Origin of the sequence: Treponema bryantii (genome assembly GCF_900113965.1) — a bacterium.
Taxonomy (GTDB): Bacteria; Spirochaetota; Spirochaetia; order Treponematales; family Treponemataceae; genus Treponema_D; species Treponema_D bryantii_A.
In genome coordinates this window covers 500,491-615,833 of the sequence record NZ_FORI01000001.1, presented here as the reverse complement: position 1 = coordinate 615,833, position 115,343 = coordinate 500,491, and the positions used below count along the sequence as shown (strand labels likewise).

Annotated in this window: 86 protein-coding genes, 1 tRNA gene and 1 pseudogene (1 of these 88 running past the window's edge); 35 read left to right on the top strand and 53 right to left on the bottom strand. The window is 41.1% G+C overall.

All coding sequences use genetic code 11. The annotated features are described in order from the left end of the window. The 12 genes from BM161_RS02625 to BM161_RS14510 all read right to left on the bottom strand — a co-directional run. Positions 1-188, bottom strand: the beginning of a protein-coding gene (locus BM161_RS02625; protein ID WP_074930194.1) for an outer membrane lipoprotein-sorting protein. Its footprint begins 577 nt before the window's first position; only the first 188 of its 765 coding nucleotides appear in the window; its start codon is at positions 186-188; its stop codon lies beyond the left edge, outside the window. Positions 189-200: 12 nt separating this feature from the next. Continuing rightward, positions 201-1,613: an ABC transporter permease gene (locus BM161_RS02620; RefSeq protein WP_074930192.1), complete on the bottom strand. Its 1,413-nt coding sequence runs from the start codon at positions 1,611-1,613 to the stop codon at positions 201-203. A gap of 3 nt (positions 1,614-1,616) precedes the next feature. After that, the gene (locus BM161_RS02615) at positions 1,617-3,137 is read right to left on the bottom strand and encodes an ABC transporter permease (RefSeq protein ID WP_074930190.1); all 1,521 of its coding nucleotides are present in this window, start codon (positions 3,135-3,137) and stop codon (positions 1,617-1,619) included. 11 nt (positions 3,138-3,148) lie between these two features. Continuing rightward, on the bottom strand, positions 3,149-4,000 hold the full coding sequence (locus BM161_RS02610; RefSeq protein ID WP_074930189.1) for an ABC transporter ATP-binding protein: 852 nt from the start codon (positions 3,998-4,000) through the stop codon (positions 3,149-3,151). Positions 4,001-4,350: 350 nt separating this feature from the next. Continuing rightward, a complete protein-coding gene (gene pth / locus BM161_RS02605) occupies positions 4,351-5,007 on the bottom strand; it encodes an aminoacyl-tRNA hydrolase (RefSeq protein WP_074930187.1) in 657 nt (218 codons plus the stop codon). Beyond that, entirely contained in the window at positions 5,004-5,930 is a 927-nt protein-coding gene (locus BM161_RS02600) for a DUF4340 domain-containing protein (RefSeq protein WP_074930185.1), read from the bottom strand. Before BM161_RS02600 ends, pth begins: the two co-directional genes overlap by 4 nt. A gap of 17 nt (positions 5,931-5,947) precedes the next feature. Beyond that, the gene (locus BM161_RS02595) at positions 5,948-7,990 is read right to left on the bottom strand and encodes a GldG family protein (RefSeq protein ID WP_074930281.1); all 2,043 of its coding nucleotides are present in this window, start codon (positions 7,988-7,990) and stop codon (positions 5,948-5,950) included. Between the two features lie 13 nt (positions 7,991-8,003). Next, on the bottom strand, positions 8,004-8,738 hold the full coding sequence (locus BM161_RS02590) for an ABC transporter permease subunit (RefSeq protein WP_074930184.1): 735 nt from the start codon (positions 8,736-8,738) through the stop codon (positions 8,004-8,006). Beyond that, positions 8,738-9,667 carry an ABC transporter ATP-binding protein gene (locus tag BM161_RS02585; protein ID WP_074930182.1) on the bottom strand — a complete coding sequence of 310 codons (930 nt, stop codon included), beginning with the start codon at positions 9,665-9,667 and terminating at the stop codon, positions 8,738-8,740. Before BM161_RS02585 ends, BM161_RS02590 begins: the two co-directional genes overlap by 1 nt. A 155-nt stretch (positions 9,668-9,822) precedes the next feature. After that, complete coding sequence (locus tag BM161_RS02580; protein WP_143090480.1) at positions 9,823-13,026, bottom strand: hypothetical protein; 3,204 nt, start codon at positions 13,024-13,026, stop codon at positions 9,823-9,825. 151 nt (positions 13,027-13,177) lie between these two features. After that, positions 13,178-14,350 (bottom strand): acetylornithine/succinylornithine family transaminase, encoded by a 1,173-nt coding sequence (locus BM161_RS02575; protein ID WP_074930177.1) that lies wholly within the window; start codon positions 14,348-14,350, stop codon positions 13,178-13,180. A 134-nt stretch (positions 14,351-14,484) separates the two neighbouring features. Beyond that, positions 14,485-14,613, bottom strand: a complete 129-nt coding sequence (locus tag BM161_RS14510) for a hypothetical protein (protein WP_280521785.1) — start codon at positions 14,611-14,613, stop codon at positions 14,485-14,487. A gap of 278 nt (positions 14,614-14,891) precedes the next feature. Here BM161_RS14510 and BM161_RS14535 point away from each other — a divergent pair. Then, positions 14,892-14,975 (top strand): annotated as a pseudogene (locus BM161_RS14535) (hypothetical protein); the annotation flags it as partial. Between the two features lie 84 nt (positions 14,976-15,059). On the opposite strand, the gene BM161_RS02570 reads toward BM161_RS14535, so the two are convergent. The 9 genes from BM161_RS02570 to BM161_RS02530 all read right to left on the bottom strand — a co-directional run bounded on the left by BM161_RS02570 (position 15,060) and on the right by BM161_RS02530 (position 31,343). Then, the gene (locus BM161_RS02570; protein ID WP_074930174.1) at positions 15,060-15,278 is read right to left on the bottom strand and encodes a hypothetical protein; all 219 of its coding nucleotides are present in this window, start codon (positions 15,276-15,278) and stop codon (positions 15,060-15,062) included. 85 nt (positions 15,279-15,363) lie between these two features. Then, a complete protein-coding gene (locus BM161_RS02565; RefSeq protein WP_074930173.1) occupies positions 15,364-16,536 on the bottom strand; it encodes an InlB B-repeat-containing protein in 1,173 nt (390 codons plus the stop codon). 392 nt (positions 16,537-16,928) lie between these two features. Continuing rightward, positions 16,929-21,650, bottom strand: coding sequence for a cadherin-like beta sandwich domain-containing protein (locus BM161_RS02560; RefSeq protein ID WP_074930171.1), 4,722 nt, complete (start codon positions 21,648-21,650; stop codon positions 16,929-16,931). Between the two features lie 9 nt (positions 21,651-21,659). Continuing rightward, entirely contained in the window at positions 21,660-23,225 is a 1,566-nt protein-coding gene (locus BM161_RS02555) for an OmpA family protein (RefSeq protein WP_074930169.1), read from the bottom strand. Positions 23,226-23,469: 244 nt separating this feature from the next. Further along, positions 23,470-24,813, bottom strand: a complete 1,344-nt coding sequence (locus BM161_RS02550) for an acetate kinase (protein WP_074930168.1) — start codon at positions 24,811-24,813, stop codon at positions 23,470-23,472. A 224-nt stretch (positions 24,814-25,037) separates the two neighbouring features. Further along, positions 25,038-26,720 carry a peptide ABC transporter substrate-binding protein gene (locus tag BM161_RS02545; RefSeq protein ID WP_074930166.1) on the bottom strand — a complete coding sequence of 561 codons (1,683 nt, stop codon included), beginning with the start codon at positions 26,718-26,720 and terminating at the stop codon, positions 25,038-25,040. Then, positions 26,713-28,131, bottom strand: coding sequence for a TP0584 family protein (locus tag BM161_RS02540; RefSeq protein ID WP_074930164.1), 1,419 nt, complete (start codon positions 28,129-28,131; stop codon positions 26,713-26,715). Before BM161_RS02540 ends, BM161_RS02545 begins: the two co-directional genes overlap by 8 nt. A 27-nt stretch (positions 28,132-28,158) precedes the next feature. Continuing rightward, positions 28,159-29,652, bottom strand: coding sequence for a hypothetical protein (locus BM161_RS02535; protein WP_143090479.1), 1,494 nt, complete (start codon positions 29,650-29,652; stop codon positions 28,159-28,161). After that, a complete protein-coding gene (locus tag BM161_RS02530) occupies positions 29,631-31,343 on the bottom strand; it encodes an adenylate/guanylate cyclase domain-containing protein (RefSeq protein WP_074930162.1) in 1,713 nt (570 codons plus the stop codon). The genes BM161_RS02535 and BM161_RS02530 overlap by 22 nt, the downstream gene beginning before the upstream one ends. A 150-nt stretch (positions 31,344-31,493) precedes the next feature. Between BM161_RS02530 and murJ the strand changes: the two genes are divergently transcribed. Together murJ and BM161_RS02520 are read left to right on the top strand one after the other, a co-directional pair. Then, positions 31,494-33,122: a murein biosynthesis integral membrane protein MurJ gene (gene murJ / locus BM161_RS02525; RefSeq protein ID WP_074930161.1), complete on the top strand. Its 1,629-nt coding sequence runs from the start codon at positions 31,494-31,496 to the stop codon at positions 33,120-33,122. Continuing rightward, complete coding sequence (locus tag BM161_RS02520; RefSeq protein ID WP_074930160.1) at positions 33,119-34,267, top strand: M24 family metallopeptidase; 1,149 nt, start codon at positions 33,119-33,121, stop codon at positions 34,265-34,267. Before murJ ends, BM161_RS02520 begins: the two co-directional genes overlap by 4 nt. On the opposite strand, the gene BM161_RS02515 is transcribed toward BM161_RS02520, so the two are convergent. Genes BM161_RS02515 through BM161_RS02495 form a run of 5 tightly spaced genes read right to left on the bottom strand, consistent with a single transcriptional unit; the run spans position 34,257 to position 44,617 of the window. Further along, a complete protein-coding gene (locus BM161_RS02515; protein ID WP_074930158.1) occupies positions 34,257-35,996 on the bottom strand; it encodes a hypothetical protein in 1,740 nt (579 codons plus the stop codon). The genes BM161_RS02520 and BM161_RS02515 overlap by 11 nt on opposite strands. A 15-nt stretch (positions 35,997-36,011) precedes the next feature. Then, on the bottom strand, positions 36,012-38,036 hold the full coding sequence (locus tag BM161_RS02510) for a hypothetical protein (RefSeq protein ID WP_074930155.1): 2,025 nt from the start codon (positions 38,034-38,036) through the stop codon (positions 36,012-36,014). A 5-nt stretch (positions 38,037-38,041) separates the two neighbouring features. Next, entirely contained in the window at positions 38,042-39,721 is a 1,680-nt protein-coding gene (locus BM161_RS02505; protein ID WP_074930153.1) for a hypothetical protein, read from the bottom strand. A gap of 59 nt (positions 39,722-39,780) precedes the next feature. Continuing rightward, complete coding sequence (locus BM161_RS02500) at positions 39,781-43,071, bottom strand: tetratricopeptide repeat protein (RefSeq protein WP_074930151.1); 3,291 nt, start codon at positions 43,069-43,071, stop codon at positions 39,781-39,783. 13 nt (positions 43,072-43,084) lie between these two features. Further along, entirely contained in the window at positions 43,085-44,617 is a 1,533-nt protein-coding gene (locus tag BM161_RS02495) for a LamG-like jellyroll fold domain-containing protein (RefSeq protein WP_074930148.1), read from the bottom strand. Positions 44,618-44,620: 3 nt separating this feature from the next. Between BM161_RS02495 and uvrC the strand changes: the two genes are divergently transcribed. After that, positions 44,621-46,561 carry an excinuclease ABC subunit UvrC gene (gene uvrC / locus BM161_RS02490; protein ID WP_074930146.1) on the top strand — a complete coding sequence of 647 codons (1,941 nt, stop codon included), beginning with the start codon at positions 44,621-44,623 and terminating at the stop codon, positions 46,559-46,561. A 72-nt stretch (positions 46,562-46,633) separates the two neighbouring features. Here uvrC and BM161_RS02485 read toward each other — a convergent pair whose 3' ends face one another. Together BM161_RS02485 and BM161_RS02480 are read right to left on the bottom strand one after the other, a co-directional pair. Next, complete coding sequence (locus BM161_RS02485) at positions 46,634-47,515, bottom strand: 2-oxo acid dehydrogenase subunit E2 (RefSeq protein WP_074930144.1); 882 nt, start codon at positions 47,513-47,515, stop codon at positions 46,634-46,636. A 29-nt stretch (positions 47,516-47,544) separates the two neighbouring features. Further along, on the bottom strand, positions 47,545-48,561 hold the full coding sequence (locus BM161_RS02480) for a LacI family DNA-binding transcriptional regulator (protein WP_074930142.1): 1,017 nt from the start codon (positions 48,559-48,561) through the stop codon (positions 47,545-47,547). A gap of 380 nt (positions 48,562-48,941) precedes the next feature. Here BM161_RS02480 and BM161_RS02475 point away from each other — a divergent pair, with 380 nt between their 5' ends. After that, complete coding sequence (locus tag BM161_RS02475) at positions 48,942-50,006, top strand: PTS sugar transporter subunit IIC (protein WP_074930140.1); 1,065 nt, start codon at positions 48,942-48,944, stop codon at positions 50,004-50,006. 320 nt (positions 50,007-50,326) lie between these two features. Here the strand turns inward: BM161_RS02475 and BM161_RS02470 are convergent, their stop codons facing one another. Beyond that, positions 50,327-51,172 carry a hypothetical protein gene (locus BM161_RS02470; RefSeq protein WP_074930138.1) on the bottom strand — a complete coding sequence of 282 codons (846 nt, stop codon included), beginning with the start codon at positions 51,170-51,172 and terminating at the stop codon, positions 50,327-50,329. A 157-nt stretch (positions 51,173-51,329) separates the two neighbouring features. Between BM161_RS02470 and BM161_RS02465 the strand changes: the two genes are divergently transcribed. From BM161_RS02465 to BM161_RS02450, 4 genes are all read left to right on the top strand, one after another. Then, complete coding sequence (locus BM161_RS02465) at positions 51,330-53,090, top strand: DNA repair helicase XPB (RefSeq protein ID WP_074930137.1); 1,761 nt, start codon at positions 51,330-51,332, stop codon at positions 53,088-53,090. Next, positions 53,083-55,194 carry a helicase-associated domain-containing protein gene (locus BM161_RS02460; RefSeq protein WP_074930135.1) on the top strand — a complete coding sequence of 704 codons (2,112 nt, stop codon included), beginning with the start codon at positions 53,083-53,085 and terminating at the stop codon, positions 55,192-55,194. Before BM161_RS02465 ends, BM161_RS02460 begins: the two co-directional genes overlap by 8 nt. 73 nt (positions 55,195-55,267) lie before the next feature. Continuing rightward, entirely contained in the window at positions 55,268-55,900 is a 633-nt protein-coding gene (locus BM161_RS02455) for a histidine phosphatase family protein (protein WP_074930131.1), read from the top strand. Beyond that, positions 55,878-56,492 (top strand): L-threonylcarbamoyladenylate synthase, encoded by a 615-nt coding sequence (locus BM161_RS02450; RefSeq protein ID WP_074930129.1) that lies wholly within the window; start codon positions 55,878-55,880, stop codon positions 56,490-56,492. The genes BM161_RS02455 and BM161_RS02450 overlap by 23 nt, the downstream gene beginning before the upstream one ends. On the opposite strand, the gene BM161_RS02445 is transcribed toward BM161_RS02450, so the two are convergent. The 6 genes from BM161_RS02445 to BM161_RS02420 form a co-directional block, all read right to left on the bottom strand. Further along, on the bottom strand, positions 56,489-57,298 hold the full coding sequence (locus BM161_RS02445) for an ABC transporter permease (RefSeq protein WP_074930127.1): 810 nt from the start codon (positions 57,296-57,298) through the stop codon (positions 56,489-56,491). The genes BM161_RS02450 and BM161_RS02445 overlap by 4 nt on opposite strands. A gap of 1 nt (position 57,299) precedes the next feature. Continuing rightward, on the bottom strand, positions 57,300-58,094 hold the full coding sequence (locus BM161_RS02440) for an ABC transporter permease (RefSeq protein ID WP_074930125.1): 795 nt from the start codon (positions 58,092-58,094) through the stop codon (positions 57,300-57,302). 3 nt (positions 58,095-58,097) lie between these two features. After that, positions 58,098-59,078: an ABC transporter ATP-binding protein gene (locus BM161_RS02435; protein WP_074930123.1), complete on the bottom strand. Its 981-nt coding sequence runs from the start codon at positions 59,076-59,078 to the stop codon at positions 58,098-58,100. Positions 59,079-59,087: 9 nt separating this feature from the next. Continuing rightward, positions 59,088-59,972, bottom strand: coding sequence for an ABC transporter ATP-binding protein (locus tag BM161_RS02430; protein WP_074930121.1), 885 nt, complete (start codon positions 59,970-59,972; stop codon positions 59,088-59,090). A gap of 69 nt (positions 59,973-60,041) precedes the next feature. Next, complete coding sequence (locus tag BM161_RS02425; RefSeq protein WP_143090478.1) at positions 60,042-60,755, bottom strand: ATP-binding protein; 714 nt, start codon at positions 60,753-60,755, stop codon at positions 60,042-60,044. 12 nt (positions 60,756-60,767) lie between these two features. Beyond that, positions 60,768-61,466 carry a LytR/AlgR family response regulator transcription factor gene (locus BM161_RS02420; protein WP_074930117.1) on the bottom strand — a complete coding sequence of 233 codons (699 nt, stop codon included), beginning with the start codon at positions 61,464-61,466 and terminating at the stop codon, positions 60,768-60,770. 127 nt (positions 61,467-61,593) lie between these two features. Between BM161_RS02420 and BM161_RS02415 the strand changes: the two genes are divergently transcribed. The 4 genes from BM161_RS02415 (at position 61,594) to BM161_RS02400 (ending at position 66,492) form a co-directional block, all read left to right on the top strand. Continuing rightward, entirely contained in the window at positions 61,594-62,286 is a 693-nt protein-coding gene (locus BM161_RS02415; RefSeq protein WP_074930114.1) for a response regulator transcription factor, read from the top strand. A 35-nt stretch (positions 62,287-62,321) separates the two neighbouring features. After that, positions 62,322-63,179 carry a sensor histidine kinase gene (locus tag BM161_RS02410; protein WP_074930112.1) on the top strand — a complete coding sequence of 286 codons (858 nt, stop codon included), beginning with the start codon at positions 62,322-62,324 and terminating at the stop codon, positions 63,177-63,179. 104 nt (positions 63,180-63,283) lie between these two features. Beyond that, on the top strand, positions 63,284-63,946 hold the full coding sequence (locus BM161_RS02405; RefSeq protein ID WP_074930110.1) for an ABC transporter ATP-binding protein: 663 nt from the start codon (positions 63,284-63,286) through the stop codon (positions 63,944-63,946). Between the two features lie 20 nt (positions 63,947-63,966). Then, a complete protein-coding gene (locus BM161_RS02400; protein WP_074930108.1) occupies positions 63,967-66,492 on the top strand; it encodes an ABC transporter permease in 2,526 nt (841 codons plus the stop codon). A gap of 16 nt (positions 66,493-66,508) precedes the next feature. On the opposite strand, the gene ppk1 is transcribed toward BM161_RS02400, so the two are convergent. The 3 genes from ppk1 to BM161_RS02385 are packed head-to-tail and all read right to left on the bottom strand — an operon-like array spanning position 66,509 to position 71,626. Further along, the gene (ppk1, locus tag BM161_RS02395) at positions 66,509-68,647 is read right to left on the bottom strand and encodes a polyphosphate kinase 1 (RefSeq protein WP_074930105.1); all 2,139 of its coding nucleotides are present in this window, start codon (positions 68,645-68,647) and stop codon (positions 66,509-66,511) included. 9 nt (positions 68,648-68,656) lie between these two features. Next, positions 68,657-70,186, bottom strand: a complete 1,530-nt coding sequence (locus BM161_RS02390; protein WP_074930104.1) for a Ppx/GppA phosphatase family protein — start codon at positions 70,184-70,186, stop codon at positions 68,657-68,659. Positions 70,187-70,198: 12 nt separating this feature from the next. Further along, complete coding sequence (locus BM161_RS02385; RefSeq protein ID WP_074930102.1) at positions 70,199-71,626, bottom strand: MGH1-like glycoside hydrolase domain-containing protein; 1,428 nt, start codon at positions 71,624-71,626, stop codon at positions 70,199-70,201. A 240-nt stretch (positions 71,627-71,866) separates the two neighbouring features. Between BM161_RS02385 and BM161_RS02380 the strand changes: the two genes are divergently transcribed. Then, positions 71,867-73,438, top strand: coding sequence for a YifB family Mg chelatase-like AAA ATPase (locus BM161_RS02380; RefSeq protein WP_074930100.1), 1,572 nt, complete (start codon positions 71,867-71,869; stop codon positions 73,436-73,438). Positions 73,439-73,660: 222 nt separating this feature from the next. On the opposite strand, the gene BM161_RS02370 is transcribed toward BM161_RS02380, so the two are convergent. Continuing rightward, positions 73,661-73,743: transfer RNA gene (locus tag BM161_RS02370), tRNA-Leu, on the bottom strand. A gap of 64 nt (positions 73,744-73,807) precedes the next feature. On the opposite strand from BM161_RS02370, the gene recQ reads away from it, so the two are divergent. After that, positions 73,808-75,679 carry a DNA helicase RecQ gene (gene recQ / locus BM161_RS02365; RefSeq protein WP_074930096.1) on the top strand — a complete coding sequence of 624 codons (1,872 nt, stop codon included), beginning with the start codon at positions 73,808-73,810 and terminating at the stop codon, positions 75,677-75,679. Here the strand turns inward: recQ and BM161_RS02360 are convergent. Genes BM161_RS02360 through BM161_RS02350 form a run of 3 tightly spaced genes read right to left on the bottom strand, consistent with a single transcriptional unit; the run spans position 75,676 to position 78,800 of the window. Continuing rightward, entirely contained in the window at positions 75,676-76,416 is a 741-nt protein-coding gene (locus tag BM161_RS02360; protein WP_074930094.1) for a WecB/TagA/CpsF family glycosyltransferase, read from the bottom strand. The genes recQ and BM161_RS02360 overlap by 4 nt on opposite strands. A gap of 14 nt (positions 76,417-76,430) precedes the next feature. Next, positions 76,431-77,312, bottom strand: a complete 882-nt coding sequence (locus tag BM161_RS02355; protein ID WP_074930093.1) for an RsmE family RNA methyltransferase — start codon at positions 77,310-77,312, stop codon at positions 76,431-76,433. A gap of 3 nt (positions 77,313-77,315) precedes the next feature. Further along, the gene (locus BM161_RS02350; RefSeq protein WP_074930091.1) at positions 77,316-78,800 is read right to left on the bottom strand and encodes a S41 family peptidase; all 1,485 of its coding nucleotides are present in this window, start codon (positions 78,798-78,800) and stop codon (positions 77,316-77,318) included. A 70-nt stretch (positions 78,801-78,870) separates the two neighbouring features. On the opposite strand from BM161_RS02350, the gene BM161_RS02345 reads away from it, so the two are divergent. The 6 genes from BM161_RS02345 to BM161_RS02320 all read left to right on the top strand — a co-directional run bounded on the left by BM161_RS02345 (position 78,871) and on the right by BM161_RS02320 (position 86,439). Further along, positions 78,871-80,019 (top strand): P-loop NTPase, encoded by a 1,149-nt coding sequence (locus BM161_RS02345; RefSeq protein WP_074930089.1) that lies wholly within the window; start codon positions 78,871-78,873, stop codon positions 80,017-80,019. 94 nt (positions 80,020-80,113) lie between these two features. Further along, the gene (gene lgt / locus BM161_RS02340; RefSeq protein ID WP_074930088.1) at positions 80,114-81,088 is read left to right on the top strand and encodes a prolipoprotein diacylglyceryl transferase; all 975 of its coding nucleotides are present in this window, start codon (positions 80,114-80,116) and stop codon (positions 81,086-81,088) included. Continuing rightward, positions 81,085-81,429 carry a hypothetical protein gene (locus BM161_RS02335; RefSeq protein WP_074930086.1) on the top strand — a complete coding sequence of 115 codons (345 nt, stop codon included), beginning with the start codon at positions 81,085-81,087 and terminating at the stop codon, positions 81,427-81,429. The genes lgt and BM161_RS02335 overlap by 4 nt, the downstream gene beginning before the upstream one ends. Positions 81,430-81,494: 65 nt before the next feature. Beyond that, positions 81,495-82,982, top strand: coding sequence for a bifunctional ADP-dependent NAD(P)H-hydrate dehydratase/NAD(P)H-hydrate epimerase (locus BM161_RS02330; protein WP_074930084.1), 1,488 nt, complete (start codon positions 81,495-81,497; stop codon positions 82,980-82,982). A gap of 73 nt (positions 82,983-83,055) precedes the next feature. Beyond that, complete coding sequence (locus tag BM161_RS02325; protein ID WP_074930082.1) at positions 83,056-84,276, top strand: GGDEF domain-containing protein; 1,221 nt, start codon at positions 83,056-83,058, stop codon at positions 84,274-84,276. A 72-nt stretch (positions 84,277-84,348) separates the two neighbouring features. Then, on the top strand, positions 84,349-86,439 hold the full coding sequence (locus BM161_RS02320) for a glutamine synthetase III family protein (protein ID WP_074930080.1): 2,091 nt from the start codon (positions 84,349-84,351) through the stop codon (positions 86,437-86,439). Positions 86,440-86,479: 40 nt separating this feature from the next. Here BM161_RS02320 and BM161_RS02315 read toward each other — a convergent pair whose 3' ends face one another. After that, positions 86,480-88,621, bottom strand: a complete 2,142-nt coding sequence (locus BM161_RS02315; protein ID WP_074930079.1) for a leucine-rich repeat protein — start codon at positions 88,619-88,621, stop codon at positions 86,480-86,482. Between the two features lie 182 nt (positions 88,622-88,803). Here BM161_RS02315 and BM161_RS02310 point away from each other — a divergent pair, with 182 nt between their 5' ends. Further along, a complete protein-coding gene (locus BM161_RS02310) occupies positions 88,804-89,847 on the top strand; it encodes a glycoside hydrolase family 5 protein (protein WP_074930077.1) in 1,044 nt (347 codons plus the stop codon). Positions 89,848-89,914: 67 nt separating this feature from the next. Here BM161_RS02310 and BM161_RS02305 read toward each other — a convergent pair whose 3' ends face one another. The 5 genes from BM161_RS02305 to BM161_RS02285 form a co-directional block, all read right to left on the bottom strand. Further along, positions 89,915-91,657, bottom strand: a complete 1,743-nt coding sequence (locus BM161_RS02305; protein ID WP_074930074.1) for a leucine-rich repeat protein — start codon at positions 91,655-91,657, stop codon at positions 89,915-89,917. 49 nt (positions 91,658-91,706) lie between these two features. Further along, positions 91,707-92,816 carry an IS110 family RNA-guided transposase gene (locus BM161_RS02300; RefSeq protein ID WP_074930072.1) on the bottom strand — a complete coding sequence of 370 codons (1,110 nt, stop codon included), beginning with the start codon at positions 92,814-92,816 and terminating at the stop codon, positions 91,707-91,709. 358 nt (positions 92,817-93,174) lie between these two features. Next, positions 93,175-94,515: a phosphoribosylamine--glycine ligase gene (gene purD / locus BM161_RS02295; RefSeq protein WP_074930070.1), complete on the bottom strand. Its 1,341-nt coding sequence runs from the start codon at positions 94,513-94,515 to the stop codon at positions 93,175-93,177. Positions 94,516-94,570: 55 nt separating this feature from the next. Continuing rightward, a complete protein-coding gene (locus tag BM161_RS02290; RefSeq protein ID WP_074930068.1) occupies positions 94,571-96,640 on the bottom strand; it encodes a methyl-accepting chemotaxis protein in 2,070 nt (689 codons plus the stop codon). Between the two features lie 121 nt (positions 96,641-96,761). Continuing rightward, positions 96,762-97,157 carry a hypothetical protein gene (locus tag BM161_RS02285; RefSeq protein ID WP_074930066.1) on the bottom strand — a complete coding sequence of 132 codons (396 nt, stop codon included), beginning with the start codon at positions 97,155-97,157 and terminating at the stop codon, positions 96,762-96,764. Positions 97,158-97,359: 202 nt separating this feature from the next. Here BM161_RS02285 and BM161_RS02280 point away from each other — a divergent pair, with 202 nt between their 5' ends. Next, positions 97,360-98,220 (top strand): flagellin N-terminal helical domain-containing protein, encoded by an 861-nt coding sequence (locus tag BM161_RS02280; protein WP_074930065.1) that lies wholly within the window; start codon positions 97,360-97,362, stop codon positions 98,218-98,220. Positions 98,221-98,327: 107 nt separating this feature from the next. On the opposite strand, the gene BM161_RS02275 is transcribed toward BM161_RS02280, so the two are convergent. The 4 genes from BM161_RS02275 to dnaX all read right to left on the bottom strand — a co-directional run bounded on the left by BM161_RS02275 (position 98,328) and on the right by dnaX (position 101,981). Beyond that, entirely contained in the window at positions 98,328-98,882 is a 555-nt protein-coding gene (locus BM161_RS02275; protein WP_074930063.1) for an STAS domain-containing protein, read from the bottom strand. An 88-nt stretch (positions 98,883-98,970) separates the two neighbouring features. Beyond that, positions 98,971-99,570, bottom strand: coding sequence for a recombination mediator RecR (gene recR / locus BM161_RS02270; RefSeq protein ID WP_074930062.1), 600 nt, complete (start codon positions 99,568-99,570; stop codon positions 98,971-98,973). A gap of 3 nt (positions 99,571-99,573) precedes the next feature. Continuing rightward, a complete protein-coding gene (locus tag BM161_RS02265) occupies positions 99,574-99,885 on the bottom strand; it encodes a YbaB/EbfC family nucleoid-associated protein (protein WP_074930060.1) in 312 nt (103 codons plus the stop codon). Positions 99,886-99,887: 2 nt separating this feature from the next. Further along, entirely contained in the window at positions 99,888-101,981 is a 2,094-nt protein-coding gene (dnaX, locus tag BM161_RS02260; RefSeq protein ID WP_074930058.1) for a DNA polymerase III subunit gamma/tau, read from the bottom strand. 74 nt (positions 101,982-102,055) lie between these two features. On the opposite strand from dnaX, the gene BM161_RS02255 reads away from it, so the two are divergent. The 12 genes from BM161_RS02255 to BM161_RS02200 all read left to right on the top strand — a co-directional run bounded on the left by BM161_RS02255 (position 102,056) and on the right by BM161_RS02200 (position 114,482). Then, positions 102,056-103,084 carry a hypothetical protein gene (locus BM161_RS02255; RefSeq protein ID WP_074930057.1) on the top strand — a complete coding sequence of 343 codons (1,029 nt, stop codon included), beginning with the start codon at positions 102,056-102,058 and terminating at the stop codon, positions 103,082-103,084. Continuing rightward, entirely contained in the window at positions 103,071-103,838 is a 768-nt protein-coding gene (locus BM161_RS02250) for a Nif3-like dinuclear metal center hexameric protein (RefSeq protein ID WP_074930056.1), read from the top strand. Before BM161_RS02255 ends, BM161_RS02250 begins: the two co-directional genes overlap by 14 nt. 13 nt (positions 103,839-103,851) lie before the next feature. Then, entirely contained in the window at positions 103,852-104,397 is a 546-nt protein-coding gene (gene lspA / locus BM161_RS02245; RefSeq protein ID WP_074930279.1) for a signal peptidase II, read from the top strand. An 18-nt stretch (positions 104,398-104,415) separates the two neighbouring features. Continuing rightward, positions 104,416-104,811, top strand: coding sequence for a hypothetical protein (locus BM161_RS02240; protein ID WP_074930055.1), 396 nt, complete (start codon positions 104,416-104,418; stop codon positions 104,809-104,811). Beyond that, on the top strand, positions 104,808-105,503 hold the full coding sequence (locus BM161_RS02235) for a 5'-methylthioadenosine/adenosylhomocysteine nucleosidase (protein ID WP_074930054.1): 696 nt from the start codon (positions 104,808-104,810) through the stop codon (positions 105,501-105,503). Before BM161_RS02240 ends, BM161_RS02235 begins: the two co-directional genes overlap by 4 nt. Position 105,504: 1 nt before the next feature. Beyond that, a complete protein-coding gene (locus BM161_RS02230; RefSeq protein WP_074930053.1) occupies positions 105,505-105,999 on the top strand; it encodes an S-ribosylhomocysteine lyase in 495 nt (164 codons plus the stop codon). 9 nt (positions 106,000-106,008) lie between these two features. Then, a complete protein-coding gene (locus BM161_RS02225; protein ID WP_074930047.1) occupies positions 106,009-107,487 on the top strand; it encodes a DUF1538 domain-containing protein in 1,479 nt (492 codons plus the stop codon). Further along, the gene (locus BM161_RS02220) at positions 107,484-108,140 is read left to right on the top strand and encodes a P-II family nitrogen regulator (protein ID WP_074930045.1); all 657 of its coding nucleotides are present in this window, start codon (positions 107,484-107,486) and stop codon (positions 108,138-108,140) included. Before BM161_RS02225 ends, BM161_RS02220 begins: the two co-directional genes overlap by 4 nt. 120 nt (positions 108,141-108,260) lie before the next feature. Continuing rightward, entirely contained in the window at positions 108,261-110,105 is a 1,845-nt protein-coding gene (locus BM161_RS02215; protein ID WP_177206195.1) for an adenylate/guanylate cyclase domain-containing protein, read from the top strand. Position 110,106: 1 nt separating this feature from the next. After that, entirely contained in the window at positions 110,107-112,017 is a 1,911-nt protein-coding gene (locus BM161_RS02210) for an adenylate/guanylate cyclase domain-containing protein (protein WP_074930041.1), read from the top strand. A gap of 87 nt (positions 112,018-112,104) precedes the next feature. Further along, positions 112,105-112,398 (top strand): ArsR/SmtB family transcription factor, encoded by a 294-nt coding sequence (locus BM161_RS02205; protein ID WP_244882624.1) that lies wholly within the window; start codon positions 112,105-112,107, stop codon positions 112,396-112,398. Next, positions 112,395-114,482 (top strand): heavy metal translocating P-type ATPase, encoded by a 2,088-nt coding sequence (locus BM161_RS02200; RefSeq protein WP_083425641.1) that lies wholly within the window; start codon positions 112,395-112,397, stop codon positions 114,480-114,482. Before BM161_RS02205 ends, BM161_RS02200 begins: the two co-directional genes overlap by 4 nt. A gap of 65 nt (positions 114,483-114,547) precedes the next feature. Here BM161_RS02200 and BM161_RS02195 read toward each other — a convergent pair whose 3' ends face one another. Next, a complete protein-coding gene (locus tag BM161_RS02195) occupies positions 114,548-115,300 on the bottom strand; it encodes an RNA methyltransferase (protein WP_074930039.1) in 753 nt (250 codons plus the stop codon). Positions 115,301-115,343: the final 43 nt, after the last annotated feature.

The window sequence follows — 115,343 nt, the reverse complement described above, 5'->3', positions numbered from 1 at the left end:
TCCTTTGGCTTTCCAGGCTTTTCAACAACAAGTGAAACTGTTGCAGAATAGTCGCCGTGATAGGCAAGAACATCTTCTGTGGCTTCCATAATGTTAAAAGCCTTTTCTGCAACGTCAGAGGAAACCTGAGCAGTTGCGGCTGTAACAAAAATTGAAAGGGCTCCAAGCAATGTTAGTATCTTTTTCATTTATTTAACTCCTTATTTTACAGTTCTAAGTGCTTCAGCTGGGCTCATTCTGGCAGCCTGCTTTGCACTGCCTAATACTGCTAAGCTGGTAAGAACAATCAGAATGACATACTGAATTATAATTGAAACAGGCGAGAGACGGAAGGTAAAGTGTCCCTTCTGCAGGAAGAACGAAAGTGATTCATTATCAATGTAAATACAGTGAACTATTGCCATTACTATTACAGCAAAAATCAATCCTGCAAGCGCACCGATGACACAAAGAATTACAGCTTCGTTTGTAAATACATGGCGGGTATCTTTTCCACCCATACCAATTGCGCGCATTGTTCCAATTTCGCGGATTCGTTCATACAAAACCATACGGTAAGTATTTGAAACACCGACCATTACAATCAGCAGAATTACAATAAGAATTACTGTTGTAACAAGGTGTACAATATTGAGAACAGTCTTTATCTGAGGAATTTCATCGTAGAGAGTTTCAACTCCATACATAACGCCCTTCCATTCATTTTCCGGCTTCCTTGAATCAATCTGTTTTTCAATACCTTTTCCGATGTTTGTAGGATTTGTCTTCATTGCAAGTGCACGGTTTGTTACATTGATTTCAGGATTCTTTTCGTGATCCTTTCGGATTCTGGCTTCAATCATCATAGCAGCCTTTGTCTGTGCATTATTGTCACGAAGATAAATTGAGAACATTGAATAACCGCCCTCTGGCATTTCAATTATTTCATTTACATCTTCAATATTTGCATAAGCCTGCACTGAGTTGACAAAGCTGTTTGACTTTAAGATTCCGGTGATTGTCATATCAGCAAAGGTGTTCTGTCCATAAACTGTATAAGTAGAATAGATGATTTCATCGCCTACCTGGAGATTCAGGGCATCTGCCGTCTTATCACTGATGATAAGTCCATTCTTAACGTTGAGATCTACTCCACCGCTAACAAACTGGAAAGAATCTTTAAGAAGTTTCTCTTCAAGATCGCGACCGTAAAGCTGGAGTGAAGTTTTCTTTCCATTGAAAATTGCAGTTCCGCCAGACATTGTAAAACATGAATAATATTCATATTTGATGTCTAATTCATCTACGATATTTTTGATGTAATCTCTGTCGCGGACAATGTTTACGATATGAACTTTTCCGTCTGCTGTTTCAGGATTTTTCCATTCAAGTCCCTGACAGATTACATTTCCACCAACAAGCTGAGTAATCTGATTTTCGAGGTTACCAACCATTCCAGATGTGAGTCCGTCGATAGCTGTTACTACAAAAAATCCGAAAGCAATTGCAACTGCGAGAATGGAGTTACGTCTTTTATTTCTTGTAAGATTTCGACTTGCAACTTTAAGATTTCGTTTTGCACTTCTTTTCTTATCTCGTACTGAGTTTATGAGTGCAAGTAATAATTTTTTCATTTCCTACTCCTTACTGAGAGCCTTGATAGGTGTGATTCGGAGTGCAGATTTTACTGGATATCTGTTGCTCACGACACTTCCCAGAAGTGCTACTATAATTGTTGTAAGAATAATCTTAGGTGTCGGGCTAAAGTGAAGCAGACCGCCGCCGAGAATCATTTTTGCAATTGAGTTAGTAATTGCGATGTTGAAAGAGTTAAAAATCAACATACAGATAAAGGCAAAGATGATACCTGCAAAGGCTGAAAGACTTGTAAGAATAATTGCTTCGGAATAGAAGAGCTTCTTTACAAACTTCTTTTCTGCACCAATTGCACGCATTGTACCAATTTCGCTTGTACGTTCAATTACTGAAACTACCATTGTATTCATAATGATGATGAATACGACTATCGCAAGAATTACGATTAACAGATTAAAAATAAAGCCAATTCCTTCAACTGTTCCTGAATAAGAATAAGCGGCTCTTTTCCAGTCCATTGCAAGGGCATTTACACCTTCTTCCTTAAAGCGCTTGTTGAGCTGTGCAACAAGCTTTTTGTCGGCACGAGGATTATCTAGCTTTGCAAGAACAAACTGCCATGCACCGTCATCTGTTTTGTTCAACTCATCACGAAGGCTTGTATCTCCAAGGATGCTGTCAAAATCATTTGTACTTCCAAGAATACCTGAATCATCTTCAATATCTCCAAAGAAATCATCACTAAAGAAATCATCCTCTGACATATCTGAAATTGAAAGGTCTACGCTGTCCGGCAATTCCTGACTGAAGGAGTTTGCATAAGTGAGCTCTGCAAATGCACGGGCAAGTCCCGGCTCACAATATACGCTCTGGAACATAGCAGAATATTCATTGGCAGGCTTAAAGATTCCTACGACCTTACCTTCACGAATTACACCGCCCATGCTGGCAAGAAGAACATCGTCTCCAACTTCAAGCGGCTTGTTCCAGGTTTTTACAAAGCCTTCAACAACACGTGTGTCTACGATAACTTCATTTGAACCCGGTGTAGGATAATGCCCTTCAATCATTTTCAAGTCCGGGAAGAGTTCCCAGAAAGTTCCAGATTCTCCAGCAAAGAGCATAGAGATTGGAAGATCCATAATACCAAGGTCTTTATCATCATCCTGAAGAACAGAGAAATCAATTTCTGTGTCCTTAGAAAGAATTACCTGTGCAGAAATCAACTTTGACTGCTTTTTAATTCCATCTGTTTCTGCAAGAATCTTTTCAATTTTTTCGATATCTGCAAGAGCTGGAATCTGTGGAACTTCACCAGTGATTGTTGTTGAGTTCACACCAAAAACATCTATAGTTGTACCTTTTTCAGGGATTACCGAAATTGCAAGGTCGCCGGTAACATTTGCCCTGAAGTCTTTTTCAAGTCCGCGGTTAACTGATTCAAGGAAGGAGTTTCCCATTATTACAATTGCTACACCAAAAAGAATAAACATGGAAATAATGAGAGTTTTAGACTTGTGTTCCTTGAGGTTGCGCAGAGCTAATTTGATTATGTCTTTCATCGCTGCACCACCTAGATCTTGTAGATATCTGAGCCCTCTTTGTGCTCGTCGTTGATAACCTGACCATCAAGAATGTGAACTACATGATTACACATATCTACAATTCGTGAATCGTGTGTAGAGAAGATGAAGGTAGTCTGAAGTACAGGATCTTTATTAAGAGACTTCATAAGTTTAAGAATCTGTTCTGAGTTCTTCGAGTCAAGGTTTGCTGTAGGTTCATCTGCAAGAATTACAGGAGCCTTTGTTACAAGAGCGCGGGCAATTGCAACACGCTGACGTTGTCCACCAGAAAGTTCGTTTGCCTTGTGGTTCTTCCATTCTGTAAGTCCAACCTTTTCAATAAGATAGTTAATCCATTCTTCTTTCTGCTGCTTTGTAAAATCATCTACAGGGCTTTTTGAATTAGGATCTTTTGATTCAAGAAGAAGTGGAAATTCAATATTTTCATAAACATTCAAAACCGGAATAAGGTTGAAAGTCTGGAAAATAAAACCAATATGTGAACGTCGAAGTGCAGTAATTCTGCGATCTAGCTTTGAAGGAATAGCAACACGAACCTTCTTTTTCTTTCCGTCCTTTTTATCAGGACCGGCAGAAGACCAGCGGGTATTGATTATTTCTGTATCTTCAAGGTTTACTCCGTCATAAACGTTTGTACCACCAATTATGATTGTTCCGTCACTTGGAAGATCAATAAGACCAATCATGTTTAAGATTGTTGATTTACCAGAACCAGAAGGTCCTGATACTGCTGCAAATTCTCCCTTCTCTATATCAAAGGAAACTCCACGAACGGCTTCGATTCTCTCTTTTCCTAGAGGATAAGATTTGTGCACGTCTTTTAAGCTAACAACTGCCATTTTTTCATACTCCTTTTAGCGTATTTTACGTATTATTGTATTAAGTAAATAATACAGAGTGGTGCTAATAGTGTCAATAGATTTAATACTATTTAAACAATTGAGGTTTGGAAAAATGTTACTGTAACTTTTGTGAAAAAAAATGAAGATCGTAAAAGTTGGCTCCCGGTTGTGATTCATGAGTCAAAAACGCGCAATAATGCGCTAGACGTTGTTTGTGGCATAGAAACTATTTTAATGCCGCTCACGCGGCATCCACAAACAAAGTCTTTTTGACTCATGCCTCACGCCCTCGCGCCAAATTTTCAGCATACTAATTCAATATAGCAGTGTATGTTTTTTTCACACACCTAAGCGAGATTTTTTTTGCCCCACTGTTGTATTAAATCTTTTGGTTCTTTGGCTAATAACAACTTAACCAATAATAAGTTTGTTTGGGAGAAGACATTCTGCATCAGTTCCTGCTGGTCGGTTGTGAATTTGCTTAATACATAATCTGCAACGCTGATGTTTGGGTTGTCGGGGCGGCCGATGCCAAAACGCAGGCGGAAGAAGTCTGGGGTGTTCAATACGGCTTTGGTTGAACGAAGGCCGTTGTGACCTCCGAGGCCGCCGCTCCACTTTAGGCTTACAAAGCCTGGGGCAAGCTCGAGCTCGTCGTGAACTACCATAATTTCTGAGGGAGCGATCTTATAAAAGTTTGCAACTTCTATAATACTGTCGCCGCTCAGATTCATGTAGGTCATTGGTTTGAGAAAGTAAATATGTGCAGGCGCTTGCTCCGGCACGAGTACCGGAGAACCGTCTTTCTTTGAACAGATTTTTGTGTCGCGGGCCCACTGAGACAGTTCCTGTGGAGTGAAAGATGCAATCTCACCCTTGAACTTACTTTGCCAGCTGAGTTTACCTGCAAAAGGCAAAGAATCTTCAAAATACCAGCTTACATTGTGGCGGGTCTTTTCGTATTCCTTGCCGTAATTTCCTAAAAATGCTACGAGCTTAATCATTTTGAAAGTTCATCCAGTGATTTAAGATACTGCTTTACTGTGCTCTCATTTACCTTAAAGCGGTAAGGAGTTTCGCTGCAGGTTCCATAGTACTGCTGGATATTGTTCTCATTAGCCTTTGGAATTGCGTAGAACTCAACAGTGATATCTTTGTATGCACAGGTAATTTTTGCTGTAACAACTTTAGTTCCTTCAACCTCTGCATCTTCTGCATACCAGTCTCTTGTAGAAAGAGATGCAAAAGAGTTGAGCCAGATTGCAGCAGCACCAGAATCAAGCTCATAGCCATCTTCAGCACCACTTACATTCCATGCAAGGTCATCTCCACTTCCAAGTCTTGAAACAGACCAGCTCTTATCTGCTGCAATATCTTTAATTGCTACAGTTGTAATATCAGAACTTTCAAGATTCAAAACAATTGTTGTACGGGCAGCAGCTACGCTTGTATCAAAGGTATCATTAATTCCACCTGAAACAAGATATATATCCTTGCCGCCGTCAATTGTTGCATAGCACTGAGAAGAAGAAACTGCAGTCTTTCCAATTTCAACTTTGCGTAAAACCTTGTCTCCAAGCTTTGCTGTTACAGTAATTTTCTTTCCATCTGTAAGCTCATATTTTTCTTCATTATTTGCAGAAGAAATATTTCCAACCTTATCCAGTGCACGAATATTTGAAATTGCATCAATGTATGAATCTACCATTGAAATGCTTGCCGGATATTTCTTTTCACCAATGAACCAGTCATCCCCTTCTTTATAAAGGTTGATTACCTCTGTTGGTGTGACAATTTCCATTGCATCTGGTTTATCTTTAAGTGAAAAATACTTTGTTGTATCGTGTGCAGAAACTGCAAACTGAATTATACAAACAGCCAGCAGAAGCACGTCAGCAATTATCAATACTAATTTTCTTGTCTTCATATATCTACCTGCCTAACTTACTTTGTAATAGTTCTTGTATCATCCGGATTATACTTCTTGTTGATTGCACGGCGGCGAGCCATACGAAGTCTCCAAACAAGAAGTCCTGCAAGAGCAACGAGCACTGCAAGTCCATACTGATTCAAAATCTTCCAGAAGCTTACTGCGGCTGGAGTCTTTACTGTAAGATTATTAACCGAAAGGCTCTTTGTTCTCATTGTACAAAGTTCATCATTTCCGTTCATATAATCAACAACGTTCATAAGGAACATTGCAACAGGGCTCTGTCCGTTTTCATCAATTACCTGACTTGTTGTAATTACAGAAGAACCTGCTACAAAAAGTTTTCCAGGCATTACGCTTGTTTTGATGTAGCTTGAAGTTACGAGTTCACCTTCATCAGAAGTGTTTGCAGGAGCATCATCAAAAGCACTGTCAAACTTTCCTTCAAGAAGAAGTGCCAGATCGTACTGTGCATAACTTGAAGCGTCATCAGGGTAATCCATCATCAAAGGATTAAGCATAATTCCGTCTGTAAGAGCCCATGCTTCATCAGAAGATTTTGCAATTTCTGTTACCTTAAGATTTTTATTTTCTTTTGCTGCAGAAGGATCAAGCGAACCACTCTGAAGCAAATAGAGAGAACCAAGATTATTTGTGATTGCGTTCTTCTTTGCCAGCTGCTTTTTATTGATTACAGGAACCCAGTAGTAATTCAATTCACCATACTGAGTATTCAAATTGCTCAAACAATTCTTATCCATAATCATATTCTTTTCGCGTGCTACACCGTATTTTGAAAGCAGACGTTCAATGTTTGTTTCGTTCTGTCCGAAGTTTGCAATTCCGTACATCTGGTCTTTTCCAGTTTCAACAATACCATCAACAAAGAGCATTACATTGCCACCACGAAGAAGGAACTGATCAATCTTATAAAGCTCCTCTTCTGTAAAATCCATCTTTGGACCGTTGATAATAATTGAGTTCATACCAGCAGGAATATTATCAGAGTTCAAATCAATATCTTTAAGCTCATACATTCCAGAAATCAGCTTCTGGAAGTTTGCAGCCTGATCTGCAGAATTGTGATCAACTTCTCCATGACCTGTGATATAACCAATTGCCTTTGCATTTGAGAAGAGACTCTGCAAACCTTCGTTAATTGTTGTCTCCATATCATCAAGACCAGAAACAATATAACCGAACAAAGAGCGCTGAACTTCAAGAGGAAGTGCGTAAGTTTTTTCTCCATGCTCAAGCACAAGACCAAGAGCAGCTTTTTTCTGAACTCCAGATTCTGAATAAGAGATTGTCTGAAGTCCGTACTTCTGAGCAAGCTCTGCAGCTTCATTTGTATCAGGGCTTACAACCTTATATTCCATGCAGTCTGCATTCTGCTTATTTACAGAATTAAATGCATTGCGGATAATTCCGTCAGCTTCTTCTGCACCACTGATTCCAAGCCACTTAAGAGCATCGCTCATGTAAAGTGTAAGGCTAACCTTATCGTCTTTTCCAAGGCTTGCAAGTGTATCTGCCATGGAAATCATATTTGAGATTTTTGTTGTAAGATTGAACTCAAAACCATCTGAACTCTGAATAGGATTCATGATTTCGATATTGTCGCCATAGGCAACAGCAAGTCCCATATAAACCTGCTTGAGTCCAACTTCATTATTTTTCAGTTCCTGAATCTGAACCTGCTGAATTCCAAGATTTGCAGCAAGCTCTTCATTTTCAGGCTTAGACATATCCATGTAAGAAACTGAGAAGTTCTTATTTGCAGCACCCTTGTATTCAACAAGAATATCTTTCACATACTGAGAAACATTTGTGTAAGTTGCAGGAAGATTGTCGCTGAAGAACACACGGATAGAAAGTGGAGAATCCAGATTCTTTACAACAGTTTTACTTGCCTTTGAAAGCGAGTATGATTTTGGAGCTGTAAGATCAAAGCGAATAAAAGCCTTATGTCCTACAATATTCAAAAGCACAAGGAAGATTACAAAAAGTATAAAATCTGATTTAGGGCCTTTAAGCCACTGTAATATTTTTTTCATCTTTTTTACTCCGTTAGTTTTTAGCATTCTGCTGAAGCTTTACTGTTGAGGTAAAGAACAGGGCTGTAAGGGAAATAAAATAGAGGACATCCCTTGTATCAAAAATTCCACGGGAAATAGAATCAAAATGCCCGCTTGCAGAAAGATAACTCAAAACACTTACAATCTGTGATGGAAGGAAAATCAGGAAAGAATCAATCATTGTAAGAACCATACAGATTATCATTGCAGTAAAGAAAGCAATAATCTGATTTTTTGTGATGGAAGTAGCAAAGATTCCGATTGCAGTAAAGCAGGCACTAAGGAAGATTGCGCCAATGTATCCGCCGATGATTGGACCAAAATCTGGAGATCCAAAAATCACTGTTGGAAGAATGTAAAGCAAAGTTGGTGCAAGCATAATCAGTGTGCCAAGGAAAGATGCAAGATACTTACCTGTAACTACATCAAGCTCTGTAACAGGAAGGGTCATGAGAGTTTCAATAGAACCAACACGGCGCTCTTCTGCAAAGATTCTCATTGTGAGAGCCGGAATAAAAAGTGCAAGCAGAACTGGCAGTAAAGAAAAATACTGGCGGAGTTCAGCTCTGTCATAAAGGAAGAATACTGAATAAAACAGGATTCCTGTAACTATAAGAAAAAGAGCGGTTACAATGTAAGCAACCGGTGAAGTAAAATATGTTTTGAGCTCACGCTTCATAATGATGATTGCAGGGCTCTGTTTTTTAGCTGATTTACTGTCGCTCATTATTTAGCCTCCGTCAAAGTATGGAATACATCTTCCAAAGTATTCTTATTGTGAGCTGCTTCATACAAATCAAAACCGCCTTCAACAAGCTTTTTGATAATAACCGGTCTGATTTCTGCATCACCGTTTACAGACACAACAAGTTCACTAAGGTTTGCTTCGCCTTCTTTAGGACCAACAGTTACACCGGCAACACCGTTAATTGACTTAACAAGTTCGCAAGCCTTATTACCGTCGCCGCCAACAGTGATATAAACTGTAGACGAAGTTCCAATGCTGTTCTTAAGTTCTTCGATAGAGCTGTCTGCAACAAGCTTACCGCCGCTAATGATGATTGCGCGACTACAGATAGTTTCAACTTCGCTAAGGATATGGGTTGAAACAATTACAGTACGTGTCTTACCAATTTCACGGATAATTGAACGAACGTCTTCTACCTGATTAGGGTCAAGACCTGAAGTTGGTTCATCAAGAATAAGGATTTCCGGATCATTCATAAGTGCATGAGCAAGAGCAACACGCTGGCGGTTACCACGAGAGAGCTCAGAGATGTTTTTACTCATAACCTCTTTGAGTCCGCATTCTTTACAAAGCAGTGGAACCTTTTCTTCCGGATTCTGACCATAGATTCCTGCAATATATCGCAGATAATCTTCTACTATCATCTCTCCATATAAAGGAGCAGATTCAGGCATATAGCCGATTTTTCTTTTTGCTTCAACAGGATTTTCTGTAATATCAATTCCATCAATTTTTACTGAACCAGCTGATGGGGCAAGAAAGCCTGTTATCATTCGCATTGTTGTGGTTTTGCCAGCGCCGTTTGGGCCAAGAAGTCCTACAATCTGTCCTGTAGGAATAGAAAAGCTGACGTCATTTACCGCACGGAAATCCCCGAAATTACGGGAAACGTGGGAAACTTCTATCATTTTAGATGTCCTCCAAATTTTTTGTATATATTAAATATAACAAACTTTCAGAAGAAAGGTAAATAAGAAAAATCTCAGAAAAAGTGGATCCTGCCGATGGTTGAGTAGACCGGTCCCTGAGCGGAGTCGAAGGGCCGGGCGTATCGAAACCATAACTACAAGTGTAAACGCACGTCGAGTTCGATTTTGTAACCGCGGCTTTCCGGGTAGAAGGTGCCGGTGAGGGTGGTGTTGATTGGGACTGTAGAAAGTTTTCCTACGGTGATATTCAAATCAAGATTCAAAACCATATAGATTGCCTGGGTGTACGAAACTCCCTTGAACACTTCTGCAAGATAGTTGTCATGGCGGATATCCGGGAGGCGGGTTTCAGCTGTATCATAAACGAGAGCCATATCATAACCTGCCCAAAGACCTGCGCGGCGTGAATACAGGAATGCCGGAATGATTGTGTTGTGAATCTCGCGGCCAATTAAAAGAGACTGGAAGCTGGACTCAAGCGCTGTACCGGCCTTGTTTACAAACTCTGCTGTCAAAATAGAAGGCATACTCAAAACCCAGCCCTTGTACATTGTAAGAGGATTAAGGCGAGGAATTGCAACTGTTGCGTAAAAACCCATGTTGAGCTGAGTTATATCTGCAAGGCTGTTTGTAAAGAGGTTCTGGCGCTGGGCGTTTGTGAGGGACTGTTCGCTGGAATCATTTGAATTGTCTGTAGTTCCCGAGCCGCCTGAATTGGTTGAGGTCTCCGAATTTCCCGTGTTGCCCGCCTCGGCCTCCTTCTGTTTTCGTGCTTCCTGCAAAAGGCGAACCTCACACATATCCCACATTGTGTAAGCACGCATTCCTAAAGTAATTCCACGCTGCTCAAAAGTTGAATAGCCGTACTGGTGAATATTTGAATATTCAATCTTTGCAGAAATCTCATACATCTCATAAGCTTCGCTGAAAGAAGGCCAGTCTGAAAGGCTTGGGCGGATTTCGCTTTGAGTCTGATCATAATAATCAGTTGAAACAGAATAACTTGCCTGAAGGTCAAAAGTAAGATTGCGGAGAGCAATGCCAACCGGAATCTTCCACTGGCCGCCGCCAATAACCTTAAAGCTGTATTCGCCATCGAGATTACAATTAAAGATTGTTCCGGCGCGAATGAAAACCGGAGTTGAAGAATTTTCAATATAGAATGCGGCAGATTTATCTTTTTTGATGTTCAGAGATTCGGTTCTGAGTTTTGCCATGTATCTGGACGGCATATTGTTTGTCCAAGAGAAATCCATTGGAAGATACGTCCAGCCGGCAGAAAGCAGGGCCTTTGTGTTCATACAAGGGTCGGTCTGACTTTCGATTGTGAGACCAAGGCCAGGCCAGTAAAAGTTTCCTTCGCTCAAGTCCAGCAGCTTCATCGGGAAGAACGGAGTAAACGACAGGTCTGCCATGTAGCGGAACGGATTGTAGCGACGCACATTGTAAGCTGCAAGGGAATCGGAGAAGGATGGAGCGAGGGGGAGGTCTCCGGACTCGCCGAGGGTGTCGGATGTACTGAGGTCTCCGGACTGGCCGAGGGGGATGTCTCCGGACTGGCCGAAGGGGCGTTCTCCAGGCTGGCTGAGGGTGTCGGATGTACTGAGGTCTCCAGACTCGCCGAGGGCGTCGGATGTGCTGAGTTCTCTTAATGCACCGTCCACGCGCGGCACGGCGGAGAGCGCCACGGTGCGTAATTCATTTTGCGAAAATTTATGTGCGCTGTACAGAAGGCTGCCGGTGGACGAAACTGCGGGGAAGTTTATACCGCCCGAAACGTCTGCCGCGGTGAGCTCGACTCGCTGGGGCTCGAAGAGCTCGGTGAGGTAAATAAAGCCGGCCCGTGTAAAGCTGTGCGCCTGCGGCAGTGTGAACTCGAAGGTGTAGAAGGGTGCGCGGCCGCCGCGGCTTGGGCTCCAGGACAGGCGCTGGATTTTGAGCGGAGTCTGAAAATCATCCGCAGGCATTTCAATCACCCACTTCTGCTCCACTACTCCATCAAAACTCTGACGGCATAAATAACGCTCATCCCCATCAGCCAGAATATAAGTTACAAAACCATCGTCTGCATAAACTGGAGAAAACGGAACTTTATTTCTTTCAAATGTCTTCGAGTAAATTACTGAAACTTCTTCATCTTTATTGTCGTCCAAAGGCAAACTGTAAACTTCAAGCTTTGCACGAATATCTTTTACATTCACACCAGCAACGGCAAACTTTCCATCCGAAGTTTTTACAATAGCAGCATCACGGAGCGCATATTTATCATCAAGAAATTTTCTTTCCTTTAAATCATAAATCCAGGTTGAACTCGAAGAAAGTTCTTCCATTGTGCGAGCTTGTGTATGTGAAACTGCAATATATCTTCCTCCCGGAGAAAGAGAAAGCCGCTCAACATTATCTGCAAGAAAAAGCAGCTGACGCATTTTCAGTGCATTGTTTTCATCATAAATATCAACTTCATGTCTGATACGGTCATACCAAACAATTCCGTAATCAGTCAAAAGAAGATTTTCGTAATTCGCATATTTGTCTTTCGGAAAAACTAAATCACCTTCAAGCTCATAACTTTCCAGCGCAAGAAGTGCGTCTGGTAACGGCACAGCTTCTTCAAACTCCGCCCATAATTCCTTAAGTCTTTTGCCGTAAGTATTCTGAAAAACACCCTCGGTAAACATCAGATTTATTTTTCCGCTTTCTTTCCAGAGCTCAGCGTATTTTTCAACACCATAAGTGTTCATCAAAAACGCCGCAAAGCCCGCGCCCGCCGCAAGAGAAAGTTCTTCTCCCGGATAAGAATCGCGCACAGTTGTTACCTGATAGTAATTCGGGAATTTTCCTTCGAGCTTTGCCTGTGACAATATCTGAAGAAAATATCCATCGTTCAGTCGTCCTTCTCCAGGCTCCTCACTTTCTTTCAGATACGCAGTCCCTTCAATAAAAGAAAGCGGCATATTAAAAATTGCAACCGGCTGATAGATTTCCCCGGTTCCCCATTTTGCAACTATCTGATTAAAAGGACTTCTGATTGACTGCAGCAAAGCCTGATAAATCTCATGATAAAAAAGGCTTAGCATTGTGTCTTCAAAAACGGCAGTGCCATAATCTGCAGGTGAATCAAAAATGATTATTCTATTATATGGAGATTCAGTATAGGTTACAGAAAGTTCATCTGAGTCCGGAGAAATAATTACCGGCATATGAAGATTATTCTCTGCTCCCAGAGCCTCTGCCGCTTTTTCATAAAGAGAATCGGCATTCTGCACTAACAGCAGGGCAGTTTCTTCACTCAGATTTGAATAGATGATATCAAAATGTTCCGTCTTAACAAGAAACATTTTTCGCGGCCGGCCAAGAACATTTGCGGCAAAAACCGGCTGCGTAAGATTCAGACATAAAAAAAGCAGGAGCACAGGCACGAGAAAGAATGATTTACTAATCCTAACCTTTCTGTGCAATGTTCCTGCTTTCTTCAATTTATTACCTTACTTATTTACAAAATTCTTCAAGTACATTCTTATAAATTGCAAGACCTTCGTCAATCTCTTTGTCAGAAATATTGAGTGGTGGAAGGAATCTTACAACATCACTTCCTGCTGTTGTTGTACAAAGTCCTTTTTCGAGACAGCGAACTTCAATATCAAAAGGCTTAATGCTCTTATCAATCTGAGTTCCAATCATAAGACCTTTACCGCGAACGTCCTTTACAATAGGAAGATTCCAGCTTGCAATTGCACCACGGATATAGTCACCTGCATGGTTTACTCTGTCGAGGAAGGCTGGATCACTTACTGTTTCAAGAACAACAAGTCCAGCTGCACATGCTAAAGGATTTCCTGCAAAAGTAGACTGATGGTCACCTGCAACAAAAACATCTGCAGCCTTTCCACGGAAAAGACATGCTCCCATTGGAAGGCCACCGGCAATTCCCTTTGCAAGAGTTACAACCTCAGGCTTAAAACCAAGCCAGTCACTCGCAAGATATGTACCTGTACGTCCAACGCCAGTCTGAACTTCATCTGCCATTACAATTGCTCCGGCAGCGCGTGCAGCCTCAGCGGCAGCCTTTGCCCATTCAGGATTTATAAGATTTACACCACCCTCACCCTGAATACACTCAATAAAAAGCGCTGCGGTTGTATCGTCAAAAGCTCCCTTCAGAGCATCAAAGTCGTTTGCCTTAATTGTCTTGAAACCTACAGGATATGGCGCAAAGCAGTCTGGGTGGAAGCGGTCCTGTCCTGTAGCTGTAAGAGTAGCCAGTGTACGACCATGGAATGAAGATTCCAGAGTAACAATTGTCTTTCTTTTATCGCCACCGTTGAGCTGACCATATTTTCTTGCAAGTTTAATTGCAGCTTCGTTTGCTTCAGCACCAGAGTTTCCAAAGTAACCGCGTTCAAAGCCGGTAACCTTCAAAAGATTTTCTGCAAAATCCAGACCTACATCTGAAAAATAATAGTTTGAAATATGGATCTGACGACGGGCCTGATTAGAAATTGCCTTCACAAGAGGCTTGTAATTATGACCAAGGCAGTTAACTCCAATTCCGGCAATAAAGTCGATGTACTTTTTGCCATTAACATCCCACATTGTTGAGCCCTTTGATTTTACAAAGGTTACGTCGAAAGAACCGTAGTTGTTGACAATTTTCTTTTCCATATTTCACCCCTAAACAAGAAATGTATAAATATGCAAAGATTATGCCGTTTTTTGAATATTAATGCAAGACAATGAATAAAAAAAAGAAGGGAAATGCCTTCCCCTCGCTCGCACTTCGTTGCTCGCTACCCCTTCTAGCGGGGGTACCCCGCAACACCCCATATTAATGAAGTTGTTAAAGCATTCATGCCCCCAATATCAACATCAATGATATCAATATTTTTTCCATATATTTTTAATGCTTTTTCTTCCAATCGGTTCATCAATTTTATTATCTTTCCATCATTAGGTTTTAGATTAGTCCATGTAAAACCTAATGTAGAAACTTTTATCGTTCCTAAAACTTCGTAAACGTAAATTCAATTTGCGGATACATAATAAAAGTATGAATGCAATGATTCTTGCAAAAGCAACGAGTATCCTCAAAATTGCCCGTAGATTTAGTTGATTTTGATTATCAGAAAGATTTTTTGACTTACTTCAAAGAGTTGGAGAGCAGAAGAAAATTGGATGAGATTACTAAAGAAAAAATAAATCTTTTCGTCACGTCTTTCGTCATTCATATGGATATCAATTAGACTGGGAAAGATTGAATCCTCTGTTTTCTGGAATGCCAGAACTTTGACAAAAAAACAAAAACTTGTTTTGTTGAGTTTATGAAATAAAAAAGACCACCGTTTTTGCGATGGTCTTGAAAGTTGATTATGTTTTATGATAAATCGCTATCTATAAAGCCTTTCATTTTTTTTATATATAGGTCAAGATCAAAATCTTCTTGTCCATTCAAAGGTACACTCTGATCATATTTAGAAAATTTATACTCATCCAGGTTTTCAATCCAAATGTAAAAATTGTCATCTTCATATTTCCACTTAATATTATAACGCTTAGAAGAGCCTTCCTTGTTATACTGTAAAACATTTTCCATAAAAACAAACACCTATATTTATTTGATAAATCGTTCTCCAAATTTTCACTGCCGGAAATTTGCCGGCAGGAAAGTATTATATACATTAGTTAAATTCGTGGATGCAACACACATTATTGGAAGAAGTATCGTCCTTTAAGCTACCGTACCAACTCTTACTGTTGAAGTAAAGAGCGTAAGCATAAGCATTATTAAAAGAAGCATAAGAAGGATTATTCACAGGAGGATACTGAGACGACGACCAATAGTATGAAATTTCAAACTTATCGCCCCTTAAAGATTCGCTTGCTGCATCAATATCAAAAATCTTATTACTTCCCTTTCCATTAGCATAAATCTGAAAAAGTTCTGCTATACTTGGTAAATACCAGCCGCTTTCATAATCGGTACCTGCTACTCTGCTTCCTTCAACATTTTTATAATTCTTTGCAAAATAGAATGCAGGATAATTCAAAGCAGCCTGTTCAGCAGATGTTGTTGAATCGCCACCCCCAGTATCACTAATTCCATCAAAAGCAGCTATCTGTTCAAGATTATCACTTCCATTTTTATCACCTGTAAAAGTTAAAGCACCAGCAGTTCCACTTGCAGGACACTGAATTGAAGTAATGTTTACACTAAAAGCATCAGCTTTATCTGTATCACTTGTTTTTCTGCACCAGGCAAGGCAAAAGCCATTTGGTTTCATATAATGTTTTAATCCAACACCTAAAGTTCGGCTGGTTGTATTATCTGGTGTACCATCAGCAGCATCACTGTTCAAGCCAGTTCCCTTGTAGAAAATCAAGGCAATAGCAGAATTCTTTTTAGCTTCTTTTTCTGCATCTGTCAATTCTGTGTTGTAAACAGAATACGGCATTGCAGAACCATCATTAAATACAATATCACCAACAGCTTTTGCTACAGACGGAGCTTTTGTACCAATAAAAGGGCCGTTCCAAGTAGCAGTCAGTGTTACGTTCGCACTTCCCATTGTAAAACTTGTTGTTCCGTTACTTGTGTAAGTTGTACTTCCATCGCTCCAACCAGTAAATTCATAATAGTTTCGATTTCCAATTCCATCAAATTTTACAGTTACAGTATCGCCAGCGTGGTAAGAAGCAGAATCGGTTGGAACTGCAATTTCTGCATCATCAACTCCGTCAACGTAAGTTACAGTATAAGTTTGTGCTGGAGTTACAGTTGGGCTTGAACATCCGGCTAAAACAATAGCAAATGCCGCACTTATAAATAATGCGACAAGTTTTGATTTTTTCATAAAAACCTCCTGAAAATATTAAAAGCCCTCAAAATAACTTAAAAAGCCATTTTCATGATCAGAATTCCTGAGAAAAGTTGAATTGTATAGATTTATCGCTAACAAATTGCGAATTGCGAAGACGATTATATTTGTCAAGTGACTGTAATTTATTTTTACACATATAACTACGAATTCAAAATTTATCAAAATTTTTCTTATTTTACAAGCCGAAGGCATTCTTGAAGGGATTACACAGGTTGCTAAAAAAGCCTTAAAGGAAGGCCTTCCCGCAGAACAGATTTCTTCATTAACAGGACTTTCTTTGGAAGAAATTAACAAACTTATATAAAATAGAGAGGGGGTCCTGACCACAGGTCAGGACCCCCTCGGCTAATCATTTATTTTTGCATTTATTCTATTGTAAAACGAATTGTTTTTGCAGCTTCTTCACCAGGATTCAAATCCCAACTGAAGGAAATTGCTGAGTCATCAACATCTTCATTTGCCGGTTCTGTGGTTGTAAATACAGTTTTCAGATAAGACAAGGCTCCGCTAATTTCTTTATATGAGCCATACCAGAATCTTGAAACATCATTTACTTCAACTGCATTTTTCAGGACGGCAGAGAATTTATAACCGTCTCCAGCCATCTTAAATCCGTTAGTTGTAGCCTTAATACTTACACTATCTGCACCCGCATCCGTTGCAAATTTTTCTGAAGCAACAAGGGTATCCATAATAGCACCAAGTTGATCTGCACCTTTAACTGTAGCTGTCAGCATGAGATAAGGAGTCTCACCTGCATAGCTTACTCTGGCATTTACAGTAAGCTCAATTCCAAGGTCAGCTGCATTCTTTACCTCAGCTTTTTCTTTATCAACATTAAGCAGATATAAAGTATTCACACTTGCCTTACTATTATCTAAAGTGTCTGCCTCAAGTTTTGCAAGGTAAATATTTTCGCCAGACTTCAAAAGATAATGCAAACCACTGAAGTTGTATGATGTTGCGCCCCATGTTGAACCGCCATCAAGGCTTCCAACAATATCAATACCACTAGTATCTGGCTGGCCCTGCTCATTTTTAGTCGCGGTATAAATCCAGTTTGTGCGTGTATCATTTATCTGCGAACCAAATCTATAGGCAATCTGCTTTTTCTTTGTAGTTACAGGAAGCTCATAACTGTAAGACTCTGATGATGTCCATTTTTCATACTTAGTTACAGTTTCCAAAGTTGAAAGCTCTATTGGGAAAACGAACTCTTCTTCTGCTCCACTTTCTGCTGTTGCCTTATAAATTACATTCAGAGTCTTTCCCAGATACTTTTTGTAAACATCATAAGAAATTGTGATGTTCCTATCTGAATCAATGTCCCGCTGAACGGTAATGTCTTCTCCTTCAACTGTATCTACTGTTACTTTAGGATAGCCGTCATTCCAGCTTGCCTTTGATGATTTTGAAACATCAATTCTGATATTACCAATACTGTTTACATTTGTTGAAGCAGGAATAATTGAATTATCAGCTTTATAGAAATTAAAGGAATCAAAATCTCCTGCATCACCAATATTATATTGCTTTCCAGTAGCTGTAAGTTTTGTGGTAACTTCAGGATCTACTGTAACAAGTGCGTCATAATATCGTACATTAGCAGAACCATTTTTTACCTCTACACGAACCAAAATAAATTTATCTTCAGATTTTGCTTCAAAAGTATAAGTTCCATTTACGCCAGTCTGATAATCTTTTCCAGTCAAAGAATCTAAATTATCTTTATCAATCTTTTTTGTAGCACTTGTATATACAAAAACTGTTACATCCTCGTTCGAATTCATAGGAAGAGCTGTAATTGTATATTTACCAGATCCATCAGCAATCTTGTAATTATTTACAAAGTTACCAGTATCTAAAGATCCCTGATCACTCCATTTGAAATCAGTAATCTCATTTTTGGGTCCCTTTACATTAAACTTTCTCAAACGGGTTTCTGAGTCTTCTGCACGAACAAAGGTTACTGTACAAGGCTGTGAATAATTACCATAGGCACTTTTTACTCTATAAACAACCTGAGAAGTTCCTTTAGGAATCTTTGTTACTTTGCTGGTCCATGTCGTATAAGGCTTATCTTTAGACTGAACCATAGAAACATATGCTTTATCACTATAATCGTCAGATTCTTCAGAACCATTTTCTTTTGCAATCTTTTTATAAGAGTCTACAGAAATACTTTCATTTTTCTGACTTGTAGTCATTGTAAGAGTAACTTCATCAACACCCTTATTCAGATAATAAACAGTATCGTAGAAACTTGTTGTATAAAGGCCGCTCGAACCAGTACCAATTGCTGGCCTTGCTGTAAGTGTATAAGAATTAAGATCCGGCTTCTTGAGAGTAACTGTTGCAGACTCTTCGTCGTTTACAAGAATCTTTACAATTGTGTCCCCCATTGGTAAATCATTTGTTGTTCTTTCTTTTGAAAGATCATCCGCATCCTTATTTTCGACATCAATCTGGCCAAGAGTGATTACATAATATTTTTTTCCATCTATTGTTTCTGTTGAACCTTTAAGGCTGCCAGGAGCTGGAGACTTATAAAAGTCTGTGTTAGGGGTCAGGCTTGTATCACTTGCTCTTTCATTCACAACAGAATAGGTAACGGTCTTATTGTCTTTTGCATCATCATCAGCAAAGCGGAAATAGATTTTTGCAACATCCACATCTGTAGTTACATTCTCTTCCATAGTTTCCGCTATATGGGTAATGCCAGTTTCAGTTTCTGTATCCTTATCAGAATAAAGTTCGTTCCATTCCTCAGCTTCATTTTGTGTATTAATAAATAATTCTTTGAGGGCAACATTTTCTTTACCAGGTTTTGAGATTTCAATCTTATGATAAGTTACATCGCTACGAACTTTTACATCATCTGCGTGATAATAAGGGCGGCTTACTGTTTTTATCCAAAGATAAGTTTTTGCTTCTTTCCCATCATTATTCAATTCAGAAATTGTGATGCTATTATCCTGATCATTTTTCAGATAAGCTTTTCCCCATGCCTGGCTTTTTTCTTCAGGACAGCTGCCGCCAACATAATAATAAAGATGAGTATGCATATCATATGGCTGTACACTGAATTTCATCTGTGTAACATCTGCAGCATTGTCCGCACGTACTTTCAAAGAATAGGTATTAGCTGCACTTGCCACTTTTGCACCATTTTTCAACGAAACTTTCGAAGGTGACATGGCAGTAAGGCCGGCACTATAATTTGCCTCAGCCATTTTGTGAGAAGTCCATGCTTTGTTTACAGAATCATAAGAAGAATAATTAATTGATTCCAGGATAGTATTACCACTCTGCTTATAAGCATAGATTGTATAAGTTCTTGATTCACAGCCTTCTTCTGTAACCGTAAAGGTAATTACCTGTAAACCGCCTACAAGATTTACACTATAACTGTTTGATTCTAATTCCGAGTACTTGGTCTTTGAAACAGGATATGTCATTACTTCATTTTCCTTAAGTACCGGATTGATTTTCATTACGTCTGTATCTTCATCTACAATCACAGAATAAATTGTTTCATCTCTATTGAAAGTAAAGTCTTCTGTGGCCTGAGTTTCTAAATCCGTTGCATTTCCTTCATCATCAATAGTTTCAAAGTTACTTACAGAAAGATCTTCCAGCTTAGAAGTATCATCATTTATTGCAGGCAATTCCTCATCAGAAGATCCCCAAGGATCAGAGCCTTCCTCTACTGCAGAAAACTTAACTCTTGGAATTGTAATTGTATAAACCTGATTTATAGAATTCTGATTTCCGTCTCCATGAACAGTTGCTGTTACTTTTGTTTCTCCATAAGGCAAGGTTGTGATTCTTACCCTGTCTGTATTCTGATTTTCTACAGGCAAAAGACTTGAAGAAATATCTTCCTGAGTAACAGACTCCATATGATCAAGCCCTACGATTGTTTTTCTTGTTGTAGTGCTGACAGTAGTAGTGATTGTATTTCCTTTTGCATCTTTTTTTTCTGATATTTCAGAATGATTTTCTGCTGCAGAATTTACCTTTGAGGTAACCTTTGAAGTAAGAGGACCTTCAAGGAGTTTACCGTTTGCATCTACCTTTACTGTGGTAGTTGTAACTGTCTGATAATATTCATATTTATAAACTGGCTTTGCTGTATATACGGCGGTCCAGGTTACCTTTGCATTTTTATCTGATGGAACTGCTTTAAGATAAACAAGATTATCTTTTGGAGTAAGAACTTCTACATCATATTCAGTTACGACTGGCTTATAAGTAATCTGATTTTTATTAAAACCATCGCTTTCTTTCAATACAACAAGAGAAGTTGTTAAATCAGTTTTTCCAGGATTGCCAGTTTCTGGGAGCATCAAAGAAGTAAGAACATGTTTTTTATTCAGATATATATCATAAGAATCTGAATAGTTATCATCATCTGCTGTAATTGTAACTGTTACACGGGTTGTTCCATAAGGCAGCTTTGGAAAAAGAATAGCGTCTCCTGGTCCGGCTGCTTCTGTAAATGTAACAGCCGGCTGATTTGATGCGGGCAAATCAATAAACTGTTCTGTGTCTTCTGCAATGTATGTTGTTTTGAGACTGCCGTTTTCAATATTTGTTGTTCGAGTCTGAACTGCACTGAAAGTTATTTTTGCATTAACATCATTCTTAAAAGCTTTAACAGTTACTGGATCATCTTCTGCACGAAGAAGTCCAACTTCGTATGAATGAATATTAGCATTAAAAACAATCTGATTATAATTTGGTCTTGTTGCTTTGATTACAACAATGCCTGTATTTACATCTGTATTCTTCAGTTCATTATCTTCATCTGATTCATAAAATTCTTCAGGATGTTCATTTGGTTCTACAACTGTCCCCGGAGTATTTCCAGGTTTGCCTGTTGTAGTTCCTGGTTTATTTCCAGTTTCCGGCGTAATTATATTTTCATCTGGATCCAGAGATGTCTGTAAACTGGTATCGCCGGTTTTTACAGAACCATCTTCGTTCAGCATATCAACAAAAAGGTTCGAACAGGATGTAAAAGCCAAAAGTGAAAGGCTTGCCAAAATCTTTACTGCTGCACTATATTTTCTATTCTTTTTCATATCTGCTTCCTATTCCTGTTTTTCTACGATGAATTCTACACGGCGGTTCTTCCACCAGTTTGCCCGGTCTTCCCAGGCAGCAAGAGGATTTGCACCACCCTTTCCTTTTGCTGTGAAAACATCTTTATCAATTCCACGCTCTACCAGCATCTGCAAAATAGCTTCTGCTCTTAACTGTGAAAGTGGAACCAGTTCTTCTCTATTTTCGCGTTCTGTATTTGTTACGTTATTTGCATAACCTTCAATTGTGATATTGCAGTCTGGATGTGCTTTAATTTGTTCTGCAAGACTATCCAGAGTTTCAATATTTTCCTGCTGCTGTTCTTTTGAAATGCGGGTAAAGGTTGCACGGTCTGGATCAAAGTGAATTGTATTTACAACAATCTTCCATTTTCTATTTGGAATGATTACCTGCATTGGAAGACCTGTTGTGATTGAATCTTTTACAACTAATTCTGTCTGACCTGTGCGGGCAATATCTACTGCAGAAGGAATTACTGTAATTACAATTTCATAAGTATTCATGGCGAATACATCTTCACCAGAATCGCTCTTTCCATCCCAGACTACAGTTTCTGGCAGCATGCCTTCTCCACTGTACTCACGGAACTCGGCACCCTTAGGGTCAAGAATTTCTACCTTCCAGCTTTGAGGTGCTTGGCATATATTAATAAGCTTTGGAGTAAGTATAGCTTTATCATTTGTGCCATCATCATCTGGAGTAAAGTTAGAATGAATATTTGATTCAAGAGCAAGTTCAACCGGACTTGTGTCTGTTGGAGGAAGGAATACTGGCTCTTTTTTGTTTTCCTTTTTATTTTCTTTCTTAGCTTTCTTTTCAGTCTTTGGCTTTACTGCTTTTTCTTTCTTTGCATTGTTCTTGTGGAAGATGGCAGTTGGATAAGTTCTAACTCCAATATTGGCTGTAAAATAGGTTCCAAGACCTCCACCAATGCTGGTATCATAAAAGACGTTTACATCACCTTCGATATATGGAATAAAATAATCATTTCCGAAATAAAAGGCATTTTCATAAGACAGTTTTCCCAAGAGACAACGAGCCCCCTGCTGACCAAAGGTAATACTTGTCATCAGGCCGTCTTCTTTTGCACGTCGAGATCTGTAATAATCTGTAGTTATAAAATTTCCGGCAAGGCTGATTCCCGGAACAATTTCAAGCCAGGAAGGCAACTTTGAAATAGAAGCTTTTGAAATAACTCTTCGAAGGCGGAATTCAAAAAGATTATTTGTAAAGTTTTCCATCAAGGCACCAGCTGCAGTTCCCTGTCCATAGACAGAACGATTGAACTCCAGACCAAGAAGCCAGCCACCCCAATTGAAGCCCAATCCGGCTGAATAGTCATGACCGAAACTTGTCATAGGAACGAAACTCTGATTTGTAAAAGCAAGAGGAAATGCAAGGCCACCGGCTCCTTCTAAATAGAGCCCAGATTTGCCAAAATCATTTACTGTTGGAAAGAATTTTCCAGAATCATATTCTGCGTATAAATCAGAACTACAAAAAACACTTAATACAATGAAAGGAATCAGAAGTTTTCCAAAGCGTCTGCTCATCACACATATCCTTAAAATCTCCGACGCGGACGGCCATTATATTAAGAATACAATGTAAAAGTCAAGCAAACATTACGCTTTCTTACGGTTTCTTTGAACATTCTTAAAAAAACTTCCTGTATGGCATAAAAAAAGACTGTCTGAATACAGACAGTCTTTTTTTTGTAGATTGCTTCGTCGCTACGCTCCTCGCAATGACGTGGTATGGCTGCGTCATTGCGAGCGCAGCGAAGCAATCCATGATTTATTTACCGATAATATCTCTTGCCAAAATCTTAGCGATGTTTGGTCTCTTTACGAGGTCGGCCTTCAAGCCTTCTTCGCGAGCCTTGTTTACGTAGTTAGGATCCTGGAAGCTGTACTTGAAGTTTGTATGAACATCGTATGTTCCCTTCATGAGAGCGTAAGCATCTTCTGTCATTACGAGCTCTTCGTCTGTTGGGATTACGAAAATCTTTGTCTTTGAATCATCAGCGTGGATGTATGTTTCAGCGTTACCTGTGAATGACCATTCGTTGCGCTGTGCATCAATCTTGATACCGTAGTTTTCAAGACCAGAACAAGCCTTCATACGAGTGATTGGTCCGCGCTCGCCTACACCTGCAGTCCATACGATTGCGTCTACGTGGCCGAGTTCTGCCATGAAGGCACCGATGTACTTCTTAATGCGGAGAGCTTCCATTTCGATAGAAAGCTGGCAGAGCTTGTCGCCCTTTGCAGCGTCAATTTCGATATCGCGGCGGTCAGAATATTTTCCTGTGATACCAAGACATCCACACTTCTTGTTGAGTGCTTTGTCCATTTCATCAGCAGACATACCAGTTTTTCTCATGATGTAGAATGGAAGAGCCGGGTCGAGGTCTCCTGAACGAGTTCCCATTACAAGACCTTCGAGCGGTGTAATACCCATTGTTGTATCGTAGCAAACACCGTTCTTAACAGCACACATAGAAGAACCGTTACCAATGTGGCAGATGATAAGGTTGCAGTCTTTTGGATCTTTTCCAAGGAGAACAGCAGCACGTTTTGCTGTATAAAGGAATGAAGTTCCGTGGAAACCGTAGCGGCGAGCTGCGTATTTCTCATACCATTCGCGTGGAATTGCGTACTGGAAAGTTTCTTCCGGCATTGTCTGGTGCCATGCTGTATCCATGATTGCTGAATGAGGAACGTTTGGCATTACCTTCTGAGCAGCTTCAATACCCATGATATTAGCTGGCATGTGGAGAGGTCCAAGGTCTACTACCTCGCGGAAACCTTCGAGAACTTCTGGAGTGATAAGTACAGACTTTGTGAACTTTTCGCCACCATGGAGAACGCGGTGACCAACAGCTCCAATTTCGTCCATAGATTTTATTACACCAACTTCAGGGTCAGTGATTTCTTTAATGATAAGTTCAATTGCTTCTTTGTGAGTTGGACAAGGGCTTTCGATTTCTGTTTTCTTTCCCTTTGCCTTGTGAGTAATGCAGCTTCCTTCAATTCCGATGCGCTCTACAACACCGTTAGCCATTACTTCTTTGTTGTCCCAGTCATAAACCTGATACTTTGCAGATGAAGATCCGCAGTTCAAAGTTAAAATTACCATAAAAATTATCTCCTAAAAAAAGATTGTCCGACTGAGTCGGACAATGACAAGATGTTTTATTATAAAAAAATTAAAGAGGATATTCAAGAATGTGGATTGCTTCGCTACGCTCGCAATGACGGGCAAACTTCACTCGCAATGACAGGCAACTTCGGTCGCAATGACGGGCAACTTCGCTCGCAATGACGAAAGTGTCATTGCGAGGAGCGTAGCGACGTGGCAATCTACTTCTTCACTATGTTTTCAGAGTTGTACTTCGGTTGTTTCTTATATAAGTTTTTAAGCGGATGTAAATCGAAGGCGTTTACGTACCAGCCGCCTACTTCTTTTAAGTCTACGATGTTTGAAGATACGGAACGGTAAAGTGGAAGAACCATGCCCTCGTCCAGAAGGATGTTTTCGGCCTGACCAAGGAGATTCAGGCGGTCTGCTTCACCGGCAGTAGCGGCCTGGTCTAATAGAGAATCGAACTTTTCATTTTTCCAGCCGGACTCATTCATGGTTGAGGCGCCGCGGAAAAGTTCGAGGAAAGCGAGAGGGTCAGCGAAGTCGCCAATCCAAGACGTAACAAGAATGTCAGCATCAGCCGCAGCTACCGTAGAATAATAAAGGTACGAAGGAACAGTTTTAATTACCAGTTCAACCCCAAGCGGAGCGAATGCCTCGCTCAAAAGTTTTTCGTCCTCTTCAGAAAATTCATTTTCAAAAACGTGCATTACCAGAGGAATCACCTCTTCCTGAGAAATGCCGTATTTAGCACGTGCATCCTTCATTTTGAGGCTGGCTTCAATTTCATCAGTGTAATCAAAACCATCAATCTGAGGATAGCCCGAAAGCGGATAAACCAGAGTTGTAGCAGGAATCAGATATTTTTTATGGATAGAGTTCCATGGAAAAGCCTCGAGCACAGCGTTACGGAATTCCGGATAATCCCAGACACGAGAACACTTGCTGTCTGCAGGCTTACGGCTGCTCATCTTAAAATAAAGGTAGCCGGTTCCAAAAGTTGCGCTGATCTGAATTGCAGAAGGATCGAGCAGCTTAGACTGATTTACCTGACCGGTTACCCAATCAACCGCACCGGTGTTGTAGTAAAAAGTATTATCATCAACATTATCAGACTGCACAAAAGTTATGCGCTCAAGAGTAACGTTGTCTTTATCCCAGTAATAAGGATTCTTTCTCAAAATATATTTGCGGTCTGCAACAATCTCAAGTTCGTAAGCGCCACTGTAAACTTCCGGATTACTGTGAGTAACAGAGAAGGCTGTATGGCACAAAATCTTTGGAAGATAATTTGCAGGATTATTCAGATAGATTGAAAGCACATTTTCTGCAGTGGCATAAATGCCAACTTCATCGTAGTTGCCCTGCCCTGTTCTAAAAGCTTCTGCACCGCGGACAATATCCAGCAGCGAAGAATATGGAGAAGCTGGATTTGCGAGCATTCTAAGCCAGCTATCGCGCACAGCCTCTGCCGTAATTTTTTCACCATTACTGAAGCGCGCATCCTCGCGCAGCGTAATAGACCAGCGCTTTTTATCACGTGAAATTTTAAACTCTTTTGCGATTGCATACTGCGGCTCCAATGAAACCGGACTGGTTGTAAAAAGCCCTTCATAAAGTCCGCTCAAAAGCTGAGAGTCACTCGAATAATTTGTAATCTGAGGATTAAGCTCGTGCACACGAACAGACTCTACAATTATAAAATTTTGCTGCAGTTCCTGAGGAAGTTTTTCTTTCTGTGAAGCCGCATTCTGTTCTGCATTTTCCAGTTCTAAAAGTTCTTCTGGAGTAAGCTCGTAATCGTGATTGTGTTCGGGATCATATTCCTGTGAAAATACAGGATTTAAAAAACAAGCAGCACATAATAGTGCTGCACAATATTTTTTGAATTGTTTAATCATTCTCTGAAATTCCTAATTTACGCATTTGCTCTGATTCTTCTTTGAAAGAAACATATTCGCCGCGTTTCTTATTAGCATTTATTATGGAATTACGCAAGGCAGAAAGTTCAATCTGCATACCCTTTACGCGGGTTTTGAACTCAGAGTCTATTTCATTCTTGAAGTATGCATCCAGAGAATTGATGATAACAAAAATCGACTGAATTTCTGAAATCTGCTTATTAACAAAACTCAAAATTGCATCTTCATTTGAAGCACTGATTTTCTGATATTCAACAGCCTTCATTCCAATTCCATTATAAATACGTTCCTTGTGAGTAAGGTCTGTAAGGAATTCATTTACATTGATTTTCTGAACGTGCTCAGCTCCAGTCTTAGCGTCCTTTACAGGAACGTTACAGATTCTTTCCTTCTCTTTAAGATTCAAAGCTTTTTTGAGAGCAGCAATCAATTTATTAAAGAAGGTATTTTTCTTCTGGAATAAGAGATTAAAGTTTTCTACAAGCTTTGCGTTCAGCTGTATAAGAGTTGGAGCAATTGCACCTACTGCAAGAACTGCCTGCATAAGCATTTCTTTTGTATCAGGTCCTGCCTTTTTCTTTTCTACAGGCTTTGCCGCATTTTTAATTGCAAGACGTTCAAGAACTGCAGCCTGCTTCTTTTCTTTATCAGGACCGTGGTCTTCTTCAATAATCTCATTTACAAGATCATTGTATAAAGTTTTCTTTCCGGTAACCTTTGTATAAAGTCTCTTGATTTCTGCAAGCTCGCCTTCTGCAGACTCTGCTGCCTTTGCCTTATTAAAATCAGGATGCTCAAAAAGATCTTTACGGAGGCCGCCCTTATAAAGCTCACGCTGGAAAACTCCAAGCTCATTCAGCATCTTCCCAATTACTTTTACTGTCTGAGCACATTTTGCAACGCTGTCATTAATCATACTCTGAACAACACTTGGAGCGCCGTTTTTAGCGCTGTTAATAGTCATTGCAAGAGCACGGGTATTCATACGGGCATTGTTCATAGAAAGGTCATCCCATTCGAAAACCTTTATGAACTCAATCATCTTTTTAACATTCTGCAGAGTGAAGTTTTCTGTAGAAAAACGGAAGTAGGTACAGATAAAGTCGAGCATAGTTTCATAATCAGAGAAACGTGCTCCAAAAACATTTGGAATGTCGCTTTCAGCAAAAGGTGTTGATTCAGGTACAACAATCTCAGAAATCTTTTTATCAAGACGATAAGGATCCGGATTAATAAGAGACTTCTTTACAAAGCTGTCATAAAGATTCTTAACGCAGGTATGCAAAAGCCTGTATTGGCCAAGCAACTCCTGCAGACATTCTGAGTTATACCATTCCTGTTTTTTACTGAGAGCTTTTTGCAGCTCTTCACTAAATTTTTCCACTTCCATTCTTCTATTATCGGCAGAAAACCCCAATTACTTGCCTAAAATTTTCACAGGGGTGCCAGGAACTACAGATTCGAAATTCACCTCAAGTCTGTTACCATCCTTGTCTTCTCCAACTACAAAATAGAAAGAATCATCTTCTGCCCGGAATATTTTTCCTTTGATAGTTTTATCTGCCTTAAACTCTGCATCGGCTCCAGATTCTGTAATCAGATAGCGTGCCTTGCCAGTAACATAAATTTTGATGCTGTCATAATCAGTTGCAGACACAAGCACTGCACTGGTTTTTGCAAGTCCCAGCAGAGTTTCATAAGACTGCTCATAAATCTCCTGCTGCTGCGAAATCTGTTTGCGACTTTCTTCCAGTTCGTCGGTAAGGCTGTTGATTTTTCCATTGAGCTGCACTGTCTCGTTGTAGAACGAAATTGTTGTATCCGCAAAAGCAGAACTCATTTTATTTACAAGCTTATGAGAAGCCGCTACATAAGATGGAATTGAGTTCTTCTGAGGAATGCCTGCAACTGTCTTATCAAGATATTTATAATCATCATAAATTTTCTGATAATCGTTTAAAACAGAAACAACCTTTTGGGAATTAATTCCTCTCTGACTTACTGTTGTGCCCGCATTAAAATCTGCAAAGCCAGCGGCCTTAGTACCGGAAATAATTGAGTTTGCCTTTGCATCATTAAGATTAGGATCGAGCAATGCAATTTCTGCCTGATACTGTGCCGACACATTGCTTACTGCAGTGCGCATCTCTTCGGAATTACGCCTTTGTGTATCTGAAAGTTTTTTATCCAGCTCGGCAATACGGCTTTGATATTGGTCTTTAATCTTCTGCTGTTCAAGTTCTTTTACACGGCGCTCACTGTCCAGAGCCTTTTCTTTTTCTTTTGCGGCCTGAACCTTTGCCGTATCAAATTCTGCAAGCTGACTCTTATACTCCTGCACTTCTTTTTCAGCACTCACAATCTGACCATCATACTCTTCATGAATTGCCGCAACTGTCTCTTTGTATTTCTTCTCTGCTTCTTCAACAAGCTCGCCGCGTCTCTTTTTTGTAAGGCGTGTCATTGAGTCAATTACAAAGATGTCGTTTGTGCGGGCATCCTCTGCAGCCTTAAGCTTTACAGTCATGTCGCTTTCAATTGTCGCAAGATTTTTTACGGCATTGTCATAATTTGTCTGAGCTGCTCCAACTGTGTTCAAAAGATTTTTAAGATTCAAATCATCAAATGCAGAAACACTTACAGTAATTTCTTCATTATGCGCAGAAATTGTTTTAATCATAATAAAAGCAATTAAGAGTACAACAAGAAAAGAACCTATAAGCATAAAGGCCGTAAAAGGCGAATGGCGCTTTTTTGTCTTTGCATATTCTTTTTCAATATTATAACTCTGCTCTGAAGAAGTATGATGAATGCGTTCCAGCTCCTTACCAAGAAAGAGCATTACTTCTTTATGGATCTGATTTGATCTCTGCTCGTCTGAGATTTTTGTTATTTTGTTGTCATTGCCCATATTCCACTCCAATCTGCAGGTGCACCTTTTGTACCCATTCGCTCAAGGAATACCTGAGTGACATCCAGTTCAAGTCCTTTAAATACCTTGCGTGCAGTTTTCCAGTCGCCTTCGTAATAAGCCTTCAAGCCTTCTTCAAACTGCTGATATTGAACAAGCAGACTCTCGTCCATTTCGTTTGTATCGAACGGGAAGTAAATTTTCTTTCCCTTTGTTTTTCCCTTTACCTGAACAGTATCAATTTCAATAAACTTATAGCGTGCGGTTTCTTCACTCACTTCATTTTTGATTGATTCAGAAACAACAACAGGAATGTGATAGATTCGAGTAAGTCCTTCAAGGCGGGAAGCTGAGTTTACAGTGTCTCCAATTACAGTGTTTGTCATGTGTGACTGGCGAGGATCTTCAAAGTCGTTACGTCCGATTGTTCCGTAGAAAACCTTACCGCCATCAATACCAACACCAACATCAACCATTACAGCCTGGAAAACTTTTTCCTCTGATTCTGTAAGCTTACGGGTCTTTTCTATTTCTTCACGGCGGGCAAGCATTTCCTGACGGAGCTCTGCAGTTGCCCTTGTAATGTTCCATGCAGAAATAACTGCGTTGTATGCCTTTGAACGTTTTGAATCGAGGGTTCCATAAATTGCAAGAATAGCATCACCAATAATCGAACCTACAATTCCCGAGTTCTCATGAACATTATGAATTACACGATTGTAATGAACATTCAAAACTTCAATGATATCGTTACCCAAAGTTTCTGTACGATAAGTAAAGCTCTTTACATCTGAGAAGAGCATTGCAAGGTCTCTCTGTTTTCCTTCAAGACCAACGTCGCGGCCGGCATAAGCCTTGGCAACAATATCCTTTGAAACGAATTTCTGGAAGGTATCAAGAAGATTATTTACCTGCATTGAAAGCGCGTTGAACGAAGCGGCCATGTAAGTAACGTCGTCGTTCGGCGCCTTTGAAATATCAATAAGCTGCAGCTGTTTTTTCTGCTGCATTGTAATAAGGTCGTCTGTGAAGGAACGAAGTCCGCGGAACTCTCTGCGAATAATTATGTAGCCCACTACAACGAAGAAAAGTGTAAGTGTGATAATGAGGATAGAAATAATCATATAAACGCGATAATTATTTTTTTGAAGGTCGGTACGCATCTCGGCACGGACAATAAAATAATCCCAATCACTCTGATATTTATAAACACCAAAGTAGTCGCCATAAGGACTGCCGAATGAAATTGAGCCTTCCTCTATTCCCTGTTCACGGTTTGTATTTAATAGCTTAAGAGCAGTGGCATCAAAATCAGGCCAAACGGCAAGCTCGTTTGCATCTGAAAAAAACTGGAACTGTCCGTCCGGGCTCACGCCAAGCGCAACACTGTTTGCATTTGTAAAACCAGTTGCCGCAACCTTGTTCAAGGCTTCAACAGTTTCTGCTCTGTTTCCCGAATATAAGTAAATCTGATATTGATTTGAAGAAGTACTGTAAAGCTCCTTCAACTGGCTTACCATAATCGTATTATTCAAATTGATAATCTGTCTCTGGGTAAGCTGAAGAGAAATAAAATTCGTAATAAAGTTTGAGAGTAGAATCAAAACAATAAAGACGACGAGCATCTTTAAACCAATCGGGATAATCCGCGTTTTGCCTACTCTGGAAAAAAACTGAACCTTACCAGCCATTGTTTCCTCCATGTGCAGTTATGCTTTCTCCGGGATTACTTTTTAAACTGATTATTTTGAATTGATTTTAAATGATTTTCGCAAACGTTGTAGTACAACCTAATTATAAATGAATTGCATAAAAAACGCAATTTTTTTATAGTATCTTCTATGAAAGAAAAAAAATCGAAGTCAATTGTAAAGTCAGGGCTCCTGCTTACACTGATGACTTTTGCTTCCCGCATCATGGGACTTGTCCGCGAAATGACAAAGGCGTCTTTTCTTGGAACCGGACTTTTTGCCGACAGTTTTTCTGTTGCCTTTATGCTTCCAAACCTGTTCCGAAAACTCTTTGCCGAAAACGCAATCTCTGTTGCCTTTATTCCAACCTTTAAAGATTATCTTGCACAGGAAGATACCCTCGAAAACAAGAAGACAACTCAGGAATTTCTTAATGCAACCCTCACTCTTGTAACCTTCCTTACTGCCTGCGTTGTTTCACTTGGAATTATCTTTGCACCTTTTATCATTCCAATTTTCTGTAAAGCTCCAGCTCCTGATGTAGCTGATTATGCCGCAAAGATGGAATATTACCTTCTTGAGTTCAACGAAACTACCGTTCTCACAAGAATAATGTTCCCTTATCTGTTTTTGATTTCGGTAGCAGCCTTTTTCCAGGGCGTTTTGAATACCTGCGGTATTTTTGCACCAAGCGGATTTACCCCGGTTATGTTCAACGGACTTGTAGTTCTTACAACTTACATTCTGGCTCCTCATACTTCAAACCCGGCTCGTGCTATGGCAATTGGAACCCTTTTTGGAGGTTCTGTTCAGGCAGTGTTCCAGTGGCCGTTTGTCCGCAAGACCGGCTGGAAAACCGGACTCACTTCTCTCAAAAAGGCTTTTACAAATCCTGGAACAAGAAAAGTTATGGGACTGCTTGCTCCAACAATTGTAGGAATTGCGGCTTATCAGCTTAATGACACTGTTTCTACTGCGCTTGCAAAACATGTAGGACCTGGAATTGCTTCGAGCCTTCAGTACAGTATCCGCCTTCAGGAACTGATTCTCGGAATTTTTGCAGTTTCAATCGGTACAGTAATTTTGCCTGATCTTTCGGGCTTTGCAAATAAAAAGGACTGGGCTCAGTTTAACACAATGCTGCTTCAGGCAATAAAAATCATGACTCTGATTTCCATTCCGATTACAGCTTACTCATTGATTTCTGGTCGCGAACTGATTTCCCTACTTTACAAAAGGAATCAATTTGATGATAATTCTGTGGCTATGACTCTTGGCATTTTTCGTTTCCATATTGCCGGTCTGCTTTTTATTGCACTTAACCGAATTATGGCACCGGCCTTTTATGCACAGAAAAAGCCAAAGCTTCCAACTATTGCAGGACTTATAAATTTCGGCTCAAACATTCTGCTTGTATTTATTCTTTCAAAACCGATGGGCGGAAACGGAATTGCATTTGCACTCAGTCTTGCAAGCCTTTTGAACACAGCCTTCCTTTTCATCTTTATGAAGAAAATGGAATCTATTGAAGTTGGCCGCCTTGCCCGTGGCACTCTGATTTATGCACTTAAGATGTGTGTGCTTTCTGTGATTGCTGCAGTGCCAACTTATTTTGTTCACAATGCACTTACCGGCCTTTTCGAAGGCCACGGAAGCCTTATTGCCTACGGCGCACCGGTTGTAATCTCGGCCCTGCTGTTTGCAATTATTGGAGTACTTGAACTTGTAATTACCAGAGACGAAGTTATCAGCGTTATACTAAAGAAGGTTAGAAAATGAAAACTTACACAAAAGAAGAACTTGAAAAAATCTATCGCAACCGCCGTAATATACTGGCAGCTAAAATGCGCGAAACAGGTACAGGTGCCTGTGTATTCGTAGACAGCGAAGAGCACCGCGATCCTGCTGTTGCTTACTACACAAATCATGCAAATGATGCAGTACTCGTTGTATTCAGCGACGGCTACAGCGTACTCATTGCCTGGGATGAAAACCTTGCAAAGATGAATGCATTCTACGACAAGCTTGTTCCATACATGCGCTACAAGAACGAAGCAAAGGATGCAGTAAAGGCAATTTTGAATGCCTGCTACACTCATGGAGATAACAGCAAGGTAGAACTTCCACCTTATCTTACTTATCCAGATTATCTTAAGTTTATTGATGCGCTTGAAAATTATGACTGCCGCTGCAAGGAAGACGGACTTCACAAATTTGTAATGGATTGCCGTATGCTTAAAGATGAGTACGAAATTGAATGTACAAAAGAAGCAGCCCGCGTTGGCGACCTCATCATCGACAAAATTGAAGCTGATATCAAAACAGGAAAAATCAAAACAGAAACTGATGTTGCACTTTTGATTGAAAGGATGCTCCGTGAAAACGGATGTCAGCGCACAGGTTTTGATACTCTTGCCGCAGGTCCTTCACGCAGCTTTGCAATTCACGCCTTCCCTGGCTACACTGCAGCAGAATGGCCTGCACAGGGACTTTCTATTCTGGACTTTGGCGTTGTTTACAACGGCTACACAAGCGATACAACTCTTACAGTTGCAAAGGGACCTTTAACAAAAGAACAGGAAAAACAGCTTGAACTGGTACAGAAGGCTTATGATGAAGCACTCAAGCTTTACAAACCTGGAAAGCCAATTATTGATGCAGCTAAAAAATGTGATTCAGTATTCGCCGCTGCAAAACGCAAGATGCCTCATGGATTGGGCCACGCAGTAGGTCTTGAGATTCACGAGCCTCCACGCGTAAATATGCGTGCAACTTCAGACATGCTTTTTAAACCTGGAATGATTTTGACTTGTGAGCCTGGTCTTTATGATGTAGAGATTGGTGGTACTCGTCTTGAGAATGATGTCCTCATTACCGAAGACGGTAACGAGGTAATTTCACATTCTAGAATTATCAAAATATAGAATACTTTGCATTCACTGTGAATTCGAGGCCATGTGCGAACTCTCCGCCATGGCCTTTATTATTCAATACAAAAGTATAGGCCGCAGCCCCGCCCGCACTTAAATTACGCATAAAATAATATTCGCCGGAAAGAGTAATTCTGTTTGTGTACTGAACTGTTTCGGTAAGGCTGTTAGAACGCATTGCACGGGTTTTCTCAGCAGAATTAATTCCATCTTCTTTATCCTGAAGATAGATTGCCTGAGGGTAATAATATTCAAGCTCTTCATGATTTGGATTTTTCGTATTAAACAAACCAAATGAATTAGTTCCGTGAGCCATAAAAAGATATTTGAGTCCTGCATTAAACTTTTCAGGAACCTCATATTTTGCAGAAAGTTCTCCGCCCAAAGCATCTGGGCCAAACGGAGTGCCAATCCAACTTGCAATTCTTCCGGCAGCATATGGGGCGTCACTGTTTTCACGAACGCGTGCAAGTGAAGCTGCCTGAGTCTGCTTAAGATAACAGAACGGAGTTGTATAGATTCCTTCAAGAGCTGATGTAAGATAGCCCTCGCCTACAGGAAGAGAAACTTCAGTTCCAAGCTGATAAGCAAAAGAATCTGGAACAGAATAATCTTCATCATTATTTAATTCTACAGAAGACTGAATTTCATTCTGAGCATACATTCCATAAATTCTCAAATACTTACATGGAGTAATGTCAAACGACCAGCCAAAGTATGCGCAGTAATGAGCTTCGCCATAATTCGTTTTTTCATCATCACTGGCATACTGTCTCCAGCCAGAGAAGGCATGCATAAACAAAAGAGGATTCAGATAGCGAAGTTCAAAGTCACCGTCTACAAGAGTTCCTTCAAGAATACCAAGCTTAAGCCAGCTGAAAGGAACTATTTCTGCAGAGTGCATGTAGTAGAAACGTGAAATATCAACCTGTGCAACATCCATTGTGTATTTTATTCTTGGAGAATAGAGATTCAGCTGGGCATAAAAATCTGTCTGGAAGGTTGAATTGTAAAGAATGCTTCCTGTTTGTGTGCGGCCAACCTCAAGTCCCTGGCGACCAACATTAAGCTCTGCACCCCAGCCGCCAAAACACTTACCAATTGAAGCATTTGCATTGAGCGGCCACATAAAAAACTCCGCACCGTTATTTCCGGTCGGAATGTTTGTTGCATAAAAATCTGAAGTAAGAGACCAGAAAGGACCAGCGCCTGCATAAGGCTCTACACTGATATAAGCAATTTCACCAAAATCAAGGATGAAAGGAAAAACTGCAACAGGCTCTGTGTAAACTGTTCCCATTGCCGAAGTAGAAACATAATTAGTTCCGGCATCTGTATATGCTGAAGCATAAGTCCAGTCTACATCAGGATTAGTTCGGATTACACCAACAGGATTCAAAATTGCATTTGCTGTAAACTTTGCCCCGTTGAAATCAAAAAGGAATTTCTTTCGCTCAAAAAAACTTTCAGCAGTTTCGTAAATAACTTTACCTGCCTCAGAAAGACTTTCCCTATCAATCTGCTGAAAATTAAGATACAGTTCAGAAACAGTTAACGGTGCATTATCCAGAGTTGAAGATTTTTTCTGCTCAAGATTCATGTAATAAAGAGCATCATAAATCCAGTGGCCTGCCGGAATTGCCTGCTGTGCACTATAAACCTGCGCAAAAGAAAGTGCAGAAAATAAAACTGATACAATCAGCAGTTGAATAATCTTTTTCAATTTAGTTACCTTTTATTATCTTCCAAAGAGTGTGATTGCCAGAGTTACTACACCACCAACCGAAGACTGATAATCTCCTTCATTCACATAGAAATTATCTTCGTTTACACTAAAGCGGTCATCGCATTCATAAATGCTTACAGACTCACCTTCAATTGAAGTGAAGTAATCATAAACTACGCCGGCTGTAAGAGAAACTTTCATAGGAAGCTTTGCCTTGATTTTGTAAGAACCAGAAAGAGCCCAGATGTGAGACCATTCATAAGCTCCATCAAAAAGGAAGTTCTTTCTTAATTCACCACGACCACGGCGAGGAAGCTCAGAATAAAGGTTACTTCCAGGAATAGACTTATCACCAAAATCTGCACCATGACGAATCAACTGATACTGGAAGGCAGATGTGGAATTAGCATCAGGTTTGCAGTCAAACTTCAGGAGAATTTCATCTGAGTTTGGCTGGAGATAATAACCAATAGGATATCCGTTGTTTGAATAATTTTCGTTGATATAACCTGCATACCATGGAGTTCCATTAATTGACTGGTGGGTATAACAGTAAGGTTCAACTCTTGTGTATCTGAAAGAGAAGTTTCCGTATGGCACTGCTTGTGGAAGGGCAAGTTTTCCACCAAGCTGGAAGGCATACATAGCGCGTGTGTTTTTCCAGAATTTTGTAAGGAAGGCATTAAGCTCATCAAGATAGAAAGAGAACCAGCCGTATCCAACTCCAGGATAACGGATTTTCATATTTCCGAATAAAGCAAGGTTATCGTAATCTCCAACATCATTCTGATAAACAACTCTATCAATCAATGGGAAAGAATAACCAAGTTCAAAACGCTTTGGCCATACACATGAACTTCCAAAATCAAGATGAACATACTTAAAGTCTAAATCAAGTTCGGCAATAGAGAAGGCATTCTGGAAATAATGATAATCTTTGTATTCATCATCATTATAATTATTTTTTTCCATATCGCTTCTTGTGTCTTTTCCATCTTCATCTACAGGATAGTAAGCATTCGAAAGCATATCGCCACGGTTTGGCATTTCGAGAACACCAGTCATACTCTTTAAAGAAAGCCATTTGAAAGGTCTGAGAATCAATTCACCGGCAAAGAAAGGTCGTGCGTTTGCATTCAAAACAAGAGAAGCTCCGTCATCCATTCCAGCCCATTCGCGGTTGATACGGCCGGCAGCAACTTCAACAATGTCATTAAGGAAGACACCTCTGATTTCACCCTTCATTCCAAAGGCAAGAGATGCCTTGTAAGGCCATGGGCCAAGACCGCCGGCATTTATTCCATCTTCAAATTCGTAGGTAGAACCGTCCCAGAATTTATTGTAGCTGTAAGGAAGATATGCGTAATTTTTGAAAATATTTATAGTGCGTGGAGACTGAGTACAACGATATTCATAATTATTTATGTCATCGGGCTTCGGCTCTGAACTATCAAAATCTTTTGGATTATTATATGTTGACGAATACCAGTAACCGATATTGTATTCGCCAACCTTAGTCAAAGGAACTTTAGTTGCTCCAAGGAAAGTCTGATTTCTGTAGGAAATGTGCTCACCAAGATCACCCGAAAAATCAGCAAGATTATAAATATTAAAGGCAAAAGAATTCAGGTCGTTATTATTGTAGAAGCCTGCAGAAAGTTCTGTATTAAAATAATCATTTACTTCAATAGAAACAGGCACTCCAAGAACATCGCCTTCTTTTCTATAAGAAAGAGCCAGAAGATTCAAACCTTCTTCATGCTCAAAACGTTCAAGGTATTCAGCAATGATTTTCTTCTGAGCAGCAAGCTGATCTTCATCATAATTTTCATCAAGATAGGCAGCAGCCTCTTCGAGTCTTTCTACAATATACTTTTCTGTATAAGGCTTTACAGGCGAAAGAGCTGAACAATAACCTCTAAGTTCTATACTGTTAAGGAGGTTATAAACATCATTATCAAGAGAAACTGTTGCATTTGTCTGGGCATAAAGCATGCCGCAGAGTAAAAGAATCGGAAGAAATAATAATTTTTTCATAAGTCTTACAAAAGAGTATAAGACAAAGAAATGGCAAATTCAACACCGTGAACAAAACGGCCTTTTTCGTGCCCCGCATTGAAAATAAACGAGTAGATTGTTCGTGCAGAGGTAGAAAATTTAGAATTCAGATAATATTCGCCTTCCAAAGAAATCTGATTTACATACATTGGGATTCCAGAAAGCCACATATTGCGGGCGGCGGCATAGGCTTCATCGTATTTTTCCTGACCGTCTGCGCCACCCTGATTACGTCTGTAATACACATATGGGTAATAAGTGTAGTACCCATCATTATCAGTTTTTGAATCAAAAATTTCAAAACCATTTTCACCCTTGGCAAGGAAGAAATATCCTAAGTTTGCAGACCACTTTCTTGGAAGTTCGTAACCCGCGCCGGCTTTTACACCAAAGCTGTCCGGGCCAAAAGGAGAACCTACCCATGAAAGAATTCTGTCACTTACAAGATTATCTCCACGCTCACGATAAAGTGAACTTTCCGGATTCTGTTTTACATAAAGATATGGAGAAGTATAAATTGCCTCGGTAAAGCCCTTCCAGTAACCGCCCTTAAACGGCACATTTACTTCTACACCAAGCTGGCCACCAAGACTGTCCGGCACGAGAATGCCTGTTCTGGTTCTTTCCTGTGGAAGCTGAAGTTCATTCTGAGCATACAGACCATAGATTCTCAGATTTTCAAAAGGCTGCCAGTCAAAAAGTCCTGCAAGATAAGCGCAGAAATGATTTTCACCATAAATGCCCATTTTTCCATCATCATCATATTCTGTCCATGAAGAATACTGATGCATTATCATCAGAGGATTCAGATAGCGGATTTCAAAAGGAGCGTTCAGCATAGAACCTTCAAGAACAGAAATCTTAAAAGTCTTATGAGGGCGCACTGTAAACTGATGAATATAAAACCACTTATCATTGGAAATCTGACTTATATCCATTGAGTATTTAAAATATTTTGAAAAAAGATTCAGATTGATATAAGAGTCTGTTTCAAATGTCTTGTTGTAAATTACACTTCCAATTTTTGTATCACCAATCTGAAAGCCCTGCTTACCAATATGAATATTTGCGCCCCAGCCATTAAATGCTCCGGCAACTGAACCGTAAGAAAAGCGTGGGAAAAGAAATTCAAAATCGCCTTCTCGATAAGGGAAGTTTGTGTAATTTTCATTTCTATATGAACCGTAATGAGCCTTGCCAACAAACGGATCTGTTTCAAGAGTTACGTAATCAGAAAAGGCAGCCTTAATCGGAAAGATTGCAAAATTGTCTTTGTAGTTGTAACGGAAATTCCATGGAATCTCATCTGATGATTTATAATAGCCTTCACCATTTAACTTCATACCGATATCAAATCTAAAAGGAGTGAGGTCTATAAGGCTGTCATTTTCATAAAGAAAATTTTCTGCTTCTTCGTATAGTCTTTTTCCGGATTCCGAAAGAGCATCTTCATCAATCTGTTCAAAATAAAATCTGATTTCAGAAACAGTCATCATGGAATTTTCATTAAAGCAAACTGTCTTATTTTCCATTCCAAGTATTTTAAGATAATCATAAATCCAATGCTCTGGCGGAAGAACCTGTGAACTGTTTAATGACTGTGAATAAAGTGGTGTGAATAAAAGAAAAAAAGCTATACCAAATATACGAAAATTATTTTTCATATATTCAATATAGCTTTTAACGGCAGACTTGTCATTAAGAAGGATTCACGAGAATCTGCTTAGAAAATGGCAACCTGCTGATCTATAAGTGCAATCTGCTCAAGAATATTGTCGGCACTTACGCAAAGTGCGTTGCAAAGTTCTTTGTCTTCAAGGCCCTGTGCAAGTTTCTTCATATCCTGAATTACATGGCGAACAAGGTCGTTGCTCAAATCTTCTTCGCAGCAGTCTTCGAGTTGGCGGTTATATTCTTCGCCGAGAACTCCAGACTTAATGAGCGACTCTGCAGTTATGAGAAGTCCAGGCTTTCCAGACATTTTCTGAATGATGTATTCAATTACCATTCTCATGCGGCAGCAGTCAAACGAGTTCTTTTCTTTTTCCGGAAGGAAGCTTGAAAGAGTTCTGAGTTTCTTGAAGAGTTCAAGCTCGGCTGAGCAGCTCTTTTTAAGATCGTCGTCATTTAAGATGCGGCCGATTTTGTCGAGCATGTCATCTGCTGTTACAAAGCTTTCGTCTGTAAGCTCATCATCTGCAATGAGTGATGGTTCGGCTGGAGCTTTGTATTCTTCTTCTACAGATGGAGTTACCGGCTCTTCACTGCCTCCGCAGAGAGCTGTCATTTCGTCAACGGTGACAAAGAGCGCAGAACTGTAATCGTCATCATCGGAGAGTAACATGGTGTCTGGGTCAGACTCGGCGGCAGGCTCGGTGTCTGCGGTGGTTTCGCCCCCTTCGACAGGCTCAGGGACCGCAACCACCGTATTGTCAGCTTCAACGGCAGTATCTTCTGTTACCGGTGCCTCTGTTTCATCAATAACTTCTTCTGAATCTTCCAAACTCATTTCTTCTTCCTCTGGATTTAATCCATCAAGGGCAGCTTCTTCTGCCAGAATATTTTCTTCTTCAGAAATCTCGTCTCCGAAACCAGTTTCTGTAAAATCATCATCATAAAGTTCAAGGTCGAAATCATCTGATGGGATTTCTTCCTCGGCGGCAGGGGCCTCGGTGTCCTCGGAGATTTCAGACTCCGGTTCAGTCTCGGCGAACTCAGGTTCTGCAACCTCGGTCACAGGCTCTTCTTCGACTTCCGGTTCCTCAGTTACTTCCGGCTGCAAATCATAACCGGCGAGTTTTTCTTCTACTGCTTCTTCAACAGCCTTTTCAACAGACTCCTGAATCATCTTTTCATTTTCCTGCTTGAGTTCATTTTCAAACTCTTTCTGCTGGAGCGCAAGTTCACGCTGCTGAAGTTCAAGTTCTTTCTGCTGCTGCTTTAAGTCATTCATCATCTGCTGTGCTTCTGCCATATCTTCTTTAGAGACAGCAGGAGATGGTTCTGCTGTGGTTTCGACAGGCTCAACCACCGGACTTTCCGGCTCAGGCTCAGCAGCCGCACCGGCAGGTTCTGTCATCGCACCTTCTGCCTCAGCAGGCACAGCCTCACCGTCAGCAGCAGGCTCTCCGGCAACTTCACCGCCCGCAGCCGTTGGCGCATCCTCAATCGGACCATTAGCACCGGCATCTTCAAAATCACCAAAATCAAAATCATCAGAATCTTCTGCAAGTCCACTTTCAAGACTCGGACCTTTTTCTGCAGCATCCGGAGTCATCATAGACATGAGGTCAGAATTTTCTTCATTCTCGTCGTATGGCTCTTCCTCTTCTTCAACAGGGCGCTCTGGGGCATCAGGATCATCATCAAAATCTTCCCAGAACTCACCGTCCTCGCCAGTAAGCGCCTGTTCAATAGGAGGAGTTGCTTCGAGGCTGCTAATATCCGGAAGTTCATCTTCTTCATCACTTCCGCTGGCCATCAAAGCGTCTACCTGATCATCTGTATTTTCATCATTATCAATCAGATTGCCCTGCTCCTCAGAATTTGTAAGGTTGCCGCCTTCTTCCTCTGTAAGCTGGTCTGCATCAACTTCAATCGGCATTTCAGTGTCATTATAAATCTGCTGATTAGCCGCCATCTCTTTATGAATTTTCTCAAGCTGCTTAACAGCATAAACATTAGGATTCTTTAAAGAGATTCCCTTTTCATATTCTTCCTTGGCTTTGTTCAATTCACCGCGGGCAGTGTTAATTGTTCCAAGAAGATTGTAGCCCTCCGGCATATTAGGGCGGCTCTCAACAAACTTGCCGGCCATCTCTTCTGCCTTCTCGTAATTTCCAGTCTGAATATAACGGTCAGCAGCATTAATCATATAATCCTTGTAGCTATGATCAAGTTTTCTGATTTTATTGAAATATGCTTCAGCAGCTTCTTCATCACCACGGCAAACAAAATACTGTCCGTAAAGATCGAGAATCTGCAAATCTTTTCCGTCGGCCTTTTCATCAATTGTCTGAATCAGATCAAGCGCCTTATCATACTTCTGGGCAGAAAGAAGAATATGAGCATACTGTTTGCATACATCAAGATTTTCCGGTTCAAGATCAACTGCATCCAGAATCTTTTCCATAGCCGGCTCAATCTTCATTCCCTTTTCAAGAGATTTTGAAAGTCCGAGCAGAATATTGATATCGTTGTTCTTAAGATCTTCTGCGCGCTTAAAAGTCTTTGTGGCATTATCATAATCAAACTGATTCAGATAGATGCGGCCAAGAATGCACAGAAGTTCAACATCATCCGGGTGAAGTTTAATTGACTGTTCAACAAGCTCCTGGGCCTGCTTTGTATCCTGACAGTGAATCAGAAGTTCACTGAAGTCACGGATAGCTTCGAGCCAGCCCGGACGAGTTTTGAGAGCTACTTCATAACAGCGAACAGCTTCCGGATAATTTTTCATCTTTTCATAAACATGAGCAAGATTGAAATTTAAGATCGGGTGATTCTGGTCTACCTGAAGTCCACGCTTATAAGTTGAAATTGCTTTCTGATAATCTTTCTGAGTGAAATAGATTGCACCAAGGTGATTGTGAGCCAGAACGTCGTCGGGGTTTCGGGAAATAACGGATTCAAAGGCATCAATGGCATCATCATAGTCGCCCATCTCTTTGTAAGTAAAACCAAGGCTATAGCTTATTGAGGCATCGTTGTTAGAAATATCCTGCGCCTTATGCAGAATGTTTACCGAATCTTCATAGCGCTTAAGGCGGCGGAAAATTCCTCCAAGGCTTACCATTGCCTGAGTATTATCTGGATTAAAGGTAATTATCTGCTCATAATAAGGAATTGCTTTATCATCCTGTCCTGCACGTACATAGATGCTTCCCAGCTGCGAAAGATATTCTACATTGCCTTCGTCGCCACGCAAAAGCTGCTTGTACAATCTAGCTGCGGTAGTCCAGTCGTGAGCAGTAATTGCATTCTGTGCCTTCTTTAAGATTAAACCATTAGCCATAACCCGTTCCCCTCTATTTCAATCTTGCTAATGGGCGTGCAAAAACTTCTTTGGAAAGATTTCCCACAACCCTCATATCGTAAGCTGACCATGCAGCTACGGCAAAATAATATATTTTTCCGTTTTCCAGTCCCGTTACTGTAAACGAACTTATATTTCCTACATTGATTGGCGATTCACCTTCTATTGCAACACGGCCAAGATATTCTCCCGGTCTTGTTCCGTAATATAAATAATAACCGCCAGCAGTATCATCTACTGAATAATTCCATGATACGGTCACACAGCCATTTCCTGCAACTGCTTTAACAACAAAAGGAGGAAGTGGCTCTGGGAGCTCGGTAAAGTCAAGTTTGATTGATGTGATTGCCGGCGTTTCTTCTCCGTTTCCGTCCGGCATAAGCTCTGCCGCAACCTGGAAATAAAGGCCGGTAATTCCGCTGAGTTCTTCTCCACTTTCAACCGGTTTCCATTCAGGATACTCATCGTCCCAGCCGTAAAAGTTTTCGCCTGAGCGAACGTAGTAGCACACTGCTGTCTGCGAAGGAACGCTCATCTCTGCTTCAAGCTTGTTGAGCAGAGAACCTGTTGAGACCATAATTGGCTTTGTAACAAAACGGCCGCCGCTCGGCAGATACTGGGTGTGGCCGATGCGTCCGGCGTTGTCGGCAGACTGGAAATCTGGCGGCGTATAAGGACGACGCAGAATTCTAAAGTCATCCATCTTTCCGGTGAACTCAGAACAGATTTGAACTTCAGAAGGTGTTCCAAGATAAACAAGGCTGATGTCTCCACCTTCCGACCGGGTTGTAGTTATATATGTAAGATCTTCAGTAATTCCGTTTACAATATATTCAAGGATTCCAGTTTCGCAGTCGAACGAAAGTACGTGGTAGCTCCATACATCAGGAATGATTTTTGTAGAGCCCTTCAGTTCAACTTCATTCTTTCCGGCTTTATTCACATACATATCAAAAAGATTATTCAGTTCCCATTTGATATGACCTTTATCAAAAGTTCCGCTGATTACCTGGAAAACAAGATGTCCGTCTTCATTTCTTGAAGATTCCCAGTTCAAAACAATTTCACCGTTTTCTGCAATTGAAGGACAAAGCCAGAACTCAATTGAGAACGAGCCCATGAGACCCTCTGAACCAAAGAAGGTTCCAGGCTTTCCGGAAATGCTCAGGCCTCCCATATTACGGCTAAGCCCTGCACTCTTTTCATTCTTTGTCTGATTTGTGAGCTGGAAATTATTTCTATTAATTGTATAGTCACCGTCAGAAATCGGCATATCAGCATCTTCAAAATCAATCAGAAGATCTGTATATTCATCAAAAACAAAGGAATTGGAAGCAAGCTGTATACAGTCATATCCGTAGCGGCCTTTACCAGTTGTGATATTTTCCTGCTGCTGGAATACAGGCCAGCCGTTCTTTCCACCAAGAACATATTCTTTGGCAAAGAGCGCAGCCATGCTGCCACAGGAAATCACTGCGGTTACGGCTATAACAAGAAGTCGTTTTTTGATACAATTTTCTAACATAACATGACAACCAGAACGATTCTGCACGAAACAGCTCTGAAAGCTCCTCAATCTAGTGGCGTCTACCTGTGGCGTAACGCAGAAGGCACCGTAATTTATGTGGGAAAAGCAAAGAGTTTGAAAAGCCGCCTGTCTTCCTACTTTTCGGGACAGCAGAGCGTCAAAACAAGACTTTTAATCTCCCACGCCAATTCTATTGAATATATCACAACAGCTAATGAGTACGAAGCTCTGCTGCTGGAAAACAACCTTATTAAAAAGTACAATCCCCGCTACAACATCTGTCTGAAGGACGGTAAATCATACCCTGTTTTGAGAATCACAAATGAGGATTTCCCAAAAATCTTTAAGACCCGTCGCATTCTTCAGGATGGTTCAACCTATTTCGGCCCATTCCCTGATGTTACGGCTCTGGAAACCTTTCTTGAAGCAATCTTCAAGCTGTATCCAATTCGTCATTGCAGGACTCTCCGTAAGCGGGATACCCCTTGTTTATATTACCACATGAAGCAGTGTCGCGCTCCTTGTTGTGGCAAAATTTCTAAAGACTCCTACAATTTATACATCGGTGAAATCAAAAGACTACTTGAGGGAAAAGGTGAAGAAACTGTAGAAGCCATGAAAGCCGAAATGAAGGCAGCAGCCGCCGCTCTGGACTTTGAAAAAGCGGCCAGATTGCGCGATGGCATTAAAGCTCTCATGGTTTTACAGAATCAGAATATAGTAGAAAGTTTTGATGCTGATGACCGCGATTATATTGCGTATGCTTCGGAAGGCGAGCTTGTTAGTTTTACTGTTCTTAAAGTTCGTGGCGGCAAGCTGCTTGGCCGTGAAAATTACCGCGCCGAGTCATTGAATGATGATGATGATTTAATTGCCGAGTTTATGGCAGTTTTTTATGATGATGTTGTTACCATTCCGCCGCAGATTTTTATTCCTGCAACTGAAGAGTTTGATCATATTGCCCGCTGGCTTCACGAAGAAAAAAAGTCTACCTCGCAGGTAATTATGGTTTCGTCCCATGATGCACCGCGCGATGTTGCAGCGCTTCAGATGGCAAAACACAACGCAAAAGAAGATATTGTCCGCCGCCTTCGTGACCGCGGAGACACTCCTGCCATGGAAGAACTCAAGGAAAAACTCGGCCTCGACACTCTGCCAGTTCGCATTGAAGGTTTTGATATTGCGCATATCGGTGGTAAGTGGCCGGTTGCATCGCTTATCAGTTTTTACAATGGTAATCCGGATAAAAAAAATTACCGCTACTTCCGCCTTAAAACTACAGATGGTTTAATAGATGATTTTGCCTCAATGAAGGAAGCAGTTTCGCGCCGCTATACCCGTCTCTTAAACGAACAGACCGAAATGCCAGACCTGCTTTTGATTGATGGTGGTATTGGTCAGGTAAATGCGGTTGAAGAGATTTTAAATTCCCTTGGTCTGGACATTCCGGTTGCCGGTCTTGCAAAACGCGATGAAGAGATTTACCGCCCGGGCAACAGTACGCCAATCTGTCTGCCAAAAAGAAGCGACGGTCTCCGCCTGCTCCAGCGCGTGCGTGACGAAACTCACCGTTTTGCCACAAGCCGTAACCAGAGGCTCCGCACTAAAGAAAATACAAAATCAATATTCCTTGAACTGCCAGGTGTCGGCGAAAAACGTGCGCTTATGCTGCAACGCCAGTTCCTTACTCTGGAAAATCTTGCAGCTGCCGAAGAAAGTGCAGTTGCACAGTGTCTTCATATAAAAGCACCGGAAGCCGCAGATATCTTAATGAAGGCCCGCGACCTGAACGCACAGCGTAACGAAAAAAAGGATTTGCAGAAACTTTCATTGGGCGCCGCCGGAACCACAAAGGAAAAGGCCGCAGAGGCACAGTACATTTCAGACCTGGCCGCACAGGCGCTCGCCGCCGCCGAGACCCCACCAGATTACGGTGAGTAGACTGAAAATACGGTGGTTGCGGTCCCTGAGCCTGTCGAAGGGAGCGCAACCACCGCAGAACACGGTTTTGTTTTAATCAATATCCTGAACCACAGTTGCCGGCGGAACTTCCAGCAATTCCGGATTCTTCAGATATTTTCGAACCTCGTGCAGTGCTTCTGAATAATATTCACCGTCGCAGATTCTATCATCAACAGTAAAATTAATATCAAGATAATGCTTTCGGATTACCGAACCATCTTTCTGCAGTTCGTTTTCGTGACGCTTTGTACTGAAAGTAATAAGCATCGGAACATTTCCAAAGTTATAAAGATGATGATATACAGAAGAAATTCCCAGCGAGCCCATTGATGACATTACCATCGAACCGTGGAACGGACTGATTGCAAGAAGTGAAAGCGGAATCCATCCATGAAAATCAAGCCAGTAAAGAAGCTTCATCATTCCGCGAAGCATCCAGCGCGGCAGTCTGAAAATAAACTTCAGAAAAGCATCCATGTCATTCAGCTCGTCTTCTGTGCTGTTCTTATATTCTTCAATCTGACGATGCATTTCATTGTAAACTTCGGAAATTGTATTTTCTGGCTGGAAAGTAAATTTCAGCATGGTTTCAGGAGAGTTCAGTTTTACTTCCTTTTTAACCATCAGACTTATTTCAATATTATTTCTTGCATAAATTCTGTAGCCGTTTATAAATCTATTAATACCAGGCTTCTGACTTACTGTTCTTACATAGGCTGCAGCAAGAACATACATAACATTAAAATCTTTTAAGCCTTCATTTCGTTTTTTATGAACGTAACGGTTTATTGCCTCAAGATCTACACTTTCTGAAAGATAGTTGTTCGCATCATTGCGAGTTTCCATTATATACAGAGCAAAGAAGGCCATTGGCTCAAGCGAGCGAAGCAAACGACCGTCTTTTCTGTCACCACGACGTCTTTTATTTCCCATAATATGTTAATTGTACTACAACCTTTTTGCTAAAACAATCTAAATCCTTTTATGGTTTTTACCGAGCGTCGTTCAATAAGTTCAGCTTTGCAGCGGATTGTCTCTGGTACTGTTTTTCCATCAATCTGATCAAGCATCATCTGTGCTGCAATATTACCAATTTCTGTTGAATTTTGAATAAAGGTTGTAAGGCCTACATACTCAGAGGCAAAATCATCATCAAAACCAATTACCGAAATATCTTCTGGAATTCTGATATTGTGGTCGTGCGCATAATCGTAAACACCAAAGGCAAGCTGGTCGCTGGTCGTAAAAACTGCGGTGATGTCTTTGCGGCGTTTTATGAGACGACCAAAAGCTTCGTAGGCGCTCTGCTTGTCCCAGCTGGAACATACTTCATACAATTCTTCATCAAACAGATTATGAAGTTTGAGTGCTGTCTTAAAACCTTCGTAGCGTTCTGTAGGCGCAGAAGAAATACCGTCAACAGGGGCCGAAATATAGGCAATTTTTTTATGCCCATGTTTGATAAAATACTCTCCTGCTGTAAAACCGCCCTGTTCATTTTCTGTAATTACAGTACAAATATCCTTAAAAATCGAGTTTGTAGAAACTCTCGGAAGTTTTGCTTTTATAAAATCATCAAAATCAGCGGGATTATTTGTCGCAGGGTTTATGATAATCATGCCATCGATACAACGGAAATTTGCATGCGAAAAATAACTCATATTGAAATGTCGCGAAAGGAATATGATATCATAACCAGCAGCTTCTACCTTATCGCGAAAACTTGTCAAAATTGGTGAAAAAAGAGGATGAGAGAAGCCTTTGTTCATTCCTGTATCATCATAAATAACACCAATCAGATTTGATTTTTTTGTGGTAAGAGTTCTTGCTGTAATGTTTGGCTCATACCCCAGTTCTGTTGCTTTATCAAGAATTTTCTGTCTTGTTTTTTCACTTAATGATCCAAGCCCGTTCAGTGCCTTTGAAACTGTAGGAGCAGAATACCCCGTAGCTTCGGCGATGTCATAAATCGTAACCATAAAACCCTCAAAAAAAAGTCAAACTAAAAAAACGCCGACCTAAGGAATACGGCTTTCCCAGGTCGGCAAATAATCTCAAATTGCAGGACAACAATACAGGAGGAACCCGCAAATATGAAAAAATAGTTTTTAGGCAACCGGTTGCCTAAATCTAGTATACTCTACATATTGAACCTCGTCAACTTTTCTGATATTTTATTCGAAGATTTTACGTTTGAGATGAACGAACCAGACAGAGTCCATAGAGTCCTGCATTACCGGCGACGCCACGGCGCACCGCGTATCACATCTACCAAGTAATTTACTACACAAATCACATTTTTTTATTCTCACAACCCCGGTGGTTGAGCCTGTCGAAACCACCTTTTAGGAGTATCTCTATGAATAAGTATGCCAAGCGTTACTTAATCGACGCTATGTCAGGTATGGCTCAGGGACTTTTTGCATCCCTGTTGATTGGTACAATTATCAAAACATTAGGTCAGCAGCTTCTTCGCCTGAACCAGAATGTTGTTTTCCAGTTCCTCGTAAACGCTGGAAACTTCGCAACAGACTCACATGTTGTCGGAGCTGCAATGGCAATTGGTATTGGTTTTGCAATGGGAGTTCCAGCTCTCGTGCTTTTCTCTCTCGCAGCAGTTGGAAGTGCCGCTAACGTAACTGGCGGTGCAGGTGGTCCACTCGCAGTTCTTTTCATCGCAATCTTCGCTGCAGAAATGGGCTGCCTCGTTAGCAAGAAAACTAAGGTAGACATCATCGTAACTCCTGCTGTTACTATTCTTGTTGGTGCTTTGCTCACAGTTTTGACAGCAAAGTACATCGGTGCTGCTGCAAGCTCTGTTGGTAAATTCCTCGTTTGGACAACAAAACTTCATCCGTTCTGGATGGGTATCCTTGTTTCTGCTGTAGTTGGTATTGCTTTGACTCTGCCTATTTCTTCTGCTGCAATTTGCGCTGCTTTTGGTCTTACAGGACTGGCTGGTGGTGCTGCTGTTGCAGGCTGTTGTGCACAGATGGTTGGATTCGCCGTTCTCAGCTTCCGCGAAAACCGCTGGGGTGGAATCCTTTCTCAGGGTCTCGGAACTTCAATGCTCCAGATGCCAAACATCATCAAAAATCCAAAGGTATGGATTGCCCCAATCGTAACTTCTATGATTACCGGCCCAATCGCTACCTGCCTCTTCAAAATGGAAATGAACGGGGCCGCAGTAAGCTCAGGAATGGGAACTTGTGGTCTCGTAGGCCAGATTGGTGTAATCACAGGCTGGTTCGAACCAAGTGAAGTAGCAGTTGGCCACGGCGCAGTTGCAATTCAGCCAGGTTTCGTAGACTGGCTCGGCCTCGTTATGATCTGTATCGTTCTCCCTGCCGTTCTGTGCTGGGCCTTCGGTCTTCTTTTCCGCAAAATCGGCTGGATTAAAGAAGGCGATCTCGCTTTGAACTAAGAAATGTGGACAGTTTTCCGACAAAAGTAGCTAATAACTCACTTTTGTCGGAAAAAAAACAACTTCAAAATAATTTATCAATCAGAATAATTCCGACAAGAAAGCCATATCCTTCAACTTTGTCGGAATTATTTTTTTATTTTCGAAAGAATTCATACAATCTGTTATCTTATAACACTTCTTTTTCGCAGATTTTTCCGACAAAACAACCATTATTGCGATTCTTGTCGGAATATTTTCATTTCAAAACAATCACAGCGTTCAAATTCTTCCGACAAATCCCCTTATTTCTCCATTCTTATCGGAATCCCACCACAATTTTACAGCAAAAACTCTTTAATTAATTTATCCACCGCTTTTGTATTCAAAGGTTCATTCTGTGCTTCCATCGTAATAATCAAATTACGTCCTGGAAGGATTCCATTCTCTGAATATAGATTCAATTTACCAACAGCATTGCTTGAATATTCCTCATTATCCATCATTCCAAAATGTTCCCATATGAATTCTTTTCGCGTCCTCAGATTCAGACACAGAAAATCCGGATAAAATGTAAGTTCCGAAGACCTGTCACAAATACCTCTCCCCGCCTTCAATTTCAATGGATACTCATAACGATATGGAACCCCATGCCTAAGAAGAGAATCTGCAATAATCACTTCAGATTTAGAACGTACACATTCTTCATTTGCCGTAAAATATTTTACAGCATCCTCTGCGATCGGCTTTCTTTCCCAGGTTATTTTCTGCCACTGCTCACGATATTGTTCATCTGTAAAAGTCACAGGAGTAATCAACTGCTGTCTTGATAAACATAAGCCTCTATAATAATTTTCAATTTCTGAAAAATTCTCTGTTTGATGCAAACAATTCTTCAATAAATTAATTTCCTTCTTTACGAAGTCTATGATTTGCCTGTCATATTCCTTTTGCGCAAGTTGAGAAGCAAAAGCTTTTTCCTTCACTGAAATATATTTACCTAGTGAACTCCCCGTCTTGGTGATGTAATAGAACTCCACATGTGTTTTCTTTTGCGAAATCCTTAAATGCCCCGGAGGAACCTCCCCCTGGTTCTTTCGAACAACCTTCAACGTCTTTTCTAATTCTATGATTCTATTTTCAATTGATGTCATAAAATCCTGTGGCTTTAGTAGTTCCTGAATCATTCATCATCTCCTTCGCATACAAATTATTTTTCTCATATATAAAATAGACTTAACCCTCACAAAAAAGGAAATGTTTATCAAAAGAACTGAAGATTCTGTTTATTTTTTTCAATCTTATTCTATAAAAAACGGATTTCTGATATAATTCTCGGTTGCGATGAATTATGAAAACCCGCTGATTGTTCAGGGCGACCGCTCGCTGCTGCTGGATGTGCATGCACCTCTGGCCGAGGAATGCCGAAACGCGCTCATTCCTTTTGCAGAGCTCGAAAAATCTCCTGAACATCTTCATACATACCGGCTTACTCCTCTTTCTCTCTGGAACGCTGCAAGTGCAGGCTTTTCGGCAGACGACGCAGCAGAAGTTCTCCAGAAGTATGCCCGCTATGATGTACCTCAGTCGGTTGTGGCATGGATCAAAGAAACAGAAAGCCGCTTTGGAAAAATCACACTCATCGCAGGCCCGGATATTGAAGTTCCTGTAAAAGAAGGCTCTGCTGAAAAAATCGTTGAGCACTTTTTATATCTTGTTGCAGACAGCCTTCCGGTTTTTAAGGAGATTGGCGCAAATCATTCTGTGAAAAAACTTCTTACAACAACTACCTGTCATCCCGAACTTGATTCGGGATCTGACGCGCCACAGTATTCCTTCCTTCTCAAGCTTACAGACCGCGGAACCATCAAACAGCTTTTGCTTCAGGCAGGCTGGCCGGTAAAAGACGAAGTAGCCTTAATTGATGGAGAGCCTCTTGATGTTTCTCTGAGAGAGACAACAAGCTCGGGCCGTCCGCTGGAAATCCGCGAATATCAGAAAGGTGCAGCGCACGCCCTTGTAGGAGACAGAGGTCCCGGCACAGGCTTTGGTACAATCGTTCTTCCTTGTGGCGCCGGAAAAACAATCGTTGGCATGACAATTATGGACATGCTCAAAACCTCAACTCTGATTATTACGACAAATATTTCTGCAGTTCATCAGTGGATAGATGAATTGCTCGATAAAACAAATCTCACCGCAGATCAGATTGCTGAATACTCCGGTGAATCAAAAACAATTAAACAGGTAACAGTTGCAACTTATCAGGTTCTTACCTGGAGACCAGACAAAGAAGGCCCATATCCTCATTTTTCAATTTTCCATGAACGTCCCTGGGGACTTATCATTTATGATGAAGTTCATATGCTGCCCGCTCCGGTTTTCCGTGTAGTTGCAGATTTACAGGCAGTTCGCCGCGTTGGTCTTACAGCAACCCTCGTTCGTGAAGATGGCTGTGAAGGTTATGTATTCAGCCTCGTTGGACCAAAGCGCTACGATGTTCCCTGGAAAGAACTTGAACGCGACCGCTGGATTGCCAGTGCAGAATGTATTGAAGTTCGTATTGATTTACCTGGTGCTCAGGAAATAGATTACGCCGTTGCCGGTACCCGCGAAAAACACAAAATCGCAAGTATGAATCCAGACAAACTACCGGTAGTTAGGCAGATTATAGACCACTTCCCGGACGATAAAATTCTTGTAATCGGACAGTACCTGCAGCAGCTCGATGAAATTGTGAAAGAACTCGGCTGCCCTATTATCACAGGAAAAACTCCAAACACAGAACGCGACCGCATTTACAACGACTTCCGCGAAGGAAAAATCCGCGTGCTCGTAGTTTCAAAAGTTGCCAACTTTGCAATTGACCTCCCGGACGCTTCGCTTGCAATTCAGGTAAGCGGAACCTTTGGAAGCCGTCAGGAAGAGGCTCAGCGCCTTGGCCGCATCCTTCGTCCAAAAGAAAGAAAATCGCGCTTTTTCACTTTGATCACCCGCAACACTGTTGAAGAGGAATTCGGTTCAAACCGCCAGAAGTTCCTTGCTGAACAGGGCTATGAATACAAAATTGTAAGATACGACGGAGAGCTCAACTTAGATGAATGATTATGATTTGAACAGCTGGAAGGAAGCCTTTTCTTCTCTCCCAGACAAACAGTTTTTTAATACAGTCCGTCTCTATCTTGGAGAAGTAAAAACTCCGTACAACAAACAGCGCCTTACAGAACAGCTTGCAGGCTTTATCAGAAAGGAAGAGAACCTCACAAGCATTCTTACCCTTCTTGATGTTTTTGATATCAAAGTTCTCACAGCGATTTCCTTAATTCCAAATGCAACCCAGGAAACCCTTGCAGACTTTTTCCATGGCGATACACCGATTACAGAAATCTACGCAGAGGTTATAAATCTTACTGAACGTCTTTTAATCTACAAAGAAAAATCTCCATACACAGAAAAAGAATATTTTAAGATTAATCCGCTTCTCAAAGAAAATCTGATTCCGTATCTGGACACAACTTTACTCTTCCCGGAATACAAGCCGGAAATCTTTTCACTCGAAGACGTTTTTGCCCTCACACCGAATTTTCTTACAGCCTTTATCACATACATAAGAATCCGAGGAATTGCCTGTAAGTCTGACGGCACAATCAAGAAGAATGATCAGAAGCATCTTGCAGAAATCTTCCCTGGCAGAGAAAAAGTCATTCAGCTTTTGATGACATCTTTTGTAAATCTTTCTCTGGTTTATGAAGATGAGAAAGCCAATTCTTATGATATTGATATTCTCCGATTAAAGAAATTTTCCGAGCTTCCAGAACTTCAGCAGTACGCTCTTTTATGTGCCGCAGCAGTTTCCCGTTTCAGCAAAGACGGCCTTAAAAAAGAAGCGCAGTTATTAATCGACTCACTTGCGACAATTCCTTCTGACGGCTGTTCTCTCGAAACAATTTTACGTCTTGCATTCCTTGCAGGCACCCATACAGAAGACGGAACTACTGCTGTCAAAAAAAGCAGATTCAGTCAGATACTTGCGGCAGCCCGCCAGGAAGCAGGCTCAGAGCCGGAACAGAACGCAGAACTTTTAGACCGCATGATAGACTGCGCCCTAGAGTTCGGTCTCTTACAAAAAATTGGGAAAACCGCTGAAGGCGTTGAGCTATACAAAAGTGCAAATAACGCGGTTGCTGAGCAGAGCCGAAGCAACGCAGCTCATGCACTGAACGAAAACGAAGCCCTCCCAAAAGTCCTCAACATCGACTCAACCTTCACCGTCACCCTTATGCCGGGCCTTCCACTTTGCAAACTCATTCCTCTTACAAATTTTATGATTGTAAAGAAATGCGGCGTCGTATCAGAATTTGAAATCACAAGACAGTCTGCTTCTGCAGGTTTTGATAATGACCTTTCTCCGGAAGATATCTTTACACTTCTGGAAAATTACTCAAATTATCAGCTGCCACAAAATCTCAAAATTAACATTACAGAGTGGTATAACTCTTATTCTTCTGCAAAACTTTATTACGGCTATGTTCTCAAGGTTCGCGACAATAATATTTCACTGGCCGAGAACAATCCAAACATCAGAAAATATATCAAAGAAAAACTTGCAGATGGCATTTATCTTTTGAATCTTCCTGCAGGAACCGACATATCAACATTCATTGAAGAAAGCTCGCTTGATTTTATGGGCAATGTAAAAACTTCAGAAACAAAATCTGAATATACAAGCTTCCCTCTTTTGCGGGATGGCCGCCGTCCTTTAATTCTGGAATCAAGCACAAAAACAGAAGCAAAGAAAACTTCGATTGCAGCCGCAGATAAGATTCTTAAAGCACTCAAGGCAAGCCTCAAAACTCTCGACATGGAGAAGGCTCAAAAGGAAAGCCTTGAACATAGAATCTCCAGCCGCCTCATACTTTCTGAAAGTCAATTAAAGAATGCTTCTATCCGCACAGAGATTCTCGAAGCGGATGGAATGGATTTTGCCGGAAAGGTTCATCTGATTGAAGCCGCAATCAAAGAAGAAGATATGATGGAGCTTCAGATGCCAACGGCCGATGGAAAAGATTTCTTTACACTTGTTGGAAAACCGTTAAGCATTTCGCGCCAGCCTGGAGAAGCAGTTATGCGTTTCCAGATTGAGCCGACTAAAGATATTGAAAATATGCTCGTAAGTCGCATTACACATTTAAGAAGGTTAAGATATTAAATACGCCGGTGGTTGAGCCTGCGGTCCCTGAGCCTGGTCGAAGGGTCGAAACCACCACGCGTAAGGAATACATATGGAACTCTACATAGTAAGACACGGTACCACAGACTGGAATGCAGAAAAAAAATTCCAGGGTGCAAAAGATATTGAATTAAACGAAAACGGACGCAAACTCGCAGCCGCACTTGGTCTTCGTTTTGACGAGGCCGGCATTGATTTTGACTGCGTATATTCTTCACCACTGATTCGCGCCTACGAAACTGCTTGCCTTATCCGCGGACACAAAACATACCCCATAATCAGAAATAATCTGCTTACAGAAATCAGCTTTGGTGACCTTGAAGGCCTTCCTTATAATGACTGGATCAACACCGACCATCCTCGAAAATATTTTTTCACAGATCCTGGCCGCTATGTTCCGCCGGAGGGAGGAGAAACTTTTGACTCGGTCTGCGAGCGCACAAAGAAGTTTGTTCAGACAGTGATTGAACCAATTCAGAACTCAAAGCCAGATTCCCGAATCATGATAGTTGCACACGGTGCACTCCTTGCCGGAATGATCTGCTACCTCGAAGGCCACGGCACAGATAACTTCTGGGGCAACGGTCTCAAAGGCAACTGCGAGGAAGCAGTTTATCAGTTTGATGGAAATAAATGGACAAAGACTCACGAGGATGAAGTACATGAAAACCCTTATCAAAAATAAATCTGATTCAGCATCGATCAAAACCACCGCTGACACACTGAAGTGCGGCGGCATTGTAATAATCCCAACCGACACAGTTTACGGCTTCAGCGGAATTGTTGACCTCAAAGCTGCGGCCACACATTTTGAAACAGACGCCAAAATACGTGCGATTAAGGGACGCGCAGAAACCAAACCGCTCATCCAGCTTATCGCAAAGCCTGAAGATCTCCGCCTTTACACCGACGACATAATCCCAGACTCTCTCCTTTCAAAATGGCCGGGAGCCCTCACAATCATAGTTCACATAAAAGAAAACTCACCACTCGCCGAAACCGCCATCCCAGAATCCCGCACAGTAGCCTTCCGCTGCCCCGGCGACGAATGGCTCCGTAAAGTGATTGCCGAATGCGGCGCCCCAGTTTTCAGCACCAGCGTAAACCGCAGCGGCCAGCCAGTGCTCGACACAACAGACGCCATAACCACTGAGTTCCAGAACGAAGTCGACCTCATCATAGAAGACGGAGACAAAAAAGGCGCCCTGCCTTCAACGCTGGTCGCCTTAGAAAATGGCGAAGTAAAAATTCTCCGCCAGGGTTCTGTAGAAATCTAATTTCCAGAGCTCTTATAATACTTAATGCTGAACCGCCAGAATGCGTAGGCCAGCAGATACATACCGAGTCCCACAAGCGGCGTGAGGTACATGAATATCTCTGGATACGCGCTCATATCATCCTTCCTCAGCAGAAACTGTGAAGGAAAATAATTTACAAAGGCAAACGGCACAATAAAAGTCATAAAGAACTGAATTGCCTTGTGGAAAATTGTAATCGGGTAACAGGCAAATTTCTTTGTATTCCAGTAGAGCAATTCCTTCAGTGTGTTTGTCTCAAGCAAATAAATATTCAGCGTAGCAAGAAAGAGGAAGATTGCTCCCTGAATCAAAACTCCACCCGCAATTGTCAGAATATAATACAAGGCTCTGAGCGGCGTCCACACTACTCCAACTTTTGTTGCAGAAAGAATAAACAGAACAATTCCAAGTCCACCCTGACCAACTGCCGCAAACCAGTCTGCATTTGCAAAAATCAACTGGAACAAAAGTCCACGCGGTCTCAGAATATATCGATCAAAGCCGCCGCTTCTTACAGTAGCACCAAAATCACGAAGTCCGGTAAAGAAGATAATCAGAAAACCGTAAGTTACATAAATCAGGCTGCAAAGAAAAAGCATCTCATAAATATTCCAGCCGTTGAGACTGTCGAACTTCAAAAGAGTAAAATAGATTACAATGATTCCCGTTGCCTCGCGCATAAAAACTGCAAGCGAGCGCAGAATTGCATCCACCCGATACTGAAACCAGGAACGGAAAATCATTTTTGTATAAACTGCTGAAAGACTCAATACATCTGATTTCATATTAACCTCCCTGAACCACAAGCTTTTTCTTACCCTTATTCCACAAGAGCATTCCGCAAATCAACAGAACAACAATCCACACCGCCTGCTTAATAAAGCCCGCCGCAATTTCTCCGCTGCCCAGTTTTCCAAGATAAAGCTGCACCGGCGTAAAATAAATTGACTCAAACGGAGTAAAGCCAATAACCTTTTTCATAATCTCCGGCATAAACCAAAGCGGAATCATTGAGCCAGACAAAACATTTATAAAAACATTTTTAATTGTCATGATAGCCCACACATTTATAAGCCAGAACGAAAACATCTGAAACATAAAGCTGATGCTCCAGAGAACTCCGTAGCCAAGCAGTGTACTCAAAAGAAAAAGCCCGAACGCACCAGCGCTGGCCGGTTTCTCAATTCCAACAAAAATCACAGCAACAATCGTTGCCGGTACAAAATGAAAAATCAGTTTGAAGAGCGCAACTCCAAGATTATCTGCAAGCATTCTTCCATGGAAGGTCACCGGCAAAAGCATCTCAGTTGCAATGCTTCCGTTATAAAGTCTGTTTGCAAGATAAAAATCATTTACAACAAAAAAGGATTCCAGTCCCAGCGACAGAATAAAGTTTGTCGTTACCATGCTCAGCGTAATTCCGTCCACTGCTTCGCGGCCGCCATACAAAGCCTTGTAAATCTCAACATAAATTACAAGACGGATAATCGTATTCAAAATACCCATCCAGTGATCCAGACGGTACGCACTTTTTTGAAGAAAACTTTTTTTCGCAAAGGCCAGATAAGGAGAAATTGTCATTTATTAAACCTCCCCGTTATACATTTTCTGAATGATGCTTTCGATTTCCGGCTCAGCAACGGTGATGTCTCGCACGCTGTAATTTCCGAAAAGTTCGTGCATCAACTTGTTTACATCCACAACATTGTTATCAAAAGTGAAACTCTTCTTTCTATCACCAAGTTCATTGATTACAACATCACTGATAGGTGCAACCGCAACTTCTTCATTAAACTCTGCAATAAGGCGGCGTGCCGTTCCGTACTTACTTCTGATGTCCTGAAGCGAGCCATCGTACATCAAAGAGCCCTTATCAATAATTATGATTCTCTTGCAAGTCTGTTCGATATCCTGCATATCGTGAGTTGTAAAAATCATCGTAACCTTGTCCTGCTCGTTGAGTTCGCGGATAAAGTTTCTGATTGTCTCCTTACCGATGATGTCCACACCAATTGTAGGCTCATCAAAAAATACAATTTCCGGAGAATGCAAAAGAGAAGCAACAATATCAGACCTCATTCTCTGGCCAAGCGAAAGCTGACGAACCGGCTGATTTATAAAGCTCTTCATGTCCAGCATTTCTGTAAAGCGTTCGAGGTTCTTTTTGTATTTATCTTCGGGGATGCGGTAAATGGCACGCAGCAGTTCAAAGCTGTCTATTACAGGAAGGTCCCACTGAAGCTGCGATTTTTGTCCAAACACAACACCAATTTTTCCAACGTAAGATTTTCTCTGCTTGTAAGGAACAAAACCGTTTACAGTAATTGAGCCCGAGTCCGGGCAGAGGATTCCAGAAAGCATTTTGATTGTAGAAGATTTACCGGCGCCGTTCGGTCCGATAAAGCCGACCATCTCGCCCTTTTCAATCGTAAAGCTTAAATCCTTTACCGCGTGCTTGATTTCATATTTCGGAACGAACATATTTGCAATCATTCCAGGAATACCAGCGCTTCTTTTGTTTACCTTAAAATCCTTTGAGATATTCTGGACTTCAATAAAGCTCATTTTTCTACCTCACCGCTCAATTTTTTTTATACTTTCACCCAGGCTCGCTCTGCGCACAGACACAGACTTTACCCGGGAGGTTTTACAGATTCTCTCCAGCACTTCCTTTGAAGAAACATGATTGGAGTTATAACGAATTATCATCTTGTCATTTTCAACCACGTAACGGTCTACTTCTAAATCAGAAATATCTGGAAGTTTTCCGTCCAGCTCAATAAAACTCTCTTCCATTGGAGCAAGTCTTTTATAAAGCTCTTCCTTGGAGCCGTAAAAAGCAACTTCACCTTTCTCAAGCAGAAGAACACGGTCTGCAATTTTAGAGATGTCCTCCATATCATGAGAGCTTACAAGAATTGTTTTTCCCTCACGTTTCTTTTCTTCTATCAATTTATAAAAAGCAGACTTTGCAAACTGATCTAGACCAATGCACGGTTCATCAAAAATATACAAATCAGCATCACGCAAAAAAGTCAGGCCAAGCTCTGCACGTCTTTTCTGACCAAGAGATAACTGTTTTGATTTTAAAAGAAGATTTTCTGTAAAGCCCAGAGTTTCAGAAATGTAGTCGAGGCGCTCATCAAATTCTTTCTGCTTCATACCGTACATAATTCTGATTTCTTCAAGACAATCAATAATCGAAAGCCTCTCATCAAAAACAGGAATGTCAGCAAAGAGCACAGAAATTCGCCTCAAAAACTCCGCCCGCTTTTCCACCGGATTGTTGCGGCAGCTTCTCACAACTCCACCGTCCGGCTTAAGCAGCCCCGAAATCAATTTTAGGAAAGTAGTTTTTCCGGCTCCAGACGCACCAATAATTCCAAGCGTAACGCCCTGCGGAATGTGAAGATCAACATCGTGTAATATAAACTTATTTACCTTGTCGCAAATAACCATTGGTCATCCTCTGGAATTTACAATACTCCGGGAAGAGACGCGACACAAGTAGTGTGGGACAAACAGTATTTATTTAGGGATAAACATATTCACAATGAAAAAGCCGTCTTCTTCGTAGAAGTCTGTCATGCCCGAATAAGACTCAACAATTTCTTTAATCTGATTAACACCAAAACCGTGCTTCTCGCTGTCTGCCTTGGTAGACTTTAATTCAGGATTTTCATCAAGCACAGATTTTGAAATTCGATTTTTCACAGAAATTACATCGTAGCCTTTTTTCTCATAAACACTGATGCCGATTTCTTTTCGGGCTTCAGTACGCGAGGCTTCAATCGCATTATCCACCGCGTTCGAAAATACTGCCGAAAAATCAATACCCTTCATCTTTTCAAACGAAGCCTTTCCGATATCAGCTTTAACATCAATTCCTTCCTGGCGGCACACTTCAAGCTTATCATTGAGAATATGATTCAAAAGAGGATTTCCGGTTTCAACATAACTTCGCACTGCGTTCAGTTTATCAAGAATTTCTGAAATATAATTTCTGGCATTTTCGTAATCACCGCTGTTGATGTAAGAAGTCATCACCATAAGATGATTGCGCATGTCGTGCTTAAGTTTTCTGGTATTCTGATGCAACTGCCTGATTTCCTCTTCCTGCTTGTTGATTTCTTCCATCTGCCATTTATAGGAATCCAGCTCATATTTCAAATCTTTATTCTGAGCTTCAAGTTCGAGGATTTTCTGATTCAGTTCTTCAATTTCTTTTTTATTACCAAACATTTTTCTTGCCACTTATCGTCGCATATACTTCAAAATACTTTTCTTTGCCGCCTCAGAATAAGATTTCCCGATTGGCAGAACCGTGCCATTATCCAGTTCAAGCTCTTCAGTTTTCAAAACCCGAATGTGTTCCAGATTCACAAGAAAGCCCTTGTGGATTCTCAAAAAGTCACTGTCCTCAAGTTCCTTCTCAACGCCCGCCATTGTCGAACGCATTTTATATTCATCTGAAGTTGTATGAATTGCAAGATAATTTGCCTGACCCTCAAAATAAAGAATTTCGCTCTGAGCAAGGTTCACCATCTTTGATGCATTCTGAAAGATAAAATGTTTGTTACGCCCTGCAATTTCTTTTTCACAATCTGCAATCACACTTCGCAATTCGTCATCAAGAAACTTTTTTCTCACAAAGGCAAAAGGATGATATTTAAAACTGTCATAAACAAGTTCGTCATGAGCCGTTACAAAAACAATCAACGTGTGGGCCTTCTCGCAAGTTAGAGCCGCCGCCACATCCATACCACTCATACCCGGCATATCAATATCAATAAGCAGAAGATCTGGCTCAGCATCCGTAGCTGTCTTCACCGCAGAAAGAAAAGTTTCCCCATCAGAAAAAGCTTCAACCTTGTGGCCTGGAAATTCTTTTTTAATAAAGGCGGCAATTTCTTCGAGGATTTTGCTTTCATCATCACAGACTGCAATCTTCAATTTAGTTCTCCGTTTTTGAAATGAAGTAGCTGATTTCAGTATATCACAAAATCCAGGTATTTTTGAAAGATTTTCCTGCTGAACTTTTTGCCAAAAAGTATTATTCTTTTTTACAGGAGATACTTTCTTGATTATACAGATTGTTGAAGACGACCGAGCATTAAGCGAAGGAATTGCAATTACTCTTTCAGACGATAATACTGAATTCCGTAAAGAGCATACAATAAAAGATGCCGTAAAATATTTTCAAAACGATAGTACTTCTATCTCCCTTATCATTCTGGATATAAATCTCCCAGATGGTACTGGTTATGATTATCTGAAAATCATCCGTTCTCAAAGCAACGTACCGGTTCTTATTCTGACTGCAAATGATATGGAAATAGATGAAGTGAAGGCTCTGACAATGGGTGCTGATGATTTTCTTACAAAGCCCTTCAGCCTTGCAGTTTTACGAGCCCGAGTTAATGCACTTTTGCGACGCAGTTGTTTTTCTAATTCATCTATTCAACCAGGAAAATCAAATCTAATTTATCAGCTTGATGATATGGTCTTTGATTTTGAAAGATTGATTTTTAAGAAAGAAAATAATGAAATCTTTTTCAGCGTAAACGAACAGCGACTCTTAAAACTCTTTCTTGACAACAAAGGAAGCGTGCTTACCCGTGAAATTCTTATGGAAAGATTGTGGGGCGAGGATGGAACTTTTGTTGATGAAAATACGCTCTCTGTAACTATCAATCGGTTGCGAAGTAAAATTGATAACGACAAATCAAAACACATAAATACAGTTTACGGTCAGGGCTACCGCTTTGATTAAGATTATGATTGAAACGAAATCAGCAGGAATTAAAAATGTTTGAAAATAAAACACTACACAGACTTGAAGAAATGCTGGATGCCGCAACAGAAGGAACTTTCAAGGAAAGTGATTATGATGAAACAAGACTGTCGCGGCTCGAATCCCGCTGGAAGGAATTCTTAGAAACCTCTGTTTTATCAAATAAAAATCTCGAAGCAGAGCGTCACCGGCTTGAACAGTTTATCTCGGATATTTCTCATCAGACAAAAACTCCAATGACCGTTATAAAAATGTACACAGAACTTCTTATTGAAGAGGCGTCACGCGGCCAGGACTCTTCTCTTGAAAAAATCAAAAATTATTCTATTGAGATAAAAAAGCAAAACGAGAGACTGGAGTTTCTTATTGATTCCCTAACAAAACTTTCGCGTCTTGAAAGCGGCACACTTGAACTTTCAGCAAAACAAAGCTCAGCCAGCGAACTTATAAAAGCGGCAGTATCTGCAATCCTCCCGAAGGCAGAAAAGAAAAATATAAAAATTAATGTGCCTGCCGAAAATCCTGAGAACTCAGCTAATTTTGATTTAAAATGGACTTGCGAAGCTCTGGTAAACATACTTGATAATGCCGTTAAATATTCTCCTGAAAATTCTGAAATCAAAATAGAAGTCGATGCTTACGAAATCTACCTGGCCATGCACATTATTGACCAGGGACAAGGAATCTCCGAAGAAGATATGACCAGAATCTTTGGAAGATTTTACAGAGGCGAAGCTGTTCAACAGGAAGAAGGTGTTGGAATCGGACTTTACCTTGCACGCGAAATTCTTGCAAAAGAAGACGGCTACATCAAAGCGGTTCCCAACAATGTAAGAGTAGGCGGCGAGTTCATAGTTTATCTCCACCGGTAAATCTTACAAAATTGTAAGAATGTAGAAATATTGTCGTAAGATTCATCTTGTATTATGGCCTTATCATGAAGCTCCGAAAAGGCGGGGTTTAAGGAGAAGCAAAAATGAGCATATTAATTGCAGAAAATCTAACCAAATATTACGGTCAGGGTGAAACTCTTGTAAAGGCGCTGGACGGTGTAAGCCTCAATGTTGAACGCGGCGAGTTTGTGAGCATCATAGGAACAAGTGGAAGTGGGAAATCTACGCTTCTTCATATGCTTGGCGGTTTGGATAATCCAACTTCCGGAACTGTTATTATTGATGATAAGGATATTTCAACGCTCAGCGGTGACGCACTCTGTATTTTCCGCCGCAGAAAAATCGGCTTTATTTTCCAGAGCTTTAATCTTGTCCCTTCAATTTCGGTTTATGACAATATCGTTCTTCCACTTAAGCTTGACGGCAAAAAAGAAGACAAGGCCTATATTGAAAATGTAATTGAAACTCTGGGACTTACTCAGAAATTAAAAACTCTCCCGACAAAACTTTCAGGCGGACAGCAGCAGCGTGTTGCAATTGCAAGAGCCCTCGCTTCAAAACCTGCAATAATCCTTGCAGATGAACCAACTGGAAATCTCGACAGTAAAACAAGTCAGGACGTTCTTGGCCTCATGAAAACAACCGGCAAAAAATATAATCAGACAATTGTCATGATTACTCATAATGATGAAATTGCCCAGATGGCAGACAGAACAATCAGAATTGAAGACGGAAAAATTATCTGAAATAAGGGAGAGCAGTAATCATGTTAAAGGTAAATAATAAACAGGCAATAATGAATCTTGCACAGAGCGGTATAAAAACAAATCCCAAAAAATATCTTGTCTTAGTCTTTGCTGTAGTTTTGACAACTGTGCTTTTCTCATCACTTTTTACAATTGGTAGCAGTCTGCTTAATGAAATCCAGAAAGCAACAATGCGTCAGGTTGGCGGAAGTGCTCATGCCGGCTTAAAATATTTGAGCGAGTCAGAATATGATCTTGTAAAAGATGACAAAAAAGTAAAAGACATTTCGTACAGAATTTTAGTAGGAACCTGCGAGGGTGAAGTTTTCAACAAGACTTATACAGAAGTAAACTGGGCAGAACCTTTGAATGCAAAATACGGTTTCTGCTATCCCGAAGTTGGAAGCTATCCTCAAAAAGAAAATGAAATTGTAGTAAGCGATATTATTCTGAACAGACTTTCAGAAAAACTTGGCGGCGAAGAACTAACAGTCGGTAGTCACATCGAAATAAGTATCAGAATTGGAGAAGACCTGGTAACAAAAGATTTTGTTGTAAGCGGATTTTACCGCGGCGATAGCATTTCTATTGCTCAGATGGCTCTGGTCTCAAAAGCCTTTCAGGAAAAATACGCTCCTGTTAAAACAGTAAAATATACAGAGTCAGAGCAGAATAATTACGTCGGCTGGATAATGGCAGACGTCAATTATAAAAACGCTTTCAATATCAGAGGAAAAACAAAGGCTTTAATTCAGCGCTCAGGTCTCCGCGAAGATCTTGATTATGGAATTAACTGGGCCTATCTTGGAACACAAATGGATCCTATGATGGCTGCCTTATGTCTGATTCTTATTGCAACATTTATTTTTGCCGGTTATCTGATTATCTATAATATTTTTGATTTGAACATTCTCTCTGATATTCAGGAATACGGACTTCTAAAAACAATCGGAACTACCGGTCGTCAGTTACGAAAAATCATAATGCTCCGTGCAAGCATGATTTGCGCAGCAGGAATTCCCCTTGGACTTCTTTTAGGGATTGGAGTTGGCGGACTTCTTTTGCCGGTAATTTCAAATCAGCTTGAAACAGTAACTGTAGACAAGGGTAAAGTTCATATCAATCTTCTTGCAATTCTCGCAGCAATACTTTTTTCCTACCTTACGGTAGTTATAAGCGCACTCAAGCCATGTAGAAAAATGTCAAAAGTATCACCTGTAGAAACTGTAAAATACACAATGCCTCTTGATAAAAAGAGTAAGCCAAAAAAGAAAATGCTTACTGTTGTTATGTCGCTTTCACTTTCTCTTATAGTTTTGAACAGCGTAATCACAATTGTAAAAGGTTTCAACATGGACGGCTTTATCGAAGATATGGTGATAAGTGATTACAGCGTTCAGGAAGCTCAGCTCGATCAGCCAGGCTCAAGCTATAAAGACACTCAGGGAGTAAGTCAGGATTTTCTTGCTGCACTTGCAAATCAGGAAGGCGTAGAGGAAACCGGAAATATTTATTTTGGAAATCCTAATCATACTTTTTCTGAAGATGACTGGAAAAAAATCAAAGAGAATTTTCTCTGCCGCGAAGAAGTAAAACAGAAAATCATAAAATACAATTCCTATGGGAACAAGGGTTTTGATATCGATGAATATCTGAAATATCTTGATCAGGAAAAAACACTGGACGGAAATACATATGGACTTGGAAAATTTGCATGTGAAAAACTGAAGGTGATTCAGACTCTGGATGGCAGCAGCCAGATTGACTGGAATCAGTTCAACTCCGGAGACTATGTACTTGCAAGCCAGTTTGAAGATGAAGGTGGAGTGCTCATTAATATTGTTGAACCTGGCGAAAAAGTACAGGTTGAGGGCAAAGAATATACAGTTCTTGCAATTGTTGAAATGCCGTACGCAATGAGACTTCAGGCCTACTCTCAGATTCAGTGTGATTTTATGCTGCCAGAAAATGAATTCCTTTCATTATATCAGAACTGGAATCCAATGCGAACCTTGATTGATGTACAAAACGAAAAAGAAGAAACTTTCGAAAATTGGCTGAGCTCTTACACAAAACAGATTGAATCATCTTTAAGCTACAAATCAAAAGATGACATAAAAGATGAATATAAATCTTTTGGTGACATGATAGGAATTGTCGGAACCGTAGTTGCAGTGATTCTTGCCCTGATTGGAATTATGAATTTTTCAAACACAATCGTAACTTCAATTATCACAAGAAGCCGCGAGTTTGCAATGCTCGAAGCCGTAGGCATGACAGGAAAACAGCAGAAGCGCCGTGTTATGAAAGAGGGCTTAGAATATTTCCTATGGACTTTGGCTGCCTCTCTTGTATTTGCCAGCCTGCTCAGCTGCACAGTTGTAAGACTTCTTATAAATGAGCTTGCAATGTTCAACTGGAACTTTTCTCTGATGCCGGTTCTCTACTGCCTTCCTTTCATCTGCCTGCTTGTGCTTGTTATTCCGGTTATTGTTTACAACCGTATCAGCAGAAAAAGTGTAGTTGAAAGATTGCGCTGCGAATAAAGGTGTGAGTAAAAAATTACTTGCGTCTTACTTCGAACTTCTTTTCAGAGACGTTTGGTTTCTTTTCTTCAAGTGCTTTATATTTTTTATAAAGCACTTCCTGCGCGCGCACTGCATCATCTTTTTTGCCGCGAACTACAGGTTCCCAGCTTCCGTTTGACTGAAGCTCCATTGCAGTTGTGTTGTCAGCAAAGTAAGTATCGAGAATAGATTTCACATCATCAAAGGCAGCCTTATCCAGGATCGGGAACATAAGTTCGATACGACGGTCGAGGTTGCGGTTCATCCAGTCGGCAGAAGAACAGTAAAGCTCCGGAGTACCACCGTTCTGAAAATAGAAAATACGGGCATGCTCAAGATAGCGGTCTACAATAGAAACGACCTTAATGTTTTCGCTCAACCCTTCAACGCCCGGAACCAGCATACAGATTCCGCGGATATTCAAAAGAACTTTTACGCCCGCCTGACTCGCCTTATACAAAGCAGAAATTACTTCCTCGTGAGTAAGGCTGTTCATCTTTGCAATAATGAGTCCCGGGTTTTCAGAAGTGCTTCTTTCAATTTCACGGTTAATCATTGCAATAAGACGAGACTTCATTGCAACCGGAGCCATGCTCAAACAGTTCATGTTCTGCAAAGTTGAATAGCCGGTTACAAGATTAAAGAACTGAGTTGCATCATTTGCAATCTGCGGGTTAGCAGTAAACAAAGAAATATCAGAATAAAGTTTTGCAGTTTTAGTATTGTAGTTTCCGGTAGCAAGGTGAACATAACGGCGAATTGTATCACTTTCGCGGCGAATCACCATTAAGATTTTTGCGTGCACTTTAAGATTTACAAGTCCATAAATTACAGTAACACCGGCCTGCTCAAGTTCGTTCGCCCAGGCAATATTTCGCTCTTCATCAAAACGGGCCTTGAGCTCAACAAGAACAACAACCTGCTTGCCACGCTGGGCTGCACGTTCAAGCGCATCAATAATCGGAGAGTTACGGCCGGTACGGTACAGTGTCATTTTGATTGCCAGTACGTCGTCGTCATCAGCCGCATCAGAAATAAATTTTACAACAGGATCGTAGCTTTCATAAGGCACGTGAAGAATCTTGTCGTGAAGTTTGAGAGTGTCCCAGTAAGGCTCTTCTTCCGGTAAGTCTGCAGGATAAAAATGATCCCAGCGTTCAAAACTCAAAGCGCCGCCTTCATCAGCTTCGCGGAGCTCCATCAAATCTCCCGGATTAATAATCTGATCAACCTTATAAATATCCTCTTCTGCAAGCTCAAGCTTTTCCATCAAAAACTTCTGGATTTTCTGACTCGAACCATTGCAGGTCATCTGAACAGGGAACGAAGATTTTCTCTGAATCAGAACATCTTCCATAGCGTGAATAAAGTTTTTTCCGGCATCCTCATCAACCGCAAAGTCTGCATCTCGAGTTACCTTAAACAAAAGAGTTTCTTCAACATCAAAACCTGGAAAAAGCTTTGTACCAAAAGCTGCAACAACATCCTGAAGCAGCGCAAACTGGCGGCCATGCACACCACCGCTTCCTGTTCCCATAAGCCAGTAGATATTCGGAATACCTTCCGGAATTTCAACAAGAGCAATTCGCGGAGCTTCTTCACTTCCACGGAACTCTTCAGAACCGCTGGCCATTTTAATTCCCTTAATCGGGCTAAGAAGAAAGGCAGCATAGCGTGTAAGATTTTTGATATGAGGAAACGCTTCAGTGTCTGTACGAAGCGGAGTAAGCAAAGGAAAAATTTCAGAATTAAAAACACCGTTCAGATATTCAGACTGCTGCTGTGTGTACTGCATCGGAGTAACGTAAACAAGACCTTCAATTGCAAGCTCAGGAAGAATGTCTGTCATAAGGCATTCCTGCTGAGAACGGATAATCTGATGTGCACGCGCAGAAATTGAAGTGAGCACCATCTGAGGAGAAAGACCTGAAACATCAACAAAGCCAGGATTTTCTGCAAGCAGACGCTTTAAGGATGCAACACGTACCTGGAAAAATTCATCAAAGTTAGAAGTAACAATAGAAAGAAACTGAAGACGCTCTAAGAGAGGAAGTTCCTTGTTGAGTCCCTGAAATAAAACGCGGGCATTAAACTCAAGCCAGCTGAGTTCGCGATTGAAATATCTTTCCTGCATATTACTCTCCTACAGCAAAATTACCTTATAACCAAAAACCGATTCGAACATGCCCGACTTTTCGTTGAGCGCTATTTTTTCCAGTACGGTATTTTTGGAAGCCTTTGTATGAATTACAAGCGAGTTCTGCTGAATCTTAATAGAAAAATCACTGAACTTCTGAATGTGTCCGCGGTCCAGCGCATCTGCAATACGAAGAATTGCCGTAAGCTTTAAGATAGTCATGCGGTCCGCACGCGGCAGCATAAGGAAGCTGTCTTCATCCTGAGGAACAGAATTACCCTTATGATATTTTGCAATCTCAGCTACGATAGTATTGTCCTTACGCGACAATCCGAAAATCTCTGAATTGCGGATAATGTAAGAGCTGTGAAGATTGTGATTGTCATAACGGATAAAGCCGCCAATGTCATGAAGAATCGCAGCTGTCTCAAGCAGGGTTCGCGCATGTTCGTTAAAGCCTAAATCATTTGTAAGAGTGTCATAAAGCTTAACCGCAATCATGCGCACACATTCAGCGTGATTTTCATCACCATGATATTTACGAAGCAGGTTACGTGCCGAAGCGGTAATCTGCATATTGAATTCTGACTGAAGCTCTTCGTTTTCACTAGAGTGCTGGCTTAAAAGAATACCGTTACGGATATTTGTTTCCGGCGCCAGAAGCTTTTCTGCCTTTGTAAGATGAAGGAAGAGATTATAAATAAGAAGACTTACCTGAAGAGTTTCTGCTTCGTTGTAGGAAATCTTAAAGCGGGCAACACATTCATCAACACTGTAGCCCTGAATCTCCTTCGCAAATTCAGAAAAATCATCTTTATCAATTTCCCAAAGGAAGGTTGAGATTGGGCGGCCAACGTTCAGAGCCGCCAGAGTAATATCTGGTCCTACTGCAATAAACTGGCGAACCTCACTCATGTTCAATTCACTTTCAAGAGAACCCTTTGTGTTGTAAATTGATTCCTGAACATAGCGCTGAATATCATTGTAAGAGCTTGTCTGATTTTTCATCTGCTGGTCAATGCGAACAGTACCAAGGCGAAGACTGTGAACGCCCGCCATCTTACCTTCAGACATCAGCATGATTTCGGTTGTACTTCCGCCAACCATAAGAATTACAGTATCAGCATCCTTAAAAGCCGCCGTCTCGTTTTTAATACATTCAGAAACAGCAAGATACATCAGCTTATTTTCTTCAATACCGTCTACAATGCGAACGTGGAAACCGGCCTGTACAAGGATTCGGTCCATAATAGGGTCACTGTTCTTTGCATCGCGGAAAGCACTAAGGGCAACACAGGTACATTCTGATGGAGTAATACCCCAGCCCGCGAGCTGCTCACGGTAACGTATGAGAATCTGAATTAACTGATTTTGAGTTTCCTGGCTGATTATGCCGCTGGTAAAAACGTCTTTTCCAAGGGAGAGGGGCTTTTCCGAACGGTCCAGAATATTCTGTTTTCCGTCCGGTAAAAATTCGGCTACAAGGAGGCGAACCCCTGTCGAACCGATTTCAATTACTGATTCAGGGGCTGCCATTCTAACCTCCTATTATAGCTTATCGATAAGCATTGAACATTTACCGCTTGGAATCGGCAATGTCTTTTTCTTTTGATCGAGGATATTAATTGTGAAGTAGTAGAGCTTTTCGCTTTCCATCTGGATTTCCCAGCCGCGCGAACTCTTGTTCGACAGAATTGTGATGAGGTTGCGCTTAAGCGAAAGGTTTTCTATACCCATAATTTCAAGGTTCGGAATAATCCAGTCTACAGTCTTACGTGGAAGGCTGATGGAAAGTCCGATTACGTTTTCAATCATCAAAGCGATTGTTGAAAGTCCTGCTGTAAGAAGGTAACGTGAACGTGCATAGTCTTTTTTATTGATTTTTGCACGGCCTTCTTTATTTGGAAGATATGCTTCAAAGAGGTCACCAGGCTGCTTATTTTCGTTAGGCATAAGACCTTCGAGAACGTAGTAAAGGTGACGGATTGCACATTCACGGGCAAACTCGTACTGAGCATATTTTTCAAGACCTTTGATTACCATAAAGTTGAATGCTGGCATTACAGATCCACAGTAGCCGTTTCCTTCTTCGCTGAAGTTAGGGTTATCCACACTGAGAGTTGGGAACGGATGGTCTGTACCAAAAGTCTTAGGATTGTTCAGATGTTCAACAAGAAGATCAGCCTTGTCTGCGTTAGGAATTTCAGCAAGCATTGTCCAGTAAGAAGCAATTGTCTTTACCTTAACCTGCTTTTCATCCTTATCAAGATCATAGTAGAAACCAGATGCATTATCCCACATCAAAGAATTGATTTTTGTTTTGATAGAGAAATACATCTTGCGGTACTGGAAGCTGATATCCTTATCATTAAGAATATCACCAAGAGCAGACATATAAGATGCGTTGATAGCCATACAAGCGTTAAAGTCTACAGGATAGTAAACCTTTTCGCGTGGAGAGTTTGTCATTGAAGAAGCACTTACAGGAACTGAATAAAGGCCGTTATCCTTTTTGAATTTAGAATCAAGCCAGTCCATGTACTTCTGAAGAGTTGGCATTACATCCTTGATGCGCTTTTTGTTAGCTGACTTATGGAAGAGATTGTATTCAGCAAATGCGAACAGAGGGAGACCAACGCCTTCCTTATTGTCTTTGTCGAGTACAGGCTGATTAGTCTTTACATCATACTTCCAGCGGATAGCTCCCGAAGCTTCCTGGCGCTCATAGAAATAGTCAATGTTTTTACACGCATCAAAATTTCTGTTTGAATATACAAGAAAGAATGTTGAGAAAATTGATTCAAACTGGTTAATAACAAGTTTGTCTTTCTCCGGATAAATAAATAAGCCTTCTGAATCCTGCTCTCCGGTTTCGGGGTTAATCCATAATGAAGAAACCCAAGACCATGTCTTATTATAAATGTCTACAAAATCCTGATCGTAAAAATGGATTTTTGGAAAATCATGCTTATTCACAAGAACTCCTACTTTTTGCGGTTGCTAGCGGTGTCTGACTAATTTAGATGAGAATACCGCTACATATAATATATCACACTTTTTTGAAATTTGATAAAAAATTCTGCAAAATTATACAAATTTTTTTTCCATATTCAAGTGCTAAAGGCCCATTTTTGAAAAAAAATTAAATTTTTCACATTTTTTCGAAAAAAACTTCCTAAAATCGCATATCAAAACAACTTTATAGGTGGAGGTAATATGCAGATTTATTCATTTTCACCTTTTGGATATGAAGGTGCTTTGGTTACTGTTGAAGTTGATTTGAGACGAGGTATTCCAGCCACGGATATTGTGGGCCTGGCTGACGGCGCGGTGAAAGAGTCGCGGGAGCGTATGCAGGCGGCTATCCGTAACGCGGGGTTTGAGTATCCCGGGGAGCGGGTACTGATTTCGCTTTCACCGGCTGATCTGAAGAAGGAAGGCGCGGGCTTTGATTTGCCGGTGGCGCTGGGCGTACTTGGCGCGAAAGCGATTGATGAAGGAGCAAGCGGCTTTATTGACGAGCCGCTTTTGGTGATGGGTGAGCTGGAGCTTTCCGGAAGGGTGCGGGCTGTAAAAGGGGTACACGCAGCGGTTTCTACTGCGGCGGCCAGCGGAATTATGCGCTGTATTGTTCCTGTGCAGAATGCTGATGAAGCCCGCGAGATTCCAGGCGTTCAGGTGTACGGTGCAGATTCCCTTGAAAACGCCTTCCGAGCCCTCAGTGATTCATCTTTTTACGTAGGCCGGGCGGCGACCGGGGGAGAAGCGGAAGTCCCTGCCGACTGTACCGAAACAGAAGGCATTTACTTTCCAGAAATAGCGGCTGGCTATGAGTTTGCAGAATTAAAAGGCCAGTACCGTCTGGTACGTGCCCTGCAGATTGCAGCCGCAGGAGGCCATAATCTTATTGCTCTGGGAGCGCCCGGCTGTGGAAAAACTATGGCAATTCAAAAGTTCCCGGCCATTAATCCGGTACTCACAACTGATGAAGCCCAGTCAGTTACAAGAATATGGTCTCTGGCGGGTTTGATAAAGCCTAGCGAGCCTTTGATTCGTATTCCACCTTTCAGAATTCCGCATCAAACAGCGTCCATAGAAGGCATCTGTGGCGGCGGCCCCAACTGCCGCCCCGGCGAAATCTCACTGGCCCACAATGGTGTACTTTTCTTAGACGAAGCCGCAGAGTTCCGCTCTTCAGTTTTACAGATGCTCCGCGTGCCGCTGGAAAACGGAACAATTTCACTAAGCCGCGCCGGCCGTACAACTGTGTACCCTGCCCGTTTCCAGCTTTTAATGGCCGTGAACCCCTGCCCCTGCGGCAACTACGGCTCCAAATCAAAAATCTGCCTGTGCAGCCTAAAATCCATAGACCAGTACTGGAAAAAGTTCTCGGCCCCTCTGCTAGACCGCGTAGACCTGAGAGTTTTCGTAGAAAACAACGCCGAAGAAACCTGCGAGCCTGAAGACCGCCCCGGCCTCACAACCACAGAAGAAATCCGCACCGGCGTAGCCCGCGCCATAAAAGCCCAAAGAAAACGCCAGGGCCAAAAAAACGCCCTGCTGTCCCCCCAGGAAATCCTGGACCACTGCCAGCTGGATTCTGAAGGCCGAAAACTCCTGGACACCGCAACCTTGCGTTACGGCTTCTCCCCAAGAGCCATCGCCTCCTGCCTGAAAGTAGCAAGAACCATAGCAGACCTGGCCGGCGAGCGAAACATAAACCCCGAGCACATGTCCGAAGCCATAGACTTCCACAAACTCTGCTCAACGCTCCCGCCTGAGTTATAAGAGATCTCGGTTGTCAGAGTGCTATTGGAACTCGGTACCGGAGTGGAGACTTGAACTAGCCTACGATAGCAGAACCGTTAAAAAACAATGCGAAAGCATTGTTTTAGGTTCTACCACCGAAACGGCTCAGAGCGAGATTTATCGAGCGACGAGTTCAAGTCGATCCCAGAAAAAGATCATAGTTAAAAAAAAAGAACTTCCTCAAACAAAGGAAGTTCTTAATACCGGAGAAGAGACTTGAACTCTTACACGATTGCTCGCAACAGATTTTGAGTCTGTCGTGTCTACCATTCCACCACTCCGGCGTGATTTGCTAAATATATCAAAAGAATAAGGATTTTTCAAGTGCAAATATGCTATAATAATTATGTGAAAATTATTGCCACCGCCTTCGAGCACGCAGACCCCGCCCTAGTCCTTAAAACCGTTTTCGGCTATGACAGCTTCCGCCCGCTCCAGAAAGATATCATCACAAACATACTCAAAGGCAAAGACACCCTCGCGGTTATGCCAACCGGCGGCGGCAAATCCCTGTGCTATCAGCTTCCCGCTTTAATTCTCGAAGGCATCACCATTGTTGTTTCGCCGCTCATCTCCCTCATGCAGGACCAGGTAAGCTCGCTCGAAACCGCCGGCATTCACTCAGCCTTTTTGAACAGTTCACTAAGCTGGGAAGAATACTGCCAGGTCGTAAACGAAATAAAAGCCGGCGAAGTTAAGATTGTCTACGTTTCCCCAGAAGGCTTGGCCACCGCAAAAATCAGAGAACTGCTTTCGAGCCTTGAACAAAAAATCAGCTGCATCACAATTGATGAGGCGCACTGTGTTTCTCAGTGGGGTCACGACTTTCGCCCAGACTATCTTGAAATAAAAACCATTCGTCATCTGTTTCCGGACGCCGTAATGCTCGCGCTTACCGCCACTGCAACAGAGCACGTACGACAAGATATCTGCCAGAATCTTGGCATGAAAAATCCTAAAATCTTTATCTCTAGTTTTAACCGCGAAAACATTTATCTTGAAGTGTTGCCAAAACGAAACGCACTTCAGCTGGTTATTGACTGCATCCGTAAGCACTCCGGTGAAAGTGGAATCATTTACTGCAATTCGCGAAAGCAGGTAGACGAGCTTGCCGAAACCCTTGATAAAAAAGGCTACTCTATTCTTCCTTATCACGCAGGCCTTTCAGATGATGTGCGCGCTAAAAATCAGGATTTGTTTATTAAGGATGAAGTTCAGATTATCGTGGCGACAATTGCTTTTGGCATGGGAATCAATAAGCCTAACGTGCGCTATGTAATCAATTATGATCTTCCAAAATCGATAGAAGAATACTATCAGGAAATTGGCCGTGCAGGTCGAGACGGGCTTCCTTCCAGTGCACTTCTGCTTTACAGTCCTCAGGACATTCATAAAATCCGCTGGTTCTTCCAGGAATCTGCCTCTCCGGAAAAAGATGAGATTCTTCTTCAGGGCATGATAAAATATGCAACCTCACGAATCTGCAGACGAAAAGCGCTTTTACAGTATTTTGGCGAAGCCTATGAGCCAGCCGGCGGTGAATCAGATAAAACCTGCTGCTGCGACATTTGTTCTGCCGGTGATATCCCTTTACAGGATGTTACCATTCCGGCACAAAAACTCATCTGCTGCATTATCAGAACCAGCGAACGTTTTGGTGCGGGGTACGTGGTAGACGTACTGCTCGGTTCAAACAGTCAGCGCATTGCAGACAACGGCCACGACAAAATCACAACCTGGGGAATCGGGAAAGAATACAACCGCGCCGAATGGCTTGAGCTCACAGACCTTCTGATTGACGAAGGCTACATAATGAAAACCGGAGAATACAACGTTCTTGAAGTAACTCCGCTTGGAAAGAAATTCATTGCTGCACGAACTGAGCTTAAGCTTCCTATGAGGCCGGATGTAACAAGGCTTTCAAAAAAGACCCGTAGCGACGTAACAACAAATATCCGCGGAGAAAAGATTACTGCCGAAAAGCCAGCCGTCAACGACACACAGGCCGAAGCCATCATCACAAATCTTAAAGCATGGCGAAAGCGTAAGGCTGATGATTTGAATGTTCCGCCTTATGTAATTTTCGGAGACAAAACGCTCCTTGACCTTGCAGCAAAAAAGCCAAAGTCGCGTCAGGATCTTTTGAATGTTTACGGAATTGGTCGAGTGAAGGCCGAAGAATTCGGCCGTTCAATACTTCAGATTATTGAGGAAAGCTAGTTCTTCTTAAAGAGTCTGTACCATACCAGTACAATGATGTACCAGAGGAAAGGCAGAAGCAAAAAGATTTTGAACGGATTGTGAAGCACCTCAACAAAAATCTCATGACCTTTATTGAATGTAGATTCCTTTACACGCTTTACGCGCTCAGAGAAAATTCCAAAGGCATCTTTGTAGTAAAGGAAAATACTGGTAGAAAAACGGTTGCGTCTTTTATATGGCCAGCAGTTTTTCTCTTTGATTCCGTCACTCAGCAAAACCAGTGAAGGCTGTGCCTTGTAGATTGCTTCAACAATATCATCTTCTACAGACTTTGGATAATATCCGCCGTAGCGTCCGATTACACGAAGATTGCGGAAAGTATCTTTGATATTTTTTTCTGCCTTGTTGATTGTCTTTTTACTTGAACCAAAAAGATAAAGAGTTTTGTAATGAGAATCCAGAATTGAAAGAATGCTGATTACAGCCTCAAAAGGATTGTAGCGTACAGGAACATCTTTTTTGAGGAATTTTGCACCCTTAAGAATACTCTTTGAAATTGGAATTATGAGGTCGGCATTGTTTATACATTCTGAATAAAGGCCCTTATGACGTGCCTTTAAAAGATTCCAGATTGAAAGAAAAACAATCTGCTTTGTACCGGGTTTTGCAAGCAGCTCAAGAACTTCACTTTCAAGATTCTCAGGCTGTATAACATCTACAGGAACCCCGATTAAAGAAATGCGTTTAATTGACATTTATAATACCCCACCTATTTACTTTCATTAATTTCATTCTGCACTGCCGCAATTCCATAAAGAGCCGCAGTTTCACACCTTAATATATTTACGGCAAAATGTATTGGGACAAAAAGCCCTTTTTCTTCAAGCAGTTTAACTTCTTCTGGGCTTATTCCACCCTCACTTCCAACTGCAATAGCGGCTCGTTTTATTTTGCCGTCTGCAGCTTCAACAACTTTTCTCAAGTTGCCATCGCAGTCACCACGCTCCGAAAGCACAAAGGCTACGTCACCTCGTTCTACGGTAGTTTCGACCCTTCGACCAGGCTCAGGGACCGCAGGCTCAACCACCGTATCCCCAGCTCCCCACAATTCAATCGCCTTCTCCAGGCTCATCGGCTCCATCACCTTTGTATCCACCGGCGAGCCGCTCTGCTGTCTTGCTTCACGTACAATTCTTTCAAGACGTTCACGCTTTGCACCCATCAGAGCCTGCGCACTGCTCTTTTCTGTATACTCACCAACAACCGGAATAATAACAGCAACTCCACACTCGGTAGCCTGCCGTACAATAAGTTCAAATTTCTGTGGGCGCGGCAAAAACTGAAACAGCCAGTATTCAACTTCCTGGGCACCGTTCACAGCATCACCTGCAATCTCATCTGCCTGAACACCACGCGTAATTGATTTGTCTGCACCACTGGCTGTATCTGCACAAATCTGCAGTGTTACACATCTTGCGCTTTCATCAATCTTTGCAACTGTTGCGTTTTTCAAACTACCGTCTGGTAGTCTTACACTAATCATATCACCATTACGAACACGTAAAACCTGTCGTAAATAGCGGTAATCTTTTCCATCAAGATTTATGAGGCCGTTCTTTTCTTTTCCCTTTTCAATGATTAACTGCCGCATCTTTTATTTTCTTACGCTGGCAGTAAGGCCCTTACCGTCTGCAGCTTTTTCACCTTCTGCTTCTTCCTGAAGCTGGCGCAAAGTCTTTGTATTTTTCAGCATTGTGGCAAAGTCTTTATTCTGAATTACCTTAATTGCTTCATTAAGCTGCAAATCATAATCTAAATCATAAAGAACTGAAGGCTGAGATTTCTGAACCTGTACACGAATAAGACGACGGATAAGTCTTTCATCAAGAGAATAATCCTTTTTGATTTTTACAGCCGCAGCAGCAATATCAGCCTCACTCATATTTGGCTTACTTTCTGCAGCCTTGTTGATTACCTCAGACTTAATCATATCAACATAAAGTTTTTCTTCTTCTTCAGTAAAATCTGCAAGATTCTTTACTTCCTGATCCGGCGGAATACCAATCTTATCAATATTCATATCACTTGGTGTGTAATAACGTGCCATAGTGATTTTGATTCCGTCTGTATTTGAAAGAGGAATTACCTGCTGAACAGAGCCCTTACCATAAGTTCTCTCTCCAACAAGATATGCAAGGTGATAATCTTTAAGCGCACCAGAAACAATTTCAGAAGCACTTGCCGCACCCTTATTAATCAAAACTACAATTGGAATTCCACTCTTAACAGTTGTGTTTTCTTTGTTTGCTGAGAACTGAGAGTTTTCAAAAAGAAGGCGGCTCTTTGTAGAAACAATCGGACCGTTATCAATAAACTTATCTGCAACATCAACGGCACTGGTAATGAGTCCACCCGGATTATCGCGAAGGTCAATAATCAGCCCCTGATAATCATTCTTTTCAAAGTTGTCCAAAGCATCCTGAAGGCGCTGAGCTGTATCTGGAGTAAACTGAATCAGTCTTGCATAACCGATTTTTGTACCCTCAATCATTCCATACTTTACAGTTGGAACTTCAATGAGCGCGCGAATCAAAGTTACGTCAAACTTCATGCTTGTACCGCGAAGAATTGTAACTGTAACCGGAGTTCCAATTTCACCGCGAAGATGCTGGAGAACCTCGTTCATTGTCATGCTTGGAGTAGGCATTCCGTCAATTGCAGAAATCAAATCTCCTGCCTGAATGCCGGCCTTAGCACCCGGTGTATCTTCAATTGGAGAAGCAACCTCAACATATGCCGGCTTACTTGGAGTAGATTCTGCGGCCTTAGAAATTGAAAGACCAACTCCACCAAAGCTTCCCGAAGTGGTATCACTCAGGTCGCGCATATAATCTTCATCCAGATAAAGGGTGTAAGGGTCGCCAATTGCATCAAGCATTCCCTTAAGAGCACCTTCATAAAGGATTTTCGGGTCTATTTCATCAACATAATTCTGCTGAACAAAGTCAAAAACAGAATTAAGCTTCTTTACATACTGAAAACTTGTGATTTTTGTGTCATTTTCAACCGAAGACTCGGCAAAACACTGAGATGAGCAGAGCAGAAAAGCTGCCAACACTACTTTTATGAGTTTCTTCATAATACTCTATTGTATGACACAAAAATCAAAAAATCTACCTTTTTATAGATAATTGTGCTATAATCAGAATATGTCACAAATAATACCTATAGCTAGTGGAAAGGGCGGTGTTGGTAAGAGCCTCCTTTCTGCAAACTTAGCAATTGCCCTTGGACAACAAGGAAAAAAAGTAGTTTTAGCAGATTTGGACCTCGGAGCGTCTAACCTTCATCTTGTAATTGGTCAGAGACCTGGAAAAGCCAGCCTTGGTTCATGGTTTACAGAAAAAAATGATTTCCGCGAAATAATTCAGCCGACAGACTATCAGAATGTCAGTTTTATTGCCGGCGACAGCCAGATTCCAGACCTTACTTCGCTTAAGCACTTACAGAAAGTAAAGCTCATCAAAAATCTTAAAAATATTGATACTGATTATGTAATTCTTGACCTTGGAGCAGGTACTCATCAGTTTATTCTTGATATGTTCCTTCTTTCTCCTCAGGGAATTATTGTTTCTGCTCCGGCTGTTACTGCTACCCTGAACGGATACCTTTTCCTTAAGAATGCTGTGTTCCGTCTTTTGTACACAACTTTCAAAAAGGGAACTCCGGGCCGCGAACTCCTTGATGAACTGAAAAAAGATTCTGCTACAATGCAGAAGCTTTATATTCCTCAGCTGATTCAGGGACTCGCTCAGAGAGATCCACAGACAACTCAGCTGTTTATTAACCGCATGCAGCAGTTCCGTCCTCGTCTTGTTATGAACATGATTGAAGATCCTAAGGATGCTGACCGCGCAACAAGAATTAAATCTTCATGTAATCAGTACCTTGGTCTTGAAATTGAATATCTTGGTCTTATGTACCGCGATATGCTTCAGGATAAGGCTTTGGCTTCTCAGCTGCCGGTTGTTGTTTATAAACCTCAGTCTGTTCTTGGCCAGGCTATTTATAGAATTGCTGATAAAGTGATTCAGACTCCTCCGCATGAATTTGATGCTGAGTTTAATCCAGACAGCTTTAACGGTGACAATTTCCAGGATGTTGAAGATGATGCAAATGAAGACTTTAACTTCCGCCTTTCGGGTATTGATGATATTGTTTCAAGTGGTTCTCTTAGCATCAGCGAACTTGCTGAAATGATTAAGACCCAGCAGTATGAAATTACTCAGCTCCGAAAGGAAAACAACCTGCTCAAGTCTAAGCTGATTAAAGCTTCTCAGCAGGGATTCAAAGTATAATACTCTCGTCATTGCGAGCACGAAGTGCGAAGCAATCTACAATTTTGGATTGCCACGTCGTTTCACTCCTCGCAATGACACTAAGGAATTCTACATGTTTTTATACATCAACTACCCTTCGTGGATTCACCCGCAGATTTTTCCGGATGTTCGCTTCTTGGGACTCCTGCGCTGGTACGGACTTATGTACGCCTTTGCATTCGGTACCGCTTACATTCTCTTAAAGCAGGTCTGGAAAGAAGGTGCCCTTAATTCTCCAAAAATCAAAACAACTGAAGATGACCTTTTCAGTTTTATCTTTACCGGAATCATTTTCCTCTTAGTTGGTGCTCGTGTTTTTTCAACTTTGATTTATGATACAAGCGGACTCTACCGTCACAAGCCATGGCTTATTTTCTGGCCATTTGATTCTGCAGGACATTTTACCGGTTTACAGGGAATGTCTTACCACGGTGGTTTTGTTGGCGGAATTATCGGAATGCTTGTATGGTGCAAAGTCAAAAAACGTTCCTTTATCAAATTCAGTGATGCAATGGTTTGCGCCATTCCGCTTGGATATACCTTTGGCCGTATCGGTAACTTTTTGAACGGCGAACTTTACGGCCGCATTACAACCATGCCTTGGGGAATTGTTTTCCCGGATGCAGAAAAGTTTTCTGCAAATCTCCCATGGGTTCAGAACTTTGCAGCAAAAATCGGAATGACACTTCGCGAAAGCGGACTCGTTAATCTTCCGCGCCACCCAAGCCAGCTTTACGAAGCCTTCTTTGAAGGAATTATTCTCTGGCTCATTATCTGGCTTTGCCGCAAACACAAAAAGTTTGACGGAATGCTCGGTGCAATTTATGCCGGCGGCTACGGTTTCTTCCGTTTCTTCATTGAATATCTTCGTGAACCAGATGCAGACCTTGGCTATAGAATTGCAAAGGATTCTTCTGCACCAATTTATACAACAACATCTCTTCTTAATATTTCAACCGGTCAGATTCTCTGCTTTTTGATGATGGCTTTTGCTGTCACTTACGCAATTGTCTGCTGGCGCATTTCAAAACATAAGGAGTCTGTATGAAAAATCTTTCAAAGAAAATAGCTGTAGTTCTTGCTGCAATCATGTTTGTTCAGCCTGCAATGTTTGCACTTGATACTGCCCTTACAAAAGAAATTGTTGCTCTTGAACTTGAGCTTACAAAAATGAAAACTCATGCCGGCGAATATGCAAACATGAGCGAAGCTGCCCTCAACAGGAAAATTGAGCGCACAAAAAAGAAGCTTGAAAAGAAAAAGGCTAAGGCTAAAAAAGAAGCTGAAAAAGATAAGGAAGCCATCAAAAAAGGCACAAAGAAAGCAGGAAAAAATATTAAGCAGGCCGGTAAAGACATCGGCAATACTTTCAAAGAAATCTTTGAGTAAAAAAACGGTGGTTGAGCCTGCGGTCCCTGAGCCTGGTCGAAGGGTCGAAACCACTTTCATAAATTATGCAGAAAATTTTTTCTAACCCTTCCGAAATCGAAAAACTCGCAAAAGAAAAATACGCCATACCGCAGTTTCTGATGATGGAAAATGCGGCTAAGGCGCTTGCAGAATTCATTCTGGATTTTTCCCCTGAACATATTTTGATTTTATGTGGCAAAGGCAATAACGGCGGCGACGGCTATGCCGTAGCAAGACTCTTACAGAACAAATGTGATATTACAGTTTTAAGTCTTGAACCGCCCGCAGCCGAAGAAGCCAAAACACAGTACGAAATGTGCCAGCGCCTCGGAATTACTATCGAAGAACAGACCACCACCCCACGGTGGTTGAGCTTGTCGAAACCACAATCATCAGGTACTCAGCTAATCCTCGACTGCATCTACGGCACCGGTTTTCATGGCGAACTCCCTGAATCTGTAAAACAAGTTTTAGATGAAGTAAACAAATCAAATGCCATAAAGATAGCCTGCGACATTCCTTCCGGCTTATATTTTCACGCAGACTACACAATCACAATGGGAACACAAAAGCTTTCCCTTTATTCAGACAAGGCAAAAGCTGTCTGTGGAAAGATAATCGTAGCTGACTTAGGAATTTCTAGAGATAAATTTGAGAGTACGGTCACTGAACGGAGTCGAAGTGATGAATGCATTGAAACCTCCGCAGATCTCACTTACCTCATTGAACCTTCCGACCTCCGCCTCCCCGTACGCAAAGACCGCGCCGCCCACAAAGGCACTTACGGCCACACAACAGTTTTCTGCGGAAACAAGGCCGGAGCTGCAATCCTTACAGCCACTGCAGCAATGAACTTTGGAAGCGGACTCACAACCCTTCTTCCTGAAGCAGATTCAAACCTCTCACAATTTCAGATTTCTCCATCCTTAATGATTTCTGAAACCATCCCTAAGAAAACAACTGCCGTTTCTATAGGCTCAGGCTTTACACAATTTTCCAGCGCGGCCACACAGCAGATAAAAGACTGGTTCGCCTCTCAAAAAAGCCCCGCCGCCGTTTTCGACGCCGGAATTCTCACCGCGCCCGAATTCCCCGAGTTCTTAAAAACTCTCAGCGCCCACGACAACGCCAGAATCATCCTTACACCTCACCTTGCAGAGTTCGTCACACTAGTAAAAAATCTTCTTGAAAAAGAATTCCCGGTAAGCGAACTGGCAGAAAATCCTCAGTTGAAAATCCAGCTGGGCAAAGAAATCAATCAGAAATATCCGAATACAGTTGTAATCATAAAAAGCGCCAACACCTTTATTGCGGCAGATGAAGAATGTTTTATTGTTGCAGACGGACCACAAAGCCTCGCAAAAGGCGGAAGCGGCGACATCTTAGCAGGCCTTGCCGTATCCCTTCTCGCACAAGGCTACTCTGCAAAAGACGCCGCCATTACTGCTGCCGAACATCACGCACTGACGGCCCGCAAAATCGGTGAACAGGCCTACAATCTTACACCCGAAGCCCTACTAAGCCATTTGTGATTTTTTTCTGTTAATAATTTTCAATGTATAGTATAATTATAGAACACTGTCGTTATTTTGGGAGTTTAAAGACATGTATTATTCAAGCATCGGAATCCTTGCGATTCTGATACTTTTTATAAATAATTTCTCAATTCTGATCAAAACCTCTAACAGAGACCTTGATCCTGCACATCTGGCATACAAGAGATTCCTTTACAGCATTGCATCTTTCTACATTGCCGATATGCTGTGGTCTCCTTTATACATTCTCAATGTAAAAGTCATTAACTTTGTTGAAACCAGCCTTTATTTTGTTTTCATGGCCTTCTCAGTTTTGCTCTGGATTCAATACGTTTTCCTTTATCTGAATGACAAAAGTTTGTTTGCAAAAATCCTTCTGTGGGTTGGAAAAATCTTCCTTATTGCCCAGATACTTGTTCTTATTACAAACTTCTTTTTTCCAATTGCATTCTGGTTTGAAGAAGATGGTACTTATCATACTTCTATTGCAAGAAATCTGAATCTTGCAACACAGGTTCTGGTTTGTCTGGTCATGATGATTTACATGATTCCGCTCATCTTGAAAACTCAGGGCAATATCAAACGTCGTCATCAGGCAATTCTGGTTTTCTGTATTGATATGATTATCTTTATCACCCTGCAGGCACTTGATCCTTTCATTCCATATTATTCAATCGGCTGCATGCTTGGAACCTGTCTGCTCAATACCTTCGTTCTTGAAGATGAAAAAGAAGCTCGCCGTGAACAGCTTGAATCAATTTTGAAAATCGAAAAAATGCAGGAAATGGAACTTGGTACAACCCGTAAAATGGCGTACTCAGATCCTCTTACCGGCGTTAAAAATAAAATGGCTTACCTTGAAGATGTAGGCAGTTTTGAACAGAAGATTGAAGACGACTTCCTTAAAGATTTTGGTATTGTTATTTTTGACCTTAATGATTTGAAAAAGACTAATGATACTCTTGGCCATGATGCCGGTGATAAATATATCAAAGAAGGAAGTCGCCTTATCTGCAACAGCTTTAAACACAGCCCGGTTTATCGTATCGGTGGTGATGAATTTGTTGTCTTCCTTTCTGGAGATGATTATAAAAATCACAAAACAATTCTCATAGAATTCAATAATACAATTGAGGAAAACCTTACAACCGGTGGTGTTATCATTGCCTCTGGCTTTGCAGATTATGCAACTCTGGAAGAAAAAGGCTTTATGCGCTTGTTCGAAATAGCTGACAGGAAGATGTACGAACGCAAGCAGGAATTAAAAGCCAAGAAATCTCAATTATCATAGAAAGTTGCAAATCTCACAGTAAATCACTACAATGTAAAAAAAAGCGCAACGACGCGCGACCTGGAGTTCCTCATGACCAACACAAACGTTCCTGAACTTTTTGGAAGTCTTGTATTTAACCAGACTGTTATGAAAGAAATGCTGCCTTCACAGACTTACAAGGCACTTAAGCATACAATGGAAGACGGAACTCCGCTCAACCTTGAAGATGCAAATTCAATTGCAGAAGCCATGAAACAGTGGGCTATTTCTAAAGGTGCAACACACTACTCTCACTGGTTCCAGCCGCTCACCGGTATCACAGCAGAAAAACACGATTCCTTCCTTTTGCCGGCTGATGAAGGCAAAATCTTAATGAGCTTTTCCGGAAAGGAACTGATTAAGGGTGAACCGGACGCTTCAAGCTTCCCTAACGGCGGTAAGCGCTCAACTTTCGAAGCACGCGGTTACACTGTATGGGATCCTACTTCTTACCCATTCGTAAAAGACCACACACTTTGTATTCCAACAGCCTTCTGTTCTTATAACGGTGAGGCCCTCGATAAAAAGACTCCTCTTCTCCGCTCTATGGAAGCAATCAACGAACAAAGCCTTCGCGTTCTCAAGCTTTTCGGTAACAAGGCAAAGCACGTTACAACAACCATGGGCCCTGAACAGGAATACTTCCTCGTAGACGAAAAGCTCTATCAGAAACGCAAAGACCTTAAAATGTGCGGCCGTACTCTTTTCGGTGCACGCCCTGTAAAAGGTCAGGAAATGGATGACCAGTACTTTGCAGCCATCAAACCGCGTGTAATCAAATACATGGAAGATTTGAATGAAGAACTCTGGAAGCTTGGAATCTATGCAAAAACTGAACACAACGAAGCCGCTCCTGCTCAGCACGAAATGGCTCCAATCTTTACTACAAGTAACCTTGCCGCTGACCAGAATCAGCTGACAATGGAAATCATGAAAAAGGTAGCACGCCGCCACGGCCTTATCTGCCTTCTCCATGAAAAGCCATTTGCCGGTGTAAACGGAAGCGGTAAACATAACAACTGGTCAATCGCAACAGACCTGGGAGAAAATCTTTTTGCACCTGGAAAAACACCACGCGACAACGCTCAGTTCCTTTTGTTCCTCACAGCAGTTATTAAGGCTGTTGATGATAATCAGGATCTCCTCCGCTACTCAGTTGCCTCTGCCGGAAACGACCACCGTCTTGGAGCGAACGAAGCACCTCCTGCAATCATGTCTATTTACGTTGGTGATGAACTTGATGCAATTCTCAAGGCTATCAAAGACGGAACTGATTACAGTGGCAAAACAGGCGGCAAGATGTCTATTGGTGCAGACGTACTTCCACCAATTCCGAAGGATTCTACAGACCGCAACCGTACTTCTCCATTTGCCTTCACAGGCAACCGTTTTGAATTCCGTTCTGTAGGAAGTGCACTTTCTATCAGCGGACCAAATACAATCCTCAATGCAATTCTTGCAGATACACTTCGTGCCTTTGCAGACGAGCTTGAACAGTCAAAAGACTTCAATGCAGATCTTGAAAAACTGATTAAACGCGAAATCACCGCACACTGGCGCATCCTCTTCAACGGAAACGGCTACGGTCAGGAATGGATTGAAGAAGCAGAAAAACGCGGTCTAAAAAACTACCGCACAACTCCAAAAGCAATTGAGCACTACATCGACCAGAAAAATATTGATCTCTTCACACGCCTTGGTATCTACACACCAGAAGAAATGAAGAGCCACTACGATATCAAGCTCGAAAAATACTGTCAGGTAATGAACATTGAATCAAATACAATGCTCGAAATGGTACACAAAGACATCATTCCAGCTGCCTTCAAATACCTGAACGTTCTTGCTGATACAGAGTTCAAGATGCAGCGCGTTTTCAACCTCTGCGACGCAGGCCTTAAACTTATGAAGGAATTAAACATCCTCGTAAACGACCTCTCAAACAAGGCCGACCTCCTCGCCAAAAAGCACGAAGAAACCCGCGCCATCACCGACCTCATGCAGCGCGCCCACGCTTATGCAAAGGTAGTAATCCCAGCCATGGAAGAAGTCCGCACCATCGCCGACCAGATCGAACCACTCCTCGGCGAAGAGTACAAACCATTCCCAAGCTACGAAGATTTACTTTTCAGCGTACAGTAATAACAAAGCCCCGATTGCTCGGGGCTTTGTTGTCTATTTTTTAGTTATCAACTTTTGCAAACCAATATGTTGGGTTTTGCACAATGAATGTTGCTATAGAATTAGGATCAGAAACATCTGCAAGTGTCCATTTTTCTTTTATTTCCTGCTCTGATGTATAGCTATAAGAACTGTATGAAATATACCAATTATTTGTATCCTTAAATGTCACACTTGACAATGCTGAGCAACCCCTAAATGTCGAGTGCCATATTCGTTTTAGTGTTGCAGGTAATTCTACTGTAGTTAAACCGGTACAGTCTCTGAATGCTTCATATTCAATATTTGTTATACCTTCTGGAATAATCATTTTAGTTAAATACTTACAACCACAAAATGCTTGCCCATCAATTTGTTTAACAAATGATGGAATCGTATATGAAGTATCAGTTTTTGTTGCTGGATAACAAAGTATGGTCTTATTCTTTTTATCAAATAAAATTCCATCAATACTAGAATAATTTGGATTGGATGCACTAACAGTAATTTCTTTTAAATTATGACATTCCCAGAACATTTGATCACCCATTGTTAGAAGAGAAGAAGGTAGCGTAACACTTTCCAAACTTGTACAAGCATAAAATGCATTGTGTTCTATTGATTTTACGCCCTCAGAAATTTGTACATCTGTAAGCCCCTTACATCCTCCAAAAGCACCATATCCAATACTTCTTACAGAGCTAGGTATTACTAAACTTGTTATTCCTTTTCCTGACAATGCACCATCTTTGATAATTTCTACCGTTGAAGGAACTTCATATTTACCTGTTACATCACCATAAGCTTTTATTAGTGTAGTTTTATTCTTATCAAACAGAATATTATTATCACTCGAATATTTCTGATTATCAACGGAAACACTGAAGCTTGATATAGAGCAATTATTGAATGCATATTCATTAATAGAATTTACAGAACTAGGAATATGTATTTCTGAAATTTTACCGCTAAAAACATAACTTCCGATTGTAGTCACAGATTCAGGAATATTAACACTTTTTAGTTTATTACAATAATCAACCAACCTCGAAGGAATGGTGGTTATAGAGTTACTTAAAACTACGGTCTCCAAGTTACTACACCAATAAAAAACAGATTCACCCAAAGTTTCAACTGAATCAGGAACAACAACATTTGTAAGTCCCCAACAACGATAGAAAGCGGCCCTTTTTATAGTTTTTACTGAACTAGGAATTGAAATACTGGTTAAACCACTTTCTCCAAATGCATATTCCCCGATTGTAGTTATTGTATCTGGCAGAATTACGCTCTTTATACATCTGCAACCTGTATAATTTTTATCTGGATCAAGGAATGCATAATCCGGTATAGCTTTAAGACCTGTCACTCCCGACAAATCAAGATTAATTTCATAAGAATAATAACTAATCAGCGAGTCACGTATAGTTGTAAAGTCTGTATCTGCCATTTCACCTGTAATTATAAAAGTTGCTTCATGATGTAGTTCTTTTACTATAGAATCAAATTCCTTCAGTTCGTCGACAGTAAGGTAAATTGGAGCATAATCAAATATTGTTTCTACTGTTACATTACAGGCAGGCATAATGAATTTGCCGTTTGTAACAGTTATCAGATTTGAATTTTCATCAGTTACTGTATATTCCTTAAAATCATATTCTACGTATGCATACGCAGTAAGTGTAATCTCAGTTCCTTCTGCTGCCGTCGCAGGACTAGCTGTAACTTCACCATAAGTTGAAGGTGTAACAGTTACGCTATACATAGGAATCTGCGACCACAAAGCATATAAGGTTGCATTTGATTTTGCGGAATAGCTTGTGCCATCTGCGAAGTCGGCCTGGGTTGCGTCGGCTTTGGTTGCCCAGCCGGCAAAGTTGTAACCATCTCTTGAGAAGCCTAATTCAGAAATTGTTTTTAAGGCCTGAGCAGTGCCTTCGGTAAATTTCTGAGTTGCTGTTGCCGGGTTTTCACTGCCGTCATTTGCATTAAATGTTATTGTAAATTCAACAGGTTCTGGAGGTAACTCTTCCGCTGGTTCCTTAGCAGGTTCTTCTTTTTTAGGACTGTCTGAATCCACGGAATTGGAGCAGGCTGTAAAAGCTCCCCAAACAAAACAAGTAAATAAACAAAGAGTTGTAATGATTTTAAAACACTTTTTCACTTTATTTCTCCTTTTTTTAATATATATTTATAGGATAGCCCGCTTTTTAATATTCCGCAATAAAAATATTTCGGGACCTTTTTAACGTTTTTTAAGATAAGAAAATCGCCCTATCACAATTCTGAGTAACAATACTGTATATTAAGCAGACATCTGTTTTTATCAGGAGGATAAAGCACGTTATGAAAGAGTTCAAAGGTTTTATGCATGGGGTAAACCTCGGCGGCTGGTTTTCGCAGTGTAATCATACAGACGAGCGTTATGATAATTTTATTAAGGAAGAAGATTTTGCCACAGTAAAGAGCTGGGATCTGGATCATATCCGCCTTCCAATTGACTATGAACTTGTTGAAACTGCTGATGGTCAGAAAATCGAAAAAGGATACGAAAGAATCCGAAAGGCTGCTCAGTGGTGTGCCGCAAACAATCTTAACATGATTCTGGACCTTCATAAAACCTGCGGTTACTCTTTTGACCTTGGTTATAAGGAATCAGGCTTTTTTGATGATGTAAAACTCCAGGAAAGATTTTATAAGCTCTGGGAATCTCTTGCAGAAAACTTTAAAGATGTATTTGCTGGAAGTAATAACGAAATCTGTTTTGAGCTTTTAAACGAAGTAACAGACCAGTCTTACTGTAAAAAATGGAACGCAATTGCCCACACTTGTATAGAGCGAATCCGAAAAATTGCTCCAACAACAAAGATTCTTGTAGGCAGCTACTGGAATAACTCACTTGCCTCTGTAAAAGACCTGGATGCTCCTTATGATGAAAACATTGTTTACAACTTCCACTGCTATGAGCCGCTGGTATTTACACATCAGGGAGCTCCTTGGGTTGGCAAGAATATGAACCCGGATTTCAGATTCCCGCTCAAATCGAAATATGTAGATTATACAAAAATGACTTCAGAAAAGGTTGGCCAGATAGGCACTGCATTCAGTGCTTTTGCAGCAGATGCAACTGTAGATGTAAATTATTTTGAAACAATCTTCGCAGAAGCAGTAAAGGTTGCAGAAGAACGAAATGTTCTTCTTTACTGTGGTGAATACGGTGTAATAGAAAAGGCTACCCCTGAAGACACTCTCGAATGGTATCGCCTTATTTCAACAGTTTTCAATAATCACGGAATAGGCCGTGCAGCCTGGTCTTTCCGCCAGATGGACTTTGGCCTTTCCGACGATCGCCTGAATGGAATCCGTCCAGAATTGATTAAGTACCTGTAAAATAAAAAAAACCGGAACAATTAGCAATAAAGCAATTGTCCCGGGCACAAATTTTAATTAGAAAAACTTAGTTATTAGCTGAAAGTTTGTATAAGTAATAATTTGAATAATCTTCTGTCAAATACACCACATTTTTTTCTGGATCTGATAAATCTGGCATTGCTGTACCATTCGTCATATTTAGCCAATCTTCCTTATTAGATGTATAATACCACCCATTCGTATCATTAAATATAATGCTTATGCAAGAAATAGCATTAGGGCTAATATATTTTACAGAATTTGGGATTTCAATAGCTGTCAAATTTTCACCCGTTAATTCTGCAAAAACATAACTTTCGATAGTATTAACCGTATCTGGTACTATATATTTGCCTTTTTTTCCATCTGGATATTCAATAAGTGTTTTTTTATCTTTACTAAACAGTACGCCATTAATACTTGAAAAATCATTGTTGTTTTCATCAACATTTATATTTAATAATTTTTCACAAAACAAAAATGGAGCCATTCCAATAGTGGTAACACTGGCTGGAATTTCAATTGATTCTAAACTATTACAATTATTAAAAGCAAGATCCTCAATAGTAGTAACACTATTTGGAATCTCTATAGATTCTAGTTTTTGGCAAGACGCAAAAGCTGCGTTTTCAATAACAGTAACACTATTTGGAATCTTAACTGATTTTAAATTAATACAGTAAAAAAAAGCCGTATCCTCAATAGTAGTAACACCATTTGGAATCTCTATAGATTCCAGATTGTAACAAGCTTCAAAAGCTTTGCTTCCAATCTCCGTTAAACCAGTAACATTTGATAAATCCAGGTTGATTTTATGGTGTACGCTACTTATTAATTGAGCAAATCTATAAGAACTTCTAACTTCCCCCGTCACCACAATTGTAGCATCACCTTGCAATTGTTTAACAACATCTTCCAAATTAGCAAGAGTTGCATAATAGACACCATTTAACACGAAATCTGCTGTAACAGTTACATCACTGTCAGGCATAATAAATTTTAGGTTTTCAACAGTTATTGCATTTGAATCAACATCTTTAACAGATAAACTTGACATCTCATATCCATTTTCAGGAACAAGATTTATGGTGATTTCAGTTCCTGCAGCTGCATCTTCTAGACTAGCAGAGACTGTTCCATTTCCATTGCTTACAACATTTACACGGTACTTTGTAACCGGAATCAACGACCACAGCGCATACAAGGTTAAATCTGCAATTGCCATAAAATTAGTGGCGTCGGAATAATAAGGCTGAGTTGCATCTGGTGTTAAGCCCCAACCTGCGAAGGTGTAGCCTCTTTTTGTAAAACCTAGTTCTTCGATGGTCTTAAACTTCTGTGCTGTGCCTCTTGTAAAAGTCTGAGTTGCTGTTGCAGGCTTTGCTGAACCGTCGTTTGCATTAAAGGTAATGGTATAGGTTTGAAGAGCAGTCCACAGCGCATATAAAGTTATATCTTTACTTGCGGTGTAGCTGGCGCCGTCTACATAAGAAGGCTGAGTCTCATTTTCCTTTGTTCCCCAACCGGAAAATTCATAGCCGTTTCTTGTAAAACCAAGCTCGGCAATGGTTTTAAGAGTCTGTGCTTTACCTTCAGTAAAAGTCTGTGTTGCTGTTGCAGGCTTCGTAGAGAGATCGTTTGCGTTGAAGGTTACTGTATAAGTTGCCAGTTTTTTTTCTGAACTTCCACCCGAAGCCCCGTCTGCTGCGTTAGAGCAGGAAAGCATTATTCCTGTAAGATAAAGGATTATTAAACCGGCCATCAGACTTCTAAAACTTTTTTTTTTCATTATTATTCTCCCATAAAAAGTCAACGAACAAGTCGACTTTCTATAATACTTAATTCATGGCAGTCAAAGCTTCTTCTGCAAGTGACATTGGTTTGTATTTGCCAATCATCTTTTGTGCATCAAAATCTTTTTTGTCGCTGAGCATTGCCCAGACGATTTCTGCCATCTTTCTTGCAGCGGCTACAATTGATTTACCGCTGCCTTTATTTGTTTTCATATATTCATAACGCTGCATCATTCTCCAATTTGAAGTATCTTTGCAACGACGAATTCCCAACACTAACTGTACAAAACAGGTTCTCAATTCCTGAGGTCCTCGTTTTGTAATCTTTCCATGATGAATGGTCTCGTTCGAATCCTGTACCCAGGGAACAAGTCCACAGAAGGCCGCATATTTCTTTGCAGTCGCAAATCTTGATATGTCTTCTGTGTAAGCTCTGATTGTCCATGCCGTGATTTTTCCACAGCCACGAATCGTCAGAAGCCGGTTTACCATCTCATCTTCTTTTGTCAGTTCAACCAGCTGTTTTTCAATTATCTTTACGCTTTCTTCAATTCGTTCTATAATTTCAAACATCAGTTTTACTGATTGTGCTTCGAGCACGTAGTCGTTATTCGACTCAAGGGTGTCCAGAATTCTCTGGCGCCCTTTTTTACTTTGTAGGCATCTAAGCTCGTCAGAAAGTCCTAAACTCACAAGTAATGCGTGAATTTCGTTCTTCTGACCGACAGTTGAACGTACAAGTCTTTCCCTTGATTTCAACAAACGTCTGATATTCTCTGTCTCTTTTCCACAAAGATAGCTTTCCGGAAGCATATCCTTTGAAAGAAATTCTGAAATCGTTGAAGCATCATGCTTGTCTGTTTTCTTGGCAGATTCGTTGATTACCTTGAACTTCAGGGTATTGATGACAGTGACTTCAGCACCTGTCTTCTCAACCTGATTCTTGAAGAACCTTGTATTCCCTGTAGACTCAACTCCAATTTTTACATCAGCTCCGGTTGCTTTGTATCTGCTTATTCTTGCAAGAAACTCTGCATACCCGTCTGGTGTTGTCGGATACTGTCTAATCTGATCCAGAGATTCAGATTCTTCTTCGGTACGCACATGAACAGTAAACTGTGTCTTGTGCAAATCAACGCCAATAAAAAATGTCATGATGACCTCCGTCTGATTCTATCGCGGAAAGTCTAATCGGTAGTGTGTTCCAATCTCCCATTCAGTCTCTAGGACTATAGTATGATACGGCAAAAGCTCTTCATTCTCCTTCACAAGGATCCGTGTCCTTACTAAAAATGGCGAACTGATGCCTGGGTTCCGCTGAATCACTTCAGCGTATCACATTACCGCTTGTTCGTTTACTTTTTTATCATGCCTCCTTTTTTATTCATGTTAATTATAACCCTACTTATTCCCATTAGCAATAAAAAAAAAGACCCCGAAACAAGTTCGGGGTGACAGGTCATCTTGAACTTATCTCGGGGTTCAGGTCATGCTGAATTTATTTCAGCATCTATTACAACTTTCCGCTCTCTGCGGCTCCAGGAAGACCAATGTCCTTGCGGAAGAAGGCACCCTCGAACTTGATGGCGCTTATTCCCTGGTAAGCTTTTTCCCAGGCTTCTTTGAATGAAGAGCCGTATGCACTGCAGGCAAGAACACGTCCGCCGCTTGTAAGAATATCACCTTCGCCACGGCGGCCTTCTACACCACCGGCAATAAATACTTTAGCTGTGCTTGCATTAAGTATTGGCTTGTTGAAAGTAATTTCCTTGCCTTTTTCATATGCTCCAGGATAACCGCCGCTTACCATTACTGGTGCAACCTGATATCCAGGTTTCCATTTGAATTCGAAATCTTTGAGTGTACCGTTAAGAATTGCAGAACACATTGCAGTAAAATCAAAATCCATAAGAGGAAGAACTGCCTGTGTTTCTGGGTCTCCAAGACGTACATTGTATTCAAGAAGTTTTGGTCCCTTGCTTGTAAGCATTACACCAAAGAAGATAAATCCGCGATAGTCGAACTTTTCTTTGATAAGACCGTTGAGAGTTGGCTGAAGGATGTCCTTATCAAACTGCTTCATCATCTTGTCTGTAACATCATCAAGAGGACAAACAGCACCCATTCCGCCAGTATTTGGACCTTTAGCACCGTCCATAAGACGTTTGTGATCACGAGCTGGAAGGAAAGGAACGATTGTAGCATTTCCACTTACAGCATATTCAGGAGTTACAGAAACAGCAGCGAGTACTGAAATCTCAACACCTTCAAGATATTCTTCAATAACAAGTTTTTTACCTGCATCACCAACTTTGCCGTTGCCCATCATATCCTGAACAGCAGCAAGGGCTTCGTCTACAGTAGCGGCAACTACAACACCTTTACCTGCTGCAAGACCGTCGGCCTTAACAACAATTGGTGCTCCGTGCTTTTTAATGTATTCACAGGCTTCGTCAATATTTGTAAAGGTTTCGCTTGAAGGACAAGCTACGCCGTATTCTTTCATGAATTTTTTAGAAAGGTCTTTACTGCCTTCGAGCTGAGCGCCTGCCTTTTTTGGACCAACAACAGGAATATCAGCCTTCCAGAATTCATCTGCGATACCGGCACAAAGAGGATCTTCTGGTCCAATTACGGCCATGCGGCAATTTTCGTGCTTTGCAATGGCTACATAAGGATTTTCGCCTTCTTTGATGTAGTCGCAATTTTTAGGATTTACATTTACACATTTTGATTCGATAGCAGTACCGCCATTTCCCGGCACTACTATTACTTTATCAACAACAGAACTCTGAGCAATTTTCCAGCAGATAGTGTGCTCACGTCCACCACTGCCTACTACTATAATATTCATAAAGTGATATTAACGAATTTTATGATAAAAAAAAAGGGGCTCTCGCCCCTTTTCGCTATACCTTAAACTCCTCAATTCGCTCAGAAATATTGTTTACGGCGGAGGTCATGTCTTCGGTGAGCTGATGCAGGTTCTTGGTTGTTTCCTGAGTTACCTCGGTTGTTGAAACAATCTTGTTGAAGTTCTGGGCCATATTCTTTGAAGACTCTTTAAGGCCTTCGATGGAATTAAGAACTGTTTTGGCACGGTCTTCAATCTTTTTACTTGAACGCTGTACGCTTACAGAAATATTGTTCATCTTTGCAAGAGTTTCGAGGAGGTTCTTAGAACCTTCACTCTGTTCCTCTGTTGCCCTCTTAATTGAATAAACCAGTTCAGAAGTATTATTTGTCTTATCAGATACAACTTCAAAGCTGGCCTTACTCAAGTCGGCACTTTCTACTACCTTCTGAATATTTGCCGCAATGAGCTTAAGGTTTTCACCAATGCTCTTAGACTGAGTAGCAGATGTATCAGCAAGCTTACGGATTTCTTCAGCAACTACTGCGAATCCCTTTCCAGCCTCGCCCGCATGTGCAGACTCAATCATGGCATTCATAGAAAGCAGGTTTGTCTGAGAAGAAATGCTTGCGATAACCATGTTTGTATCCTGCAGAGTTTTACTCTGTGCAAGAACTGAGTTCAAAAGCTCGTTTACAATACGGTTCTTTTCAATTCCTTCGGCTGTTGCAGAATTGAGCTCTGCAAATTCACCAGCCATCTTATCAACAGAACTTGAAATAGACTGAATATTAGCAATCATCTGTTCAATTCCGGCACTAGCCTGAGTAATGGCAGAAACCTGAGAATCAATCATCTGATTAAGAGTTCCAATATTAGAAGAAATCTGTGCAACAAGCTCACTTGTATCAGTTACGCTCTTATCCTCTGCTTCAAGAGTTTCTGTTGCAGTCTGAATTTCAGTTGAGATGTTATCCATCTGCTGCTTTGTTTCATCGAGCTGACCTTTTACATTTTCGAAAGTCTGCCTAAGATTTGCATTTGCATTTCCGATTTCGCTTACAGTTTCATGAACAGTGTTTACGAAGGTATTTACAGATTTCTTTACCAGAGAAATTTCATTGTTATGATAGATTGTAAGACGCTTTGTAAGGTCCTTATCTCCAGTGTTAAGGTCATCAATATTCTTTTTAATATCTGCAAACTTACCAATGATGATTTTAATGATAAACAGTTCAAGAAGAACAAGAATTACGGCAATTCCAACACCTTCAATAAGTGAGGTTCTTCTAAGTCCCGATGAAATCTGGAGCATTTCACTCTTTTCAACAGAGGCAACAACTGTCCAGGTTTTATTATTAAGCTTAATGGTTTTCGAATAGACTTCAAGATGAGACATATCCTCGTCTGCAAGAATATCTTCACCAGCACGAATCGACCTTGTATCATCATAAATTGAAATGCGTCCGGTATTATAGAAAGTTTTTCCAAGACGAGTGATTGGTTCAAGCTCAAGGAAGCCTACACAACCACCAGTAATCTTTTTGCCCGTTTTTTCATCAATAAAATCTGATTTTACGAAAAGAGGCATTGTATAACCACCGGCAGCAGCCTCTCGAGGAGATTCAAGCCAGACTGCAACATCGCTATCCTTATGATTAACATAATATTCTCGCTGAAGAATACCTGCTTTTGAGGTTCCACCCTTAGTATTAAAGGTTTCCGGTCCGCCGTCTTTTGCGTCTGTGTTTGTATCCCAGAATACCATTACATATTCAAAACCATCTGGCTTTGGAACAGTTTTTACTCTTCTTTTGATGTTTTCAGGATCATCTGTAGAATCAACAATAGCACGCTGAAAAACATTCATAACAGTTACCTGGTTTTCAAACCACATTTCTACGTTATCAACAGCGGAATCAAGAATACTGTCTATAGACTGATCATAAATGGTTTTAATTGGTGCTTTTATATTGCTTGCAATAAAAATAAGGAATACTGCAATAAAACCAAAAGTTTCGAGAAATCCAATTACACCATATTTAAAAAGAAGAGACTCTTTTCTCTGTTTCTTTTCTTTTTTTACTGTGGTTTTGCTGTCACCATCTAACTTCTGCTCTGTCATAAGCATGCCTCACTATGTAAAATAACTAATAACAGTTTTTTAATGACATCACTCCTAAACGTTAAGTATAAAGTATAATGAGTGAAAGTCAAACATTATTGTTGAGATTAAGAAGTAAACCTTAGTCCGCACGCGGCTTATGGCAGTTTGAACAGCCGACTACATGCACGTGCTTTTTTCCAAGCGCTTTATTAAAAAGACGTGCTGTAAGGCTCTGATCCTGCGCAACTTCTTTATGACATACAGGGCAGATTCGCTTTAAGCCGGGTTCACAGCGCGGATAGCAGTGCGGGCAGCCCATTACAATCATAAGCTGGTCGGGAACATTCATTGGTCTGTAGACTTTGGAAATGATATTCTCCCCAACAAAGAGATTTGAATCGCAGAGCGGACATTTTACCGGCTGCATAGCTTTCTGGCGGGTTGTTTTTTGATTTTTCTTATTAAAATACTTTATGTACCAGACAATCAGCGCAATGATTACGCAGACTGCAGCACCCATTATTAAATAATCCATATATAGATTATACCACGGTGTTTTCGACAGGCTCAACCACCGGTAAAAAAAATTAAAAAAAATTGTGAATTTTTCCTAAACTTTTTTTCTGCTTACCCGACAATCAAGTATAAGGGTGGTGGAAACCCGTGAGATAAACCACGTTGTGGTTTTAAACCCACCAATGTGTTTTATCTTATAACCTAGCTATAAGGAGATTATTATGGTTATTAATCACAATATGAGCGCTATGTTCGCTCAGCGTTCCCAGGGAATTCAGGATCTTAACAACCAGAAGAGCATGGAAAAACTCTCTTCAGGTATGAGAATCAACCGTGCTGGTGATGATGCATCTGGACTCGCAGTTTCTGAGAAAATGCGCGCACAGATCCGCGGTTTGAACCAGGCTTCTACAAACGCACAGAATGGTATTTCTTTCATTCAGACAACTGAAGGATACCTCCAGGAAACAACTGACATCGTTCAGCGTATTCGCGAACTTGCAGTTCAGTCTTCAAACGGTATCTACTCTTCTGAAGATCGTATGCAGATCCAGGTTGAAGTTTCTTCTTTGATCGCAGAAGTAGACCGCATCGCTTCTTGTGCACAGTTCAACGGTATGAACATGCTCACAGGCCGCTTCGCTCGTCCTACAGGTGAAAACGTTGTTACAGGTTCTATGTGGTTCCATATTGGTGCTAACATGGATCAGAGAACTCAGGTATACATCGGAACAATGTCTGCTACAGCTCTTGGACTCCGCAACATTGGTGATGAATCAATCATGTCTTTGGCAACTCCAGATGAAGCTAACCGCGCAATCGGAACTCTTGACGAAGCATTGATGAAGATCAACAAGCAGCGCGCTGACCTCGGTGCTTACCAGAACCGCCTTGAAAAGACTGTAACAGGTCTTGATATCGGTGCTGAAAACCTCCAGGCTTCTGAATCACGCATCCGTGATACAGACATGGCTGAAGAGATGGTTAAGTTCACAACTTCTAACGTACTCTCTCAGGCTGGAACAGCTATGCTTGCACAGGCTAACCAGTCAAGCCAGAACGTACTCAGCTTGCTCCGCTAGAACTAAACGAATCTCGGCCCTTCGACTCCGCTCAGGGACCGAGACAAAAAAAATCCGATGCATTGCATCGGATTTTTTATTTAACAAAAAGAATTAAAAATCAGAAATTAACCAAGAGTGATAGCTCCGGCATCGCTGATAGTGATAATTGCTTTACAGTTAGTACAGCGGAAGCGGCCTGCGTGTGCAGCCTGAATATTCTTACCACATGAAGGACAAACAAGCATCTTAGGGAATACTGGTCCTGGAGCTGAACTGTCATCATGTTTAAGATATTCCAAAGCTTCTTCTGTAGTATCTTTCAAATTGAAGAACTGAGAGAATCCAAGAATCTGGAATACTTCAGCAACCTTCTCCTGAACTTCAGAAAGAATGATATCTCCACCCTTAACCTTTACCATCTTAAGAAGAATTGTAAATGAGCCAAGTCCAGTAGAAGATACATATGACAATCCGCCACAATTAAAGAGAAGATTAAAATAGCCTGCACCAATTACTTTCGTAAGCTGTTTCTGAAAGAATGATGAATTATAAGTGTCGATATACCCATCCAGGACAACCATACAACCGTTCTGGACTCCTGGAATCTTATGCAAAGTGATCTTGAGTGAATCGTCCTTGTCACTGTCAAAACCTGAAACGATAGAATTATTTGATTCCATTTAAATTACTCCTTATGAATTATTATAAATCAAGTATTTTGAATTGTCTATTAAAAAATTGAAAAATTATAAATGAACGAAAAATTACCTAGAGCGTACTCCTTCCACGGAAACTCAAGGCTAAAGTTCGTTTATCTATATATTCAAGGTCTCCACCAACAGGAATACCGGTTGCAAGACGGGTTACCTTTGGTGGCTGAGGCATATTAAGTTCTGTAATCATCTTATTAAGATAAAGGGCTGTAGTATCGCCTTCAACAGTAGGATTTGTTGCAATAATGATTTCTGTAACAATTCCTTCCTTTATTCTATTCAACAGAGGCTGAATTGAAAGCTGTGCAGGGCCAATTCCTTCGAGAGGACGAAGCAAGCCGCCAAGTACATGATACTTTCCTTTATATTCACCATACGCTTCGATTGTAGAAACATCCTGAGGCTGCTCTACAACACAAATCTGGGCTGAATCACGAAGAGGATTTGAACAAATTGGACATGGATCACTTTCTGTCCAGGTTCCACAAACAGAACAAGGCTTAATACGCTCCTGGAGATGTCCGAGATTCTGTGCAAACTTCTGGACATAGGTAGAATCCTGCTTTAAAAGCCAGTTTACCATGCGCACTGCACTTTTCTTTCCGATTCCGGGGAGACGTGAAAAATTATTTGCTAATTCGTCAAATGCGTTCATAGATTAAAGTCCAAACTGACTGAGATCGAGTCCCCCAAGGATGGAACTTGATTTTGCCTTAATCTGTTCCTGAACATTTTCTACCGCATTTTTGTGAGCCGAAACAATAAGATCTTCGAGCATCTGAACATCGCGGTTATCTACACAGATAGGATCAAGCTTGATTCCCATCATTTCAAATTTTCCATTGAGAGTAACAGTTACCATACGGCCGCCAGAAGAACCTTCTGCACGGATATCTGCAAGCTCCTGCTGAAGCTTTTCCGACTGTTCTTTTATTGCCTGTGTATTTTTAAGCAATTCAAATGGATTCATAATTACATCCTCCCGGCAACAATGGTTCCCTTAAAAGCATTTACCAGAATATTTACCTGAAGCGGAATTTCTACTTTTTCAGCAGCTTCCTGCTTATCCTGTACTTTTAAAGTTACATATAAATTCATTGGACGGCCACAAATATTTGAAATTTCTGCAGCAATCACATTTTTTTTCTTTTCGATAAGGCTTAAGTCGTAGTCGCTTTCAACTGTAGTACTTACACCATCAGCTTCCATAACCCATAAGCCGGTTTTTTCTACATTTGAAGCAGCAAACCCATCTGTAATGGCAAGGGCGGCAGTTACCTGGCCGCGAAGCTGTGCTATGGAAATTGTCTGTCCGTTGGCTGCTACAAAGGTTTCCTGTAACTGAACAGGGGCCGAAGCTGCTACCGGATTCGTTGCTTCTTCATAGGCTGCTTCGGCATTGTTTGCAAGCTCTCCTTCATCAGGATAATACTCATCATCTGGAGGAGCATCCATATTTGACCAGCCGTCATCTCCAAAATCTGCATCTGGATTTTCTGAATAACCTGATGCAGAAAGCGGAATATCCATTACGGGCATAGCCTGACCATCGTCGCTGACATTTTCCTGAGAAATATGAAGTTTCAGACGTTCATCAAGCTCTGCCGGATGACTGATTTCTGCCTGTGGGGCAGCCACTGATTGTTCAGGCGGCAGTGGACCGCCATCATGAAAAGGGTTTGCACTCTCCGCGTCGGCATCCGGCGGTTCCCCGCCTCCCCCGTTCGCTTCTTCTTCAATCAGCTTATCAAGCATGGAAAGACGAGGAAGTCCGTTTGGGATTGGATTGATGCCTAGAGACTCTTCGGATTTAGGCTGAACTGGGGCTGCGGTAGTTTCGACCCCTTCGACAGGCTCAGGGACCGCGACCACCGTATTTACAGAGTTCTGTGCTATTGCGGGCTTATTTTGCTGCACTGGTGCTCCAGAAAGCAAAGCCTGAGCCGCATCAATTGCCTTTTTAACCTCTGCGCTTGAAACATAACTGCCAATCCAGCACAAGCGGCTGAAAGCAAGTTCAAGCTCGTAGCGAGGTGAAAGTGAATATCGGATATCACGATAAAGCTGCAGATATATAGAAAGAGCCCGTTCAATCTGAACTGTATTCCATGCTCCAAGAACTACACTGCTGTAGCGCTCAGGAGAATTACCAAGAAGAGACTCTTTTTTAACACCGTTCTTAATAAGAAGAAGGCTTCTAAGATAATCTGCACTGTTGGAAATCAGTTGTTCAATTGAAACACCGGCCTGTAAAAATTCATCAAGAAGATTGATTACAGTTTCTGTCTGATTCTGAGCACAGGCTTCAAAAACAGTGTTCAGGCGGTCAATTCCAACAAGGCCAAGCTTATCACGAATCTTTTCATAAGTGATATGGCCATCGCTGAAGGCTACAACCTGGTCGAACAGAGTGTAGGCATCGCGCATAGAACCTGTAGACTCGCGGGCAATCCAGAAGAGAGCCTCATCATCAGCCTGAATACCAAGCTCTGCGGCAGCCTCTGCAAGGCACTGCTTTACCTTATCAATTGCAACCAGACGGAAATTAAACTGCTGGCAGCGAGATTTAATAGTAGCAGGAACCTTCTGAAGTTCAGTTGTTGCAAAAATAAAGATTACGTATGGAGGCGGCTCCTCAATAGTCTTCAAAAGAGCATTGAAAGCCGAAGTTGAAAGCATGTGGACTTCGTCTATGATATAGATTTTGTACTTTGCATTGCTTGGAGGGAAAAGAACCTCATCTTTAATCTGACGGATATTCTCAACACTGGTATTTGACGCACCATCGATTTCAATTACATCGAGAGAGGTCCCCTTTGTAATTTCCTGACAGGTAGAACACTGGCCGCAAGGATTATCGGTTGGCCCGTTCTGACAGTTCAAAGCCTTTGCAAGAATACGAGCTGTAGAAGTCTTTCCACAACCGCGTGGTCCCGAAAACAGGTAAGCATGGGCTATTTTTCCGGATTTTATTGAATTCTTAAGAGTTTCAGCAACAAATTCCTGACCAACGAGGTCATCAAACTGCTGCGGACGTCTCCTAGTAGCTGTTACTTCATATGACATATGAGTAAATTATAATAGTAAAAGAAAAAAGTTGAAAGTAGAAATAATCTGTAATTCCCATTATAATTTACTCTATGAAATTTTACGGTGAACTCTTAGTTTTTGCATTATTATTTATTACCAACCTGCGCGTTTTCTTTGTGCAGCATGTGCGTCGCGATCCGCTTGTAATTCTGGCTCCGTTCACCTTTATTGTGGCAATTCTTCAGATTTTTGCGTGGGGAATTGACGCTTTTACCGTTCTTGGACTTTTAATTGCCCTTTTTGTTCTGCTTTCAAACTTCCATGCTATTTTCCGCTACATGGAACGGCTTTACATTGACCATTACAGCCCTTTGATGAAGGTCTGGGCAGTTTTTACAATCATCATTTCTGCTGTGGCACTTGCTGCTACAATCTACTTTGCTCCGGTGGAAAGAAATCCGCGCCGCCTGGAGATTACAGAAAATCAGACTCAATATAAAGGAAGTTTTAGAAGCGGATTTGTAGAAGCCGGCGCTGCTGGTAAAAAATCTCTTACAATTTATGAGTTTGCACCGTCCACAAAAAAGGATCAGGATTTTATTATCCTGCTTGCTCCGGACAAACGTGCAGACACCGCAAACTATAAGCCTTATCTTCAGGAAATGGCAGAGCGCGGCTACACAGTTTATTCAGCAGATTTTTTTGCAGATGACGGACAGTGGTTGCATTCTATCGGCGACAAAAGAATTATCCGCCGTCTGATTATGGTTATTCAGAGCACCTTAAACGAAAAGCAGTTCACCGCTCAAAAAGAATATTATTCTTACAATATTTCTCAGGAATATTCAGTTTTGATTCCGCTGCTCCGCGAACGCTGTGGGGCAGACAAAAAATTCCTTCTTATAACTGATTTTATGGCTGATATTGCAGCTGATGATTTAATGAAGAAAAATCCGGAAGATATTGCTGCTATTTTTAAGCTTTCTTCTATAGACAATTATAAATCTTCGGGCTACGGCTGTATTGAACAGACTGACCCGCTTCTGGCAATGGCTCTGGGACTCAGCCGCGACCGTTCTCTTGCAACTCCAAAGCTTCTGGCAGATAAAACTATTGAGGTAATAAATGACATTAAATGAGTTTGACGCCTGGCTTAATGCGTTCCTTAAAAAAGAAGATTTTTCGGCAGACCCTTCACGAAACGGTATTCAGATTCAGAACGCCGCCCCGGCCGGTAAGGAAGTCAAAACGATAGCGTTTGCGGTGGACGCCTGCGAAGCAACCGCTCTCGCTGCGGCTAAGGCTGGCGCCGATGTTTTAGTTGTTCATCACGGACTTTTCTGGGGCGGTTGCGAAACTCTCACCGGAAACTTTTACAAGCGTGCAGCTGCTTTTATTAAAAACGACCTCGCTTTAATCGGCTACCACATTCCTCTTGATGCAAATAATCCTTATGGAAATAACTATGGCCTTGCAGCCGCTCTCGGTCTTTCAGAGCTTGAACCGTTCGGCTTCTGGCATGGTATGAGCATTGGAGTTCACGGAAAGTTCCAGACATCTGTTACTCCAGAAGAACTCACCGCATCCCTCTCAAAAATCACAAAAACAAATGCCCGCCTATTCCAGTTCGGAAAATCACAAATCCAGACTGTAGGCATTATTTCCGGCGGGGCGGGTGAAGATGTAGATCAGGCTGCTGCTCTCGGTTTAGATTGCTATATCACAGGAGAATTCATGCATCAGGACTTCCATCCGGCGGAAGAACTTGGAATAAATGTAATTGCCGGCGGCCATTACGGCACCGAAACAATGGGAGTTTCCCTTCTTAAAGAAAAAGTAGAAAAGGAGTTAGGTCTTCGCACGTTATTTATTGACCTGCCGACAGATTTATAAGTATATTTTTACTATGAATAAAGAATTAAAATCAAAACTTTTTCCAATTTCACTTGCAGTTTTAGTAATCATCCTTGATCAGATTACAAAAATCCTTGTAATGAAGAACATTCCTCTTTATACAATTGGTGCACAGTTTTTTGGAGATTTTCTCAGAATCATTCACGTGGCAAATACAGGTGTTGCCTTTAGTGTAGGCGCTACCTGGTCTGAAACAGCACGCCGCTTCCTGTTTTCTATGATTCCTCTTATTGTTATTGGAATTGTTGTTGTAATTTATTTCAGAAATAACACATGGACTAAACTTCAGCGCTGGGCCATTATGGGTATTGTTGGCGGTGGTCTTGGCAACCTTATAGACCGCTTTTTCCGCGCCGAAGGTGTTGTAGACTTTATCGACGTAAAATTCTACGGACTTTTTGGTCTTGAACGCTGGCCAACTTTTAATGTTGCAGATTCTGCAGTTGTTGTTTGCGGACTTCTCCTCATTATTTCGTTTATCATCACCTTTATACAGGAATCTAAAGCACAGAAATCTCAGGAATCTGAGGAAAAATAAAAAATCGAGGTATTCAACATGGATATGACAGAAGAAGAAAAAGCGGAGAGACTGGAACGCCAGAAAAAGGAGCTTGAACAGCGTACAAAACAGCGCAATTCACGATTATTCCTTCTTTTCGGCAGCATTTTTGAAATTGTAGAAACACTGGGTGTAATTCTGCTCCTCTTTGTTCTTTTCTCATTCCTGATTTTCAGAGTTTTCAAACTTCCAGAAGCAACTGCCACAACTGTTTTCCAGTTTTCAACTATTGTAAGTTTCTTTGGAGGACTTGTTGTAGGCTTTATGATTTATAAGGCAGTGGCAAATTTTGTAATCGAAAAATTTAATATGTTCGATAAGCTTTCAAACGAAGTACTTGGTCACTATTCTAAACGCATAAGAGCAGAACAGAAAGAGGCTTTGAAAAAATGATTGGAATTATTGGTGCAATGGACAGCGAGGTCGATACTCTCTTTGCGAGAATGACCGCTAAAGAAAAAATCAATCTGAATCATCTCACTTTCTATAAAGGAAAGCTTTATGATAAAGATGTTGTAATTGTAAAGTGTGGTATTGGTAAAGTAAATGCTGCTTTATGTACCCAGCTTTTAATTTTGAACTTTAAGGTTTCTAAAATCATCAACACTGGTATTGCAGGTGCTACAGGAACTGGCTTAAAGATTTATGATTTCGTAGTTTCTACAGAAGCTGTTTATCATGATTTTGATGTTCAGTTCTTTGGCTACAAACCGGGTCAGGTTCCAGGAATGCCGGAAGCCTTTGTTGCAGATCCTTCACTCGTTGAAGCTGCCGCAGCCGCTTTTGAACAGACAGATTTTTCTGCTAAACTTAAGCTTTCAAAAGGCCGTATTGCTTCTGGAGACCAGTTTATTTCTGGAAACGAAAAAAAATCATATATCATTTCTACTTTCCACCCACAGTGTGTAGAAATGGAAGGCTGCGCTATTGCTCAGACCTGCTATGCTAACAATGTTCCTTTTGTAATTATCCGCTGTATGTCTGATACTGCTGATGATTCTGTAAAGGAAACCTATTCAGAAGAAACTGCTTCAAGATTGAGCAGCACTTTCCTTCTGGAAGTAATTAAAGAAATAGGAGAATAAAATGGAAGTTGTACAGAGTTTTACTATTGATCATACACATTTAAAGCCTGGTATTTATATTTCCCGCGAAGACAAGGGCTTTACTACTTATGACCTTCGCATTACTGAACCTAACAAAGAGCCTGCTATGGGCCCTGGTGCTATCCACAGTATGGAACACCTTATGGCTACATGGTTCCGTAATTCAGAAGTAAAGGATGATGTTGTTTACGTTGGACCAATGGGCTGTCTCACTGGTATGTATATCATCATGCTTGGAAAATATACTGTAGAAGATATGCGTCAGCTTACTATCCGCTGTCTTGAATGGATTCTTACTCAGAATGAAGTTCCTGCTACACGCCCAGAAGCCTGCGGTAACTATCTTCTTCATGATCTTCCAATGTGTAAATGGGAAAGCAAACGCTATCTTGACCGTCTGAAGAATGACTTCCACTGTGAATACACAAAGCTTCAGGTTAAGCTTGAAGACGGCAAAACTTTTGCTGATGCATAAAATCTGTAGATGAACATATTATCAAAATTCAAAGAAACAGCAGTTTCGGTTTTGCCGGTAATGGCAATCGTGCTGTTTCTTGGTCTTACATTTGTACCTCTTGATAAGTATCTGCTCGCTCGCTTTATTGTAGGCGGGCTTTTACTTATTATTGGCCTCACAATTTTTCTTCTTGGTGTAGACCTTGGCATTCAGCCTATGGGAGAACGCTGTGGTGCAGAGCTCACTAAAAAGCGTTCTCTTGCCCTTCTTCTGTTTGTCGCTTTCGTAATTGGTTTTATTGTTACTGCTGCAGAACCAGATATTCAGGTTTTTGGAGATCAGGTTCGCGGCATTTTTCCGTTTGTAAATAAAATTGCAATTACTTTTGTAATTGCAGCCGGTGTCGGGCTTTTTATTATGCTGGGCCTTCTGCGCACAGTTTTAAAGCTTTCCCTTAAATGGACGCTTTTTATTGCCTACACCATTCTTTTTATTCTTTCGTTTTTTGCACCTGAAAGCTTTTTTGGAATTGCCTTTGATTCTGGTGGAGCAACTACTGGCCCAATGACGGTTCCGTTTATCATGGCACTTGGTCTTGGTGTTTCAAGCGTTTCTAAAGATGATGATAACAGCTTTGGTCTTACTGGCGTATGTTCAATCGGGCCGGTAATGGCTGTTTTGATTTATGCGATAATTCTGTCTCTTCGACTCCGTTCAGGAGACGGAACAGCGGTAGTTTCGGCAGGCTCAAACACCGCAATTTCTGCAGCATCTGAAAGCTTTGCACAGATTGCGGCTCATGTTTTCCGAGAATCGCTGATTTCTATTGCACCGCTTTTTGCACTGTTTATCATCTTTCAGATTCTTCTTTTGAAGATGACAAAACGTCAGGTTATCAGAATCATAATCGGTTTTATTTATGCCTTTATTGGCCTTACAATCTTTTTGATTGGCGTAAACGGAGGCTTTTCTCAGGCTGGAGCAGAGCTTGGACAAAAACTCGGCTCGCTTGCAGTTACCCGCGGTGGTGGCTGGTATGTACTCTTAATCATAACCGGACTTCTTCTTGGCGCAATTATTGTCTGTGCTGAACCTGCCGTTTGGGTTTTGAGCGAACAGGTAGAAAGTGTAAGCGGTGGTACAATAAAACGAAAAGTTCTTCTTATATTCCTTTCTGTGGGAACTGCCATTGCAATTGCACTTTCTATTCTTCGTGCAGTAACCGGCTTTAATCTGAAATTCATTATTATTCCAGGCTACATAATTGCAATGGTACTCATGCTGTTCTGCCCTTCTCTCTTCTCAGGAATTGCTTTTGACTCTGGCGGAGTTGCATCGGGTCCTCTTACTTCTACTTTTGTACTTTCTTTTACTCTTGGTGCTGCTGCAAGCGGTGAAGGTGGAAATGATTCTTTTGGTGTTATTGCTCTTGTTGCAATGATGCCGCTGCTTGCGATTCAGTTGATGGGAATAATATATAAGATCAAACAAGGAGGCCGTAAATGAGTTATAAGCTTCTGGTAAGTATAGTTCCTCACGACAGCGGAGAACTGATTTCCAATGCCGCAAAGTCCGCAGGCGCTGGAGGCGGAACTATTGCTATGGGAAGAGGAACCGCATCCAATGGGGTTCTCCAGCTTCTGGGCTTGGGAGATACTTCAAAGGATATTGTTTACATCATTCTTGAAGAAGAAAAATGTGAAAATGTAAAAGCAGCCATTGTTCAGGCCTCAGAATCAAAAAAACATTTTGGAGTTCTTTTTACGCTCAATGTTGGAAGTTTTGTAAAAGCCGGCAGCAATAAATCAGATGTAATATCAGAATCAAAAGGAGAAGAAACTATGGCAGATAATACCTATCAGATGATAAACGTAATTGTAAACAAAGGTTATGCAGAAGATGCTATGGCTGCAGCCCGCAAAGCAGGAGCCGGCGGTGGAACAATTATAAGTGCCCGCGGAACTGCAAAAGAAGGTGATGCTGCCTTTTTTGGTATGACTATTGTGCCGGAAAAAGATATGCTTATGATTCTTGTACCTTCTGACAAAAAAGATGCTATTGTGAATGCAATTACAGAATTACCTTGTTTTGACCAAGCAGGTAGTGGTATTATATTCTGTAACGAAGCACAGAATTTTACTGTACTCGGAAAAAAGTAAAACGAGAGAGAGATTTTTTTAATGATTAAAATAAGGCATTTAACTGTCATATTATTACTTTCCCTTTTTTCCCTTTCCTCAGCCTTTGCAAAGTCAAAGTCTGCTGATGAGCTTCCTATTATGAACCTTAATGGTGAATGGGAACTTTTTCTTGAGAAAACGCCAGAACAGACCTTCTATCTTACCGACAAAAACACCCCTGCAGATTTTATTGTGACTGTTCCAAATGAATGGAATAAGCAGGTTGCCCAGGCAGGTCTTTCTTCTCCTGTAACTTACGGCTGTTACAGATTTGTATGTCATGATTTAATTCCTGGTTTCAGATATGCCGTGCACACAAAGGAATCTCCGGGAACCTCCTGCGCTGTTTTTGTAAACCGCACACTTCTTGGCCAGGCCGGAAATCCTTACGCAATGACCGCCAAAAATTATACTCAAAAGCCAAACCATTACGGACCATCACATTCAAAGAGCATGCCGCTTTATTTTGAATTCACTCCGGACAATAATGGAGATGCAGAAATCATCTTCTTTGTAGCAAATTATTATTACAGAAAAGGCGGCTTGTGGGATTCTGTTTATGTTGGTCCTGCAAAGGCTATCTGGCATCAGAATATTGTTACACTGATTTTTTTCTGTATTGTAATTGGAAGCCTTTTATTTACAGGCATGCTGAACCTTGTTCAGTTTGCTTTGAATAAAAACCGTACTGAATATTTCTACCTGGGAATTGCATCTCTTGCTTTTGCCATAAGAATTGCAACTGCCAGTTATTGTTCTTTAGATATCTTCTTTCCGGGCCTTACTGCAGAATTAAAACTCAAACTGGAAATGATTCCTATGTGGGTTGTTCCGGTAGCAATTCTTCAGTTAATCTTTTTGATTTATCCTTCAAACAACCGAACTATACTTTTCCCATTCTTACGCGAAATCCATATCCGCTGTGTCCTGTTTATTGTCGAGCTCGCGCTGGGTATTGCATCGTTTATTCTTCCTGCATGGTACACAAGCCGCCTTATTCCGCCGCTGCAGATAATGCTCTTTGTTTTTGCCTTCTATATTTTGATTTATGCAGCCTACAATATTGCTCAGCATAAGCGCTATTCCGTTTACAACTTTTTGAGCTTCTTCACAATTGCCTTAGGCGGAATTATTGATATCATTCATCAGAGTTCAAAAGACCTCATTTCAATTCCAACCCTGCCTTTCTTTATTCTTGTTTTTGTAATTGTTCAGATTGTCATGCTTTCTGCAATTCAAAATGATATTTCGAAAGAAACCATCAGCGGTTCGGGAGACCTCAAAAAACTTAACGATGCATATTTCCGCTATGTTCCAGAAGAATTCCTCAGTCTTATTCATAAAGATTCAATCGTAAAAACAAAGCTTGGCGACTATTCAAATATCGAAATGGCAATCATCTACTCTACTGCAAATATTTCTTTTGATGATAAAGCTCCAAAACTTGAAGAGCGCTTCAGAGCCTTTAATGAATATCTTAAAATCATTTCTCCAATCATCAAGAAAAATGGCGGTCATATCAATCAGATTCTAAACGGAAGTTTTATTGCCCTCTTCCCGGAATCTGCTACAAACGCCGTAAAAGCCTCTATTGAGATTTCAGACAAGGCACAGATTTTTAATGAGATGCATTCAGCAGGTTATAACTTCAATCCGAAAATCGGTATTCATTTTGGAAAGATGATTATTGGAACTGTTGGTGTAGAAGACAGCCTGCACGAAACCATTATTTCGGAAACTGTTAATACAGCTTCTAGAATTCAAGAACAGTGCGACTGTCAGAAGATAATTATTTCTGAAAGCGCTGAAGAAAATCTTTCGGAAGAATTTAAGACTTCACTTACCCTCACAGGTCTTGAACCAATTTATGTAAAGGGAAAAGAAAAGCCTTTGAAGCTTTATGAATTAAACAAAAAGAAGAATTCAAAAAAGGAGGACAAATAAAATGAAAAAATGCATTTCCGTTTTGCTTTCAATGTTTCTCCTGAACCTCTCAATTTTTGCAGTTTCCACCTACTCAATTAAAGACGCGGATGCCTTAAAACTCTCTTCAGAAAACATAATTACCGACTGGGATTTTTACTGGGGAAAATTTGTTCCGCCAACTGATACTCAAACAAAGCCAGACCTTGTAATTCAGGTTCCTTCAGACTGGAATAAATACAAACTTCCTGATGAAATAAAGCAGATAACAAAGACCGGTAAGGGCTCGGGTACCTACCGTCTTAAACTTACAAATCTCAGACCTAATCAAAAATATGCTTTCCCAGCATACAGACTCGGCTACACCGCCTTTGAGATTTTTGCCGACCAGACTTTAATCTTCCGCTCTGGAAGTCCTAATGAAAAATGGGAAAATACAATTGCAGCGCAGGCTTTTGATAAAGCCGTATTTACCGCAGACGAAAACGGCAGTGTAACTCTAACAATTTTTATCTCAAATGATTTTTACCGCAAAGGTGGCTTCCGCGGAAGCTTCACTCTATATGAAGAAGAAACCTACGCAAAATATCATACACGCCAGATCTGCAGTTACAGTATTTTCTCCGGCATTCTTATAATGATTGTTGTTTTCTGTATTCTGAACTCGATTTTTGAAAAGAGTAAGGCAAATATTTATCTTGCCTGCCTGGTTCTTACAATCTACTCAAGAATTGCTTCATATCTTTTCCCACTGCTTATTGCGATGTTCCCTGGCATTTCTTTTGAGTTGATGCTGAGAATTGAATATATTTCTGTATTCTTTATTCCAGGCTTTATCACTCTTTATACAAATGAATTAAACAAAAATATCTTTAAACATATTCCAGCCTGGATTATTGCACTGCCAAGCTTCATTTTGTTTATTCTTGATTTTACACTTCCGATTGGAATTACAAACCGTATGGTGCCATTAATGCAGGCCTATATGTTTACAGTAATCGGATTGCTCAGCATTCTGTTTGCTATCAGAATTTTCAAAGACAGAGACATTATCAGTATTACTGCTATAATTTCATTCTTGATTCTGGCTTTTGGCGGAATTGGAGATATTCTTTCGATTCATCATGTGGCATTCCTGAAAGGTTCACATCCTATTACACCAGCCTTTGTACTCTTCTCACTGACCCAGATTCTTTTTATGGCTTCTATGCAGAACAAAAAGTATCTGAAAACTCTGGAAGTAAACAGCAATCTTCAGGAAACAAATAAATCCTGGTATCGCTTTGTTCCGGAAGATTTCCTTAAACTGATAAACAACAAAGAAATCAGTGATTTCCAGCCTGGAGAGAGCAAGGTTACTAAAGCAGGAATTCTTTCTGCAGATATGCGAAACTTCACTGCCGAATGCGAAAAGCTTGCCCCTATTCAGGTTTTTGATATGCTAAATATTTATTTTAAACGGATTACTCCGATTATCCAGAAATATGACGGCATAATTGAAAAGCATTTTGGAGACGCCATTATCGTAATCTTCCCGGAGCGTGCAGAGCCTGCCCTTAAGTGTGCACTGGAAATTCAGGAAGCTATGATTGAACTTCGCGAAGAATTTGCTTCACGCGGAATGCCTCGCATCAGAATTGGTATTGGTCTTCACTACGGAAACATAATTCTTGGAACCGGTGAAAGCAATAACAATATTGCGGCAGTGTCTCTTTCTGATGATATTGATACCACAATTATCACTGAAGAAATGACCAAGCGTTGTATGAAACCAATTCTTGCAACTTCTTCAATTATTAAAGCTGCAGATATTGAAACAGAATTTACCGAAGGCGGATTACAGTTTATTCGCCAGAGAATTCCTATGAAGCTTTCTGAAATTGATCAGACCGTATTCTCGATTTACAACGAAAAAATAGAAAATTTCCTTTAATTTTTCCAAATTCTCTTAAAAAACACTTGCACAACCGTTCAAATGAAGTTATTATTTGAACAGTTATTCAATTGAACGGAGGCTCAAGTGATTTCTGAAGAAATGCTTTTTGACCTCGCTGATTTTTATAAAATCTTTGGGGATACGACGCGCGTAAAGATTCTTTATGCGCTGGATCAAAGCGAACTTTGTGTAAACGATATTTCAGCAAAGCTTGGAATGTCAGTTTCGGCTGTTTCTCATCAGCTGCACACACTTCGCGAGTCTGACCTGGTTCGTACTAAGCGCGACGGCAAAGTAATTTACTACAGCCTCGCCGACGAACACGTTAGAACTATTTTGGAATGCGGTATAGAACATCTGGAGGAAAAGAAACAATGAGTGAACACGAACATAATCACGAACATGAGCATGAAGAACATGACCACTGCGAATGCCATGGACACGAACATGGACATCATCATCACCACGAAGAAGGCTGCAGTTGCGGGCATGAACACGGTCACTCGCACGAACATGGTGAAGAAAAAGAACTTACTGTAAAACAGCTGATTTTTGCGGCTGTAATGTTTGTACTCGGCCTTGTAATCGAACATCTTCCTGTAGAAAACTGGCTTCCAGACGTTGCAAAAATTGATTTGATTCATGAAGCAGTTTGCATGGTTCTTTATTTTGTTGCCTTTATGATTACCGGAAAGGATATTGTAATCGGCGCAGTTTCGAACCTTATTCACGGCGAACTGATGGACGAATCTTTCCTTATGTCTGTAGCAGCCATTGGTGCAATTCTTCTTGGTGAATATGAAGAAGCAGTTGCATTTATGATTTTGTATCAGGTTGGTGAAAAGTTTGAAGACTATGCAGTTGATAAGTCACGCGACTCAATCGAAGAAATTGCAAAGCTCCGTCCTGACCACGCAACTGTAAAAGTTGGAACAGAAACCCGCGAAGTAGATCCGGAAGAAGTAGAAACTGACTCTGTAATTATCGTAAAACCGGGCGATCGTATTCCTATCGACGGAATTGTTGTAGACGGTGACAGTTTTGTAGATACATCAGCTTTGACTGGCGAAAGTATTCCTCAGCACGTTAGAGTTGGAAGTGAAGTTCTCTCTGGCTCAATCAACAAGCAGGGAGTTCTCGAAATCAGAACTACACGTCACGCCGGTGACTCTGCCCTTTCCCGCATCCTGAACCTTGTTGAAAACGCAACTGAAAACAAGACAAAGTCTGAACAGTTTGTTACACGCTTTGCCCGCGTTTACACACCAATTGTTGTTTACTCGGCACTGGCTCTGGCAATCATTCCAAGCGTAGTTATTGGATTTACAACTGGTAACTGGGCATGGCAGGAAACCTGGAGCACATGGGTTTACCGCGCACTTATGTTCCTTGTAGTAAGTTGTCCTTGTGCACTGGTTATTTCTATTCCACTTTCGTTCTGCGGTGGTATTACAGCCGCAGCTCGTCAGGGAATTTTGATTAAGGGAAGCGTTTACCTTGAAGCACTCGGCCGCACAAAAACTGCCGTATTCGACAAGACTGGTACCCTCACAAAAGGTAACTTTGTTGTAACTCATATTCACGCAACAGATGAAGCAATTACAGAAACTGAATTGCTCGCACTTGCAACTCACACAGAGATGTTCTCTACTCACCCGATTTCGGCTTCGCTCAAGGCTGCACACCACGATAAGTGCTGTGACAACGTAAAGCTTGAGAATGTAGAAGAAATTGCCGGTAAGGGAATTAAAGCTCTTGTAAACGGTAAGGAAGTTCTGGCCGGAAACACAAAGCTTATGGAGCAGTTTGGAATTGCCTACAACGAATGCAGCGAGCACCAGGACGGAACTGTAATTCATGTTGCAAGCGAAGGAAAATACAGCGGCCACATCGTAATCAGCGACGAGATTAAGGATGATTCGGCTCAGACTGTTGAGGGCCTTCATAAAATCGGTGTTGAAAATGTTGTTATGCTTACTGGTGATAATGAAAGAGCGGCTCATACTGTTGCGGCTAAGCTCGGACTTAAGAAGGCATTCGGCCAGCTCCTTAGTGCAGACAAACTTGCAAAGGTTGAAGAGTTACTTGCTGATTTGCAGAAGGGCGGAAAGAAGCGAGGCACTTTGATATTTGCCGGAGACGGTATTAACGATGCGCCTGTTCTTGCCCGCGCCGACGCCGGCATTGCAATGGGAAGCATGGGAAGCGACGCCGCTATCGAAGCTGCAGACATCATCATCATGGAAGACAAGCCTTCGAAGATTGTAGACGGTATCAAGATCAGCCGCCGCACTCTCCGCATAGTTTACGAAAACCTGTACGGTGCTTTGGGAATTAAGGGAACAATTCTCCTTCTCAGCGCCCTCGGCATATCAAATATGTGGATCGCGGTATTTGGCGATGTCGGTGTTACAATCCTTGCAGTTTTGAACAGCCTCAGACTGCTGAAGAAATCAAAATAACAAAAAAAGGTGCTGCTCTTTAGACCAGCACCTTTTTTTATAACCTCTGAAGATTACCTTATTACCTATTTTTCGGAGTTCTTCTTAGCTAATCCTGCCATCTTATCAAAGGTCTTTTCCAGATACTGAGCTTCTCCCTCAGAAAGGCTGGCACGGCTTAAAAGGCTGCGCCAGAAGTTTTCCATATCTTCACGGCCAGGCATTTTGAAAAATCCAATTTTCTGCATATCATTTGTGATTGTCTGCACTGTGCGGTCTACGCGTTCAAGAGTTAGCGGAGTATAGCCTCTGTATTCGCCTTTTTTTTCAACAAGAGATTTTCTGAAGAGGTGATAGCTCATAATCTGAACTGCGTGACTAAGGTTCAGAGATCCAAAATTATCTGAAGAAGGAATTGTTACTCCGAGATTACATTCGTCCAGTTGCTCATCTGTAAGGCCGGTACGTTCGTTTCCAAAGATAACAGCTACTTTGCCGCCGGCCTCGGTAGTTGAGCCTTCTGTTATGTCATCTGCCATATCTGCAAATTCTTCCGGTAGTAAAAGTTTACCGCGTTTCTTTCCGCGACGACGTGTAGTGCCTGCACAAATTGAGCAGTCGGCTGTTGCTTCTGTTATTGAATTATAAAAATGTGCGTTATCAAAAATTCCGCCTGCATGAATTGCCAGTACGTGAATGTGTTCAATATCATAATCTGCTCTGTTACCAACAATTCGAAGATCGCTTATATCATTATTCGCCATTGCACGACAAGCCGCTCCAATATTGCGCGATTCGTCAGGATGGTCTAATACAATTACAATGTTATTAAGATTCATAGGGCAAATTATAGAAAAAAAAACGCTCCGTGGCAAATGCACG

Excerpts from the sequence above, each read along its gene's own strand:
- BM161_RS02620 (WP_074930192.1), bottom strand. The coding sequence starts at position 1,613 with ATGAAAAAATTATTACTTGCACTCATAAACTCAGTACGAGATAAGAAA.
- BM161_RS02615 (WP_074930190.1), bottom strand. The coding sequence starts at position 3,137 with ATGAAAGACATAATCAAATTAGCTCTGCGCAACCTCAAGGAACACAAG.
- BM161_RS02610 (WP_074930189.1), bottom strand. The coding sequence starts at position 4,000 with ATGGCAGTTGTTAGCTTAAAAGACGTGCACAAATCTTATCCTCTAGGA.
- pth (WP_074930187.1), bottom strand. The coding sequence starts at position 5,007 with ATGATTAAGCTCGTAGCATTTTTAGGAAATTACGGCAAGGAATACGAA.
- BM161_RS02600 (WP_074930185.1), bottom strand. The coding sequence starts at position 5,930 with ATGAAGACAAGAAAATTAGTATTGATAATTGCTGACGTGCTTCTGCTG.
- BM161_RS02595 (WP_074930281.1), bottom strand. The coding sequence starts at position 7,990 with ATGAAAAAAATATTACAGTGGCTTAAAGGCCCTAAATCAGATTTTATA.
- BM161_RS02590 (WP_074930184.1), bottom strand. The coding sequence starts at position 8,738 with ATGAGCGACAGTAAATCAGCTAAAAAACAGAGCCCTGCAATCATCATT.
- BM161_RS02585 (WP_074930182.1), bottom strand. The coding sequence starts at position 9,667 with ATGATAGAAGTTTCCCACGTTTCCCGTAATTTCGGGGATTTCCGTGCG.
- BM161_RS02580 (WP_143090480.1), bottom strand. The coding sequence starts at position 13,026 with ATGTTTCTTGTTAAGACGGAACATTTTGATATCATCTATTCAAATCTG.
- BM161_RS02575 (WP_074930177.1), bottom strand. The coding sequence starts at position 14,350 with ATGGAAAAGAAAATTGTCAACAACTACGGTTCTTTCGACGTAACCTTT.
- BM161_RS14510 (WP_280521785.1), bottom strand. The coding sequence starts at position 14,613 with ATGAACCGATTGGAAGAAAAAGCATTAAAAATATATGGAAAAAATATT.
- BM161_RS02570 (WP_074930174.1), bottom strand. The coding sequence starts at position 15,278 with ATGGAAAATGTTTTACAGTATAACAAGGAAGGCTCTTCTAAGCGTTAT.
- BM161_RS02565 (WP_074930173.1), bottom strand. The coding sequence starts at position 16,536 with ATGAAAAAATCAAAACTTGTCGCATTATTTATAAGTGCGGCATTTGCT.
- BM161_RS02560 (WP_074930171.1), bottom strand. The coding sequence starts at position 21,650 with ATGAAAAAGAATAGAAAATATAGTGCAGCAGTAAAGATTTTGGCAAGC.
- BM161_RS02555 (WP_074930169.1), bottom strand. The coding sequence starts at position 23,225 with ATGAGCAGACGCTTTGGAAAACTTCTGATTCCTTTCATTGTATTAAGT.
- BM161_RS02550 (WP_074930168.1), bottom strand. The coding sequence starts at position 24,813 with ATGGTAATTTTAACTTTGAACTGCGGATCTTCATCTGCAAAGTATCAG.
- BM161_RS02545 (WP_074930166.1), bottom strand. The coding sequence starts at position 26,720 with ATGATTAAACAATTCAAAAAATATTGTGCAGCACTATTATGTGCTGCT.
- BM161_RS02540 (WP_074930164.1), bottom strand. The coding sequence starts at position 28,131 with ATGGAAGTGGAAAAATTTAGTGAAGAGCTGCAAAAAGCTCTCAGTAAA.
- BM161_RS02535 (WP_143090479.1), bottom strand. The coding sequence starts at position 29,652 with ATGGGCAATGACAACAAAATAACAAAAATCTCAGACGAGCAGAGATCA.
- BM161_RS02530 (WP_074930162.1), bottom strand. The coding sequence starts at position 31,343 with ATGGCTGGTAAGGTTCAGTTTTTTTCCAGAGTAGGCAAAACGCGGATT.
- murJ (WP_074930161.1), top strand. The coding sequence starts at position 31,494 with ATGAAAGAAAAAAAATCGAAGTCAATTGTAAAGTCAGGGCTCCTGCTT.
- BM161_RS02520 (WP_074930160.1), top strand. The coding sequence starts at position 33,119 with ATGAAAACTTACACAAAAGAAGAACTTGAAAAAATCTATCGCAACCGC.
- BM161_RS02510 (WP_074930155.1), bottom strand. The coding sequence starts at position 38,036 with ATGAAAAAATTATTATTTCTTCCGATTCTTTTACTCTGCGGCATGCTT.
- BM161_RS02505 (WP_074930153.1), bottom strand. The coding sequence starts at position 39,721 with ATGAAAAATAATTTTCGTATATTTGGTATAGCTTTTTTTCTTTTATTC.
- BM161_RS02500 (WP_074930151.1), bottom strand. The coding sequence starts at position 43,071 with ATGGCTAATGGTTTAATCTTAAAGAAGGCACAGAATGCAATTACTGCT.
- BM161_RS02495 (WP_074930148.1), bottom strand. The coding sequence starts at position 44,617 with ATGTTAGAAAATTGTATCAAAAAACGACTTCTTGTTATAGCCGTAACC.
- uvrC (WP_074930146.1), top strand. The coding sequence starts at position 44,621 with ATGACAACCAGAACGATTCTGCACGAAACAGCTCTGAAAGCTCCTCAA.
- BM161_RS02485 (WP_074930144.1), bottom strand. The coding sequence starts at position 47,515 with ATGGGAAATAAAAGACGTCGTGGTGACAGAAAAGACGGTCGTTTGCTT.
- BM161_RS02480 (WP_074930142.1), bottom strand. The coding sequence starts at position 48,561 with ATGGTTACGATTTATGACATCGCCGAAGCTACGGGGTATTCTGCTCCT.
- BM161_RS02475 (WP_074930140.1), top strand. The coding sequence starts at position 48,942 with ATGAATAAGTATGCCAAGCGTTACTTAATCGACGCTATGTCAGGTATG.
- BM161_RS02470 (WP_074930138.1), bottom strand. The coding sequence starts at position 51,172 with ATGATTCAGGAACTACTAAAGCCACAGGATTTTATGACATCAATTGAA.
- BM161_RS02465 (WP_074930137.1), top strand. The coding sequence starts at position 51,330 with ATGAATTATGAAAACCCGCTGATTGTTCAGGGCGACCGCTCGCTGCTG.
- BM161_RS02460 (WP_074930135.1), top strand. The coding sequence starts at position 53,083 with ATGAATGATTATGATTTGAACAGCTGGAAGGAAGCCTTTTCTTCTCTC.
- BM161_RS02455 (WP_074930131.1), top strand. The coding sequence starts at position 55,268 with ATGGAACTCTACATAGTAAGACACGGTACCACAGACTGGAATGCAGAA.
- BM161_RS02450 (WP_074930129.1), top strand. The coding sequence starts at position 55,878 with ATGAAAACCCTTATCAAAAATAAATCTGATTCAGCATCGATCAAAACC.
- BM161_RS02445 (WP_074930127.1), bottom strand. The coding sequence starts at position 57,298 with ATGAAATCAGATGTATTGAGTCTTTCAGCAGTTTATACAAAAATGATT.
- BM161_RS02440 (WP_074930125.1), bottom strand. The coding sequence starts at position 58,094 with ATGACAATTTCTCCTTATCTGGCCTTTGCGAAAAAAAGTTTTCTTCAA.
- BM161_RS02435 (WP_074930123.1), bottom strand. The coding sequence starts at position 59,078 with ATGAGCTTTATTGAAGTCCAGAATATCTCAAAGGATTTTAAGGTAAAC.
- BM161_RS02430 (WP_074930121.1), bottom strand. The coding sequence starts at position 59,972 with ATGGTTATTTGCGACAAGGTAAATAAGTTTATATTACACGATGTTGAT.
- BM161_RS02425 (WP_143090478.1), bottom strand. The coding sequence starts at position 60,755 with ATGTTTGGTAATAAAAAAGAAATTGAAGAACTGAATCAGAAAATCCTC.
- BM161_RS02410 (WP_074930112.1), top strand. The coding sequence starts at position 62,322 with ATGTTTGAAAATAAAACACTACACAGACTTGAAGAAATGCTGGATGCC.
- BM161_RS02405 (WP_074930110.1), top strand. The coding sequence starts at position 63,284 with ATGAGCATATTAATTGCAGAAAATCTAACCAAATATTACGGTCAGGGT.
- BM161_RS02400 (WP_074930108.1), top strand. The coding sequence starts at position 63,967 with ATGTTAAAGGTAAATAATAAACAGGCAATAATGAATCTTGCACAGAGC.
- ppk1 (WP_074930105.1), bottom strand. The coding sequence starts at position 68,647 with ATGCAGGAAAGATATTTCAATCGCGAACTCAGCTGGCTTGAGTTTAAT.
- BM161_RS02390 (WP_074930104.1), bottom strand. The coding sequence starts at position 70,186 with ATGGCAGCCCCTGAATCAGTAATTGAAATCGGTTCGACAGGGGTTCGC.
- BM161_RS02380 (WP_074930100.1), top strand. The coding sequence starts at position 71,867 with ATGCAGATTTATTCATTTTCACCTTTTGGATATGAAGGTGCTTTGGTT.
- BM161_RS02360 (WP_074930094.1), bottom strand. The coding sequence starts at position 76,416 with ATGTCAATTAAACGCATTTCTTTAATCGGGGTTCCTGTAGATGTTATA.
- BM161_RS02355 (WP_074930093.1), bottom strand. The coding sequence starts at position 77,312 with ATGCGGCAGTTAATCATTGAAAAGGGAAAAGAAAAGAACGGCCTCATA.
- BM161_RS02350 (WP_074930091.1), bottom strand. The coding sequence starts at position 78,800 with ATGAAGAAACTCATAAAAGTAGTGTTGGCAGCTTTTCTGCTCTGCTCA.
- BM161_RS02345 (WP_074930089.1), top strand. The coding sequence starts at position 78,871 with ATGTCACAAATAATACCTATAGCTAGTGGAAAGGGCGGTGTTGGTAAG.
- lgt (WP_074930088.1), top strand. The coding sequence starts at position 80,114 with ATGTTTTTATACATCAACTACCCTTCGTGGATTCACCCGCAGATTTTT.
- BM161_RS02335 (WP_074930086.1), top strand. The coding sequence starts at position 81,085 with ATGAAAAATCTTTCAAAGAAAATAGCTGTAGTTCTTGCTGCAATCATG.
- BM161_RS02330 (WP_074930084.1), top strand. The coding sequence starts at position 81,495 with ATGCAGAAAATTTTTTCTAACCCTTCCGAAATCGAAAAACTCGCAAAA.
- BM161_RS02325 (WP_074930082.1), top strand. The coding sequence starts at position 83,056 with ATGTATTATTCAAGCATCGGAATCCTTGCGATTCTGATACTTTTTATA.
- BM161_RS02320 (WP_074930080.1), top strand. The coding sequence starts at position 84,349 with ATGACCAACACAAACGTTCCTGAACTTTTTGGAAGTCTTGTATTTAAC.
- BM161_RS02310 (WP_074930077.1), top strand. The coding sequence starts at position 88,804 with ATGAAAGAGTTCAAAGGTTTTATGCATGGGGTAAACCTCGGCGGCTGG.
- BM161_RS02305 (WP_074930074.1), bottom strand. The coding sequence starts at position 91,657 with ATGAAAAAAAAAAGTTTTAGAAGTCTGATGGCCGGTTTAATAATCCTT.
- BM161_RS02300 (WP_074930072.1), bottom strand. The coding sequence starts at position 92,816 with ATGACATTTTTTATTGGCGTTGATTTGCACAAGACACAGTTTACTGTT.
- purD (WP_074930070.1), bottom strand. The coding sequence starts at position 94,515 with ATGAATATTATAGTAGTAGGCAGTGGTGGACGTGAGCACACTATCTGC.
- BM161_RS02290 (WP_074930068.1), bottom strand. The coding sequence starts at position 96,640 with ATGACAGAGCAGAAGTTAGATGGTGACAGCAAAACCACAGTAAAAAAA.
- BM161_RS02285 (WP_074930066.1), bottom strand. The coding sequence starts at position 97,157 with ATGGATTATTTAATAATGGGTGCTGCAGTCTGCGTAATCATTGCGCTG.
- BM161_RS02280 (WP_074930065.1), top strand. The coding sequence starts at position 97,360 with ATGGTTATTAATCACAATATGAGCGCTATGTTCGCTCAGCGTTCCCAG.
- BM161_RS02275 (WP_074930063.1), bottom strand. The coding sequence starts at position 98,882 with ATGGAATCAAATAATTCTATCGTTTCAGGTTTTGACAGTGACAAGGAC.
- recR (WP_074930062.1), bottom strand. The coding sequence starts at position 99,570 with ATGAACGCATTTGACGAATTAGCAAATAATTTTTCACGTCTCCCCGGA.
- BM161_RS02265 (WP_074930060.1), bottom strand. The coding sequence starts at position 99,885 with ATGAATCCATTTGAATTGCTTAAAAATACACAGGCAATAAAAGAACAG.
- dnaX (WP_074930058.1), bottom strand. The coding sequence starts at position 101,981 with ATGTCATATGAAGTAACAGCTACTAGGAGACGTCCGCAGCAGTTTGAT.
- BM161_RS02255 (WP_074930057.1), top strand. The coding sequence starts at position 102,056 with ATGAAATTTTACGGTGAACTCTTAGTTTTTGCATTATTATTTATTACC.
- BM161_RS02250 (WP_074930056.1), top strand. The coding sequence starts at position 103,071 with ATGACATTAAATGAGTTTGACGCCTGGCTTAATGCGTTCCTTAAAAAA.
- lspA (WP_074930279.1), top strand. The coding sequence starts at position 103,852 with ATGAATAAAGAATTAAAATCAAAACTTTTTCCAATTTCACTTGCAGTT.
- BM161_RS02240 (WP_074930055.1), top strand. The coding sequence starts at position 104,416 with ATGGATATGACAGAAGAAGAAAAAGCGGAGAGACTGGAACGCCAGAAA.
- BM161_RS02235 (WP_074930054.1), top strand. The coding sequence starts at position 104,808 with ATGATTGGAATTATTGGTGCAATGGACAGCGAGGTCGATACTCTCTTT.
- BM161_RS02230 (WP_074930053.1), top strand. The coding sequence starts at position 105,505 with ATGGAAGTTGTACAGAGTTTTACTATTGATCATACACATTTAAAGCCT.
- BM161_RS02225 (WP_074930047.1), top strand. The coding sequence starts at position 106,009 with ATGAACATATTATCAAAATTCAAAGAAACAGCAGTTTCGGTTTTGCCG.
- BM161_RS02220 (WP_074930045.1), top strand. The coding sequence starts at position 107,484 with ATGAGTTATAAGCTTCTGGTAAGTATAGTTCCTCACGACAGCGGAGAA.
- BM161_RS02215 (WP_177206195.1), top strand. The coding sequence starts at position 108,261 with ATGAACCTTAATGGTGAATGGGAACTTTTTCTTGAGAAAACGCCAGAA.
- BM161_RS02210 (WP_074930041.1), top strand. The coding sequence starts at position 110,107 with ATGAAAAAATGCATTTCCGTTTTGCTTTCAATGTTTCTCCTGAACCTC.
- BM161_RS02200 (WP_083425641.1), top strand. The coding sequence starts at position 112,395 with ATGAGTGAACACGAACATAATCACGAACATGAGCATGAAGAACATGAC.
- BM161_RS02195 (WP_074930039.1), bottom strand. The coding sequence starts at position 115,300 with ATGAATCTTAATAACATTGTAATTGTATTAGACCATCCTGACGAATCG.